110 protein-coding genes, 1 tRNA gene and 1 pseudogene (2 of these 112 running past the window's edge) are annotated in these 108,944 nt (G+C 68.6%); 40 read left to right on the plus strand and 72 right to left on the minus strand.

The window, feature by feature from the left end; all coding sequences use genetic code 11:
* On the minus strand, positions 1 to 488 hold the start of the coding sequence (locus ACLNGM_RS17885) for a M42 family metallopeptidase (protein ID WP_416355968.1). Its footprint begins 550 nt before the window's first position; only the first 488 of its 1,038 coding nucleotides appear in the window; its start codon is at positions 486 to 488; its stop codon lies beyond the left edge, outside the window.
* Positions 485 to 1,234 carry an SOS response-associated peptidase gene (locus ACLNGM_RS17890; RefSeq protein ID WP_416358482.1) on the minus strand — a complete coding sequence of 250 codons (750 nt, stop codon included), beginning with the start codon at positions 1,232 to 1,234 and terminating at the stop codon, positions 485 to 487. The genes ACLNGM_RS17885 and ACLNGM_RS17890 overlap by 4 nt, the downstream gene beginning before the upstream one ends.
* A gap of 76 nt (positions 1,235 to 1,310) precedes the next feature.
* On the opposite strand from ACLNGM_RS17890, the gene ACLNGM_RS17895 reads away from it, so the two are divergent.
* The 7 genes from ACLNGM_RS17895 (at position 1,311) to ACLNGM_RS17925 (ending at position 5,509) form a co-directional block, all read left to right on the plus strand.
* A complete protein-coding gene (locus ACLNGM_RS17895; RefSeq protein WP_416355969.1) occupies positions 1,311 to 1,730 on the plus strand; it encodes an NUDIX domain-containing protein in 420 nt (139 codons plus the stop codon).
* A gap of 75 nt (positions 1,731 to 1,805) precedes the next feature.
* Positions 1,806 to 2,252 carry a TIGR02301 family protein gene (locus ACLNGM_RS17900; RefSeq protein ID WP_416355970.1) on the plus strand — a complete coding sequence of 149 codons (447 nt, stop codon included), beginning with the start codon at positions 1,806 to 1,808 and terminating at the stop codon, positions 2,250 to 2,252.
* A gap of 90 nt (positions 2,253 to 2,342) precedes the next feature.
* The gene (locus ACLNGM_RS17905) at positions 2,343 to 2,603 is read left to right on the plus strand and encodes a hypothetical protein (RefSeq protein WP_090958123.1); all 261 of its coding nucleotides are present in this window, start codon (positions 2,343 to 2,345) and stop codon (positions 2,601 to 2,603) included.
* Between the two features lie 33 nt (positions 2,604 to 2,636).
* Complete coding sequence (locus tag ACLNGM_RS17910) at positions 2,637 to 3,452, plus strand: hypothetical protein (protein WP_416355971.1); 816 nt, start codon at positions 2,637 to 2,639, stop codon at positions 3,450 to 3,452.
* Positions 3,453 to 3,531: 79 nt separating this feature from the next.
* Positions 3,532 to 4,365 carry a YgfZ/GcvT domain-containing protein gene (locus tag ACLNGM_RS17915; RefSeq protein ID WP_416355972.1) on the plus strand — a complete coding sequence of 278 codons (834 nt, stop codon included), beginning with the start codon at positions 3,532 to 3,534 and terminating at the stop codon, positions 4,363 to 4,365.
* Positions 4,362 to 4,997: an HD domain-containing protein gene (locus ACLNGM_RS17920; protein WP_090958129.1), complete on the plus strand. Its 636-nt coding sequence runs from the start codon at positions 4,362 to 4,364 to the stop codon at positions 4,995 to 4,997. The genes ACLNGM_RS17915 and ACLNGM_RS17920 overlap by 4 nt, the downstream gene beginning before the upstream one ends.
* Positions 4,994 to 5,509 (plus strand): tyrosine phosphatase family protein, encoded by a 516-nt coding sequence (locus tag ACLNGM_RS17925; protein ID WP_416355973.1) that lies wholly within the window; start codon positions 4,994 to 4,996, stop codon positions 5,507 to 5,509. Before ACLNGM_RS17920 ends, ACLNGM_RS17925 begins: the two co-directional genes overlap by 4 nt.
* Here ACLNGM_RS17925 and recO read toward each other — a convergent pair.
* The 9 genes from recO to rpoZ all read right to left on the minus strand — a co-directional run bounded on the left by recO (position 5,487) and on the right by rpoZ (position 13,230).
* Entirely contained in the window at positions 5,487 to 6,221 is a 735-nt protein-coding gene (recO, locus tag ACLNGM_RS17930) for a DNA repair protein RecO (protein ID WP_090958132.1), read from the minus strand. The genes ACLNGM_RS17925 and recO overlap by 23 nt on opposite strands.
* Before the next feature lie 73 nt (positions 6,222 to 6,294).
* Positions 6,295 to 7,242, minus strand: a complete 948-nt coding sequence (gene era / locus ACLNGM_RS17935; RefSeq protein ID WP_416355974.1) for a GTPase Era — start codon at positions 7,240 to 7,242, stop codon at positions 6,295 to 6,297.
* Between the two features lie 72 nt (positions 7,243 to 7,314).
* A complete protein-coding gene (rnc, locus tag ACLNGM_RS17940; protein WP_416355975.1) occupies positions 7,315 to 8,028 on the minus strand; it encodes a ribonuclease III in 714 nt (237 codons plus the stop codon).
* Positions 8,016 to 8,750, minus strand: coding sequence for a signal peptidase I (lepB, locus tag ACLNGM_RS17945; protein ID WP_090958136.1), 735 nt, complete (start codon positions 8,748 to 8,750; stop codon positions 8,016 to 8,018). Before lepB ends, rnc begins: the two co-directional genes overlap by 13 nt.
* A gap of 93 nt (positions 8,751 to 8,843) precedes the next feature.
* On the minus strand, positions 8,844 to 9,248 hold the full coding sequence (gene acpS, locus ACLNGM_RS17950) for a holo-ACP synthase (RefSeq protein ID WP_090958138.1): 405 nt from the start codon (positions 9,246 to 9,248) through the stop codon (positions 8,844 to 8,846).
* On the minus strand, positions 9,245 to 9,808 hold the full coding sequence (locus tag ACLNGM_RS17955) for a DUF2062 domain-containing protein (RefSeq protein WP_416355976.1): 564 nt from the start codon (positions 9,806 to 9,808) through the stop codon (positions 9,245 to 9,247). Before ACLNGM_RS17955 ends, acpS begins: the two co-directional genes overlap by 4 nt.
* 85 nt (positions 9,809 to 9,893) lie before the next feature.
* Complete coding sequence (pyrE, locus tag ACLNGM_RS17960) at positions 9,894 to 10,472, minus strand: orotate phosphoribosyltransferase (RefSeq protein WP_416355977.1); 579 nt, start codon at positions 10,470 to 10,472, stop codon at positions 9,894 to 9,896.
* Between the two features lie 39 nt (positions 10,473 to 10,511).
* Positions 10,512 to 12,704, minus strand: a complete 2,193-nt coding sequence (locus ACLNGM_RS17965; protein WP_416355978.1) for a RelA/SpoT family protein — start codon at positions 12,702 to 12,704, stop codon at positions 10,512 to 10,514.
* Positions 12,705 to 12,822: 118 nt separating this feature from the next.
* Positions 12,823 to 13,230: a DNA-directed RNA polymerase subunit omega gene (gene rpoZ / locus ACLNGM_RS17970; RefSeq protein WP_416355979.1), complete on the minus strand. Its 408-nt coding sequence runs from the start codon at positions 13,228 to 13,230 to the stop codon at positions 12,823 to 12,825.
* A 205-nt stretch (positions 13,231 to 13,435) separates the two neighbouring features.
* On the opposite strand from rpoZ, the gene ACLNGM_RS17975 reads away from it, so the two are divergent.
* Together ACLNGM_RS17975 and ACLNGM_RS17980 are read left to right on the plus strand one after the other, a co-directional pair.
* Positions 13,436 to 14,032, plus strand: a complete 597-nt coding sequence (locus ACLNGM_RS17975; protein WP_416355980.1) for an NYN domain-containing protein — start codon at positions 13,436 to 13,438, stop codon at positions 14,030 to 14,032.
* 2 nt (positions 14,033 to 14,034) lie between these two features.
* Positions 14,035 to 14,703 carry a uracil-DNA glycosylase gene (locus ACLNGM_RS17980; RefSeq protein ID WP_416355981.1) on the plus strand — a complete coding sequence of 223 codons (669 nt, stop codon included), beginning with the start codon at positions 14,035 to 14,037 and terminating at the stop codon, positions 14,701 to 14,703.
* On the opposite strand, the gene ACLNGM_RS17985 is transcribed toward ACLNGM_RS17980, so the two are convergent.
* The 5 genes from ACLNGM_RS17985 to dapA form a co-directional block, all read right to left on the minus strand.
* The gene (locus ACLNGM_RS17985; protein ID WP_416355982.1) at positions 14,700 to 15,395 is read right to left on the minus strand and encodes a CHASE3 domain-containing protein; all 696 of its coding nucleotides are present in this window, start codon (positions 15,393 to 15,395) and stop codon (positions 14,700 to 14,702) included. The genes ACLNGM_RS17980 and ACLNGM_RS17985 overlap by 4 nt on opposite strands.
* A 135-nt stretch (positions 15,396 to 15,530) precedes the next feature.
* Complete coding sequence (locus tag ACLNGM_RS17990) at positions 15,531 to 16,382, minus strand: sensor domain-containing diguanylate cyclase (RefSeq protein WP_416355983.1); 852 nt, start codon at positions 16,380 to 16,382, stop codon at positions 15,531 to 15,533.
* 157 nt (positions 16,383 to 16,539) lie between these two features.
* The gene (locus ACLNGM_RS17995) at positions 16,540 to 17,124 is read right to left on the minus strand and encodes a peroxiredoxin (RefSeq protein ID WP_416355984.1); all 585 of its coding nucleotides are present in this window, start codon (positions 17,122 to 17,124) and stop codon (positions 16,540 to 16,542) included.
* Positions 17,125 to 17,190: 66 nt separating this feature from the next.
* Positions 17,191 to 17,670 carry an SsrA-binding protein SmpB gene (gene smpB, locus ACLNGM_RS18000; RefSeq protein ID WP_090958157.1) on the minus strand — a complete coding sequence of 160 codons (480 nt, stop codon included), beginning with the start codon at positions 17,668 to 17,670 and terminating at the stop codon, positions 17,191 to 17,193.
* Positions 17,671 to 17,751: 81 nt separating this feature from the next.
* On the minus strand, positions 17,752 to 18,636 hold the full coding sequence (gene dapA, locus ACLNGM_RS18005) for a 4-hydroxy-tetrahydrodipicolinate synthase (RefSeq protein WP_416355985.1): 885 nt from the start codon (positions 18,634 to 18,636) through the stop codon (positions 17,752 to 17,754).
* Positions 18,637 to 18,922: 286 nt separating this feature from the next.
* Here dapA and ACLNGM_RS18010 point away from each other — a divergent pair, with 286 nt between their 5' ends.
* Positions 18,923 to 21,127: a lytic transglycosylase domain-containing protein gene (locus ACLNGM_RS18010; protein ID WP_416355986.1), complete on the plus strand. Its 2,205-nt coding sequence runs from the start codon at positions 18,923 to 18,925 to the stop codon at positions 21,125 to 21,127.
* A 726-nt stretch (positions 21,128 to 21,853) separates the two neighbouring features.
* On the opposite strand, the gene ACLNGM_RS18015 is transcribed toward ACLNGM_RS18010, so the two are convergent.
* The 3 genes from ACLNGM_RS18015 to ACLNGM_RS18025 form a co-directional block, all read right to left on the minus strand.
* The gene (locus tag ACLNGM_RS18015) at positions 21,854 to 23,098 is read right to left on the minus strand and encodes a porin (RefSeq protein ID WP_416355987.1); all 1,245 of its coding nucleotides are present in this window, start codon (positions 23,096 to 23,098) and stop codon (positions 21,854 to 21,856) included.
* A 391-nt stretch (positions 23,099 to 23,489) separates the two neighbouring features.
* Positions 23,490 to 26,120 carry an AAA family ATPase gene (locus ACLNGM_RS18020; protein ID WP_416355988.1) on the minus strand — a complete coding sequence of 877 codons (2,631 nt, stop codon included), beginning with the start codon at positions 26,118 to 26,120 and terminating at the stop codon, positions 23,490 to 23,492.
* A 4-nt stretch (positions 26,121 to 26,124) separates the two neighbouring features.
* Positions 26,125 to 27,249 (minus strand): metallophosphoesterase family protein, encoded by a 1,125-nt coding sequence (locus tag ACLNGM_RS18025; protein WP_416355989.1) that lies wholly within the window; start codon positions 27,247 to 27,249, stop codon positions 26,125 to 26,127.
* Positions 27,250 to 27,429: 180 nt separating this feature from the next.
* Here ACLNGM_RS18025 and ACLNGM_RS18030 point away from each other — a divergent pair, with 180 nt between their 5' ends.
* The gene (locus ACLNGM_RS18030; RefSeq protein WP_416355990.1) at positions 27,430 to 28,527 is read left to right on the plus strand and encodes a pyridoxal phosphate-dependent aminotransferase; all 1,098 of its coding nucleotides are present in this window, start codon (positions 27,430 to 27,432) and stop codon (positions 28,525 to 28,527) included.
* Positions 28,528 to 28,537: 10 nt separating this feature from the next.
* On the opposite strand, the gene ACLNGM_RS18035 is transcribed toward ACLNGM_RS18030, so the two are convergent.
* A complete protein-coding gene (locus tag ACLNGM_RS18035) occupies positions 28,538 to 28,810 on the minus strand; it encodes a sel1 repeat family protein (protein ID WP_416355991.1) in 273 nt (90 codons plus the stop codon).
* A 334-nt stretch (positions 28,811 to 29,144) separates the two neighbouring features.
* On the opposite strand from ACLNGM_RS18035, the gene ACLNGM_RS18040 reads away from it, so the two are divergent.
* From ACLNGM_RS18040 to ACLNGM_RS18050, 3 genes are all read left to right on the plus strand, one after another.
* On the plus strand, positions 29,145 to 29,489 hold the full coding sequence (locus ACLNGM_RS18040; protein ID WP_416355992.1) for a DUF2147 domain-containing protein: 345 nt from the start codon (positions 29,145 to 29,147) through the stop codon (positions 29,487 to 29,489).
* Positions 29,490 to 29,677: 188 nt separating this feature from the next.
* Entirely contained in the window at positions 29,678 to 30,028 is a 351-nt protein-coding gene (locus tag ACLNGM_RS18045) for a DUF2147 domain-containing protein (protein WP_090958173.1), read from the plus strand.
* Positions 30,028 to 31,158 carry an acyltransferase family protein gene (locus ACLNGM_RS18050; RefSeq protein WP_416355993.1) on the plus strand — a complete coding sequence of 377 codons (1,131 nt, stop codon included), beginning with the start codon at positions 30,028 to 30,030 and terminating at the stop codon, positions 31,156 to 31,158. Before ACLNGM_RS18045 ends, ACLNGM_RS18050 begins: the two co-directional genes overlap by 1 nt.
* 3 nt (positions 31,159 to 31,161) lie before the next feature.
* Here ACLNGM_RS18050 and ACLNGM_RS18055 read toward each other — a convergent pair whose 3' ends face one another.
* Positions 31,162 to 31,869, minus strand: a complete 708-nt coding sequence (locus ACLNGM_RS18055; protein WP_416355994.1) for a glutathione S-transferase family protein — start codon at positions 31,867 to 31,869, stop codon at positions 31,162 to 31,164.
* Positions 31,870 to 32,054: 185 nt separating this feature from the next.
* Here ACLNGM_RS18055 and ACLNGM_RS18060 point away from each other — a divergent pair, with 185 nt between their 5' ends.
* Genes ACLNGM_RS18060 through ACLNGM_RS18070 form a run of 3 tightly spaced genes read left to right on the plus strand, consistent with a single transcriptional unit; the run spans position 32,055 to position 34,738 of the window.
* Complete coding sequence (locus ACLNGM_RS18060; protein ID WP_175526718.1) at positions 32,055 to 32,204, plus strand: hypothetical protein; 150 nt, start codon at positions 32,055 to 32,057, stop codon at positions 32,202 to 32,204.
* Positions 32,205 to 32,242: 38 nt separating this feature from the next.
* Positions 32,243 to 33,742: an AMP nucleosidase gene (locus ACLNGM_RS18065; protein WP_416355995.1), complete on the plus strand. Its 1,500-nt coding sequence runs from the start codon at positions 32,243 to 32,245 to the stop codon at positions 33,740 to 33,742.
* 45 nt (positions 33,743 to 33,787) lie between these two features.
* Entirely contained in the window at positions 33,788 to 34,738 is a 951-nt protein-coding gene (locus ACLNGM_RS18070) for an endonuclease/exonuclease/phosphatase family protein (protein ID WP_416355996.1), read from the plus strand.
* A gap of 19 nt (positions 34,739 to 34,757) precedes the next feature.
* Here ACLNGM_RS18070 and ACLNGM_RS18075 read toward each other — a convergent pair whose 3' ends face one another.
* On the minus strand, positions 34,758 to 36,386 hold the full coding sequence (locus ACLNGM_RS18075) for an electron transfer flavoprotein-ubiquinone oxidoreductase (RefSeq protein WP_416358483.1): 1,629 nt from the start codon (positions 36,384 to 36,386) through the stop codon (positions 34,758 to 34,760).
* A 194-nt stretch (positions 36,387 to 36,580) separates the two neighbouring features.
* Here ACLNGM_RS18075 and ACLNGM_RS18080 point away from each other — a divergent pair, with 194 nt between their 5' ends.
* A complete protein-coding gene (locus ACLNGM_RS18080) occupies positions 36,581 to 37,450 on the plus strand; it encodes a uracil-DNA glycosylase (RefSeq protein ID WP_416358484.1) in 870 nt (289 codons plus the stop codon).
* 117 nt (positions 37,451 to 37,567) lie between these two features.
* The gene (locus ACLNGM_RS18085) at positions 37,568 to 37,903 is read left to right on the plus strand and encodes a hypothetical protein (protein WP_416355997.1); all 336 of its coding nucleotides are present in this window, start codon (positions 37,568 to 37,570) and stop codon (positions 37,901 to 37,903) included.
* Positions 37,904 to 37,961: 58 nt separating this feature from the next.
* Here ACLNGM_RS18085 and ACLNGM_RS18090 read toward each other — a convergent pair whose 3' ends face one another.
* Positions 37,962 to 38,912, minus strand: a complete 951-nt coding sequence (locus tag ACLNGM_RS18090; protein ID WP_416355998.1) for a DMT family transporter — start codon at positions 38,910 to 38,912, stop codon at positions 37,962 to 37,964.
* A 252-nt stretch (positions 38,913 to 39,164) separates the two neighbouring features.
* Here ACLNGM_RS18090 and pepN point away from each other — a divergent pair, with 252 nt between their 5' ends.
* Both pepN and ACLNGM_RS18100 read left to right on the plus strand, forming a co-directional pair.
* Entirely contained in the window at positions 39,165 to 41,807 is a 2,643-nt protein-coding gene (gene pepN / locus ACLNGM_RS18095) for an aminopeptidase N (protein ID WP_416355999.1), read from the plus strand.
* A 280-nt stretch (positions 41,808 to 42,087) separates the two neighbouring features.
* On the plus strand, positions 42,088 to 44,379 hold the full coding sequence (locus ACLNGM_RS18100; RefSeq protein WP_416356000.1) for a PAS domain-containing sensor histidine kinase: 2,292 nt from the start codon (positions 42,088 to 42,090) through the stop codon (positions 44,377 to 44,379).
* A gap of 6 nt (positions 44,380 to 44,385) precedes the next feature.
* Here ACLNGM_RS18100 and ACLNGM_RS18105 read toward each other — a convergent pair whose 3' ends face one another.
* From ACLNGM_RS18105 to ACLNGM_RS18255, 31 genes are all read right to left on the minus strand, one after another.
* The gene (locus ACLNGM_RS18105) at positions 44,386 to 47,346 is read right to left on the minus strand and encodes a bifunctional [glutamine synthetase] adenylyltransferase/[glutamine synthetase]-adenylyl-L-tyrosine phosphorylase (RefSeq protein ID WP_416356001.1); all 2,961 of its coding nucleotides are present in this window, start codon (positions 47,344 to 47,346) and stop codon (positions 44,386 to 44,388) included.
* Complete coding sequence (locus tag ACLNGM_RS18110) at positions 47,324 to 48,724, minus strand: ATP-binding protein (protein WP_416358485.1); 1,401 nt, start codon at positions 48,722 to 48,724, stop codon at positions 47,324 to 47,326. The genes ACLNGM_RS18105 and ACLNGM_RS18110 overlap by 23 nt, the downstream gene beginning before the upstream one ends.
* 42 nt (positions 48,725 to 48,766) lie before the next feature.
* Positions 48,767 to 49,480, minus strand: coding sequence for a response regulator transcription factor (locus ACLNGM_RS18115; RefSeq protein ID WP_416356002.1), 714 nt, complete (start codon positions 49,478 to 49,480; stop codon positions 48,767 to 48,769).
* 77 nt (positions 49,481 to 49,557) lie between these two features.
* Positions 49,558 to 51,075 carry a Do family serine endopeptidase gene (locus ACLNGM_RS18120; RefSeq protein ID WP_416356003.1) on the minus strand — a complete coding sequence of 506 codons (1,518 nt, stop codon included), beginning with the start codon at positions 51,073 to 51,075 and terminating at the stop codon, positions 49,558 to 49,560.
* 122 nt (positions 51,076 to 51,197) lie between these two features.
* Complete coding sequence (locus tag ACLNGM_RS18125) at positions 51,198 to 51,695, minus strand: cytochrome c-type biogenesis protein CcmH (RefSeq protein ID WP_416356004.1); 498 nt, start codon at positions 51,693 to 51,695, stop codon at positions 51,198 to 51,200.
* A gap of 1 nt (position 51,696) precedes the next feature.
* Entirely contained in the window at positions 51,697 to 53,670 is a 1,974-nt protein-coding gene (locus ACLNGM_RS18130) for a heme lyase CcmF/NrfE family subunit (RefSeq protein WP_416356005.1), read from the minus strand.
* Positions 53,667 to 54,146, minus strand: coding sequence for a cytochrome c maturation protein CcmE (gene ccmE, locus ACLNGM_RS18135; RefSeq protein ID WP_416356006.1), 480 nt, complete (start codon positions 54,144 to 54,146; stop codon positions 53,667 to 53,669). Before ccmE ends, ACLNGM_RS18130 begins: the two co-directional genes overlap by 4 nt.
* Positions 54,143 to 55,321 carry a c-type cytochrome biogenesis protein CcmI gene (ccmI, locus tag ACLNGM_RS18140; RefSeq protein WP_416356007.1) on the minus strand — a complete coding sequence of 393 codons (1,179 nt, stop codon included), beginning with the start codon at positions 55,319 to 55,321 and terminating at the stop codon, positions 54,143 to 54,145. Before ccmI ends, ccmE begins: the two co-directional genes overlap by 4 nt.
* Positions 55,322 to 55,469: 148 nt before the next feature.
* Positions 55,470 to 55,868 (minus strand): hypothetical protein, encoded by a 399-nt coding sequence (locus ACLNGM_RS18145; protein WP_416356008.1) that lies wholly within the window; start codon positions 55,866 to 55,868, stop codon positions 55,470 to 55,472.
* Between the two features lie 50 nt (positions 55,869 to 55,918).
* Positions 55,919 to 57,352: an ATP-binding protein gene (locus tag ACLNGM_RS18150; protein WP_416356009.1), complete on the minus strand. Its 1,434-nt coding sequence runs from the start codon at positions 57,350 to 57,352 to the stop codon at positions 55,919 to 55,921.
* Positions 57,352 to 58,014, minus strand: a complete 663-nt coding sequence (locus ACLNGM_RS18155; protein WP_090958208.1) for a response regulator transcription factor — start codon at positions 58,012 to 58,014, stop codon at positions 57,352 to 57,354. Before ACLNGM_RS18155 ends, ACLNGM_RS18150 begins: the two co-directional genes overlap by 1 nt.
* Before the next feature lie 43 nt (positions 58,015 to 58,057).
* Complete coding sequence (locus ACLNGM_RS18160) at positions 58,058 to 58,378, minus strand: hypothetical protein (RefSeq protein WP_416356010.1); 321 nt, start codon at positions 58,376 to 58,378, stop codon at positions 58,058 to 58,060.
* Positions 58,379 to 58,468: 90 nt separating this feature from the next.
* Complete coding sequence (locus ACLNGM_RS18165; protein WP_090958212.1) at positions 58,469 to 58,675, minus strand: hypothetical protein; 207 nt, start codon at positions 58,673 to 58,675, stop codon at positions 58,469 to 58,471.
* Positions 58,668 to 62,579 carry a baseplate multidomain protein megatron gene (locus ACLNGM_RS18170; protein WP_416356011.1) on the minus strand — a complete coding sequence of 1,304 codons (3,912 nt, stop codon included), beginning with the start codon at positions 62,577 to 62,579 and terminating at the stop codon, positions 58,668 to 58,670. The genes ACLNGM_RS18165 and ACLNGM_RS18170 overlap by 8 nt, the downstream gene beginning before the upstream one ends.
* Before the next feature lie 3 nt (positions 62,580 to 62,582).
* The gene (locus tag ACLNGM_RS18175) at positions 62,583 to 63,026 is read right to left on the minus strand and encodes a peptidase P60 (RefSeq protein ID WP_416356012.1); all 444 of its coding nucleotides are present in this window, start codon (positions 63,024 to 63,026) and stop codon (positions 62,583 to 62,585) included.
* Positions 63,023 to 63,895 carry a DUF2163 domain-containing protein gene (locus ACLNGM_RS18180; RefSeq protein ID WP_416356013.1) on the minus strand — a complete coding sequence of 291 codons (873 nt, stop codon included), beginning with the start codon at positions 63,893 to 63,895 and terminating at the stop codon, positions 63,023 to 63,025. The genes ACLNGM_RS18175 and ACLNGM_RS18180 overlap by 4 nt, the downstream gene beginning before the upstream one ends.
* The gene (locus tag ACLNGM_RS18185) at positions 63,892 to 64,524 is read right to left on the minus strand and encodes a TIGR02217 family protein (protein ID WP_416356014.1); all 633 of its coding nucleotides are present in this window, start codon (positions 64,522 to 64,524) and stop codon (positions 63,892 to 63,894) included. Before ACLNGM_RS18185 ends, ACLNGM_RS18180 begins: the two co-directional genes overlap by 4 nt.
* Positions 64,525 to 64,526: 2 nt before the next feature.
* Positions 64,527 to 65,123 carry a phage tail tape measure protein gene (locus ACLNGM_RS18190; protein ID WP_416356015.1) on the minus strand — a complete coding sequence of 199 codons (597 nt, stop codon included), beginning with the start codon at positions 65,121 to 65,123 and terminating at the stop codon, positions 64,527 to 64,529.
* 3 nt (positions 65,124 to 65,126) lie between these two features.
* Entirely contained in the window at positions 65,127 to 65,348 is a 222-nt protein-coding gene (locus ACLNGM_RS18195; RefSeq protein ID WP_244545820.1) for a phage tail assembly chaperone, read from the minus strand.
* Positions 65,345 to 65,680, minus strand: a complete 336-nt coding sequence (locus ACLNGM_RS18200) for a gene transfer agent family protein (protein WP_416356016.1) — start codon at positions 65,678 to 65,680, stop codon at positions 65,345 to 65,347. Before ACLNGM_RS18200 ends, ACLNGM_RS18195 begins: the two co-directional genes overlap by 4 nt.
* Position 65,681: 1 nt before the next feature.
* Positions 65,682 to 66,095 carry a phage major tail protein, TP901-1 family gene (locus ACLNGM_RS18205; protein WP_416356017.1) on the minus strand — a complete coding sequence of 138 codons (414 nt, stop codon included), beginning with the start codon at positions 66,093 to 66,095 and terminating at the stop codon, positions 65,682 to 65,684.
* A gap of 90 nt (positions 66,096 to 66,185) precedes the next feature.
* Entirely contained in the window at positions 66,186 to 66,596 is a 411-nt protein-coding gene (locus ACLNGM_RS18210) for a DUF3168 domain-containing protein (RefSeq protein WP_294644779.1), read from the minus strand.
* A gap of 228 nt (positions 66,597 to 66,824) precedes the next feature.
* Positions 66,825 to 67,157 carry a phage head closure protein gene (locus ACLNGM_RS18215; RefSeq protein ID WP_416356018.1) on the minus strand — a complete coding sequence of 111 codons (333 nt, stop codon included), beginning with the start codon at positions 67,155 to 67,157 and terminating at the stop codon, positions 66,825 to 66,827.
* A complete protein-coding gene (locus tag ACLNGM_RS18220; protein ID WP_416356019.1) occupies positions 67,157 to 67,702 on the minus strand; it encodes a head-tail connector protein in 546 nt (181 codons plus the stop codon). The genes ACLNGM_RS18215 and ACLNGM_RS18220 overlap by 1 nt, the downstream gene beginning before the upstream one ends.
* Positions 67,703 to 67,768: 66 nt before the next feature.
* Positions 67,769 to 69,022, minus strand: coding sequence for a phage major capsid protein (locus ACLNGM_RS18225; protein WP_416356020.1), 1,254 nt, complete (start codon positions 69,020 to 69,022; stop codon positions 67,769 to 67,771).
* A gap of 85 nt (positions 69,023 to 69,107) precedes the next feature.
* The gene (locus tag ACLNGM_RS18230) at positions 69,108 to 69,659 is read right to left on the minus strand and encodes an HK97 family phage prohead protease (RefSeq protein WP_090958234.1); all 552 of its coding nucleotides are present in this window, start codon (positions 69,657 to 69,659) and stop codon (positions 69,108 to 69,110) included.
* Positions 69,656 to 70,000: a DUF6107 family protein gene (locus ACLNGM_RS18235; RefSeq protein WP_294644784.1), complete on the minus strand. Its 345-nt coding sequence runs from the start codon at positions 69,998 to 70,000 to the stop codon at positions 69,656 to 69,658. The genes ACLNGM_RS18230 and ACLNGM_RS18235 overlap by 4 nt, the downstream gene beginning before the upstream one ends.
* Before the next feature lie 12 nt (positions 70,001 to 70,012).
* Positions 70,013 to 71,227 (minus strand): phage portal protein, encoded by a 1,215-nt coding sequence (locus ACLNGM_RS18240; RefSeq protein WP_416356021.1) that lies wholly within the window; start codon positions 71,225 to 71,227, stop codon positions 70,013 to 70,015.
* Between the two features lie 40 nt (positions 71,228 to 71,267).
* Entirely contained in the window at positions 71,268 to 72,560 is a 1,293-nt protein-coding gene (locus tag ACLNGM_RS18245) for a DNA-packaging protein (RefSeq protein ID WP_416356022.1), read from the minus strand.
* Positions 72,560 to 72,937 (minus strand): hypothetical protein, encoded by a 378-nt coding sequence (locus tag ACLNGM_RS18250; RefSeq protein ID WP_416356023.1) that lies wholly within the window; start codon positions 72,935 to 72,937, stop codon positions 72,560 to 72,562. Before ACLNGM_RS18250 ends, ACLNGM_RS18245 begins: the two co-directional genes overlap by 1 nt.
* 119 nt (positions 72,938 to 73,056) lie before the next feature.
* Positions 73,057 to 73,557, minus strand: a complete 501-nt coding sequence (locus tag ACLNGM_RS18255) for a YcgN family cysteine cluster protein (RefSeq protein ID WP_416356024.1) — start codon at positions 73,555 to 73,557, stop codon at positions 73,057 to 73,059.
* A gap of 223 nt (positions 73,558 to 73,780) precedes the next feature.
* Here ACLNGM_RS18255 and ACLNGM_RS18260 point away from each other — a divergent pair, with 223 nt between their 5' ends.
* From ACLNGM_RS18260 to ACLNGM_RS18275, 4 genes are all read left to right on the plus strand, one after another.
* Positions 73,781 to 75,889 carry a transglycosylase domain-containing protein gene (locus ACLNGM_RS18260; RefSeq protein ID WP_416358486.1) on the plus strand — a complete coding sequence of 703 codons (2,109 nt, stop codon included), beginning with the start codon at positions 73,781 to 73,783 and terminating at the stop codon, positions 75,887 to 75,889.
* A 46-nt stretch (positions 75,890 to 75,935) separates the two neighbouring features.
* Positions 75,936 to 76,523, plus strand: coding sequence for a DUF1214 domain-containing protein (locus ACLNGM_RS18265; protein ID WP_416356025.1), 588 nt, complete (start codon positions 75,936 to 75,938; stop codon positions 76,521 to 76,523).
* Positions 76,516 to 77,106, plus strand: coding sequence for a DUF1254 domain-containing protein (locus tag ACLNGM_RS18270; RefSeq protein ID WP_416356026.1), 591 nt, complete (start codon positions 76,516 to 76,518; stop codon positions 77,104 to 77,106). The genes ACLNGM_RS18265 and ACLNGM_RS18270 overlap by 8 nt, the downstream gene beginning before the upstream one ends.
* Positions 77,107 to 77,697: 591 nt before the next feature.
* The gene (locus ACLNGM_RS18275) at positions 77,698 to 78,741 is read left to right on the plus strand and encodes a hypothetical protein (RefSeq protein ID WP_416356027.1); all 1,044 of its coding nucleotides are present in this window, start codon (positions 77,698 to 77,700) and stop codon (positions 78,739 to 78,741) included.
* A gap of 4 nt (positions 78,742 to 78,745) precedes the next feature.
* On the opposite strand, the gene ACLNGM_RS18280 is transcribed toward ACLNGM_RS18275, so the two are convergent.
* From ACLNGM_RS18280 to ACLNGM_RS18290, 3 genes are read right to left on the minus strand one after another with little or no spacing between them, the layout of a single operon-like run.
* Positions 78,746 to 79,081, minus strand: a complete 336-nt coding sequence (locus ACLNGM_RS18280; protein WP_416356028.1) for a DUF1491 family protein — start codon at positions 79,079 to 79,081, stop codon at positions 78,746 to 78,748.
* 8 nt (positions 79,082 to 79,089) lie between these two features.
* Positions 79,090 to 79,899: a peptidoglycan-binding protein gene (locus tag ACLNGM_RS18285; RefSeq protein WP_416356029.1), complete on the minus strand. Its 810-nt coding sequence runs from the start codon at positions 79,897 to 79,899 to the stop codon at positions 79,090 to 79,092.
* Positions 79,841 to 81,541 (minus strand): sensor histidine kinase, encoded by a 1,701-nt coding sequence (locus ACLNGM_RS18290; RefSeq protein WP_416356030.1) that lies wholly within the window; start codon positions 81,539 to 81,541, stop codon positions 79,841 to 79,843. The genes ACLNGM_RS18285 and ACLNGM_RS18290 overlap by 59 nt, the downstream gene beginning before the upstream one ends.
* Positions 81,542 to 81,945: 404 nt before the next feature.
* On the opposite strand from ACLNGM_RS18290, the gene ACLNGM_RS18295 reads away from it, so the two are divergent.
* Both ACLNGM_RS18295 and ACLNGM_RS18300 read left to right on the plus strand, forming a co-directional pair.
* Entirely contained in the window at positions 81,946 to 82,350 is a 405-nt protein-coding gene (locus tag ACLNGM_RS18295; protein WP_416356031.1) for a DUF5330 domain-containing protein, read from the plus strand.
* A gap of 75 nt (positions 82,351 to 82,425) precedes the next feature.
* Positions 82,426 to 82,848: a SufE family protein gene (locus ACLNGM_RS18300; RefSeq protein WP_416356032.1), complete on the plus strand. Its 423-nt coding sequence runs from the start codon at positions 82,426 to 82,428 to the stop codon at positions 82,846 to 82,848.
* Between the two features lies 1 nt (position 82,849).
* Here ACLNGM_RS18300 and ACLNGM_RS18305 read toward each other — a convergent pair.
* Both ACLNGM_RS18305 and ACLNGM_RS18310 read right to left on the minus strand, forming a co-directional pair.
* Positions 82,850 to 83,293: pseudogene (locus tag ACLNGM_RS18305) on the minus strand (DUF6456 domain-containing protein); the annotation flags it as partial.
* Between the two features lie 19 nt (positions 83,294 to 83,312).
* Positions 83,313 to 83,717: a helix-turn-helix domain-containing protein gene (locus ACLNGM_RS18310; RefSeq protein WP_175526722.1), complete on the minus strand. Its 405-nt coding sequence runs from the start codon at positions 83,715 to 83,717 to the stop codon at positions 83,313 to 83,315.
* 208 nt (positions 83,718 to 83,925) lie between these two features.
* Between ACLNGM_RS18310 and ACLNGM_RS18315 the strand changes: the two genes are divergently transcribed.
* Complete coding sequence (locus ACLNGM_RS18315; RefSeq protein WP_416356033.1) at positions 83,926 to 84,153, plus strand: hypothetical protein; 228 nt, start codon at positions 83,926 to 83,928, stop codon at positions 84,151 to 84,153.
* 3 nt (positions 84,154 to 84,156) lie between these two features.
* Here the strand turns inward: ACLNGM_RS18315 and ACLNGM_RS18320 are convergent, their stop codons facing one another.
* Positions 84,157 to 84,792 carry a TetR family transcriptional regulator gene (locus ACLNGM_RS18320; protein ID WP_416356034.1) on the minus strand — a complete coding sequence of 212 codons (636 nt, stop codon included), beginning with the start codon at positions 84,790 to 84,792 and terminating at the stop codon, positions 84,157 to 84,159.
* An 87-nt stretch (positions 84,793 to 84,879) separates the two neighbouring features.
* Here ACLNGM_RS18320 and ACLNGM_RS18325 point away from each other — a divergent pair, with 87 nt between their 5' ends.
* Together ACLNGM_RS18325 and ACLNGM_RS18330 are read left to right on the plus strand one after the other, a co-directional pair.
* Positions 84,880 to 86,121 (plus strand): efflux RND transporter periplasmic adaptor subunit, encoded by a 1,242-nt coding sequence (locus ACLNGM_RS18325; RefSeq protein ID WP_416356035.1) that lies wholly within the window; start codon positions 84,880 to 84,882, stop codon positions 86,119 to 86,121.
* A complete protein-coding gene (locus tag ACLNGM_RS18330) occupies positions 86,118 to 89,261 on the plus strand; it encodes an efflux RND transporter permease subunit (protein WP_416356036.1) in 3,144 nt (1,047 codons plus the stop codon). Before ACLNGM_RS18325 ends, ACLNGM_RS18330 begins: the two co-directional genes overlap by 4 nt.
* Positions 89,262 to 89,307: 46 nt before the next feature.
* Here ACLNGM_RS18330 and ACLNGM_RS18335 read toward each other — a convergent pair whose 3' ends face one another.
* The 5 genes from ACLNGM_RS18335 to ACLNGM_RS18355 form a co-directional block, all read right to left on the minus strand.
* Complete coding sequence (locus tag ACLNGM_RS18335; protein WP_090958275.1) at positions 89,308 to 89,514, minus strand: TOBE domain-containing protein; 207 nt, start codon at positions 89,512 to 89,514, stop codon at positions 89,308 to 89,310.
* Between the two features lie 24 nt (positions 89,515 to 89,538).
* Positions 89,539 to 90,639 (minus strand): molybdenum ABC transporter ATP-binding protein, encoded by a 1,101-nt coding sequence (modC, locus tag ACLNGM_RS18340; RefSeq protein WP_416356037.1) that lies wholly within the window; start codon positions 90,637 to 90,639, stop codon positions 89,539 to 89,541.
* On the minus strand, positions 90,636 to 91,316 hold the full coding sequence (modB, locus tag ACLNGM_RS18345) for a molybdate ABC transporter permease subunit (RefSeq protein ID WP_416356038.1): 681 nt from the start codon (positions 91,314 to 91,316) through the stop codon (positions 90,636 to 90,638). The genes modC and modB overlap by 4 nt, the downstream gene beginning before the upstream one ends.
* Positions 91,317 to 91,322: 6 nt before the next feature.
* The gene (modA, locus tag ACLNGM_RS18350; protein ID WP_416356039.1) at positions 91,323 to 92,078 is read right to left on the minus strand and encodes a molybdate ABC transporter substrate-binding protein; all 756 of its coding nucleotides are present in this window, start codon (positions 92,076 to 92,078) and stop codon (positions 91,323 to 91,325) included.
* A 68-nt stretch (positions 92,079 to 92,146) separates the two neighbouring features.
* Entirely contained in the window at positions 92,147 to 92,548 is a 402-nt protein-coding gene (locus ACLNGM_RS18355; RefSeq protein WP_416356040.1) for a winged helix-turn-helix domain-containing protein, read from the minus strand.
* A gap of 104 nt (positions 92,549 to 92,652) precedes the next feature.
* On the opposite strand from ACLNGM_RS18355, the gene ACLNGM_RS18360 reads away from it, so the two are divergent.
* Together ACLNGM_RS18360 and ACLNGM_RS18365 are read left to right on the plus strand one after the other, a co-directional pair.
* Entirely contained in the window at positions 92,653 to 93,585 is a 933-nt protein-coding gene (locus ACLNGM_RS18360) for a ribokinase (RefSeq protein ID WP_416356041.1), read from the plus strand.
* Positions 93,585 to 94,544: a sugar kinase gene (locus tag ACLNGM_RS18365; protein WP_416356042.1), complete on the plus strand. Its 960-nt coding sequence runs from the start codon at positions 93,585 to 93,587 to the stop codon at positions 94,542 to 94,544. Before ACLNGM_RS18360 ends, ACLNGM_RS18365 begins: the two co-directional genes overlap by 1 nt.
* A 56-nt stretch (positions 94,545 to 94,600) precedes the next feature.
* On the opposite strand, the gene ACLNGM_RS18370 is transcribed toward ACLNGM_RS18365, so the two are convergent.
* The 5 genes from ACLNGM_RS18370 to ACLNGM_RS18390 all read right to left on the minus strand — a co-directional run bounded on the left by ACLNGM_RS18370 (position 94,601) and on the right by ACLNGM_RS18390 (position 100,516).
* The gene (locus ACLNGM_RS18370) at positions 94,601 to 96,844 is read right to left on the minus strand and encodes a xanthine dehydrogenase family protein molybdopterin-binding subunit (protein ID WP_416356043.1); all 2,244 of its coding nucleotides are present in this window, start codon (positions 96,842 to 96,844) and stop codon (positions 94,601 to 94,603) included.
* Entirely contained in the window at positions 96,844 to 97,827 is a 984-nt protein-coding gene (locus ACLNGM_RS18375) for an FAD binding domain-containing protein (RefSeq protein WP_416356044.1), read from the minus strand. The genes ACLNGM_RS18370 and ACLNGM_RS18375 overlap by 1 nt, the downstream gene beginning before the upstream one ends.
* On the minus strand, positions 97,824 to 98,327 hold the full coding sequence (locus tag ACLNGM_RS18380) for a 2Fe-2S iron-sulfur cluster-binding protein (RefSeq protein WP_416356045.1): 504 nt from the start codon (positions 98,325 to 98,327) through the stop codon (positions 97,824 to 97,826). Before ACLNGM_RS18380 ends, ACLNGM_RS18375 begins: the two co-directional genes overlap by 4 nt.
* Positions 98,328 to 98,420: 93 nt before the next feature.
* Complete coding sequence (locus ACLNGM_RS18385) at positions 98,421 to 99,557, minus strand: anhydro-N-acetylmuramic acid kinase (RefSeq protein ID WP_416356046.1); 1,137 nt, start codon at positions 99,555 to 99,557, stop codon at positions 98,421 to 98,423.
* 107 nt (positions 99,558 to 99,664) lie between these two features.
* Positions 99,665 to 100,516: a DUF2793 domain-containing protein gene (locus tag ACLNGM_RS18390; RefSeq protein WP_416356047.1), complete on the minus strand. Its 852-nt coding sequence runs from the start codon at positions 100,514 to 100,516 to the stop codon at positions 99,665 to 99,667.
* Between the two features lie 327 nt (positions 100,517 to 100,843).
* Between ACLNGM_RS18390 and ACLNGM_RS18395 the strand changes: the two genes are divergently transcribed.
* The 5 genes from ACLNGM_RS18395 to ACLNGM_RS18415 all read left to right on the plus strand — a co-directional run bounded on the left by ACLNGM_RS18395 (position 100,844) and on the right by ACLNGM_RS18415 (position 104,794).
* Positions 100,844 to 101,305 carry a hypothetical protein gene (locus ACLNGM_RS18395; RefSeq protein WP_416356048.1) on the plus strand — a complete coding sequence of 154 codons (462 nt, stop codon included), beginning with the start codon at positions 100,844 to 100,846 and terminating at the stop codon, positions 101,303 to 101,305.
* A gap of 8 nt (positions 101,306 to 101,313) precedes the next feature.
* Positions 101,314 to 101,481: a hypothetical protein gene (locus tag ACLNGM_RS18400; RefSeq protein ID WP_416356049.1), complete on the plus strand. Its 168-nt coding sequence runs from the start codon at positions 101,314 to 101,316 to the stop codon at positions 101,479 to 101,481.
* Between the two features lie 45 nt (positions 101,482 to 101,526).
* The gene (locus ACLNGM_RS18405; RefSeq protein WP_416356050.1) at positions 101,527 to 102,411 is read left to right on the plus strand and encodes a CsgG/HfaB family protein; all 885 of its coding nucleotides are present in this window, start codon (positions 101,527 to 101,529) and stop codon (positions 102,409 to 102,411) included.
* Positions 102,412 to 102,532: 121 nt separating this feature from the next.
* The gene (locus tag ACLNGM_RS18410) at positions 102,533 to 103,408 is read left to right on the plus strand and encodes a hypothetical protein (RefSeq protein ID WP_416356051.1); all 876 of its coding nucleotides are present in this window, start codon (positions 102,533 to 102,535) and stop codon (positions 103,406 to 103,408) included.
* Positions 103,409 to 103,558: 150 nt separating this feature from the next.
* Positions 103,559 to 104,794, plus strand: a complete 1,236-nt coding sequence (locus tag ACLNGM_RS18415) for an outer membrane protein (protein ID WP_416356052.1) — start codon at positions 103,559 to 103,561, stop codon at positions 104,792 to 104,794.
* A gap of 135 nt (positions 104,795 to 104,929) precedes the next feature.
* Here the strand turns inward: ACLNGM_RS18415 and ACLNGM_RS18420 are convergent, their stop codons facing one another.
* Entirely contained in the window at positions 104,930 to 105,886 is a 957-nt protein-coding gene (locus ACLNGM_RS18420; RefSeq protein WP_416356053.1) for a DMT family transporter, read from the minus strand.
* Positions 105,887 to 105,970: 84 nt separating this feature from the next.
* Complete coding sequence (locus ACLNGM_RS18425; RefSeq protein WP_416356054.1) at positions 105,971 to 106,546, minus strand: DNA-3-methyladenine glycosylase; 576 nt, start codon at positions 106,544 to 106,546, stop codon at positions 105,971 to 105,973.
* A 138-nt stretch (positions 106,547 to 106,684) separates the two neighbouring features.
* Between ACLNGM_RS18425 and ACLNGM_RS18430 the strand changes: the two genes are divergently transcribed.
* The 3 genes from ACLNGM_RS18430 to ACLNGM_RS18440 form a co-directional block, all read left to right on the plus strand.
* A tRNA-Met gene (locus ACLNGM_RS18430) sits at positions 106,685 to 106,761 on the plus strand.
* Between the two features lie 108 nt (positions 106,762 to 106,869).
* Entirely contained in the window at positions 106,870 to 108,795 is a 1,926-nt protein-coding gene (locus ACLNGM_RS18435) for a putative bifunctional diguanylate cyclase/phosphodiesterase (protein WP_416356055.1), read from the plus strand.
* Between the two features lie 71 nt (positions 108,796 to 108,866).
* Positions 108,867 to 108,944: the start of a Gfo/Idh/MocA family protein gene (locus ACLNGM_RS18440; protein WP_416356056.1), read on the plus strand. 876 nt of this gene lie beyond the right edge of the window; only the first 78 of its 954 coding nucleotides appear in the window; the start codon lies at positions 108,867 to 108,869; its stop codon lies beyond the right edge, outside the window.

Consider the following 108,944-nt stretch of genomic DNA (forward strand, 5'->3'; position numbering starts at 1 on the left):
ACCAGCGGCTCGTCCATCACCACGAAATCGCCGACGCGGACCTTGTCCTTCGCCGCGGCGCCGAGGCCGAGGTCGATGAAGAAGTCGGTCGGCTCGGGCACCTTCTTGCGGTCCTCGGGCGCCGAGATGTGGACCGGCTTGCCCTCGGCCATCATGATCCCGCGATAGTCGCCCTCGTCGGTGCAGACGAGAACACGGCGCGAGAAGAGATTGCGCGGGTCGAAGCCGCCGACCGGCGAGACATGCACGAAGCCCTTGTCGGACACGTGGCTGACGAGGAAGCCGATCTCGTCCATGTGGCAGGCAAGCACGATGCGCTCGGGGTTCTCGCCCTCGCCCTTCCTGGTGCAGACCAGCGAGCCCATCACGTCGGTCTCGATCGTGTCGAAGAGATCGGCGGCTTCCCGGGCGATGAGATCGCGCACGCGATGCTCGTGGCCGGGCACGCCGGGGGTTTCGCACAGCCGCTTCAGAAGATCGATGTTCATGGGGTCCGTCCGTCGGAAGGTTCTGGAAACAACGAAAGCTGGCCGGGGCTCTCGGGCGCCGCGGCTTCCGCCACCCTGTCCTGAACCTCCGGCCCCATGTTGGCAACCGCGTTGACGCGGTCCGACACGGGCACCGTCTCCCAGCCGTCGACGTGTCCGGCATGGAGGAGATCGCGGATGCCGGCGGAGGACTGGCCGGACACGTCGAGCCACCGCTCGAAATCGTCCGGCGCGATCACGACCGGCGCGCGCTCGTGGATGGACGATAGGTGCGGCCCCGCCGCGGCGGTCAGGATCGCGACCGTGTCGATCTCGCTGCCGTCCGCCGCGAGAAAGGTTTCGTGCAGGCCAGCGAACGCGGCGACCTCGCCGGCAGCCAGGCGCACAAGGAAGGGCTGCGGCTTTCCGGCGCCCGCCCGGCGCCATTCGTAGAAGGCCGTGGCGGGCACGAGGCAGCGTCGGTGGCGCAGCGCGCCACGAAAGGACTGGCGCTCGGCGGCCGTCTCCGAGCGGGCGTTGAAGAGGAGGGGCAGGTGCGCGGGATCCTTGGCCCAGCCGGGGATCAATCCCCAGCGCGCGAGGCAGGTCTCGCGCCGGTATCCGCCGCGACCGGGATGGAGCGCCACATGCAGCACCGGCTGCGTCGGGGCGATGTTGAAGCGCGGCGGAAACGGGTCCACCGACACGAGATCGAAAGCCGCCGCCACCGCCTGGGGTGACGCGGTCAGGGCAAAACGTCCGCACATGGCGGCGAGGATGGGCGAGCCGATGCCGCGCGGCAAGTCTTGCCGTCGCGCTACCGTTCGCCCTATCTCCCGCGCCATGAGCCCCCGCCGCCCCCTTCTTGGTGTTTCCGTCTGCCTGCTGCGTGCGGGCGAGGTCTGTCTCGTGCGCCGGGGCCGTGCGCCCTGGGCGGGCGCCTGGAGCCTGCCCGGCGGGCGCGTCGAGTTCGGCGAGCGGCTGGAGAATGCAGCGCGCCGCGAGATGCGCGAGGAGACAGGCGTCGAGCTTGAGGCGATCGAGCTTCTGCGCCTGCACGAGTCGATCGACCCCGATCACGACGCCCATGCCGTGATCGCCGTCTTCCGCTCGCTGGCCGAGTGGAACGGCGCCGCGGTCGAGGCCGCTGACGACGCGGAAGAGGCGCGCTTCTTTCCGGTGACCGACGTGCGCGCGATGGAGGCGGAGGGGCGCACGACGCCGGGGCTCGCCGCGATCGTGGAAGAGGCGGCCGCGCGCTAACCTTAACGCGTGCGAGGCGCGGCCAAGTCCTTCGCGTGTCTTGCATTCACCCCAATCGGCCTGCAAACGTGCCGCATGGCCGTTGCGGACAATTTTCGTCGACTTCTCGGGACCGCTTTCATCGCGCTGGCGCTCGGCAGCGGGGCGGCGTCCGCGCAGGGCGGCAAGCCTCCCGCCGAGGAGACGCCCGCGGCGGAGGAACCGGCCGCCAAGCCCTCCAACGCGCCCTACATGAAGCCGCTGTCGCGCCTTGCCACGGTGCTCGGCTCGCTGCACTTCCTGCGCGGGCTCTGCGGCGATGCCAACGCCGACGTGTGGCGCGAGAAGATGAACGCGATCCTCGAGGCGCAGGCGCCCGGAGAGGCCGACAGGCGAACCCTGGTCTCACATTTCAACCAGGGGTATCGGTCCTTCGAATCGACCTACCGCAAGTGTACCCCGGCTGCGACGGTGGCCGTGGAAAGATATGCCAAGGAAGGTGCCGACCTTTCGCGCGAGATCAGCGCAAGGTACGGAAGTTAACGTTTTGTTCAGAGGGTGGTTTGCGACAGCGACCCGCCTTCCCCGCCCGGAGACCGGCCAGACCGGGCAGCGGAAGAAGGAGTATCCGGCATGATCGATCTGCACGGTTCCGACCTCGACGACATGATCGTCGCCGAAAAGAAGCAGGTCGCGAGCGAATACCACAACGAGGCGTGGGCTGACGGCATCTCCGACGGCATCGAGGCGGACATCCTCGCCGAGACCGCGATGGCGACGGCCGTGACCGAACTCGTGCGCCATCACGGCGAAGCCGAGGTCCTGGACCTCCTCGACGCGCTGCGCCGCCGCGTGGAGTACGGCGAGTTCCGCGCCGTTCGCTCGTTCCAGTAAGGCAGGACGGGCAGCGTCCGCCCGAATGGTGACATGACCCGTTTCCAGCGCGCCCTCCTCGCGTTCACCATCCTCGCCGGTAGCGGGCTCGCCGCCCTGCCGGCCTCCGCGCTCTCGCAGATCACCGGCGAGGACGGCAACGTCCCGCCGGGCCGCGAGGGTATCGTCGCCGTGCCGCTGCCGCCGGTTCCCGGCCAGCCCGCCACGACGCCGGATGACGGCCAGCCGCCTGTGCCGCCTGCAAACGAGGGCGGTGTTCCGGTTGCTCCCAACGCGACCGCGCCCGTGGAGTCGCCGTCCGGCCCGATCGAGACGGCACCCGGCGACGATGCCGTGGTGCCCGACGAGGGCGCCGCGCGCGCGCCGACCGGCGACGTGCCGCCGATCGAGATCGTCTACGGCGACAAGGACCTGCCCCAGCCGGTGCGCGACCTTCGCGCCAAGCTGATCGAGGTCGCCCGCACCGGCGACATCGAACAGCTGCGTCCCTACTTCCAGACGGGGGCCGACCCGACCGTCGTCTCCGCGACGATGCCGGACCAGGATCCCGTCACGACGCTCAAGGAGGCTTCTGGCGACGGCGAAGGCGTCGAGCTCCTCGCGATCCTGCTCGAGACGCTCGAGGCTGGCCATGTCCGCCTCGATCCGGGCGGCGACAACGAGATCTATGTCTGGCCCTACTTCACGCAGGTCGATCTCGGCGCGCTGTCGAAGCCGCAGCTTGTCCAGCTGTTCGAGCTGGTGACGGCAGGTGACTACCAGCGCATGGTCGCCAACGGCTCCTACGACTTCTACCGCGTCGGCATTTCGCCCGAGGGCCGTTTCGAGTTCTTCGTCGACGGCGACTGACCACCTTGTCTTCGCCGCGGTGATCGGCACATAGGGATCGAAGGCCGCGCCTGCCGGCCGAAGACCCGGAACGAACGCCATGATGAGTGCCCGCCTTTCGGACCGTGCGACGCTTCACGTCACCGGCGCGGATGCCGAGCCCTTCCTCCAGAACCTCGTCACCGCCGATCTCGATGCGCTCGCGCCCGGCGAGGCGCGCCCGGCCGCGCTCTTGACGCCGCAGGGCAAGATCCTCTTCGACTTCCTCCTCAGCCGCATCGACGACGGGCTGCGGCTCGACGTGGCGGCGGGCGCCCGCAGCGACCTCGCCAAGCGGCTCACGCTCTACAAGCTGCGCGCCAAGGTCGCGATCAGCCCGAGCGACGACCCCGTCGGCGTCTTCTGGGAAACGGGCGAAGGGCCGGCCGGTGCCGTCGCGGACCGGCGATTTCCGACCGGCGTGTTCCGATCCTACGGCATGGACGTCGACGAGGGCGACCCGGCCGCCTTCGAGGCCCTGCGCCTCTCCCTCGGCATCGCCGAGGCCGAGCGCGACTTCCCCGGCTCCGACGTCTTCCCGCACGACGTGCTGCTCGACCAGAATGGCGGCGTGTCCTTCCGCAAGGGCTGCTATGTCGGCCAGGAAGTCGTGTCGCGCATGCAGCATCGGGGCACGGCGCGACGGCGCGTCATGGTGCTGCGGGCCGAGGGGCATCTGACGCCGGGCGCGAACGTCGAGGCGGGCGGCAGGACGATCGGGACCGTTCTCTCGGCTCACGCGGGGCTCGGCATCGGCATGGTGCGCATCGACCGACTGGTCGACGCGCTGGCTGCCGGGGCAAGCCTGTCGGCGGACGGCGTTCCGGTCGAGGCGGAAGTCCCCTCGTGGGCCGGCTACGCCCTTCCCGAAGCCGGCAGCGGCGGCGAGGCATGAGCGCGACCGGCGCGACCCGGACCGCGAAGCCGCCTCGGGTCTGGCAGCGGATGCTGTCGGGGCGGCGGCTCGACCTTCTCGACCCCTCCCCGCTCGATATCGAGATCGAGGACATTGCGCACGGGCTTGCGCGCGTCGCCCGGTGGAACGGGCAGACCACCGGCGATCACGCCTTCTCCGTGGCACAGCACTCGCTGATCGTCGAGGAGATCGTCGGCGCCAAGGAGCCCGATCCGCGCTGGCGGCTGGCCGCGCTCCTGCATGACGCCCCGGAATACGTGATTGGCGACATGATCTCGCCCTTCAAAAGCGTGCTCGGCGGCGACTACAAGGGCGTCGAGGCGCGGCTGCAGGCGGCGGTGCATCGGCGCTTCGGCCTGCCGGCGGAGTTGCCGCCCCCGGTCAAGCGCGCCATCAAGTCGGCGGACCGCGTGTCGGCCTATTTCGAGGCGAAGCTTCTCGCGGGGTTCCAGCCGACCGAAGCGCAGGCGCTGTTCGGGCGGCCGGGCGGCCTTCTCCCCGCGCCCGAACGCTTTACGCCCCAGCCCGCGGCCGAGGTCGGCCGCCGGTATCTCGAACGCTTCCGCTTCCTCGAAGCCCTGTCCGTCGGCATCAAGGCGAACCATCCATGAGCTATCTCGTCGTCTCCTCGCTCGCCGACCTGCACGCCACGGTCGCCGCCCACGATGCGGCCGACGTGGTCACGCTGATCAACGCCGACACGGTGGTCGAGCGCCCCTCCACGATCGCGCCGGAGCGTCACCTCTTCCTCGGCATGAACGACATCGCGGCACCAGCCGAAGGGCTCACCCATCCGGCCGAGCACCACCTCGACCGGCTCCTCGAATTCGGCCGCCGCTGGGATCGTGATAAGCCGCTGGCGGTTCACTGTTGGGCCGGCATCAGCCGGTCGACGGCGGCAGCCTATATCCTGGCGATCGCAATCAACCCGCACCTCGACGAGGAGGCGCTGGCACAGGAACTCCGCCGTCGCGCCCCGTCCGCGACGCCCAATCCGCTCCTCGTGTCGATGGCGGACGAAAAACTCGGGCGCGGCGGTCGGATGGTCTCGGCCATCGCCGCGATCGGGCGCGGGGCCGACGCCTTTTCCGGCACGCCCTTCATCCTTCCGCTGACGCTCTAGAGCGGGCGATCACGCCGAGCGTACCGACGCGGGCATCCGGCTCCTTGATCGCACGCGGCTCCCAGACATGGCGGGCGAGGAAGAAACCCGTCATCCGGAAGCCCTCGGCCACATCGGCCGAAGCGGGTGAGACATCACCCTTGAGGAAGGCCGGCAACGGCAGGAGCCGGTCGCGCCACGGCTCGCCGGCGTCGCGGCTCACCGCGCGGCCGGACTTCGGCGAGACGTAGACGAGGTCGTCGCGCCCGCCGGTCGCCGCGCAGGTTTCGAGGTCGAGACCGAAGCCGAGTTCCTCCAGCAGGGCGATCTCGAAGCGCAGGATCAGCGATCCCGCCGCGACGGGATCGTCGAGATGCTCGACGATGAGGGCCAGCGTGTCGAAGAGGCGGGGATGGGCGTCGCGCTCGGGCAGAAGCCGCAGATGCGCGGCGAGGAGTTGGATGCCATAGAGGCCGACCGCGCTTTCCATCAGCCGCGCGGCACGCAGATGCACCGGCTCCACCGTCATGAAGCCGAGATGCTCGTCGAGGCGCGCCCGCCACGTCGCGTCGACCGTGTTGCCGGGCTGGAGTACAGGCTGGAGGCGGCGCGAGCGACCACCGCGGACAAGACCGAGATGGCGTCCGCGCGAGCGCGTCATCACCTCCGCGACGACGCTCGTCTCGCCCTGGCGGCGCACGCCGAGGACGATGCCTTCTTCACGCCATTCCATGCGGCAGGGGCGACCCGATCCGGTTGCGACAGACCTCTCATATAGGGGCCGCCGGACCGGATCGCACGTTCCTTCAGCTGTGGAAGTCGAGCCCCATCTCGCGGTATCGCTCGGGATCATCGCCCCAGTTCTCGCGCACCTTCACGAACAGGAAGAGGTGCACCTTTTGCTCGGCGGCTTCGGAAATCTCCTTGCGCGCGGCCGAGCCGATGGCCTTCACGGTCTCGCCCTTGTGCCCGAGAACGATCGCCTTCTGGCTGTCGCGCTCGACATAGATCGTCTGCTCGATGCGCACCGAACCGTCCGGCCGCTGCTCCCAGAGCTCGGTCTCGACGGTCGAGGAATAGGGCAGTTCCTGGTGGAGACGCAGGTAGAGCTTCTCGCGCGTGATCTCGGCCGCGAGTTGGCGCAGCGGCAGGTCGGAGATCTGGTCCTCCGGATAGTACCACGGCCCTTCCGGCAGGCGCTGGCTCAGGAAGTCCATCAGGTCGTCGCAGCCGGATCCCGTCAGCGCCGAGATCATGAAGACACGCTCGAACTCGGCCTTGGCGGTGATCTCCTGCGTCAGCCCCAGCAGGCGGTCGCGCTTGATGCGGTCCACCTTGTTGAGCAGCAGCACCTTCGGCTGCTTCACCTCGGCGAGGCGGTCGAGGATCGCCTGCACCTCGTCGTTGAGGCCGCGATCGGCGTCGATGATCGGCAGGACGATGTCGGCGTCCTTGGCGCCGCCCCAGGCGGTCTTCACCATGGCGCGGTCGAGCCGGCGCTTCGGGTTGAAGACGCCGGGCGTGTCGACGAAGACGATCTGCGTGCGGTCGCGCATGGCGATGCCGCGCACGAGGGCGCGGGTCGTCTGCACCTTGTGGGTGACGATCGAGACCTTGGTGCCGACGAGTTGGTTGACGAGCGTCGACTTGCCGGCGTTCGGCGCGCCGAGCAACGCGACGAAACCAGACCGGGTCGGCTCCTGCGGCTCGGTCGTCTGGGTCTCGGCGTCGGGCGTCTGGTCGGTGTCGGTCAAATCATGGCTCGCAGGTCTTGGCGCGGAACGCGCCGATGATAGAGGATCGCCCGGCACAGGGCCGGGCGCAAGTCAGGCGGTTTCCGCCGTCCAGACGCCTTCGCGCAGGAGAATGGCCTCGGCCGCGCGCTGCTCGGCAACGCGCTTCGAGGCGCCCTTCCCCTCCGTGGGCTCGACGCCTTCGACGCTCGCGCGCACGGTGAAGACGGGCTCATGGTCCGGCCCCGTGCGGTCGAGCAGCTCGTAGACGGGCGGCGCACCGGCGCGCTTGTGGGCCCATTCCTGAAGCTCGGTCTTCGGATCGCGCCGGGCGACCTGAGGTCCTTCGAGATGCGGTGCCCACCGCTTGAGGACGAAAGCGCGGGCGGTCTCCAGCCCGTGCTCCAGATAGATCGTGGCGATCAGCGACTCGACCACGTCGGCGCGGATCGAGCGGTTCTTGCCGGCCGCCGCGCGCTTGAGGTCGGACCCGTGTCGGATGAACTCGGCCAGACCGATCTCGTCGGCGATCGCCGCGCAGGTCTGCGCCGAGACGAGGGTGTTCAGCCGCAGCGACAGGTCGCCTTCGTCCGATTTCGGATGCGTCTCGAACAGCTTCTGCGCGATCACGAGGCCGAGCACGCGATCGCCGAGGAATTCGAGCCGCTCGTAGCTCGCGTCCGTCGGCGAGCGCTTGAGGCTGGAATGGGTCAGCGCGCGCTGAAGACGGGCGCGGTCGGCGAACGTGAGGCCGAGCCGAGCCTCGAGCCGGTCGAGAGCGTCGGCGCCGCCCTTTACCCGAGCCATGTCAGAATGCGGCTCGGCCGCAGGCTGGACGGCCATTCCCACACCTGCAGCGGCGAAGCGTCGTTCTCCATCGAGAAGAAGATTACCTGCGCCTTGCCGACGAGGTTCTCGAACGGCACGTAGCCGACGTCGAAGCGGCTATCGAGCGAGTTGTCGCGATTGTCGCCCATCATGAAATAGTGGTCGGCCGGCACCACGAATTCGCGAGTGTTGTCGCCGACCGAGTTCGGTTCGGCGTCGAGCGTGTCGTAGGTCACGCCGTTCGGCAGCGTCTCGCGGTACTTCGGGATCTGCGCGCCCGATTCGCTGGTGAAGAAGCCGTCCGGCTCCTTCGGCACGGCCTGGCCGTTGATGTAGAGCACGCCGTCGCGCATCTGGACCCGGTCGCCCGGCAGGCCGACGAGACGCTTGATGTAGTCCGTCTGCACTTCGTTCGGCTTGCGGAACACGATGATGTCGCCGCGCTCGGGGCTCGAGCCGAGGATGCGGCCATCGAAGAGGTCCGGCGAGAAGGGAAAGGAATACTTCGAGAAGCCGTAGGACCACTTCGAGACGAAGAGGTAGTCCCCGATCAGGAGGGTCGGCATCATCGAGCCCGAGGGGATCGAAAAGGGCTGGAACAGGAAGGTGCGGATGACCAGCGCAAGCAGAAGCGCCTGGACGACGACCTTCACCGTCTCCCCGAAGCCACCCTTGTCCTTGCTGACGGCGCGATCGACCATGCGCTTTTCGTTCCCGGTTGCCGTGGGCACCCTCGGCCGCACCCCGGCTCTAGTAATGTCTTGTATACGTTTGGGCAACGGGCTTGCCGCCCGTCACGCCCCCTCCGGCAGCGCCTCGATGATCACGAAGGCCTGCGCGAGCGGAAAGTCGTCGGTGATGGTGACGTGGATCACCGCGCGGTGCCCCGCCGGCATCAGGGACTGGAGCCGCGCGGCCGCGCCGTTGGTCAGCGCCATCGTCGGCTTGCCGCCCGGCAGGTTGACGACGCCCATGTCACGCCAGAAGACGCCCTGCGACAGGCCTGTGCCGAGCGCCTTGGCGCAGGCTTCCTTGGCGGCGAAGCGCTTGGCGTAGGAGGCCGCGCGCTGGGCCCGCCGATCGGACTTCGCGCGTTCGACCGGCGTGTAGACGCGGTCCGTGAATCGCGCGCCGTGGCGCTCCAGCGTCTTCTCGATGCGGCGGATGTCGATGAGGTCGCTGCCGATGCCGACGATCATGGGGCGGGCTCCGCGGCGGGCGCGCCGCCGGCCTTGTGCGCGCGGGCGGCCTGGAAGCTGCGCACGCCGATCAGAACCAGCCCGTAGGAGACCAGTGCGAAGAAGAGGCCGAGCGGAATCGAGCCGATCAGCATGGGTTTCAGATACGGCCCCCAGATCGCGGCGATGTCGCCGTGCGACAGCGCGGCGCCGAGGCTTTCCGGCGCGCGACCGTCCGGGATCTCGGCGGCGGTCAGGAAGCGTCCCGCCTCGTAGGTCGCGCCCCAGATCAGGGGATAGGTCAACGGATTGCCGATCAGGCATCCGAGCGCGGCGGCGGGCAGGCTACCGCGGGCGAGGTAGGCGATCACGAAGGCCATCACGAAGTGGAAGCCGAGAAGCGGTGTGAACGTGGCGAAGACGCCGGCCGCGACGCCCGCCGCGATCGCATGGGGCGTCGCCCGCAGCCGGAGCACGCGCTTCTTCATGTAGAGGAGCGAGCGCCGCCACGAGCGGCGCGGCCACAGGGCGAGGCGCAGCTTCTGCGAGAAGGATTCTGGCTGGCGACGCCTGAACAGCATGAGGCGAAGGGTTCCTGGAACGAGCGGCACCCGTGGGAGCGGAACGGCGGTCGCCCTGCCCTCCGGCCCGTGCCGGGGGACGGAGCTAGAGCGAGCGGCTACCGGGCTTGATGGGCGCAATTGCGGCAAGCTCGGGCGGTAATTCGTCCGGCGCGTAGCTCGGCACCTCGTACTCGGCCAGCGACACCAGCGGCACGCCGACGTCGACTCTGCCGGCCGACCGGTCGACGACGCACCCGGCTGCCAGCACCTCGGCGCCGAGTTCCTTCAGGCACTCGATCGTCTCGCGGATCGACAGGCCGGTGGTGACGATGTCCTCGACGATCACGACACGCGCCCCGCGCGGGATCTCGAAGCGGCGCAGGCGAAACGTGCCGTTCTCGCGCTCGACGTAGATCGCCGGCGCGCCGAGGTGGCGCGAGGTCTCGTAGGACGGGATCAACCCGCCGACGGCGGGGCCGACGATATAATCGATCGGCCCGTCGATCGCATCGCGCAGCTTCTCGGCGAGCCCCTTGCACAGCGTCTCGGTATATTGCGGGTGCATGAACACCCGCGCCTTCTGCAGGAAGACCGGGCTGCGGCGTCCCGAGGTCAGGATGAAGTGTCCCTCGAGATAGGCGCCGGCCTTGCGAAAGATCTCGATGACGTCTTCGGTCTGCATGTCCGACGGTTCCTGCCTCAGGGGGTATGCCTTCGGAGATCAGCCGTTCACACGAATGGCATCCGTGACGCAAGTCTTCGCGCGCAACTGATTGAGCGTGCGCGTCAGGTGCTGCAGGTCCCAGACCTCCAGATCCAGCACCATGGTCGTGAGGTCCGGGGCCGTCTGCGTCATCGAAAGGTTGTGGATATTGGCGTCGTTGAGTGCGATCGTCTCGGCGATCTCGGCCAGCGTCCCCGGCTCGTTCAACGCGGCGACGCGGATCTTGGCCGGAAAACGCGCCGTCGTCTCCGCGTCGAGGTCCCAGCGCACATCGATCCAGCGGTTCGGCGACTCGTCGAAATCCATCAGCGCCGGAGACTGGATCGGGTAGATCGTGATTCCCTTGCCCGGCTCGAAGATGCCGACGATCCGGTCGCCCGGCACCGCGCCGTCCGGCCCGAAGCGCACCGGCAGGTCGCCGACCGCGCCACGGATCGGAAGCTGCACGAGGCTCTCGTCGCCGGCCTCCTCGGGCACGCGGAACACGAGGCCGATCGCCGAACGGATGTTGAACCAGCCGTCCTTCTCCGCGTGCAGCACGCTCTTTGCCGCGCGGCTGTCCTGAAAGTCGGGATGCACCGCGCGGAAGACGTCGGCCGAGGACAACTCGCCCCGCCCGACGGCGGCCAGCGCATCGTCGAGCTCGCGGAAACCGACCTTGGCGAGGTAGGGCTTCAACCCATCGCGGGTGAAGGTCTTGCCCGCACGGTGGAAGGTGCGCTCAAGGATCTGCTGCCCGAGGCCGCAATACTGCTTGCGGATCGCATTGCGCGCCGCGCGGCGGATCGCCGAGCGCGCCTTGCCGGTCACCGCGACGCTCTCCCAAGCCGGCGGCGGCGTCGCGGCCTTGGAACGGATGATCTCGACCTCGTCGCCGTTGGTGAGTTCGGTCACCACCGGCATGATGCGCCCGTCGATCTTGCAGCCGACGCAGGTGTCGCCGACGTCGGTATGGACGGCATAGGCGAAGTCGATCGGCGTCGCCCCGCGCGGCAGCGCGATCAGCCTCCCCTTCGGCGTGAAGCAGAAGACCTGGTCCTGGAACAGCTCGAGCTTGGTGTTCTCGAGGAACTCCTCGGGCGTGTCGCCTTCGGACAGCATCTCGATCGTGCGCCGCAACCAGGAATAGGCTTCCGACTCGGTCGACAGCGCGACCTGCCCGTCCTTGTAGAGCTCGTGCGCTGCGATGCCGTACTCGTTGACGTGGTGCATCGAGCGCGTGCGGATCTGCAGCTCCACGCGCTGGCGCGACGGTCCGACGATCGTGGTGTGGATCGAACGGTAGCCGTTCTGCTTCGGGATCGAGATGTAGTCCTTGAAGCGACCGGGTACGAGCGGCCAGGTGCGGTGCACGATGCCGAGCGTGCGGTAGCAGTCCTCCTCGTCGGCGACGATGACGCGAAAGCCGAAGATGTCCGACAGCTGCTCGAGCGACAGCGCCTTGCGCTGCATCTTATTGAAGACCGAATAGGGCTTCTTCTGGCGGCCGGACACGCGGGCGGCGATGCCCTTTTCGCTGAGGCGCGCCGTCAGCGTCTCCTCGATCTGGGCGATGGTCCCGGCGTGGCGCTCGCGAAGCTCGGCGAGCCGTTCGGTGACCGTCGCGAAGGCTTCGGCGTTGAGATACTGGAACGACAGCGTCTCCAGTTCCTCGCGCATGTCGTGCATGCCCATGCGCCCGGCGAGCGGCGCGTAGATCTCCATCGTCTCCTCGGCGATGCGCGCGCGCTTCTCCGGCTTCATGTGATGAAGCGTGCGCATGTTGTGCAGCCGGTCGGCGAGCTTGACGAGGAGGACGCGGATGTCGTCGGCGATCGCCAGCAGGAGCTTGCGCAGGTTCTCGGCCTGCGCGGTCTTGCGCGAGACGAGGTCGAGGCGCCGGATCTTCGTCAGGCCCTCGACCAGCGTCCCGATCTTCTGGCCGAAGAGCTGATCGAGTTCCTTGCGGGTGGCGTCGGTGTCCTCGATCGTGTCGTGCAGGAGGGCGGTCGCGATCGTCGCTTCGTCGAGATGCAGCTCGGTCAGGATCGCGGCGACTTCGAGCGGGTGCGAGAAGTACGGGTCGCCGTTCACGCGCTTCTGCGCACCGTGCTTCTGCATCGCATAGACATAGGCCCGGTTCAGGAGGCCCTCGTCGAGGTTCGGCTTGTAGGCCGCCACACGCTCGACGAGTTCGTACTGCCGCATCATGCCCGAATGCCTGCTCCGCTAGCGCAAAAAAGAAAGGGCGCCCGGCCGGATCGGCGGGCGCCCCTTCAATATAGGTTGCGTTGCGGCAAAACCGGAAGGGCTCGATGCCCTTCGCGCGTCAGAAATCGTCGTTCTTCTCCGGCGGGATCAGGCCCTCAATGCCCGAGAGGAGATCGTCTTCCGACATGCGGTCGAAGGCGATGTTGTCGTCGTCGTCGGCCGCCGTGGTCGTGGCGCCTTCCGAACCCGCGTCGGCGATCGCTCCGGCGACCGGCGCCTGCGGCTCGGGCTCGTCCACCTCGACATGCTTCTGCAGCGAGTGGATCAGGTCTTCCTTGAGGTCGTCGGGCGAGAGCGTCTCGTCGGCGATCTCGCGAAGGGCCACGACCGGGTTCTTGTCGTTGTCGCGGTCCACCGTGATCGGCTGGCCCTGCGCGATCTGGCGCGCGCGATGGCTGGCGAGCAGGACGAGCTCGAATCGGTTCTCGACCTTATCGACGCAATCTTCTACGGTGACGCGGGCCATGCCTGTCTCCTTGGGAACGGACGCAGTAAGCTGAAGGGCCTCGTGTAGCCTCTTGACTTTGGAAGTACAAGGGGACAGCCGCCCGGTTCGCGCGCGAAGGCCGCGCCATTCCTTCGTTCGGCTGGCCTTTGCCCCGCCCGCGTCCTATTCTCCAAGGCAATGCGGGACGGATCGTCTCCCGCGCCGATCCCTTTCAAAGGCCGCCATGTTTGAACCCCGCGAGAAGATCGCCCTCTTCATCGACGGCGCCAATCTTTACGCCGCTTCGCGCGCCCTCGCCTTCGACATCGACTACAAGAAGCTGCTCGTCGCCTTTCAGGGACGCGGCAACCTCGTGCGCGCCTACTACTACACCGCCCTCATCGAGGATCAGGAATATTCCTCGATCCGACCGCTGGTCGACTGGCTCGACTACAACGGCTATCGCGTCGTGACCAAGCCGGCCAAGGAGTTCACCGACCAGCTCGGGCGTCGCCGCATCAAGGGCAACATGGACATCGAGCTCGCGGTCGACGCGATGGAGCTTGCCGAGACCATCGAGCATTTCGTGATCTTCTCGGGCGACGGCGACTTCCGTTCGCTGGTGGAAGCGCTGCAGCGCAAGGGGCGCAAGGTGTCGGTCGTCTCGACGCTCGCGACGCAGCCGCCGATGATCGCCGACGACCTGCGCCGGCAGGCCGACACGTTCATCGAGCTGCGCACGCTGCAGCCCGAGATCGCCCGCAGCCAGGCCGAGCGCGAGGCGCGCCTCGCCCGCCGCTCCGAAGGCGAAGCGGATCGCCGCGACGACGGCGACGCCTGATCGTGGCCCCCGTCCATTCCCCATCCCTGCCCGGCGCGACACCGCCGGCCGACTGCCCCCTCTGCCCGCGGCTCGCCGCCTTCCGTCATGAATGGCAGGCGCGGGAGCCAGACTGGTACAATGCGCCGGTCGATACGTTCCTGCCGCGCGAGGGCGCCGAGACGGTCGAGCTTCTGGTCGTCGGCCTCGCACCCGGCGTTCGCGGTGCCAACCGCACCGGTCGTCCGTTCACCGGCGACTATGCCGGCGACCTCCTCTACGCGACGCTGAAGCGGTATGGCTTTGCGACGGGCGAGTTCGAAGCGCGTCCGGACGACAGCCTCGAACTCCGCGGCGCGGCGATCACCAATGCCGTGCGCTGCGTGCCGCCGGAGAACAAGCCGACGGGCGCCGAGATCAACACCTGCCGCCGCTTCCTGACCCCGACACTGGACGCCCTGCCGCGCCTTCGCGTCCTCGTGACGCTCGGCCGCATCGCGCACGACTCGACGCTGCGGGCGCTCGGCGTCCGCCTGAAGGACGCCCCCTTCCGCCACGGCGGCGAGCACGAGGCCGGCGGCTACACCATCGTCTCGAGCTACCATTGCTCGCGCTACAACACGAACACGGGCGTGCTCACGACGGCGATGTTCGAAGCCGTGTTCGAGGCGGCGCGGGCCCGGCTCGGCTAGCGGGTGACGGAGGCGGGCGGCAAGGTCAGCCGCTTCTTGCGCTCCCAGCGCGCGAGGTGGAACTCGACCCCGGTGCGAACCGCGAGCGAGGCGAGCGCAATCAGGATCGCGACCAGCCGCACCCGGTTCTCGTCGCGGTCCACCAGGGCATCACGTGTCGCCAGAAGCGCCTTCTCCGTCTCGGTGATGTCGCCGATCACGCGCCGGATCTCGTCCATCGTCGCGCGCTCCATCATCGCGACGGACTGCTTCTGCGCGGCGGGAAAGCCCTCCTGCTCATAGAGGATGACGGACTCGGCGAGTTCCGCGAGCTTCCGGTCGACCAGAAGGCTCAAATGGTCGGTCCGCGCAATCTGCGAGGGATTGTCGGAAATCAGTTGTCGCAGCTGGGTGCGGATCGGTTCCATCCGATCCAGCGCCTTCTCGTAGGGGTCGAGGAAGCGTCGCTCGCCGCTGATCAGGAACCCGCGCTCGCCCGTCTCGGCATCGTCGAGCGCGATGAGGAGATCCTTGGTGTTGTCGATCACGCGGTAGGTGTGGATTACGAGGTCGCGGTGGTCATCGAGCAGCGAATGGGTCCAGGTCGTGGCGATGACGCCGGCGAGGATCACGACCCCGACCGGCACGGACCGCAGGACGAGGGCGCGCGTCAGCCACCGCTTCCTGATCTCCGCCCATGTCGGCAAGGCCATCGTCTCGATCTCCGCGGCGCCCGAGCGCTCGACACCTTCAACTCCCCCATTTTTGGGCGGAGGACGGATCGAGCAAGGGTCGGAGCCCCGATCGCAGAACGCGTCGGCGGTATCGGGTCGCCGCCAAGCGGCGGATCAGGCCGCGATCGCCCGCTTCTCGCGATACATGGCATGGTCGGCTTCGGCCAGAATGCCCGCCGTCGTCATGCCCGGCCGCCAGAGGACGGTGCCGAAGCTCATGCCGACCCTCATGGCGTGATCTTGGATCCGCATCGGCTCGTCGAGATGGAACCGCAGGCGCTGCATGGCCTCGTCGGTCGCCGCCTCGCTGTCGACCCAGAGGATTGCGGCGAACTCGTCGCCGCCGATGCGCGCCAGACGGTCGGTGGAGCGGATGCCCTTCGCCAGCCGACCTGCCAGCTCCTGTAGCACGGCGTCGCCCGCCGCATGGCCATAGGTGTCGTTGATCGGCTTGAAGCGGTCGACATCCGCCAGCACGAGAGCGAAGATGCGGCCCGCCTCGAGTGCACCGGACACGGCGAGATCAAGGTCGCGGTCGAAGCGGCGGCGGTTGCAGATGCCGGTCAACGAGTCCTTGAACGCCGCGCTGCGCAATTCCAGCTCGTCGCGCTTGCGATCCGTGATATCGGACGACATGCCGAACAGGCCGGTCGCGGTGCCCGTCGCCGGATCGAGGATCGGCGACAGCGCGGTACGCCACCATTTCGCCCCGCCCGGCAGATCGAGATGCTCCTCGTACTCGTAGATCGAGCCGAGCTTCATGCAGTGCCGGTACTGCGTCTCGACATGCGCCGCGATCTCCGGGGGAAGGCATTCCGCCGGGGTTCGCCCGACGAGATCACCGACGTCGAGTCCCGTCAAGCGGCAGAGGCTGTCGTTCACCCCGGCGTAGCGCATCGCGCCGTCGACGCCGATCGACAGCGAAAAGGCCGGTGCAGCTAACAATCTCACATCGACGACCGGCATGGCCCACTCCCTGACTTGCCCCTAGAGGGTAACCGCGGAGCGTGAAGAAAGCGGTCGACCGTCGGCGCGAAATCTCGCGATCCCGTCAACCGATCGTCAGGCATCCCGACCCCGTCAGTCCGACGCGACAGGATCGAGGCTCTGCCCCGTCAGCCGATCAATGCGTCGCGTGCCGCCCCCCATCGGCGTGGCTGCGCAGCCAGCCGATGACGTCCACCGCGCTGCGGTCGGGCGGGAAGACAGGATAAAGAGCCGCCACGATCTCGCCGTCGCGCGCGATCATGGTGAGACGCTTCAGGAGCGTATCCCCATCCACCTCGAAGGTCGGCAGTTCCAGCATCTCCTGCAGCGAGAGATCCGTATCCGACAGGAGCGGAAACGGCAGGTGCAGGCGCTCGGCGGCTTCCCGCTGGTAGGCGGTGGTCTGGGTGGAAACGCCGAAGACGGCTGAGACGCCGAGTTCGCGCAGCTCCTGCCAATGGTCGCGGAACGAGCAGGCCTGCGGCGTGCAGCCCCGCGCACCCGGAATTTCGTTCCAGCCACCCGGCAGCGGTGCGCCGGGACGACCGGTCATCGGGTAGGCGTAGAGGACGACAAGGCCCTTGAGACCGCCGAGATCGACACGCCCCCCGGCCGTCGACGGCAGGGCGACGGACGGCAGTCTCCGCCCGACGAGATGAGCAGCGCCGCCGTCGTCGGTCGGCGGCTCAAGACCTTCCGGCAGACTGTTGAGGTCGGTCATCGCTCAGCCCTCCCCGGCATCGTCCGGCAAGGTTACCCCTCGCCTCGCGGAGTGCAAGGGCCGACGTCAGTCCCGGCCGGCTTCCTTCATGACGCGCTGCTTCTGCCGGTTCCAGTCGCGTTCCTTCATCGACTCGCGCTTGTCGGGCGCATTCTTGCCCTTGGCGACGGCGAGTTCCAGCTTCGCGCGGCCCTGGTCGTTGAAGTAGATCTTCAGCGGCACGAGCGTCATGCCGTCGCGCTGTACCGCCCCGGCCAGCCGATTGCGCTGCGTCTTGTGGACGAGGAGCTTCCGCCGGCGCTTCGGCTCGTGGTTGAAGCGGTTGGCCTGCAGGTATTCCGGCACGTAGGAGTTGATCAGCCAGATCTCGCCGTCCTCCTCCGTGGCATAGGACTCCGCGATCATCGCCTTACCGAGGCGCAGCGATTTGACCTCGGTCCCCGTCAGCACGAGGCCGGCCTCCAGCGTGTCGATGATCTCGTAGTTGAAGCGTGCCTTGCGGTTTTCGGCAGCGATATTGGACTTGGACTTCGGCGACTTGGCCATGAGGATCGGGGCGCCCGGTATGGAGGAGGACGCGCCGGAAGCCGGCGCCGTCCCCTTAGATGGGCCGCAAGGGCCCCTGGATCAATTCAGAAGGCCGGCATGGCGGAGCGCCGCGTCGATCGCGTCCTGCGTCGCGGCCTCCACCGGGACCAGCGGCAGGCGGACGCGATTGCGCCCCTTGCCGAGGCGCGACAGGGCGTACTTCGTGCCCGAGACGCCCGGCTCCATGAAGATCGCCTTGTGCAGCGGCATCAGGCGGTCCTGGTAGTCGAGGGCCTTGGCGAAGTCGCCGGCAAGGCACGCCTCCTGGAACTCCGAGCACAGGCGGGGCGCGACGTTGGCGGTCACCGAGATGCAGCCGCGCCCGCCATGGGCGATGTGGCCGAGCGCGGTCGCATCCTCGCCCGACAGCTGGATGAAATCCTTGCCGCAGGTAATGCGCTGCTCGGGAACGCGATCGAGCTTGGCCGTCGCGTCCTTCACGCCCACGATGTTGGAAAAGTCGTGCGCGAGGCGTCCCATCGTCTCCGGGGTCATGTCGACCACCGAGCGCGGCGGGATGTTGTAGATGATGATCGGCGTCGAGACCGCGCGCGCGATCGCGGCGTAGTGCTCGTAGAGGCCGCGCTGCGTCGGCTTGTTGTAGTAGGGCGTGACGACAAGAATCCCGTCGGCGCCGGCCTTCTCGGCAAAGCGCGCGAGATCGATCGCCTCGACCGTGTTGTTGGAGCCGGCGCCCGCGATGACCGGCACGCGGCCGGCCGCCGTCTCGACGCAGATCTCGACCGCGCGCTTGTGCTCGTCATGCGTCAGGGTCGGGCTTTCGCCCGTGGTGCCGACCGGCACGAGGCCGTGCGTGCCCTCGGCGATCTGCCATTCGACCAGGGCGCGGAACGCGGCTTCGTCGAGGCTGCCGTCCTCGGCGAACGGCGTTACCAGGGCCGTCATCGAACCCTTGAAGGTCATGTCGTCACTCCCGTCGACGTGCGGATAATGGTGCCGAAGCGACGTCGGGCGTGCTCGGGTCGGGCGGCGGGCGTATCGCGCCCGCGCCGCTCGTCGGGCGACCGGCCCGTGACCGATCGTCCGCGCGGACGGGCGCACCATAAAGAAGCCATGTCCGCGAAACAAGCGAAGGGCATGATCGGGCCTGAGAAGGGTTTACGCCTTCTTCACCGCGATCAGGCAAGCTTTGATCAACCATGCGCGCGGTCGGCCGCGAACGTGTGGCAGCATTGCAGCAGGAGGCCCCATGACCCATTCGACCCGCGCCAAGGCCCTGATCGTGCCGGTCCTCCTCTCCGTGCTGCTCACTGGAACGGCACCCGTTAATTCGTTCGAGATGCCGCGGCTGGGCCTTCCCGAAATGAAGATGCCGAAGCTCTTCGGCCGCAAGGAGGCCGAGCCGGACGCCGGTCGTTTCGGCACGCCACAGCCCGCCCCGTCGGCCAACCCGCTGGTCCGCCGCGCGCCGACCCCGAGCGCTGCCGGCGCCGCGCCGTCCTCGCCCGCCGACGCGATGGCCTTCACGTCATCGATCGCCGCGATGGGCGCGCGTGCCTCCAGCGTCACCCCGATGCGCGGCGATCTGCAGACCGGTCTCGACGCCACACATCGCGACATCCGCCGCGCGCTCGCGATCCGCGAGGGCATGGCGCCCGGCTCGCTCGACCGGCACATCATGTCCTGGGCGATCGCGCTGCGCGGCACCAGCGACGTGCCGGCGGCCGAAATCGCCCACACCGCGATCGAACTGCGCGGCTGGCCCGGCATGTCGACGATCCGCGCCAATCTCGAGCGCGCCCTGCTGCGCGACCCGATGCCGGCGCGCGACGTGGTGTCGGCCTTCGCCAGCGACCGCCCGCAGACCCCCGAGGGCGCGATGGCGCTCGCGCAGGCCTATCTGGCGCTCGGCCAGGCCGGCAAGGCGAAGGAACTGATTGTCCACTCCTGGCGCAACGACCGTCTCGACAAGGCGCTCGAGCAGCGCATGCTCACGACCTTCGGCACGCTCCTGACCCGCGCCGACCACAAGTATCGCATGGACAAGCTGCTCTATGCCGACCGCGTCGGCGACGCGTCGCGCGTTGCGACGATGGCCGGCGCCGAATCCCTGTTCAAGGCGCGAGCGGCCTCGATCCAGGGCGCGGGCAACGCCGATCAGCTTCTGGCCGCCGTGCATCCGAGCCTGAAGTCCGATCCGAGCTACCTATTCACGGCCGCCGAGAACCTTCGCAAGAAGGACCGCATCCTCGAAGCCGCCGCGATTCTGGAAAAGGCGCCACGCGACCGCGCTTCGCTCGTCGACGGCGACGCCTGGTGGAACGAGCGCCGCATCATCTCGCGCATGCTGCTCGAGAAGGGCGAGCGCAAGGCCGCCTATCGTCTCGTCGCCGCTCATTCGGCGGAAGGCGTGACCGAGGCGGTGGAGGCGGAGTTCCATTCGGGCTGGTACGCGCTGCGCTATCTCAACGACCCGTCCACGGCCGCCAAGCACTTCGCCCGCATCAGCCAGATTTCATCGCGGCCCCTCACGCAGTCGCGCGCCTACTACTGGATGGGCCGCGCGGCCGAGGCCGGCGGCGGCGGCAACGCGCGTGACCTCTACGCACGGGCGGCGCGCTTTGGCGCGACCTACTATGGTCAGCTTGCGGCCGCCAAGCTCGGGCGCTCGCCCGGCGAGATCAGCTATCCCTCGCCCTCGGCCGGCGAGCGCCGCGCGTTCGAGAACCGCGAGGCGGTGCAGGCGATCAAGCGGCTGGAATCGATCGGCTCCGCCTGGCGCGCCGACAGCCTCTACAAGGCGCTGGCGGACGAGTTGAACAGCCCCGGCGAACTCGCGATCCTCGCCTCGATGGCCGAGAAACGCGGCGACCACAGCCTGGCGCTCGGCGTCGGCAAGGCGGCCTATTCGCGCGGCGTCGACGCGCCCGCCCTCGCCTTCCCAGTCGGCGTCATCCCGGCGAGCGCCAACATCTCGGCGTCCGGCAAGGCGCTGGCCTATGCGATCGCGCGTCAGGAAAGCGCCTTCAACCCGACCGCCAAATCGCCGGTCGGCGCGCTCGGCCTCCTGCAGGTGATGCCGGCGACGGGCCGCAGCCTCGCCAAGAACGCCGGGCTTTCCTATTCCGACTCCAAGCTCCAGAACGACGTCTCGTTCAACACGCTGCTCGGCACCCAGTATCTCGGCCAGCAGATCTCGAACTTCGACGGGTCCTACATCCTCACCTTCGCGGCCTACAACGCCGGCCCCCGCCGCGCCCGCGAGTGGATCGACCGCTTCGGCGATCCACGCCGCAAGTCGATCGACGAGGTGGTGGACTGGGTCGAACTGATCCCCTTCACCGAGACGCGCAACTACGTACAGCGCGTGATGGAGAACTATCAGGTCTACAAGATGCGCCTTGGCGCCGGCTTCGACATCGAGCGCGACCTGACCCTCGGCCGCCGCAGCTAGCCAGCCCCTGTCTCCCGATCCTGACGATCGACGCCTCGACCTCTAGAAAAGGGCGGGGCGTTTTCCTGAGAGCGTTTGAAAGCCTTGGGAGATCAGATCTCACGGCTCGTCGGACGTCCGCGACGACGAGAGTGTGCTTGCGGGATTGCAGCGGGCTTCGGCGGCCGAGTCCAGTCTCAACGGATGGCCGTGTCCTCGAACCCCTCCAACACGACCGATAGGCCCATCCCGAGCCGAACCATATGCCCCGCCCCTGCCTCACGCATCGCGCTTCGCCGACGCCAGCAAGTGGTTCCCGGAGACTGGCATCCAGTCTTCCAATGTCGCTTCACAGCGGACGCGGTGCCCCGACCGCTCATGAGCGGCACGCACCCGACGCCAGAGATGGCACCCGTGCTGATCCGCCCCTCATCGAAGCTTTGGCACGCTCAAACGATGGGCTGACGGACGTTGATCTGAAGCCGACCTGACCGCAGTGCAGGCGGCTCGGCTGCTTGTCGAACGTCCGATCGTCGACGGAACTGTGTTCTCACAACGACCGCTAGCCTGATCCGACCGCGGGCTGAGTGGCCGCGTTAGCTTCATCGGGGCGGGCACGGCGGACCGCGATCTTACGCACCGTCACGTCATGCTTTGCCGACGTCATGGTCCAGCTGCAACAGGCCTCCAAACGCAGAAAGGCCCGGCTTTCGCCGGGCCCTTCCGTTTCCGATCCGAGGGTTCGGATTAGAAGTTGCGCTGGAAGCGCAGGAAGCCGTTGACCTGGTCGGTGTCGCCGATCGGGCCGCCGAAGTCGACGTTCTTGTACGAGACTTCGGCGAGCGTCGCGAAGTTGTTCGTGATCTGGTAGCCGACGTTGCCGACGAACGAGTAGTACTCGCCCGACAGGTTGACCGGAACCACCGTGCCCAGCGGGCTCAGCGCGAAGAACTGCGTGTCGAAGGTCTCGCCGTACTGACCCGAAACGGCCAGGCCGAGCTTGCCGAACGCCTGGGCGTAACCAGCACCGGCAGCCCACTCCAGAACGATCGGCAGCGAGCCCGGGGTCGGGTTCAGGATGTTCGGGTTGTTCGCGGCGAAGGTGTTGACCGAGGCCAGACCATCGATCGAGGCGTAGACCGTCGGGTCGAAGGCGTAGTGACCTTCGATCTTCAGCTGCGACTCAGGCGCGATCAGGTCCTTCAGGAGCACGCCGCCCTTCAGAGCGAAGGCGTCGTTGTTGCCGTCCTGGAGGAGCGTCGGGAAGAAGCCCGAGAGCGTCACGAAGTCGAAGTTGCCACCGAAGAGGGTGTTCAGGTCTTCCTGGTTGAAGGTCTCGTCGTAGACCGCCGACAGGTAAGCACCGCCCCAGGCGCCCGAGTAGACGAGCTTGCCGTGGATGTCCGGAACCACGTCGCCGGTGCCGTCGTCCTCGAGGCCGATCGTGGCCGAGAAGCCGCCGGCGGCGAAGGTGTAGGACACCTGGTTGGTGTTGAAGTCGCCGACCACGAGGTCGGTATCGGTCAGGAGGCCGTCCTCGATGCCGCCGACGTCCGACGACCAGAGCGAGTCACGGTAGCCCATGAGCAGGCCGCCGAGCTGGATGTAGGCCTGGTCGATCGCGACGCCGTTCGAGGCGCCCGAGGTGTTGGTCGCCTGAAGGCGAGCGAAGGCGCGCAGGGTGCCGAGCTCGGTCTCTTCGCGAGCGTCGAAGTTCAGGCGGGCGCGGACGCGGCTGGCGAGCTGGTAGTCGTCGCCTTCGAGGTTGACGGCCGGGTCACCGGCGACGTTCACCTGGAAGCGGACGTAACCGCCGACCGAAAGGCAGGTCTCGGTGCCCGGGATGTAGTAGAAGCCCTTGCCGTAGACGTCGCAAACGCGGACGTAGTCGACCGGCTCCGGCTCGACGGCCACGATGGCGTCGGCAGCGCGAGCGCCGGAAACTGCGACGAGGGCCGCAGCGGAGCCGAGAAGAAGGCTCTTGATGTTCATGTCCTGACCTCCAGTCAAGTTATAGGTTAGGGTTGGGCTTTTGTTTCGAAGGACAGCCTTCCCTGCCCCATCCCCTGCAGAAGTCCGGGTCGTCCCCCGCTCTTCTGATCGTGAGAATATTCAGGCTGGCTTCGGATGCAATCACGGAAACGCCATAAGCGCGCCTTGGAGACGTGTTGGCCACACCGCTGTTGCACACGCGCCACGATCTTGTTGACGCGCCATTAGGGATTGCGGCGATTTGCGGGAGAAGCCTGCGCGAGGCTGACCAAAACCTTGGGATGCAGGCGTTTGGACGATGCCGGCGCAATCTTCGCACCAGCCCGCCACGTGGGGGTAGAGATGCCGGCACGCATCCGGGAGCGCCAGCCCTTGCCTTGGGGTCGCCGCGTCAAAGGCGAAAGATGGGCGCTCCGATGTCGCGGAAGTCCCGCTCGCGACAGGTCAGGATGATAACCTGGAGTCCTTCCGCCGCCTTGCGCAGCACGTGGTGCATGCGCTCCAGCCGACGCTCGTCGGTGTTCACCAGCGCGTCGTCGAGAATCACGGTCGCAGGGTGGCCGCCCTTCTTGATGACGTCGGCAAGCGCGAGGCGCGTGACCACGGCCACCTGCTCGCGCGCGCCGGCCGACAGGCGCCGGAAGTCCTCGTCGACGCCGCGGCGGCGAAGGCCCGTCAGTTCCAGTGTCGCATCGTCGAGCGCGATGTCGGCATCTGGATGGATCAGGCGCAGATACGGGGTGACGTGCGCCTTGATCGGCGCCAGCCACGATTCGTGCGCCTCGCGTTGTGCCTGGAGGAGGGTCTGGTGCAGGAGGCGGGACGCCTCGGCCTCCAGAGCTAGGCGCGAGCGCAGGCGTTCGGCCGCCTCGATCTCGTCCTCCAGTCGCGCGATGACCTCGTCGAGGGCGCTCGCGCCCTGCACCCGCATCTCGCCCTCGAGGCTGGCGATCTCGGAGCGCAGGGCGTTCAGCGTCCGCTCGATCTCGTCGCGCGCGCGCCGCCTGGCCGCGACGGTTCGCTCCACGGTTTCGGGATCGCCCGCGTCGAGCGCGCGGCGCCGGGCGTCGAGCACCGCCTCGCGGGCAGCGCGCTCCAGCTCGGTGGCGGCGAGATCCTCGCGCAGCGCGGCGATCGGCCGGCCGGCCTCCGCCTCCTCCGCCTCGCGCGCCAGTCGCTCGGCCTCGGCGCGGCGATGGGCAGCGCCCGCCTCGCGGCCGACGAGATCGGTCTCCGCGTTGCGGAGATCGCGCCGTGCCGCATCGAGCGCGCCCTCTACTTGCGCCCGCCGCTCCCGCGCCGCCTGTGCCAGCGCGCGAACGGCATCGAGATCGACGGCGGCAGGCGACGGATCGGAGACGGTCGGCAACCGCTCATCCGCCGCGCGGAGCGCACGGAGTTCGGCGTCCGCCGCCTCCAGCCCCGACGGAAGCCGTGCCGCCAGGAGGTCGCGAAGCCGCTTCGTCTCCGTGGCGCGTTCCTCGGCGTCGCGAAGGGCACGGCGAGCCGCTTCGACGCTGGCGAGGCCGAGCGCGCGCAGGCGGCTCTCGAGCCGATGGCGGCTGCGCGCCGCTTCGTCGGCCAGCGCGGCGGACCCGCCGCCCGGCTCGATGGTGACGCGGCCGAAGCCCGGAATTTCGAAGCTGGTAGGCTTCGAGACGACCCGCGCCTCGTGGTTTGCGAGCGGCATGCCGTCGACAAGGACCGCGGCCCCCGCCTCGTCCGGCGCGAAGGTCACGGTCGGCGATGCAGCGGACAGGCGGATCTCCGCCTCCCGGCAAGCCCGTTCGGTTTCCTCCAGCTCGCCGAGTTCGCGGCGCGTCGGGACACGGGCGTCGCCCGCGCGCGAAACCGCTTCGAGCTGCGACGCAAGGTGCCGCCCTTCGGCCACCTGCGCCTCGAGTCTCGCAATCTGGTCGCGAAGGCGCGTGCGCTCGTCCGCAAGGCGTGCGGCCTCGGCCTCGGCCTCGGCGGTCGCCAAAGCATCGCGCGCCGCGGCGAGCGTGCCCTCGAGTTCGGCGACGTGCCGCCGCTCCCGTTCGACCGCGACACGATGCTCGGCCAGACGCGCCTCTTCCTCCCGCTCCTGCCCGGTCGCCTTGGCGGCCGCCGCCAGAAGCGCCTCGCGCCGGCGCAGGCGCTCGCCCGCATGGTCGCGCAGGCTCAGCGCGTGCTTCAGTTCGCGCTCCGCCTCGTTGCAGTCGCGGCGCAGGTCCCCAAGCTGGCGCTGGTCGGCCTCGGCGCGGGCGAGAGCGCTCGCGGCCTGGGCCAGCGCATCGTCCTTCTCGTAGGACCGCAGCACCGAACGCCGGTCCGACAGGCGCTGGAGCTTGCTGCGATATTCGGCGAGCGCCGCGCGGCACTGGGACAGGTCCTCGCGCGCCCGTTCCAGCCGCTCCTCGGCCTCCCGCACAGGCGAGCCGGCCTTGGCGCGCAGCGTCTCGGTGAAGAACCGCTCCTGCCGGGCGCGGGCGGCGGCCAGCAGCGCGCGACCCCGCTCGCCGCCGAGAACCTGACTGACCTCGCCTTCCAGCGAGGCCGTCACGGCATCACGCCCCGCACCGAGGTCGAGCCCTTCCGTCGAGCGCCCCTGGTCCACCCAGAGGAGGCCGAACGTACCGACGAAATCGCCCTCCTTCGGCTTGCGCGCCCCCGAATGCGTGAAGCGCAGGAGTTCGGCGAGGCGTTCCTCGACGGCGTCGCCCTGCAGCCGGCCGCCAGGCCAGGAGAGTTCCGCCTCGGGCTTCTGGAGAAAGGCCTTGCGGAGCTCGTAGTCGGTGCCGCCCAGGGAGAAGGCGATCTCGATCTCGGGCCGGACCTGCCGGCCGTAAGGCACCAGCGCGCGCGTCGCCTCGCCGCTCGAGCGATGCTTCTGGAAGAAGGCGGCGCGCAACGCCGTCAGGACGGTGGACTTTCCGGCCTCGTTGTCACCGACCACCACGTTGAGACCGTCCTCGAAGCGGTCGAGCGTGAGCTGCGACACGCCCGCGAACTCGCGAAGCGTCAGGGAGCGCAGGTACATCGGCTCAGGCCTCCCGGCGTCCGAGCCGGGCGTGCTCGGCAAACATCATGCGGAGCGCCAGCGCGGCGGCCGCGCGCTCCGGATCCTCGCGGCTCGCGGCCTTGGCGCGCAGGCGATCGACGGCGGTCCGCACGAAGCCGGCCGCGTCGATACGGTCGAGATCCTCCTCGTCCGGCTCGTCGAGGAGGTCGTCGTCGCGCACCCGCAGGTCGAACAGGCGCCGCTGCCAACCTGCGAGCGTCTCGTCGAGGGCGATCCGCTCGCGCAAGGAGAGGGTACCGCGGAGCGTGAGGTCCACCAGCGCCTCGCCCGGCGACGGAATCGCCGCCAGCGCATGATCGAGCGAGGCAGCGTCGCCGTGGACGTCCACCACCATGGCGCGCCAGTCGAAGCGCGCGGTGCGCAGCTTCTCGACGCGCGGCGCGGCGCCCGGCGCGTCGATCTCGACGAGCGCGACGAAACCCGGTTCGTTCGCAGGATAACGGTCGGCCTCCGGCGTGCCGGAATAGAACGTGCGCGGCGCGATCTCGAGGAAGCCGTGCCAGTCGCCGAGCGCGAGGTAGTCGAGGCGGGCCCGATCGGCGCGATCGTCGGCGATCGGGTTGCCGCTCTCGGCCGCGGCCGGCAGCCGGTTGGCGACGGCGCCATGGGCGAGCCCGATGCGCACCGCATGCGAGGGCGTCTCGGCCGTGTCGTACCATTCGGTGAGGTCGGCGCCCTCGCGGTGCCGAACGAGCGGCGCGGGCAGCACCACGGCGCGGCCGTCGCACAGCTCGACCGGCTCCGGCCGGTCCGCGATCACGAGCCGGGCGCGATGCTCGAAGCGCTGAAGGCGCGACCAGACCGAGACGCTGACGGCCGGATCGTGGTTGCCGGGGAGGCAGACCCAAGGACCGGAAAAGGTGGCCATCGCATCGAGGGTGCGCTGGATGTCGCGGTCCGAGATCGTGTTGCCGTCGAACGCGTCGCCCGCCACCACGACGAAATCGGCCGCCCGCTCCTGCGCCAGAGCGGCGATGCGGCGCACGGCGTTGAAGCGCTCGGCGCGCAGCTCGGCGCGCGTCTCGTCGGGGTAGCCGCCGAACGGCTTGCCGATCTGCCAGTCGGCCGTGTGGACGAAGCGGATCACGAAAACGCTCGGGGGCTGCAGGATGTCATGCCCGGAGCGTGGGAAGACGCAGGCGTCGTTTCAAGGAGAAAACGCCGAGGTCATAAGCTTATCAACGGGTTTGGCGTGGAACGCACGCGCTCTGGGCAAGCGGTGCCGCAGCGATTAGAACGGCCGGATTGCCGTTCTGCGAGTGAAGCCATGCCGTTCAACGCCCGCACCCTGGCCCTGCCGGCCACGATCCCCTTCGTCGGCCCGGAAGCGCTGGAACGGCGGCTCGGGCGACCGTTCCTCGCGCGGCTCGGCGCCAACGAAAGCGTCTTCGGCCCCTCGCCGCAGGTGGTCGAGGCGATGAGCCGGGCGGCGCGCGACAGCTGGGCCTACGGCGATCCCGAGCACCACGCGCTACGCTCGGCGATCGCGGATCGACTCGGCATCCGTTTCGAGGAGGTGGTCGTCGGCGAGGGCATCGACGGCCTGTTCGGCCTGCTGACGCAGATCGTGCTGGAGCCCGGCGACGCGGTGGTCACCTCGCACGGCGCCTATCCGACCTTCAACTACCATGTGACCGGCCACGGCGGTGTGCTCGACTTCGTGCCCTACCGCGACGACCACGAGGACATCGACGCGCTCATCGAGCGGATGCAGGCGGTCCGGCCGAAGCTCGTCTACTTCGCCAATCCCGACAATCCGACCGGCAGCTGGCACGAGGCGGACGCGGTGCGACGCCTGATGGACGCGGTGCCGGAGGGCACGCTTCTCGTTCTCGATGAGGCCTACAGCGATCTCGCACCGGCTTCGGCCCTGCCGGCGGCGGACGAGTTGCGACCCAACGTCCTGCGCTTCCGGACCTTCTCGAAGGCCTACGGCATGGCGGGCGTGCGGGTGGCCTATGTGTTCGGCGCGGCGGAAACGGTTTCGCACTTCCACAAGGTGCGCAATCATTTCGGCGTGTCGCGCATGGCCCAGGCCGGCGCCGTCGCGGCTCTGGAGGACCAGACCTATCTGTCGGATGTCGTCGCGCGCATCGTTCGGGCCCGCGATCGGCTCGGGCAGATCGCATCGTCAGTTGGTCTTCGCCCCCTACCTTCAGCCACCAACTTCGTGGCGATCGACTGCGGCCGGGACGGCCCTTATGCGCGGCGCGTCCTCGAAGGCGTTCTCGATCGTCAGGTCTTCATCCGCATGCCGGGTGTCGCGCCGCTCGATCGCATGATCCGCGTGACGGTGGGCCGGGACGACGAACTCGACCGGTTCGCGGCGGCCCTCACGGCCTCGCTGGCGGACGCATCGGATTGACGGGCCGGCGTCAGTTGCGGGCGAGCCACTCGCGGGCGAGGCGCAGCGCGCGTCCGATCTCGGCCTTGGTCATCATCGCCGCGACGTCCTGACGATGTACGCTGGCCTCTTCGGCGCCCATCTGGTCTGCGAGGTTGAAGTACATGTGAGCCGACACGAGGTCGGTCTCGCCGTCGCGGCCCGAAGCATAGCGCAGGCCCATCGCGAAGAGCGTCTCGCCCATCGGCGCCGCAACGCCGAGCGCGGTGCCGAAATCGCCGTCCAGAAGTTCGAAGCGTGCCATGTCTCTCGTTCCCTGTTCCCATTGCGCCCCCTCGGGTGCCTTCGTCGAGATTGGCAGCGTCCTTTGAACCGACGCTTAAAAGGCTTGGCTAATTCAAGTTGAATGCAGGATTCTACCTTTGGAGAGTCTTGGGCGCTCGCCTCCGCAAACCCCTGCATTGCCGGACTTCGCGTGATTCGCTTCACCGTTACTTCACGATGCCGGGTGGCGATCCGTTCAGCATGATCGCCGATGGCGTTCCACCCTACGCCTCTTGGCGGTATCGACGTTTCCATTTACGTTAGCGTCAACCGCCTATCCCGCGCTCAAGACGGGGGCGGCACGGGAGGATGCGATGAGACGTTTGGCGGTGATGATGCTGGCCCTGGCGGCGACCACGGGCGCGGCGATGGCGGACCCGATCGAGGGCACCTGGCGCATGCCGTCCGGCAACGACGCGCGCATCGCGTCCTGCGGCGACGGCTTCTGCCTGACCTACGTGAACGGCCCGAACAAGGGCAAGACCTTCGGCAAGATGACCCCGTCCGGCGGCGGCGCCTATCAGGGCACGGTCACCGACTACACCAAGGGCGGCAAGGAATATTCCGGCAAGGGCAAGCTGACGGGCGACACGCTGTCGGTCTCCGGCTGCGTGCTTGGCGGGCTCATCTGCCGCTCGCAGTCGCTGACCCGCCTCTGAGAACCCGTCCGAAGAAACCGCCGGGTCGGCTCGGCGGTGCTTTCCGTCGCCCATCCGCCACCGGGGACTTTCCGAACGGGCTCCAGGCCGTACGGCGAGGCATGGGCGGCCGACGGTTGCGTCGGCGCACTTGACGGGGTGATCCCTTTCGGGGGATCGCTCGCCCCGGTCAATTCCGGAGCCCACCCATGCTGTATCCGCTCGCCCTGGCGGCCGTGATCGCCACCGCCGCGTGGCCCGCCCTTGCCGCCGACGCCATCGTCGGCACCTGGCGCCTGTCGAACGGCGAGACGGTGGACTATCGCCCCTGCGGCGGGAGCTTCTGCTCGACCGTCCGCACGGGCGCCTACAAGGGAAAGACGGCCGGGACGGTCACCGGTAGCGGGGGGCGCTACACCGGCACGGTGGTCGATCCGAGCAGCGACAAGAGCTACGAGGGCCGCGTCGAGATCGCCGGCGACAAGCTGACGTTGACCGGGTGCGTCGCCAAGGTCTTCTGCCGGTCGCAGGTCTGGACCCGCGTCGGAGGGGCCGGCTGATGTCCGCCGCGTCGCAGGTTCGCGCAAAGACGGCGGACGGCGTCGAGGCCGTTCACGAGCCGGTCTTCCAGCGGCGCTCACGCAATCGCAACGTCCAGTGGCTGCGCGCGGTCGCGGCACTCTTCGTCGTCTTCTACCACGCGTCCGGCCATCTCGGCGCCGTGCTCGGCGACGACCGTTTCGCCGACATCTTTAACCACCGCTTCGGCATCCTCGGCGTCGCCATCTTCTTTGCGATCTCCGGCGCCCTCATGGCCGACATCCTGAAGACCACGCCGGCGCCGAACTTCCTCATCCACCGCATCCTGCGGATCTATCCGATCTTCCTGATCGCCTCGGTCGCCCTGCCCTTCGTGTTCTGGAACAATCCGGGCCTCGACATGCGGGCGCTGTCGCTCATCGCGATCGGGCAGAACGGCAATTATCGGCTGATGGTGGAATGGACGCTCGTGTTCGAGCTGGCCTTCTACGTGGCGCTCTTCCTCGTCGCCGCGGCGGGTCTGGCCCGCCGGCTGGAGGCGATCGCCCTTCTGGCGCTCGCGCTATCGGTCGGCGGCACGCTGGTCAGCCCGGACAATCAGGCGCGGATCGCCGTCTACGTCACCGAACTTCCCTTCATGTCGGCGACGGCCGCCTTCGCGGGCGGGCTGCTGATCCCGTGGCTCGTGCGCTGCAACGTCTTTCACCCGGCGCTCGCCGGCCTCGCCGTCGCGGCCGCCATCGCCATCCCCGGCACGGATTCGGTCGGCATGGGCCGCCTTCTTGCCGGCGTTTCGGCAGTGATCCTCGTCGGGCTCGCGATCTCGTTCGAGTCGCGCAGCGCCGACGACTCGGTGCCCCAGCGCGTGGCGACCAAGCTTGGGGACTGGAGCTACGCGCTCTACCTCTGCCACATGCCGGTGATCTCGTTCACCTACAACCACTTGCCCTTCACCGGAGCGGCGGCCTGGACGGTGGCGGTCGTGGGGGCGCTTCTTCTCGCCATCCCGCTCGGCATGCTGGACCTGCGTCTCTACGCGTGGCTGCGCAAGCGGTTGGATCGATCCACGCCCGAGAGCTTCCGCCGCTGGGCGTGGATCTATGTCGGCGTCTACGCGATCGTCGCCGTGATCTTCCTGTTCAAGGACTAAGGGTCAGCGCGCGCGCTGACCGAAGAGAACGCTCTGGGCGTTCTTGTCCTGCGCGAGGTTCAGCCGCTCGCGCTCCTCCTTGCCGACGGCTAGCCCCTTTTCGACCGCCGGACGGGCGTTCAGGGTCTCGAACCAGCGCTTCAGGTTAGGGAAGTCGTCGAGGTCCTGCCCCTGGTTCTTGTGCGGGACGATCCAGCCGACGCAGGCCATGTCGGCGATCGAATACTCGTCCGCCAGGAACTCGCGGTCCTGGAGCCGCTTGTTCATGACGCCGTACAAGCGGTTGACCTCGTTGGTGTATCGGTCGATGCCGTAGGCGATCTTCTCCGGCGCGTACTGGCGGAAGTGATGCGCCTGCCCCGCCATCGGCCCGAGTCCCCCGACCTGCCAGAACAGCCACTCGTCCACGGCCACGCGCTTGCGCTCGTCGGTCGGATAGAAGCGGCCGAACTTGCGCGCGAGGTACTGGAGGATCGCGCCGGACTCGAAGACAGAGATCGGCTGGCCGCCCGGGCCCTCGGGATCGACGATCGCCGGCATCCGGTTGTTGGGCGCGATCGCCAGGAACTCCGGCTTGAACTGGTCGCCCGCGCCGATGTTCACGAGCTTCAGATCGTAGGGGACGCCGAGTTCCTCGAGGAGAATCGACACCTTCCAGCCGTTCGGCGTCGGCCAGTAATGCAGTTCGATGGGCTTCGTTTGCTCGACCATGCGGCCTCCAGACTGTCTCGTCGACGCCGAACCTCGCGCGTCGTGGCATCAGGTGGGGCGGACGCGGCCGCTTGGCGAGCGCGGGACGCACAGACACTGCGTGAACGCCCGCTGAACGGTGACGCCAGCCCGAATTCAGCTTGGGCACGCAATGATCGCGCATCGCAGATTCACGGGAGAGTGCCATGATCGTCCGCCTGTCCGTCGTCACCTCGCTGCTCGCCCTCTTCGCGGTCAGCTTCTCGACACTGGTGGAGCGCGATCGCGCCGCGCACAGCCCGGTCGCGACCGTCAGCCAGGGTTGCTACGACCAGGGCGCGGTCTGCGTTCGCTGACCCATTTCGCCTGTCACGGTCCTCCGCTAGAAAGGGCCATGACCGACCGTTTCGCGCAGCCCGCTCACGAACCCTTGACGCCGCCGCCGATCGCGGCGAAGGCGTTCCTTGATGCCGAGGCCGCGGTCGAGGCGCTGCGGCGCATCTACGCCGCTTCGGTCGAGTTCCTGTGCGAGAGCTTCGACGAGGTGCTGGAAACCAGCGACACGTCGCGCCGATACCGGGCCTTCTATCCGCAGGTCGCGATCCGCACGGCGGGCCACGCCAGGGTCGATTCGCGCCTCTCCTTCGGCTTCGTGCCGGGCCCCGGCCATTACGCCACCACGATCACCCGGCCGGAGCTCTTCGGCGACTATCTCGTGCAGCAGTTCGAGCAGCTTCTGAAGAATCACGGCCAGCCGATCGAGGTCGGCCTGTCGAAGACGCCAATCCCGCTGCATTTCGCCCTCCCGGAAGGAACCTATGTCGACGGGGCGCGGGCCGAACGCCTCGACAAGCCGCTGCGCGACATCTTCGACGTGCCCGATCTCGAAGCCACCGACGACCGCATCGTCAACGGCAACTACGTGCCGATGCCCGGCGAGCCGCTGCCGCTCGCGCCCTTCACGGCGCAGCGCGTGGACTATTCGCTCCTGCGCCTCGCACACTACACCGCGACGAGCCCGCAGCACTTCCAGAACTTCGTGCTCTTCACGAACTACCAGTTCTATGTCGATGAATTCTGCGCCATGGCGCGATCGCTGATGGAGGACGGCGGCCACGGCTACGAGAGCTTCGTCGAGCCGGGCAACGTTGTCACGCTGGCGGGCGCCGCCGAGCCGGAGCGCGGCCTCGCGCCCCAGCGCCTGCCGCAGATGCCCGCCTACCACCTGACGCGGCCGGGCTCGAATGGCATCACCATGATCAACATCGGCGTCGGGCCGTCGAACGCCAAGACCATCACCGACCACGTCGCGGTGCTGCGCCCCCACGCCTGGCTGATGCTCGGGCACTGCGCCGGCCTTCGCAACACGCAGGCGCTCGGCGACTACGTGCTCGCGCACGCCTATGTCCGCGAGGACCACGTGCTGGACGCCGACCTGCCCGCCTGGGTTCCGATCCCGCCGCTCGCCGAGGTGCAGGTCGCGCTGGAGCAGGCCGTCGCCGACGTGACGGGGCTCGAGGGCTACGATCTCAAGCGCATCATGCGCACCGGCACGGTCGCCACGATCGACAACCGCAACTGGGAGCTGCGCGACCAGACCGAGCCGGTGGAGCGCCTGTCGAAGTCGCGCGCCGTCGCGCTCGACATGGAATCTGCGACGATCGCGGCCAACGGCTATCGCCTGCGCGTGCCCTACGGAACGCTTCTCTGCGTGTCCGACAAGCCGCTGCACGGCGAACTGAAGCTGCCGGGCATGGCGACCGAATTTTACAAGCGGCAGGTGGCGCAGCATCTCCAGATCGGCATCCGCGCGATGCAGAGCCTTGCCGACATGCCGGTCGAGCGCCTCCATTCGCGAAAGCTGCGGTCCTTCTTCGAGTCCGCGTTCCAGTAGGCGCCGGTCGCTCGCATCATGACAAGAGTTCGGTGGCACCGCGTGGTGAACGTCCTTCTTTTCGGCGCCGCGCTGTTTCTGGTGCTCGGCTTCCTCGGCGGCTTCGCGCGTCCGCTCGACACGTTCTCGCACTTCCGCGCCCATGCCGCGGTCGCGCTCCTCGCCCTCTCGATGCTCGCCCTCGTCCTCGGGCACTGGGTCGGCAGCGTGGTCGGCCTCGTCGTGGCGGGCGTCTCGCTGGCAAGCGTCGCCCCTTACGTCCTGCCGATGCGTCCCGTCCCCGAAGATGGGACGCCGGTCTACACGCTTCTGCAGATGAACCTCCTGTGGAACGCCGGCGACCGGGCGGAGGCGATCCGACGCATCGCCGAGACGCGGCCGGACATCATCACGGTGCAGGAGCTGACCGGCGACTGGCGCGAGGCGCTCGCGCCGCTTGGCGACAGCTATCCCTATCAGGCGGTATGCCTGGAGGCTGACGGCTTCCACGGCGACTCGGCGATCCTGTCGCGTCGCCCCTTCTGGGAGGGCTCGACGCCGATCTGCGACGTCGGCGATTCGCTGGCTGCCGCGCGCATCGATCTCAACGGCACAGCCGTCACCATCGCCTCGCACCACCAGCTCTGGCCCTGGCCGCGCAGCCAGTGGCGGCGCTTCGACAGCGCACGCGAGATGCTCGCCACCCTGCCCGCGCCGCTGATTCTGGCGGGCGATTTCAACGCCGCTGGCTGGAGCGCTTTCCTCGGTACCTATGCGAAAACGACGAATACGCGCGTCGTTCCCGGCATCGGCCCGACCTGGATGCTAGAGGGCATGCCGACCGAGGCTGCGCGCCTCGTCGGGCTCGGGATCGACAATCTCCTCGCCTCGCCGGCGGTGACGATCCACAGCGTCGAGCGGCCGGCGGCAACCGCCTCCGACCACCTTCCCGTGCTGGTCCGCTTCTCGGTCGCGCCCGAAGCCGACGGCGAGACGACCGCGGTCGTCGCGCGCTGACGCCGGGCGCGAACCCGCTTCACATCGTCCCGTAGACCGGCCCCTCGGCGCCCTGCGGCGGGACCCAGGTGATGTTGCCGTTCGGGTCCTTGATGTCGCACGTCTTGCAGTGGACGCAGTTCTGCGCGTTGATCTGGTAGCGCGGCGCGTCCGCACCCTCCTCGATCCACTCGTAGACGCCGGCCGGGCAATAGCGCTGCGACAGCCCGGCATAGACGTCGTGCTCGGACGCCTTCTGCAGGCCCATGTCCTTCACCTTGAGATGGACCGGCTGGTCCTCCTCGTGGTTGGTGTTGGACAGAAAGACCGACGACGTCTTGTCGAAGGTCAGCAGCCCGTCGGGCTTCGGGTAGGCGATCGGCTTGTGCTTGGCGGCCGGTTCAGTCGATGCCGCGTCGGTCTTGCCGTGCTTCAGCGTGCCGAACAGCGAACGGCCGATGAGCTGGTGCGCCCACATGTCGAGACCGCCGGCGACGATGCCGAGCGCGGTGCCGTATTTCGACCAGAGCGGCTTGACGTTGCGCACGCGGAAGAGGTCTCGCCCGATCGGCGAAGACCGCCAGCCGGCCTCGTAGGGCGCGAGCTTGTCCTGCGCGCGGCCCGCCGCGATCGCCTCGGCCGCAGCTTCCGCCGCCTGCATGCCGCTGGAGATCGCGTTGTGCACGCCCTTGATGCGCGGCACGTTGACGAAGCCGGCCGAGCAGCCGAGGAGCGCGCCGCCCGGGAAGACGAGCTTCGGCACCGACTGGTAGCCGCCCTCCGAGATCGCCCGCGCGCCGTAGGACAGGCGCTTGCCTCCCTCCAGGAGGTCGGCGATGTCCGGGTGCGTCTTGAAGCGCTGGAACTCCTCGAACGGATTCAGATAGGGGTTCGCGTAGTTCAGGTGCACGACGAAGCCGACGTAAACCTGGTTGTTCTCGAGGTGGTAGAGGAATGAGCCGCCGCCGGTCTTCATGTCGAGCGGCCAGCCGAACGAATGCTGGATCAGGCCAGGCTTCGCCTTGGCCGGATCGATTTGCCAGAGTTCCTTGATGCCGATGCCGAATTTCGGCGCGTCTGCCTCTTTCGCGAGATCGAAGCGGGCGATCAGTTCCTTGGCGAGCGAGCCACGAACACCTTCGCCGATCAGCACGTACTTGCCGATCAGCTCCATGCCGGGCTGGTAGTTCGGCCCCGGCCTGCCCGAACGCTCGATCCCCATGTCGCCGGTCGCAACGCCCCGCACGGCCCCGGCCTCGTCGAACAGGATCTCGCTGGCGGCAAAGCCCGGATAGATCTCGACGCCGAGCGCTTCGGCCTTCTCGGCCAGCCATTTGCAGACGAGGCCGAGCGAGACGACGTAGTTGTCGTGGTTGTCCATCAGCTTCGGCAGGCCGAAATTCGGCAGGCGCACCGAGCCGTGGGGGCCGTAGACGTAGAACTTGTCGGCCGTCACGCGCTGGCGGATCGGCGTCTCTTCAGAACGCCATTCGGGCAGGAGCTTGTCGAGCGAGGACGGGTCGAGCACGCAGCCGGACAGGATATGCGCGCCGACCTCGGAGCCCTTCTCCAGGACGACGACGGACAGGTCGGGGTTGACCTGCTTCAGACGGATCGCGGCCGACAGGCCCGCCGGGCCCGCCCCCACGATCACAACGTCGAACTCCATCGACTCGCGTTCGGCGGCTGTCTCTGACACGGGCAACGTCCTCCCTCGGATCGAGTCTGGAACAGGTCCAAATGGTTGTGGCCGCTCATACAGGACTTTTCCCCGAAGCGACACGCGACATTCTTACGTAAACGTCATCGGAGCTGACGAATGCGTGCGTTTCCATCGGATCGCCGGTATACTGCGGCATGTCTATAACCGACGCGACACCCCCCTTGGACGAATGGCGTGCCGTGCTGGCCTGGTACGAACAGGCCGGCATCTCGACCTTCGTCGGCGAGGCGCCGCGCGACCGCTTCGCGGAGACCGAGGCGGAGGCCGCGCGGCGGCGGAGCCCCGCGGCGGAGGCAAAACCGAAGCCGGCGCAGCCCCCCGCCCCGGCGACACGTCCTGCGGTCACCGCCCGCCCCGCTCCGATCGCGCCCGACGCCGATGCGAGTTCGGTCGCGGATGCGCGCGATCAGGCAGGACAGGCCCAGACGCTCGCCGAACTGCGCGAGATGCTGGCGGCCTTCACGGGCTGCGGACTTCGTCAGACAGCCAAGAACTTAGTCTTCGGCAATGGCGCCGAAGATGCGGACGTCATGTTCGTCGGCGAGGCGCCGGGGCGCGACGAGGATCTCGCGGGCGAACCGTTTGTCGGCAAGTCGGGCCAGCTTCTCAACCGAATGCTCGCGACGATTGGAATCGAACGGGACGCGGTACGGGTCACCAATACGGTCCCCTGGCGCCCGCCCGGCAATCGCGCTCCGACACCCGCGGAGACAGAGGCCTGCCTGCCGTTCACGCTGCGCCATATCGAACTCGTGCGACCGCGGGTCGTCGTGTCGGTCGGCTCGTCGTCCGTCCGCGCATTGCTTCGCACCGACGAAGGGATCACCCGGCTGCGCGGACGCTGGCTAAGCCTGCGGACCCCCGGCGGGTTGGAACTGCCGGTCCTGCCGATCCTCCATCCGGCCTTCCTCCTGCGCCAGCCGATGCAGAAGCGTCTGGCATGGCGCGACCTGCAGACGTTGCGCGAGAGGCTGGCGGAGGCTCCAACGGTCGATCCAAATAATATGTAACGCTTATATTTTTTCGTGAAACCCCGGCGTGTGCCGTGCGTTTAGGAGGCGAACCACCGGTGAAGCCGGTTGCCGAAGGGAGCAACCGGCGCCAGTCAACGATGAGGAGTTTCGATCATGAAGACCACAGCCATGATCGCGGCCGCCCTGATCGCCACCACGGGCTTTGCAGGCTCGGCGATGGCCCAGCAGACCAAGCATGTCATGACGGGTCAGGAGAAGGCCGTTCGTTACCAGCACGACCGGCAGGAGAAGATGTGGGACCAGCAGCGCAAGCAGGGCGTACGCTCCGCTGACAGCGCGACCTATGGTGCCCCGAACCGGCAGAGCTATGGCCGGTCGGCAACCCAGCAGCCGGAGAACGCGGAGCCGTCCAGCTTCGGCATTCCGGGGTCGGGGTCCGCTTTCTACAACTATCACAAGGACAGCAAGAACTGGTACTTCGGGTACTGACGTTCGGTTGCCTTGAACGCAAAGGGGCGCGGATCATTCAGGGGTCCGCGCCCCTTCTTCATGTCTGCGGCGGCGATGCGCTGCGCGCGCGGCGGCGCTCGAGGCCGAGCCGGTGCTCACGAAGGATAATGAAGACGCCTGCCGACACGACGATCGTCGCACCGATCAGCGTCGTCGGGCTGGCGACCTCATCGAAAAGCGTCGCCCCGATGACGACCGCCATCAGCATGGACGTGTACTCGAACGGCGCGATGGTGGACGCTTCGGCATAGCGGTAGCAGGCCGTCAGCAGGAGCTGACCGACGCCGCCGAAGATACCTGCCAGAACAAGGAGCGTCGCCTGCCACGGGGTCGGCCAAACCCAGCCGAACGGAAGGCTCGCCAGCGCGATGACGCTCGAGCACAGCGAGAAATAGACCACGATCGTCGTCGTCGGCTCGGTGCGCACCAGACGACGGACCTGGATCATCGCGACCGCCGCGAAGGCCGCCCCCGCGAGCGAGGCCAGCATGCCGAGCCGCTCCTCGTTCGACAGGGTGCCGAGGTCGAGCGAGAGGTTCGGGGCGATCACCACCACGATCCCGCACAGGCCGACGAGAACCGCGGTCCAGCGGAAGCGCCCCACCTGCTCGCGCAGGATGATCGCTGCAAAGACGACGGTCAGGAGCGGCGAGGCGTAGGAGATCGTGATCCACTCCGGATACGGCAGTCGGCCGATCGCGTAGAAGCCGAGCGCCATGGACGTCACTCCGATCGCGCCGCGCAGGAAATGCCCGCCGATGTCGCGCGTGTGGAAGGCCGTCCGCAGGGTGCCGAGCCAGCAGAGATAGGCGAGAACCGGCACCATCGCGAAGAAGGAGCGGAAGAAGACGAGTTGCCCGGCTGGAATGTCGGTACCGAGCGCCTTCAGCGAGGTCTGCATCCCCACGAAGACGGTGACCGAGACCACCTTCAGGCCGATGCCCACCATGGGCTTGAGAGCGGGCGCGTGGTGGATCGGGGCATTCATGGCGGCTGTTCGGCTCTAGCTGGAGCGGGCGCGGCCTTCGGCGCCACAGGCGGGGCGGGCGCCGCCATTCCCTTCGCGCAGGATGGCAGCGGGGCACTCTTAGGACGGCGGCCTTCCGCGGTCGAGGGCGGAAACCTCAGCCGCGCCTCACCTTTCGCGACGAAGGGCACCGGGGCGTGAACGCGGTTTCCCGTTGGCAAGCGCCGGCATGGCGACTATCCCCGTCGGATCGAGATGGGAAAGGCCCGAGCCATGCAGCGCACCGACGACGGACAGGTGATCCGCCTTTCGGACTATCGTCCGCCCGCGTTCCGCATCCGCCACGTCGACATGCGTTTCTCGCTGAACGATGGTCACACCGATGTCGAGACGGTGATGGAGATGGAGCGGGCTCCGGACACGGACGCCGCCGAGCCGCTGGTGCTCGACGGCGACGCGCTGACGCTCATCGCCCTCGATTGCAACGGGGTGGCGATCGGGGCCGAGCGCTTCGAGGCGACGCCGGACCGGCTGACGATCCGCGACCTGCCGCCTTCCGGACCCTTCACCCTGACGATCGCGACACGTCTGACGCCGGCGACCAACACCGAGCTGATGGGGCTCTACCGCTCGAACGGCGTGTGGTGCACCCAGTGCGAGGCGGAAGGTTTCCGCCGCATCACCTATTTCCTCGACCGGCCGGACGTTCTCGCCACCTACCGCGTGCGCATCGAAGCGGATCGCGAGGCGGCACCGATCCTCCTGTCAAACGGCAATCCCGGCGAACATGGCGATCTCGATGGCGGCCGGCACTATGCCGTGTGGGACGACCCGCACCCGAAGCCCTCCTATCTCTTCGCCCTCGTCGCGGGTCGGCTCGACGTCCTGACCGATACGTTCGAAACGCAGAGCGGGCGCGACGTCGATCTGGCGATCTACACGGAGCCCGGCCTCGCCGACCGCGCCGCTTATGCGATGGACGCGCTGAAACGTTCGATGGTCTGGGACGAGCGGCGCTTCGGCCGGGAATACGATCTCGACGTCTTCAACATCGTGGCAATCTCCGACTTCAACATGGGGGCGATGGAGAACAAGGGTCTCAACGTCTTCAACCACAAGTATGTGCTTCTGGCGCCGGACACGGCGACGGACGGCGACTATGCGGGCGTCGAGACCGTGATCGCCCATGAGTACTTCCACAACTGGACCGGCAACCGCATCACCTGCCGCGACTGGTTCCAGCTCTGCCTGAAGGAAGGGCTCACCGTCTATCGCGATCAGGAGTTCAGCGCCGACGAGCGCTCGCGCACCGTCAAGCGCATCGCCTCGGTGCATGGACTGAAGGCACAGCAGTTCCCGGAGGACCAAGGTCCGCTCCAGCACCCCGTCCGGCCGCGCCAGTATCGCGAGATCAACAACTTCTATACGGCGACGGTCTACGAGAAGGGCTCGGAACTCGTCCGGATGCTGGCGACGATCCTCGGCGAGGCGGGCTTTCGCGCCGGGATGGACCTCTACTTCGCCCGCCACGACGGCGACGCCGCGACGGTCGAGGACTTTCTCGCCTGCTTCGCGGAGGCGACCGGCACCGATCTCTCGCAGTTCGCGCTCTGGTACGATCAGGCCGGTACGCCGGAGCTTCATGTCGCCGAGCATTTCGAAGCGGGGCGGCTGACCCTCTCGCTGCGCCAGAGCCTGGCGCGCGGCGCCGCCGGCACGGGCACCGAGCCGATGCACATTCCGGTTCGCTTCGGGCTGGTCGGACGCGACGGCACGGATCTTGCGGCCGAAGCGACGGCGGGGACGGCCGAGGTCGAGGGCGGCGTGATCCATCTCGTCACCGCGGAGGCCGAGGTCGTGTTCTCCGAACTTGCCGAGCGTCCGCGCGTGTCGATCCTGCGCGATTTCTCCGCGCCGGTCACGCTGCGTCACGAACAGGCCTACGAGGACCGTCTTGCCCTCGCCCGCCTCGACCCCAACGGCTTCGGACGCTGGCGCGCGCTCACCGATCTCGTTGGCGAGGCCCTGCGGGCGGCCTCGACGGCGGGCGCGGGCCGCCCGGCACTCGATCCGCGCCTGATCGAAGCCGTCGTCGCGTGCGCCGCCGAGGAGCGGCTCGAGCCGGCGCTGCGGGCGCTGATGATCGCGCTTCCCGGCGAGGCGGAGATCGCACGGCTGGTCGGCTCGAACGTCGACCCGGAAGCGATCCATCAGGCGCGCGAGGGGGCGATCGGCGCGGTTGCGACCGCCGGCGCCGAGACCTTCCGCCGGGTGCGCGACGGGCTGGAGCGTTCGAGCGGGAGCTTCAGCCCCGACGCGGCGAGCGCCGGACGCCGCGCCCTGTCGAACGCGCTTCTGATGTACCTCAGCGCGGCCGACGGCACGCCGGCCCTCGCCGCCGAGGCGTTCCGCGCGGCCGACAATATGACGGATCGGATGACGGCCGCCACCATCCTCGCCCACCGCTTCGCCGAGACGCCGGAGGCGAGCGAGGCGCTCGACCGCTTCTATGCCGACTACGCGCACGATCCGCTCGTCCTCGACAAGTGGTTCACCCTGCGCGCGACGGTGCCGTCCGATGCAACGCTCGACACCGTTCGGGACCTCGCCGCCCATCCGAAGTTCTCGATGGCCAACCCCAACCGCGCCCGGGCCCTGATCGGCGGGTTCGCGACCGGCAATCCGCGCGTCTTCCACCGTGTCGACGGCGCGGGATACCGCTGGACGGCGGAGCGCCTCGGCGAACTCGACCGGCTCAATCCGCAGACCGCCGCCCGGCTGGCCACCGCCTTCCGGTCCTGGCGCGCCTTCGAGCCGGTTCGCCAGGAAGCGGCACGGGCCGCGCTCTCGGCCCTTGCGAGCCGACCGGAACTCTCGCGCGACATGCGCGACATTCTCGACCGCACGCTCTCATGACGGCGGGATGAAAAATTTCGCGGAAATGGTTTGTTAACCACAGTCTGCGAAAGCTGCGGATAACCCCTGTTGATCCCGTGCAACAATCAGAATTCGGGATTGCACCGCGGCCCCTCGCTCGTCCCGCGCTTCTGGACAAGCGAGTCCCCGTCTGATTCATTAACCCTTGGATTCGGGCTCGCGGCGCCCGGGTCGCATGCGGCGACGAGGGATGGGATTGATGGGTTCGGACGCGACAAGCGCTCCGGCACGGGATGACTCATCCCTGGCCACGGAGAGATTGACGACCCTTCTGCAGCGCGTCCGCCGCCGCATTCCCCAGCCGGGGCTGGATCGGATCGCCGAACTCGAACCCATCCTGCGACGGGCCATCCCGGTCTTCGTCATCGGCTTCCTCATGGTGATCGCCGTCGTGCTTCTGGCGGCGCTGATCGAGGAACGCGACGCCATGGAAGAGCGCGCCAGCGAGGATCTTCGCATCACCGCCAGCCTTCTGCGGGCCGAGGACGCGGCGCTGGATTCGCGCACCGACGACGCGGCGACCCGCGCGCAGATCCTCGTCAACAGCGCCCTGCCCGTATCCTCGAAGGCCAAGGGCCTCATCGCGATGATCGCCGACAAGGACGGCCGTGTCGTCGCCACGACGCCCGGCCACGATAGCGTGCTCGGTGCCGACGTCGGCACGCTGGTGGACGGCGGCCAACCGCTTCTCGTGTTCGGCGAGCGCGCGGGCGTCATGGAGGTCTCGTGGGCCGGCGAGGACGCGATGGCTTCCGCCGCGCTCCTGTCCGGGCCGCTCGGCAGCGTCGTCCTCATTCGCGAGGAGGCGCACATCTTCGCCGACTGGCGCAAATCCGTCTCGCTTAACGTCACGCTGTTCTGCGTGACAGCCCTCGTGCTTCTCGCCATCCTCGTCGCCTACTTCCGCCAAGCGACCCACGCGGTGGCGGCCGACCGCCTGCTCGGCGAGCAGCATCACCGCGTCGAGACCGCCCTATCCCGCGGCCGCTGCGGGCTTTGGGACTGGGACCTGTCGCGCGGACGCATGTTCTGGTCGCGCTCGATGTACGAGATGCTCGGCCTGCCGCCGCGCGATGGCGTCCTCTCCTTCGCGGAGGTCTCGAACCTCCTGCATCCCGACGACGGCTCCTTCTTCGAGTTCGCCCGCCAGATCGCCTCGGGCAGCGTCGGCAACATCGAGCGCTCGTTCCGCATGCGCCATGTCGACGGGCAGTATCTCTGGCTGCGCGCCCGCGCCGAGATCGTTCGCAACCCCGACAACGACATCCACCTGATCGGCGTCGCGGTCGACATCAGCGAAAATCACATCCTCGCCCGCATGACGGACGAGGCGAACCTCCGCCTCCAGAACGCGGTCGAGAACATCTCCGAGACCTTCGTGCTGTGGGACGCCGACCACCGGCTCGTCCTGTGTAACACGAAATACCAGGAGGTCTTCGGGCTGACGGATCAGGACGTGCGCCCGGGCACCCCGTTCGAGGCGGTGCGCGCCAAGGCCCGCCGCCCGATCGAGGAGCGCAAGCTGACCAGCCCGAGCTTCGTCTACGGCGAGCGCGCGACCGAGACGCTGCTGGCGGACGGGCGCTGGCTGCAGGTGTCCGAGCGCGTCACCGGCGACGGCAGCCACGTGTCGATCGGCACCGACGTGACGCAGCTGAAGGTCCATCAGGAGCGCCTGTCGGACTCCGAGCGCCGCCTGATGGCGACCATCAACGACCTGTCCACGGCCCGCCGCGACGCCGAGGCCAAGGCGCGGCAGCTCGCCGAGCTCAACCGCAACTACATGATCGAGAAGGAGCGCGCCGAGAGCGCGAACCAAGCGAAGACGACGTTCCTCGCCAACATGAGCCACGAGCTGCGCACGCCGCTGAACGCGATCATCGGCTTCTCCGAGATCATGCGCGAAGAAAGCTTCGGCCCGATCGGCAACGGCAAGTACACCGAATACGCCGCCGACATCCATCAGAGCGGCCACTACCTTCTCAAGCTGATCAACGACATCCTCGACATGTCGAAGATCGAGGCGGGCCGGCTGGCTCTCGCCAACGAGGCGATCGACCTGCCGGCGATCCTCGCCGAGGCGGTGCGGATCGTCGGGGTGCCCGCCAATGCCAAGGCGCTCACGATCGGCGTCGAGATGCCGGACGTCCTGCCGCTGAGCGGCGACCGCCGAGCGACGAAGCAGATCCTCCTCAACCTCCTCGCCAACGCCGTGAAATTCACCGCGCCCGGCGGCGACGTGCGCGTGCGCACCCGACTGCGCGGCGCCCACGCCGTCATCACCATCGTCGACAACGGCATCGGCATTCCGCGCGAGTCGCTCAAAAGCCTCGGCAAGCCGTTCGAGCAGGTCGAGAACGAGTTGACGCGCACCCACAAGGGCACCGGCCTTGGCCTTGCCATCGCGCGCTCGCTGATCGAACTGCAGGGCGGCACGATGTCGATCACCTCCCGCCCCGGGCGCGGGACCGCCGTCAGCTTCCGCCTGCCCTGCCCCGACTGCGCGAGCGCTTCGGCCGAGCAGGCGGCGCTTCTCTCCCGCGCCGCCTGAGGCTCTTCAGGCGCCGAGATCGCCCCGGTAGGGGATCGTCCGAGAAAAGACCTCCCGCACTTCGGCCGCTCGCCTTGCGATCTCGGGCTCGATGCCGGTGCGGTCGGCAAGATCGAGCGCGGCGGCGATCCTGTCGGCCAGCGGTCCCGGCAGGTCCGTCACCCGCAACGCCTTGTCGCCGCCGAGGCGCAGGATCTGCATGACCCTTGTCATCTCCAGCATGATGCCCGGCAGATCATCGAAACCGGTCTCGTCGTCGGGCGCCGCAGTTCGGAGTGCCGCGAGGACGCTCGCCGTCGGCGCCCCCACGAGATCGAGCGACACCCGGCCCGTCAGGATGCCCCACTGGGCGAGGAACTCGAGATCGGTGAGACCTCCGGGAATGCGCTTGAGATCGAGCGCCCCGCGCGGCGGCTTCTGGACGTCGAGGCGGGCGCGCATGTCGGCGACGTCGTCCGTCAGAAGCGGATCGCCGCGGTGGGTGACGATCGCCTTGCGGACTGCCTCGCCAATCTCGGCACACAGTTCGGGATCGCCGGCAATCGGGCGCGAGCGCGTAAGCGCCATGCGTTCCCAGGTCCAGGCCTCGGCCTGATACTTGCGGAAGGCCTCGATCGGCGTTGCGAGCGGCCCCTTGTTGCCGGATGGGCGGAGACGGAAATCCACCTCGTAGAGAACGCCCTCGGCGGTCGGCGAGGTCAGGGCCGAGATCAGTCGCTGCGTCAGGCGGGCATAGTAGGTCGAAACGGGAAGCGGGCGCGCACCGTCCGACGTCTCCGCCGCCGGATCGTGGTCGTAAAGCAGCATCAGGTCGATGTCGGAATTGGCGGTCAGTTCGCGCGAGCCGAGGCGACCGAGACCCAGGACGGCAATGCGCCCGCCGGCGATCCGCCCGTGTGCGCGGGTGAACTCGTCCGCAACCGCCGTCAGCACCTCGCCCAGCACGGCCTCCGCCAGATCGGAAAAGGACGTGCCTGCAACCTCGCCCTCCAGTACACCGGACAGGAGCCGGACACCGACGAGGAAGCGCTGCTCGGCGGCGAAGATGCGCAGGCGGTCGAGCCGTTCCTCGAAGAAGCGTGCGTCCCCGAGGAAGGCCGACAACCGCTCGCGGATCAGGTCGCGCGTCGGAAGTTCGCGGAAGAAGGCGGGATCGAGAAGGGCGTCGAAGACGTGCGGTCGGCGTGCGATCGTATCGGCAAGCCGGGGCGATGAGGTGATGATTTCGGCGAGGAGTTCGAGAAGCTTCGGGTTCGACGCGATCAGCGCGAAGAACTGCAACCCGGACGGCAGGCCCTCCAGGAACCGGTCGAAAGCGGCCAGCGCCGTGTCGGGATCGCTGCCGCCCGAGAAGGCCCGGAGCAGGGACGGCAGGACGGCGACGAACTGCTCGCGCGCCGCCTCCGAGCGCATCGCCCGGTAACGGCCAGAGCCCCAGCGGTGGACGATCCGCCCGATATCGGCCGGGCGGTTGTAGCCGAGATCGCCGAGGCGCTTGAGGGCCGCGGCGTCCGCGCCATCCTCCAGAAGGCCGTCGAGCACGCCTTCGTCGCGCGTGGCTCGTCCTTCGGAGAAGAGCGCCGCAAACCTCGCCTGAACCCGTTCCAGGCGGTCACGGAGCGCGGTCTCGAAGGCGTCGAGTTCGCCGAAGTTGCAGAGGCGCGCGATGCGCAGGAGATCGCCCGGCCCGGTCGGCAGCGTGTGGCTCTGCTCGTCTGCCACCATCTGGATCGCGTGCTCGACACGGCGCAGGAACCAGTAGGCTTCGGTCAGCTCGGTCGCCACCGCGGACGCCACCCAGCCCTCGGCCGCGAGGCGTGCCAGCGCTTCGTCGGTACGGCGCGTTCGAAGCGCGGGCAGCCGTCCGCCCGCGATCAGTTGCTGCGCCTGCGCGAAGAACTCGACCTCGCGGATGCCACCCTGCCCGAGCTTGACGTTGTGACCCGCCGTCGCCACGCCCTCGAAGCCGCGGTGCCGGTCGATCTTGGCCTTCATCGCCTGAATGTCGGCGATGGCGACGAAGTCGAGGTAGCGGCGCCAGACGAAGGGGGCGATCTCGCGCAGGAAGGCCTCGCCCACCGCGGGATCGCCGGCCACCGGGCGGGCCTTGATCATCGCCGCCCGTTCCCAGTCGCGCCCAGCGCCTTCGTAATAGATGAGGGCGGAGGGGATCGGGATCGCCAGCGGCATCGCGGACGGATCGGGCCGCAGGCGCAGGTCGGTGCGGAACACGTAGCCGTCGCGGGTGCGCTCGCCGATCATCCGGACAAGCTTGCGACCGAGGCGCGAGAACATCTCGACGCTCTCCATCGGGTCGCGGATCCCAGGCGCTTCGGGTTCGAAAAAGAGGATGATGTCGATGTCGCTGGAATAATTCAGTTCGCGCCCGCCGAGCTTGCCCATGCCGAGGATCGTCAGCCCGCAGCCGGTCTCGGGATGCACCGGATCGGGCAGGTCGAGCTGCCCGCGGCGGTGAAGATCCGCGAGGGCAAAGCGAAGCGCGCGCCGGATCGCCGCCTCCGCGAGGTCCGAGAGATCGGCGGTGGTCACCTCCGGGCCGGCGGCGCCGAAGAGGTCGCGCAGCGCGATCAGCAGCGAGGCTTCCGCCTTGGACTCGCGAAGGCGCGTCATCTCGGCAGCCTCCGTGGCGCCATCGGGAACGGGTTGTCCCAGGGCGTCGATGATGGCGCGGACGCGGTCGCCAGCCCCGATGTCGAACAGCTGATCGATCCAGTCCGGGCGGCGTTCGGCGATCGAGGCGAGATGCGGTGAGAGCGATAGCGCGGCAACGAGCCGGTCGCGGTCGCCCGCGCCGTCGACCTCCAGCCATGCGGCCAGCCGGTCGAGGTCGGCGGCACGCGCGCTGGACGCCAGATCATCGCGGCGGCGGGCGGCTTCCACGTCGCTCAGCGCGTGAAGGCCGGCCGTCCCCCCGATCCGCAACTCAAGGCCCGCGAATTCCGTCATGCGCCGGGACCACCCTTTCCATCGGTATCTCCAGCGTGACTTTGAGGCCGGAATCCGCGTCGTCAAGCGCCAGCGTTCCGCCATGGATCGAGGCGATCGCCTGAACCAGCGACAGACCGAGGCCCGAACCCGTCTTGGTGCGGCTCTCGTCCAGCCTGTAGAAGCGCTCGAGCACACGATCGCGCTTGTCGGCCGGTATACCGTGACCGTTGTCCGCCACCGAAACGAGGCATGCGTCGCCGCGTCGGGCCACTGCGACACGAATTTCCAGTGGCCGGTCGGACAGTCCGTATTTCAACGCGTTGTCGAGGAGGTTGGAGACCGCCTGCGAGATCAGCTCGCGGCTGACCGGTGCGACGACCGGCTCCGGGGCGTCGACGAGAAGCCGTCCGCCAGCGTCCTCCGCCAATGGTTCGTAGAGTTCGGCGACATCGGCGACGATCGACGAAAGGTCGTGCCCGCTCTTGAGAGCGGGATGCGACCCCGCCTCCACGCGGCTGATCATCAGGAGGGCGTCGAACGTGCGGATCATCCCGTCCGCTTCGGCCAGCACCGCTTCCATCGCCTGTCGGCCGCTGCGCTCGGGCGTCTCGTCGCCAAGTGCCGCCTCGACCCGATTGCGAAGGCGCGTCAGCGGCGTCTTCAGGTCGTGGGCGATGTTGTCGGAGACCTGCCGCAACCCTTCCTGCAGCAGGGCGATCCGCGCGAGGAGCACGTTGAGCTTTTCCGACAGGCGGTCGAATTCGTCCCCGGTCCCGGTGACGGGAAGCCGTTCCGTCAGGTCGCCCGCCATGATCCGCGCGGTGGCCGCCGACATGCGGTCCAGCCGATGGAGCGCAGTGCGCCCGACAAGGAACCAGGCAAGCAGCGCGCCGAAACTCATCAGGAGAAGCGCGAGGATCAGGGCATTGCGCACGACCAGCCGGATCCGCTCCTGATCGGTCTGGTCGCGGCCGACGAGGAGCCGCATCCCGTTCGGCAGTTGCACGACCTCGGCGACCGCCATGTGGTAGCGGTCCTTCTCCGACTCGGTGAAGCGCGCGTAGCGGAACGGCGTCGTTTTGAACCCCGCATCGTCGAGAACGCCGGCTTCCAGACTCTGAACGTTGCCAGCGAGGATCAGGCCGGTGCCGTCGGTGACGAGATAGAGGGGCGCACCCGGCTGGCGGGCGCGTCGGTCGATCGCGCGCACGATCCCCGAGATGCCGGTGTTCTGGTAGATCCGATCGAGCGTCTCGATCTCGTCCGCGATCGCCTCCTGGCTTTGCGTCTGAAGGATCGAGGACGCGGTCTCCGTCACGTAGACGAGAAGAATGGCCGCAAACAGCGCGAAGAGGGCAAGATAGACGGCCGACAGACGGACGGCCGTGACGCGCATCAGCTCGCGGATGCGCAAGATGGTCGGTCTGCGCAAGGGGCGTCAGTCCCCGGCGCGGATGATATATCCGGACCCGCGAACCGTATGCAGGAGCGGCTCGCCGAATTCGCGTTCGATCTTGGAGCGCAGCCGCGAGATGTGGACGTCGATGACGTTGGTCTGGGGGTCGAAGTGGTAGTCCCAGACGTTCTCGAGCAGCATGGTCCGCGTCACCACCTGACCCGCATGCTTCATCAGGTACTCGAGAAGCCGGAACTCGCGCGGCTGCAGCGTGATCGGCTTTCCGCCGCGACGAACCTCGTGCGACAGGCGGTCGAGTTCGAGATCGCCCACGCGATAGACCGTCTCGACGTCCTTGGCGCCGCGGCGCCGGCCGAGAATCTCGATCCGGGCGAGGAGTTCGGAAAAGGCATAGGGCTTGGGCAGGTAGTCGTCGCCGCCGGCCCGCAGGCCCGTGACCCGGTCGTCGACCTGCCCCATCGCGGACAGGATCAGGATCGGGGTCTCGTTGCCCTTCTCGCGCAGGCTGGAGACGACGGACAGACCGTCGCGCTGCGGCAGCATCCGGTCGACGACAAGAACGTCGTAGGCCTGAGTCAGGGCCATGTGCAGGCCCGTTTCCCCATCCGCCGCGTGGTCGGGGACATGTCCCGACTCCTTCAGGGCCTTGATGAGGTAGGACGCGGCTTCCCGGTCGTCTTCGATGATGAGGATGCGCATGTGATCCGATCTAGGGGACGGCGCGGACATCGTCATCGTCTTTATCCTTCAAGTCTCCGAGCGGAAAGGGGGCGACATCCGCCGCCCCCCGTTTGTTGCCCGTCCGTCGCGGGTCAGCTTCCGCTGATCGGCAGGGCGACGAAGCGGTTCTGGTCGCCGCTACGCAGCTGGAACAGCGCCGCCTTGCGGCCGGACGTGGAGGCCTTCTTGATGGCGTCCTCGACCTCGCGCTGCGACTTCACCGAACTGCCGTTCACCGCCACGATCGTGTCGCCGGCCGAGACGCCGCGGTTGGCAGCCTCGGAGTCGGGGTCGACCTCGGTGATGACGACGCCGTCGCCCTGGTCGGACGGCGTCAGCGTCAGGCCGTAGCCGCGCAGCGAGGACGGATTGACCGGCACGTTGCGGTTGCCGCTGGTGTTCGACGCCTCGTCGAGGCTGGACAGGTTGCCGAGCTCGACCTTGATGTCGCGGGCCTCGCCGTTGCGCCAGACCTTCACGTCGATCGTGGTGCCCGGACGGTACTCGGCGACCTTGCGGGCCAGTTCGCGCGGGCCCTTCACGGTCTGCCCGTTGACGGCCGTGATGACGTCGCCCGTCTGGATGCCCGCCTTGACGGCCGGCGTGTCGGTGTCGGGCAGCGTGACGATTGCCCCCTCCTCCGCATTGAGGCCGAGCGCCTCGGCGATGTCCTGCGTGACCGGCGCGATCTGGACGCCGAGCCAGCCGCGCTGGACGTTGCCGTTCTCGCGAAGCGATTGAATGACGGTCTTGGCGGTCGAGGCGGGGATGGCGAAGGCGATGCCGACGCTTCCGCCGGACGGCGAGAAGATCGCCGTGTTGACGCCGATCACCTGGCCCTCGAGGTTGAAGGCCGGGCCGCCCGAATTGCCGCGGTTCACCGCCGCATCGATCTGGATGAAGTCGTCGTAGGGACCCGCGCCAATGTCGCGGCCACGGGCCGAGACGATGCCGGCCGTCACCGAACCGCCGAGGCCGAACGGGTTGCCGACCGCGACGACCCACTCGCCGACCCGGACCTTCGAGTCATCGGCGAAGTCCACATAGGTGAACTTGCGATTGCCGCCCTCGACCTTGAGGAGCGCGAGGTCGGTGCGCGAGTCTGTGCCGATCAGCTCGGCCTTCAACTCCGTACCATCGTCGAGGACGACCGTGTAATCACTGCCGCCTTCGACCACGTGGTTGTTGGTCACGAGGTAGCCGTCGTCCGAGATGAAGAAGCCCGAGCCCTGCGCCATACCTTGGCGCGGGCTGCGGCGCGGCGCCTGGCGGCCATCGGGCGAACCCTGCATGCCGGGGTTGCCGAACTCGAAGAAGCGGCGAAGCGGATGATTCGGCGGCAGGTTGTCGAAGGGCGACTCGGCATCGCTGCCGTCATCGCTCGCCGGCTTGATCTGCTCCTTGACGCGCACCGACACGACGGCGGGCGAGACCTTCTCGACCACATCGGCAAAGCCCGGATTGACACCGGTCGGCTGAACCGAAACCGGCTCGGCGAAGCTCGGCACGACACTGGTGACGACGCCACCGGCCAGCACCATGCCCGCGACGCCCGCCGCCAGAACGGCCGTGGAGAAACGACGCGTCGTCTTGTTGGGATTCTTGTTCATGCGAAGGACCCTCGTTTCCATTCCCGATCCGCTGGGATGGGCCGTTTGGTCCATCCGATGCTCGGAAGGTAGGGGTCGCAACGTTACGGCAAGTTTTCGTCGGGATGAAAGCTTCGTAAGGTCTAGGCTCGGCGGCCTTCGGAGGCGCCGGCCCCCTCGCCGGTGATCTCCGACAGACGCGCCTCCTCGCCCGGCGTCAGTCCGGCGGTGCCGAGCTGCCCGCTCGATCGCCGGCCCGACGAGCGGAGCACGACCATCCCGATGGCGAGGAGGAGAACGGGCGTCCCCCAGAGGAGCACAGTATCCCAACGCAGGCGGGGCCGCAGAAGCACGAAGTCGCCGTAACGCGAGACGAGGTAGTCGACGACATCCTCGTCGCTGTCGCCCTTCGTGATGCGTTCGCGAACCAGAAGCCGGAGGTCCCGGGCAAGCGGCGCGTCGGACTCGTCAATCGACTGGTTCTGGCAGACCATGCAGCGCAGTTTGGCCGAAAGATCGCGGGCGCGCTGCTCCTGCCGGGCATCCGGCAGAACCTCGTCGGGTTGAACGGCCAGCGCCGCCGTGCCCACGAGAGCGTTTGCCGCGACCACCGCTGCCAGGAGAACTGTCCGCAGCGACATCTCAGGCCGGCCTTGCAGCGCGGCGCCGCGCCGGCGCGCCCACCCGCAGCCGCCGATCGCTCAAGGAGACCGCGCCGCCGATCGCCATCGCCACGGCGCCCAGCCAGATCAGCGTGACCATAGGCTTCCACCAGACACGGACGACGACGGCGCCGGCGTTGGCCGCAGCGTCGCCGAGCGCGATATAGATCTGGCTGAAGACGAGCGTGTGGATGCCGGCCTCCGTCGTCGGCATCTGCCGCGCGGGATAGAAACGCTTGGCGCTTTCGATTGCGGCCGTCTCGTTGCCCTCGTCGAGCAGGGTGAAGTGGCCGACGTCCTCGCGGTAGTTCGGTCCTTCGCGAAAGGTCTGCCCCTCGTAGCGCAAGTCGAACCCGCCGACGGCGACGACCTGTCCCGGCGTCATGGCCGTTACGGTTTCCGTGTCGAACGTGCTGACGCAGACCACGCCGAGAAGCGTCACGCCGACACCGAAATGGGCCAGCGCCGTGCCGAAAGCCGAGCGCGGCAGCCCGGCGAGGCGCGCGGCCGCGACCCGCAGGCCCGCCTTCGGCAGTCCGGCCCGCCCGGCGAGGTCGACGAGCGCTCCCACCATCACCCAGACGGCCAGCCCGATGCCGAGCGAGGCGAGGATTTTCGTGCCCTCGTTCACCGCGATCACGATCACCATGACGACGAGCGCCGCGCCGACCGCCGCATAGAGCCGCTGTGCCGCGCCGAGGAGATCGGCTCGCTTCCAGGCGAGGAGCGGCCCAAACGGCAGGGCGAACAGGAGCGGCACCATTAGGGGGCCGAATGTCAGGTCGAAGAAGGGCGCGCCGACCGAAATCTTGGTGCCGGTGAAGACTTCGAGGAACAACGGATAGAGCGTCCCGACGAGCACCGTCGCGGTGGCGGTCGTCAGGAACAGGTTGTTGAAGACCAACGCACCCTCGCGCGAGATCGGCGCGAACAGGCCACCGCTTTCCAGCTCCGAAGCCCGGAACGCGAAGAGCGCGAGCGACCCGCCGATGAACAGGCAGAGGATCGCAAGAATGAATACCCCGCGCTCCGGGTCGACGGCAAAGGCATGAACCGATGTGAGGACGCCCGAGCGGACCAGGAAGGTGCCGAGAAGGGAGAGCGAGAAGGTCAGGATGGCGAGGAGCACGGTCCAGACCTTGAGCGCCGAGCGCTTCTCCATGACGGCGGCCGAATGGAGCAGCGCGGTGCCGGACAGCCAGGGCATGAACGAGGCGTTCTCGACCGGGTCCCAGAACCACCAGCCGCCCCAGCCGAGCTCGTAATAGGCCCAGTAGGAACCCATCGCGATGCCGCCGGTCAGGAACAGCCACGCCAGAAGCGTCCAAGGTCGCACCCAGCGCGCCCACGCGGCGTCGATCCGCCCCTCAATCAGGGCGGCGACCGCGAAGGAGAAGGCGATCGAGAAGCCGACATAGCCGAGGTAGAGCAGCGGCGGATGGATCGCGAGCCCGATGTCCTGAAGGATCGGGTTGAGGTCGTTGCCCTCGAACGGCGCCGGCACCACGCGGGTGAACGGATTCGAGGTCAGGAGGATGAACAGGAGGAACGCCGTCAGGATCCAGCCCTGCACCGACAGCACGGTCGCCTTCAGGCTCGGCGGCAGGTCCCGGCCGAAGAGCGCGACGAGCGCGCCGAACAGCGACAGGATCAGTACCCAGAGGAGCATCGACCCTTCGTGGTTCCCCCAGACGCCGGTGATCTTGTAGATCATCGGCTTGGCGGAGTGGGAGTTCTCCACGACGTTGAGAACCGAGAAGTCGGACGTGGCATAGGCTGCGGTCAGCGCTCCGAAGGCGAGCGCCAGAAGCGACAGCCCGGTCACCGACGTCGCCGACCCGCTATCCATCAGCCTGGCGTCGCCGATGCGGGCGCCGACAAGCGGCAGGATCGACTGCACGAGCGCCGTGCCGAGCGCGAGGACCAGCGCGAAGTGACCGAGTTCGACGATCAAAGTCCCGCCCCCGACGACGCCCCGTCCTTCGCCGAGACGATCGCCCCGTCCTTCCAGAGGCCGCGCGCCTTGAGGTCGTCGACGACCTCCTTCGGCATGTAGGTCTCGTCGTGCTTGGCGAGCACCGTATCGGCCACGAAGATGCGGTCGCTGCCGAGCCGCCCCTCCGCCACGATCCCCTGCCCCTCGCGGAAGAGGTCGGGCAACAGCCCGGCATAGACGACCGGCACGCTCTCGACCGTATCGGTGATGCGGAACGTCACGCGCTGGGAGGCGTCGCGATGCACGGTCCCGGTCTCCACGATCCCGCCGAGCCGCAGCCGCTGCCCGTCGTCAGGAGCGCGCGCCGCGATGTCGGTCGGCGAGTTGAAGAAGGCGACGCTGTCCGACAGCGCGGTCAGGACAAGCCCCGCCGCGGTTCCGACCACGGCGAGGATACCGAAAAGGCTGGCAAGGCGCTTCTGCTTGCGCGTCATGGCGTTGTCTGATCCGGGTTCAGTCCGAGCCCCCGCGCGAAGCTCAGGATATCTATAAGCTCCGGCGAAGCGGCCGGAAATACGGCCCGCACCTCGCCGAGTGCGGCACGTGCGTCGTCCGGACGGTCGAGCACGACATAAGAACGGAGCAGCCGCTTCCAGCCTTCCGGGTTTTTCGGTTCCGCTTTCAGGCGCTCCGCGAGCCCCGACACCATGCCCTGCACCATCGCTTGGCGTTCGCCGTCGCTGAGCTTCGACGCCGCCTCGACATCGGCCGCTGCCGGCCCGGGCTGGGATGGCACCTGCTGCGAAGCGGTGCCCGACCTTGCGTCGGCGAGAGCCGCTTCGGCGACGGGGCGCCAGGCTCCGTCCTGAGGGCCGGTGCGCAGAAGCTCGCTCCAGGCATCCGCCGCCTCGGCCGATCGCCCCTCCTGCGACAGCGCGAGCGCGAGATAGAACCTTGCAGGAATCCAGTTGGCGTCGAGGGTCAGCGCTCGGCGGAACTCCGTCGCCGCCTCCGGGGTCACGCGACCGTCCGCCGCCTGCACCAGGGCCTCGCCGAGACCCGCAACGGTCTGGGCCGTCGGCGGGCGGAGGCGCAGGACGTTGCGAAACGCCGTGGCCGCCTTCTGCCCCTCACCGAGCCGGAGATATACGGGGGCAACGACGCTCCAGCCTTCCGCATCGTCCGGCCGGGCCGCCAGCCGGCGCTCGATCTCGGCGACGGCCGCGACGAGATTCGGCGTCTGCGGCTCGGGTTCGCGAAGCGCGAGCGGCTGGTCGGGAATGTCGGGCGATCCCCAGCGGTCGTAGAATAGAAAAGCCCCGATCGGCAGCATGAGGGCGACCGCCAGTCCCGCGACGACGCCCGAGCGTTCGCGCGGGGGTCTCGTGGTCTTGGCGGCGGCCGCCTCGTGGGCGCGCAGAAGACGACGACCGATCTCGGCGCGCGAGGCCGCGGCCTCCTCCCGCCCGATGACGCCGCGCGTCTCGTCCTCGCGCAGCTCGCCGAGCTGCGCGCGATAGACCTCCTCGTCGAACGCCTCTCGAGCCACCGAGCCGCGGGCGGGGCGCATCAGGAGCGGCCAGACGATCGCGGCAGTGGTCAGGGCGGCTAGGACGAAGGCGACAAGCCAGAACAGCATCGAGGCTTCCATGACCCTCGCCTCACGCAAGGGTCCGATCGTTCGCAGGGGCCGGAAGAGCCGCCGAAGCAGGCTTGCGCTGCGACGCACTCGCCGACGGAAGGGCGCCGGCCCCGGTTCGGAACCGCTCTAACAAGCCGCGCCGGAAAAGCCTATTCAAAACCGCATCATCGCGCAGTCAGGCGACGGGCGTCCAAAGGTCGGCGCCGGTACGGCAGGCGCTTCCGACCTGCCGGACCTTCGAGGCCCCGCGGGTGATGACGAGCGTATAGCCCCGGCAATCCTGCGCGCCGATACGATAGAGCTGCGTCGGCGTGATCTCGCCCTTGAAGCCATCGGACTCCCAAGGGATCACCTGGCCGACGGTGCCGAACTGAAGGGCCTGGTATTGGGCCTGCAGGGCCCGCTGCTCCGCCGTTGCACTGAGCTTCATGGTGCCGGTCGGCGCGATGCTGCCGCGCAATGCCGCGGCCCGGTCCGACAAGGGTTCAGGCGCCGCGCGCGGCGCGCTGGTCAGGCATCCGGAAAGGATCGGCAGCGCCGCGACGACGAAACAGGTGGTCCAGAATCTCGACATGCGTCCGTTCGCCGCCCGAGCGGCCCATGCTGCCACAACAAAGTGTCATGTCAGGACATCGGCGCGTCGGATGCGCGAGGCAAGATCACCTCCGCGTGCAATCCTCCGATTTCGGAACGCGAGAGGCGAAAAGATCCGCGGTATTGCAAAACGGTATCAGCGACGATCGACAGGCCGAGACCGCTGCCGGTCGCGCGCTCGTCGAAGCGACGCCCGCGCTTGGTCGCCTCCGCCATCTCCACATCGGACAATCCCGGCCCATCGTCCTCGACGGTGATGCCGAAGCTCTCCGCCCCCGCCGGGCGCAGTCGCAGCACCACGCGCCCTCGCCCGTATTTCGCGGCGTTCTCCAGAAGGTTGCCGATCGTCTCCTCGAGATCCTGCTGCTCCCCCGCGAAGACAGTAGAGGCAGCGTCCCCGTCGACATGATCCTCGAAATCGATCGCCGGGTTCAGCCGCCGCATCACCTTCAACAGCCGCTCCAAGACGGGACCGACCGGTGCTCGTGCGATGGTGCCATCTGTCGCCGCGACGCGGGCCCGGTCGAGATAGTGCTGCACCTGTCGGCGCATGATCTCGCCCTGCTCGCCGACGATGCGTCCCTTCTCGCCGCCGATCGCCGAGGCCTCGTTGAGGAGGACCGCGACCGGCGTCTTCAGCGAATGGGCGAGATTGCCGACCTGCGTGCGGGCGCGCTCCACGATGCGCCGATTGCTGTCGATCAAAGCATTCATCTCGACGGCGAGCGGTCGGATCTCGGCGGGAAAGCTGCCCTTCAGCCGTTCCGAGCGCCCCGTCCGCACGTCGCCGAGCGCCTGACGCACGCTGGAGAGCGGCCGAAGACCGTAGAGGATGGCCAGTGCGTTGATGACGATGGAGCCGAGCCCGAAGAAGCCGAGATACAATGCCATCTTGCGGTCGAAGGCCGCGATATCCGATTGGACGACGCTCGCGTTGCCCATCACGCGAAAGCGCGCCGCGTGGTTGTCCTGGTCGAGGACGACCTCCGCCTCCTCGACATAAAGCGTCTCGCCGTCGAGTCCTTCGGTCCGGTAGTCACGCCGGTACTGCATGTCGAAAGGCGCGAGTTCCGTTGGCTGGGAATTGATCTTCCGGGGGCCGAGCGAGAACGAGGCGAGCCGACCTTCCGTGTTGTTGCTCGCCGGGATCACCTCCCAGTACCAGCCGGATAGGGGCTGGGAGTAGCGAAGGTCGCCGAGATTGGGCACGCCTGACAGCGTGCCGGTTTCGTCGACCGTCACGGAATTGATGAGGTTGTAGAGCTGGGCCCGGACCACCGCCTCGAAGCCGGACTGCGCCGTCCGTTCGTAGAGGCTGGAAATCAGGCCGGCGACGACGAGAAACGCCGCGATCACCCAGACGCTCGACAGCGACACGACGCGGAACGTCAGGCTTTCGGTGAAGCGCGGACGCTCGGGCGCTGCCGCCGTCCGGTCCGCCTCGGGCTGCAGCTCGTCCGTCATCACCCGCCGTGCTGCATGCGATAGCCGAGGCCGCGGACGGTCTCGATCATGTCGACGCCGATCTTGCGGCGGAGCCGGCCGATGAAGACCTCGATCGTATTGGAGTCGCGATCGAAATCCTGGTCGTACATGTGTTCGATGAGTTCGGTGCGCGAAACGAGTTCGCCCTGGTGGTGCATCAGGTAGGACAGAAGCCGGTACTCGTGCGACGTCAGCTTCAGCGGCGTCCCGTCGAGACTCGCCTTCGAGGACTTGGTATCGAGCCTCAGGGGCCCGCAGTGGATCTCCGAGGACGCATGCCCGGCGGCGCGGCGGATGAGAGCCCGCACGCGCGCCAGCACCTCCTCCATGTGGAAGGGCTTGGCGACATAGTCGTCGGCCCCGGCGTCGATGCCGGCCACCTTGTCGCTCCACCGGTCGCGCGCCGTCAGAAGGAGGACCGGCATCGCCCGCCCCTCGCGCCGCCAGCGCTCCAGCACGCTGATGCCGTCCATCTTCGGAAGGCCGACGTCGAGGATCACGGCGTCATAGGCTTCGGTGTCGCCGAGGAAGTGCCCGTCCTCGCCGTCCGAAGCCTGGTCAACGACATAGCCCGCGCCCGTCAGCGCCTCGTTCAACTGCCGCCGCAGGTTCGCATCGTCTTCGACGATCAGGATACGCATGAAAGGTCCCGTCCCGAAAATTCGTGCCGCTCGACCGAATGGCTTACTGCTCGATCGTGATCGTCTGGCGGCGCGGCCGATTGCCGTCGCTCGCCGGAATCAGAACCGTGACGACGCAGACGGTCCGGTCGCCCTGCTGCGAGGCGCGCACGGAAAGAACCTGCCCGCCGGTCTGTGCCGCCGCCTGTGCCGCCGCGGCCGAGCACCCACCGCCTTGCGCGAACAGCTCTTCCGACCGCTCATGCGCCGCCGGGATCGAACCGCCTTCGGTCGGACGCTCCGGCATCGCTTCGGCCGCCGTGGAAAAAGCGACGAGACCGAGCAGCGAAAATGCGGAGAGACGGCGGAGGGAAGGTCGAAGCATGGCACATCCAGGGTCTGACGTCCGCTAGACTAGGGACTGCGGTCTGAATGTCGAATGAACGGGGCGCCCATACGCCGGGCGCCCGACCCCTCAGCGGATGCGGCTGCGCGCGTCGAAGCGTCCGAAGATCGCGACTGCCGCGCCGATCGCACTCGCAGCAGCCGTCAGCGCCGTCACCGCCTCCTCGCTGGAGAGCCCGACGATCTCGACCCCGAAGAGCCCCGCCAGCGAAGCCGCGAGCGCCAGTGCCGCCCCCCACACGGTGCGCGACTCGTACCAGTTCTTGCTATCATCCATGTTCCGCTCCTTCGTTTGAAAGACTTCCAGTCGCCGCGACCATCAACCTCGTGGACGCTCCGGGCCCGTAGACTTGGCTGAGTTGCGCGACCTCAACCGACATTTCGCTCGGCACCCGGCCGAACCAGCTGGCGAGTTCAGCCGTGGTGAGACGCAGGACGGAGGTTTCGACCGTCACCGTCCGAACCGTTCCCGGCCCGGCGAACAGGCTGACACGGTAAGCCTCGCGATCCTCGTCCAGCGGCACGTCGAGCCCGTCCCAGGCGGGGTCCGTCGAGCGCGTTCGGCGAATCCATTCGAGATGGAGACCATCGATCCCGAGCCGCCCTTTCAGGTGAACCGGCGACAGGGGCCGCAGCGCACGTCTGCCGAGGGCTGTCGTGCGACGGTCGGATGCCGGGTCGTCCAGCGGATGTCCGGCTGGAACGACAAGCCAGTCCGCGGGTATCCCGGCTTCGCCGTCGGCGAGCGGCAGGCGCTGGACCGCGCGGTCGAGGAGCACGAATCTGGCTCCCGCCGGCGCACCGGCTGCGGCCTCCTCTCCGGTTCCGCCGAGGCCACGCGTCAGGCCGGCAAGACGGTAGCGGGACGGCGCCACCTCTTCCGCTTCGAGGAAGCGCACCACCTCCCACCCCCCGCTCGACGAAAGGACGGTCGCCGTGTTCTCGCCGGCTTGAACCAGCGCGGCGCTGGCGGAGGCAAGGCTGCCCGCCGCCAGGTCGACCGTCATCACATGGGTCCGATCGAGGATCTCCTCTCGCCCCGCACCGAGGGCCGCCGCCAGTCGCCCCGTCGTCGCGCAGGTTTCGGCGACGAACACCGGGCGATGTCCTGCGGCCGTCGCCGAGGCCATCACGACATAGGGCAACCAGGGCTTCGCCGAGACCGCGACCATCGCACCTCCCAGGCCAGAGCCGAGCTTCGGAAGGTCGAGGAGCGCGACGGCAGGACGCGAGGCGAAACTCGGTCCGGTCAGGTCCGGCAGCGGCTGCGGCGCGCCGGCACCTGGCGGCGCAGCCCGATGTCGGACGCGTCTTGCCTCCACCCGCCGCGACAGCCCGTCCTCGATCCGCGTCACCTGCCAGATGCCAGACCGCCCTTCGAGTTCGAGCCGGTCGCCGACGCCGATCTCGATCTCGGCCGGCGACAGCGCGAAGCGGGCCATTTCCCGATCGCCGGCCTCGCGTTCCAGAACCCCTCGCGCCAATTCCCGCGCCTCGGTTTCGGTCAGCACCACCGGCAGTTCCAGCGTCGCCTGTCCGGGCCGAGAGCGCCCGGGCAGCACGGCTTCCGCCGCCGCCGGCCGGTAGGCCCGTTCCGCGTCGCCAAATCCGAGCACGATCTCGCCCGACGCTTCCCCGTCCTCGATCCGCCGGATCTCGACCGGCGCCTCGTCGGGCGCATCGACCGGCATCACGGATCCGAGCACCGATGCGCGCCGGCCAAGCGAGCGGAAGCGCAGGATGCCTCCGCGCACGAAGGCCTCGACGCCCGTTAGCCGCAGAAGCTCTTCGAGTTCCCCGCGCGCCGTGCCGGGCCCGGAGACCGTGAACCCGCCGACCATGCCGTCCACGGCCGAAACGTCGAAGGCCTCGAAGCCATGGTCGCGCAGGAGCGAGGCGATCAGCCCATCCAGCGGCGCACGGCCGAGCCGGCCGTTCAGCCAATGGCCGCGCTGCCAGTTTCCCCCGTCGCGCCAGAGCGATGCTCGTTCGGGAAACGCCGGAAAGGGACGCGCGTCCCATGTCCAGAGGTGCACGGCGTCCGCGGCCACCATCCGGTCTCCGTAGACCGGCGACACCGGATTGCGGTCGTCATTGAAGCCAGGGACCGTCTCGTCCCAGTGCTTCTGGTGCGCTTCCAGGAAGCGCCGCTGCATCAGGTCGTCGCGGGCGCCCGTCGAGAAATGAGGCAAGGCACTTTCCGCGGACTTTGGGTCGACGAAGACGTTCGGCTGCCCCGCCCCCTTGTCGACCGCCGGGCAGCCGAGTTCGGTAAACCAGATCGGCTTCGACATGGGCGCCCAGGCCGTCGGCGACGGTGCCTCCATCCCGCCGCGCCGCTCGTAGTGCGGCTGGCTCCACCAGGACACGAGGTCCTTCGGGCGGAAGATCCACGGCTTGCCGTGCCCGTCGGTGATCGATTGGCGCTCCCCTCGGCGGCGCGCAGCTAGGTCGGGGTAATACCAGTCCGCATACTCTCCGCCTGCGATCCCCGCCGTCAGTCCGTCGAGGTCATGAGGCGAAGCCATCCCGTCTTGGGGTGCCCGGTCGTCCTCGTCGCGCCAGTCGGACGTCGGCAGATAGTTGTCGATCCCCACCGCACCGATCGAAGGTTCGGCCCAGAGTGGATCGAGGTTGAAGAACACGTCGCCGTTTCCCGGCTGGTAGCCGAAATACTCGCTCCAGTCCGCAGCATAGGTGACCAGTGCTTTGGGCAGGATCGACTTCACGTCGCGCGCGAGATCGACCAGCGCGTCCACGAAGGGAAAGCAACCTGTCTCGTCGCGCAACCGCGTCAGTCCCCGCATCTCCGAGCCGATCACGAAGGCGTCGACGCCATCCGCTGAGCGCGCCAGAAACGCTTGGTGCAGGATCATCCGCCGATAGGACCATTCCGCCGGTCCGCCATAGCGCACGCCCGTCTCGTCGAAGATGAAATCCGCGGGCTGGGCCGTGCCGACGAAGCGGGCGATCTCGGCTCGTGCCGCCGGCGTCCCGTCGGCCGACCCCGCCTGCGTTTCCGCGCGCTCGAGCGTCATTCGCCCGCGCCAGGGATACGCCGCCTGCTCGTTCCCGCCATAGGGGTCCGGAAACCCGTTGCCGGGCGGAATATCCATCATGAGAAAGGGATAGAGCGTGACCTTCAACCCCTTTGCCCGCAACGCCGCGATCGCCCGCCGCACGCCGGCGTCCGACGGCGTGCCGCCATAGGCCGGGCCGCCGTCGACACGGCTGACGAGGCGTGCCGCCCCGCGCGCCAGGTCGCCCACCCGCCACCGCTCGGTCTCGTCCCGTACCGCCGTCTCGACGCCCGGGCGGCAGGTCGCCCGCTCGGCCCGCAGATCGTCGGCGAACCAGGCGACGACCAGCGCCGCCCGCTCCAGTCGCGGACAGAGCGACGTCAGTTCGTCGAGGGAGGCGGAAAAGTCGCTCGCGCCGTGCAGCACGTTGCGGTTCGGCAGCCGGTCCTGTCCATCGCCGATCCGCTCGCGCACGACCAGCGGGTCGAGTCCGTGCTCCGTCGCGCCGGGGATGATGGTGATCGCACGAATGTTCTGTTCGAACGTGCCGACGGGCCGCACGACCTCGCAGGAAATCTGGGGGATGCGGTTGCCCCAGCGCTCCAGCGGAAGCCGCTCGAACACGAGATAGGCCACGCCGCGATAGGCCGGTGCGCGGCCCGCCCCCTGTCGGGCCTCGATCAGCGGATCGGGTGCCTGGGTCTCCGTTCCCGGGTGCAGCCGCCACGTTACCGCAGCGAGGTCGAGTTCCTCGCCGTCAGCCCAGACGCGGCGCACGCAGGCGATCGGTCCTTCGCAGAGCGCCACGGCCACGTTGCCGAAATAGCTGTAGGTCGTCGTGCTGGTTGCGCCTCGTGCCCCGCCACCCTTGCCGCCCTGCCGCTCCGTCCGGCTCGCTTCCTCGAAGCGCGTCGTCCAGATGACCTGACCCGCGACCCGCACCGTCCCGTAGACCCGCGCGACGCCGCTGCCCTCGTCGGCCTCCATCACGCGGCTCGTCCGCAGCCGTCCGCTTTCGCGCCGTCCGCCGCCGCCCATCAGACGGTTGTCGATCGCGTAGCCGCCGAGCGCGCCGATCGCCCGTCCCGCGACGGCTCCGAAAGGTCCCCCGACCAGCCCGCCGAGCGCTCCGCCGGCCGCCTGCAGAAGAATGGTCGCCATGGCTCAGTCCTCGTCGGGAAAGCGGAAGGTGGCCGCGATGCGTCCGGCCCAGCCGGGCGTCAGCGGCGACGAGAGGACCCACGCCCCCTCGTAAGCGTGAATGAGCCGCGGTCCGCTCGCGTCCGCTTCGTCCAGAATGCCGCAGTGTCGCGCCGGGCCGAGCGCTCGCCAGCGAAAGAGCACGAGATCGCCCGGCAAGCCCTCGCCCGGCGCGAGAGACCGGAAATGGCGTTGCGCAGCCGCAAGCAGCGGATCGCCTTGCCCCGTCTCGGCCCAGTCCTGGGAATACGGCCCCGGCGCCTCCGGCTCTCGTCGATAGAGCTCCCGCCAGACCCCGCGCACGAGACCGAGGCAGTCGCACCCGACCCCGCGCCGATGCCCTTGATGTCGGGAGGGCGTCCCGATGAAGCTGCGGGCCGCTTGCAGCGCCTGCTCTCGCCTGCTCACGGCACCACCGCCGATCCGTCGTGCAAGGCATCGCTCTTTGCGACAGCCAACGCGGCATCGGCGCCCGAAATGTGCGGGAAGCCCCGAAAGTTCAGCCCGTTGTCGAACCGTTCGCGACAGGTCGCAAAGCTCCGGTCGCAACCCGCCGTCAGTCGCGCCTCGTCGCCGGGTTGCCAGACCGGCGGCGCGCCCTCCACGAGGTCCACAAGGACAAGACCGTCCTCACCGACCCGTAGCGAGCGCACGCTCCGCGCCGGAACGGATCCGATCCGAAGCTGCCCCGAGCGGTACGGCTCGGGGTCGAATGCACCTAGACCATCGAGAACCACCGTCTCGGGCTCGACCGACGCGATCCGCCCGATGCGGGTCCAGGGTCCCATGTCCACCCGACAGCGCTCGTCGCCAAGCGCCGCATCGCAGCGCCGACGATAGTAGCGCCCCTGCTGCCGGTCCAGCCGCGCCGCGAGCCCGCGCAGTTCCACCGTCAACCCGACCTCGGTGCGCGTGATCTCTCCGAAATCGGCGACCTCCGTCAGGAGATGGTCTGCGGGCCGCTGCCAGTCGACCCGAAAAATCTCGACCCTCGCGCCGTCGAAAAGGCCCGCCGCGATCTCGTCCTCGCGGATCGCATCCGCCGACAACGCCGCCTCGATCCCTTGCGAGCCCGCGCCAAGTCCGAGCATCGTTTCCGCCTCGCCCGCAGTCCATCCGGTGCGAGCGCAGAACCGTGTCCCGTCGAACGTGAGGTCTTCGTCATGGTCGGTGAACCCCAGCACCCGACCGTCGCTGCGCGTCACGCGCCAGGCGTGGGCGAGCGTCGTTGCGGGACGGGCGAGCCGCGCGCGGAACTCCTCGGAAAGCCCGCTCACGGCCGCACCTCCACGAGGGGAATGGACGGAATGTCCCCCGCCTCGAAGGCGGCGATGTTGATCGACAGGTGATCCATGTCGAAGCGCACGGGCACGTCGAACTCGAAGCCGGCGGTCACGACCGCGCCCGGCATCGGAGCGACCGCAAAGCTCACCGTTCCCGCAGACGGATCGACGGAAAACCCTTGCCCAAGTTCGGCGCCATCGACACCGACCCGCACGCTGCCCGGCACCGGCTTGCCGATCGGCCGAACATACGCGTCGTCGTCCACGCCGTAGCGCTTCACCAGTTGGAACACCCGCGCCTCGCCGTCGCCGGTGCCGATGCGCTGGTCGAAGACGGTCGCCGCCCCGCCGCCCGGCGCCGACGAAAGGTCGAACGGATCGCGAAAGCGGAACCCGGTCAGCCGCCCGCGCCGCGCCTCGAAGAAGTGCAGCACAGCGACGAGGTCCTCGATGCTGCGCACGCCCGAGCCCGCGTCGTAGCGCCGCCAGGAATGGCGGGTGCGCTGGTTGCGGTTCTCGTATCCGTTCGACAGGCGCACGATGTCGGTCCGCCGCTCCGGTCCGCCCGCGGTTCCGAAGGCGACGCGCAGCGGAAACCGCTCCTCGCTGAAGGACGCGATCATGATCAGAGCCCCCTCTGCCCGCGCATCGCCGCGCGCGCGATCATCGCCTGGATCTGCACCTCGGCCCGCTTGAAGCTCGGCGCGTCCGGCGTCGTCACGTTGAAGACGATCGACGGCCCGCCGCGCGCCCCGGTTCCGCCGGGCGCCGCGACGCCCAGAGCCCCGTCCGGCCCGCGCCGCAGCGGCAGAATCGCCTCCGCCCCGGCCTCGCCCATCAGCCCGATCCGGCCGCCGCTCGGAAAGAAGGTCGGGGCCCGCACGACGCCGCCCTTGGCGAAGGGCACGATGCCGCCCGGCGCCGCCCCGCCCGCCCGAGCGAGCCCGCCGCCGCCGACCCTGGAGAGCACCTGCCCGAGAAGCCCGCCTGCCAGTTGCGTCAGCGGCTTCAGGGCGGCATCCAGCGCGATGGTCGAGATCCGGCCTCCCAGTTGCCGCAGCACGCCGTCCAGCGAGCGTCCCCCACCGGCCGCGCCCCGGAAGGCCGAGGTCAGCGCCGCGCCAAACGCGCTGGCGCGGGTCGAAAGATCGTTGAGCGCACGTTCGAAGCCGCCGGTATCGGCTTCGACCGAAATGCGCAGGGCATCCACCTCGTCCGCCATGTCTCACCTCGTGTCGGGAAAGCGTTGCATCAGGTCGTCGAGCCGGGCGCGGCTCGGCGGCTCGGTCATGGCCGCGAAGGGGCGAAGCGCCAGCGCCAGCTCACGCGGGCTCGCCCGCCACACCGCGTCCGGCGCGAGGTGCAGGACGCACACCGCGGTCGCGAAAAGCTCGTCCCAGGGAAAAGCCGCCGCGCCGGCCGTCGCGGGCAGCGCGGCGGCACTCAAGGGCGGGCGGTCGTCTCCTCCGGCCCGCCGAAGGCCGCAGCCAGTAGATCGGCCGCGATCCGCGCCGCGCCGGCCGCCCCGCCCTCGACGGCCATGGCCGCGACCTCCTCGTCGGTGGTGGCCGTTCCGCCCCCGCGCAGGCCCGCGCCGATGATCCGTGTCAGGTCGCGTGCCGACAGGCGTCCGCTGCCGAAGCGTTCGGCAAGGCTCGCGATGTCCTCGAGCGCGAAGGCGTCTTCCAGTTCGGCGAGCGCGCCGAGCGTGAGGCACAGCCGGTGCGCCCGCCCGTCCAGGACGGCCTCCACCTCGCCGCGGCGTCGGTTCACCGCCATCTCAGAGCACCGCGAACTGCAGCGCTCCGGCCGACTCCAGCGAGACCTCGAACGAGACCTCGCCGTTGTGCTCGCCGCCGTATTCCAGCGCCGTCACCTGGAACGGCCCCGTCACCGTGCCGAAGTCCGGGATTACCGCCTGAAACGCAGCCACGCGCCCCTCAAAGCACAGCCGGCGCAGCGAAGCGTCCGACGCCGCGTCCTTGAAGATGCCCGAGCCTGAGAGCGAGGCCCGCTGCACGCCTGCGCCGCCCAGAAGCTCGCGCCAGCGCCCGGCGCTCACGGCGTCGGTCACGTCGACCGTCTCGGCATTGAACGAGAGGCGCCGCGAGCGCAGCCCCGCCAGCGTCTCGAACGTGCCGTCCCCCTCCGCATCCGCCTTCAGGAGGAGATCCTTGCCCTTCTGTGCGCCCATGTCGTGCGGTCCTTCTTAGAATGGCGAAACGAAGAAGGGCGGCCCTTCCGGACCGCCCTTCGCGATGTTCGTCGTATGGATGTGGTGGTGTCAGGCCAGCGGCTCGGTCACCGCGCGAAAGCGCAGGATGCCGTGATAGGCCGGACTATCCGGCTCCTGCCGCGCTTCGGCGAACTGAAGCTGCAAGTTCACCAGCCGGTGGCCGGCCAGCGGCAGCGCCTGGTCGTGCAGCTTGTTCGAAACCACGTCCATGATCTCGTAGGTTTCCTGCTTCGACCCGCCCTTCGCCCAGACGTGCAGCGTCAGGATATGCTCCGCACCGTCCTCGGTCCCGGTGGACCAGTCCACGACCGCCGTGCGGCCGAGGGTCAGGTAGGGAAACGCTGCCCGCTCGGGCACGCGGTCGAAGACTTTCGGGCCGCCGAGCCGCGCCAGAAGCGCCGGGTCCTGCGTCAAGGTTGAAACGATGGTCGTCTGGAGTTCAGCGCTGGGATGCGCCATGGCATTCAGTCCTCTTCGCTCCCGGTATCACGAAATCAATACCGTATTACACATCGCGTGATAGCCTATCAGCGTCACCGCCGCCCGTTAACTTTTCGTCAGGGATCGTCCTTCGATGCTCGTCGTCCTCGAGCCGAGCCATGGCAACTCGCGATGCCTGCCGGCGCACGGCCTCCCGCATCCGTCCCGCAAGCGGCGCTTTCGCCAGCCGGACCTCCACCCGCGCGGTCACGCCTCCGCCTCGCAGCGACACACGAGATAGCGCCCCGTCTCGTCCGGGTCGTGAAGGGTGCGGATCACGAAGCGCCGCGACCCGACCCGGAAGGCCATGCCCCGGTCGAGACCGGGCCGCGCCCTGAGCGTCACCCGGTGCGTCGCCGTGCCGATCCGCTGCCCCAGCCGCAAGTCGCTCTCGACGGTCAGCGGCTCCAGCCGCACCGAGGTCTCGCCGACCTCGACCCAGCGGTCCCGCCCGCCGCCCATCGCATCCGGCACGATCTCGTTGCGTTCGATCGTCGCGCGATGGCGCAGGAGCCCCGCATCGATGAACTGCGGCGCCATCACAGGCCGACCCGGCGATAGGGCGCGAGAAGCCCGCGCACCAGCGGCGGCAGGTGGGCAGGCTGCATGGCCGGCGGCGCCGCGCCCCGCATCTCGTAGGAGACCGACACGAGGTGCAGCATGGCGAGCCTCAGCATGTCGGGTACGGCCGCGACGCCCATCTCCATCTCGATCTCGACGTCCCGCCCCGCCGCGCCGGTCAGGGCCGGCGGTAGCCGCAGCGCGCCGCCCGCACGCACGATCCGCACCAACGCGGGATCGACGTCCTGCGGCTCCCCCGCCTCGTCGAAGATCCGCGCCGCCGTCACCTCCCGCGCCGGCCCCTTCGACAGGGCAAGGTCCGGAAGCGGTGGGCCGTCGAGGCACAGCCGCATCGCGCGCGGTGCGAGCACCAGCCCCGTCCGCGCCTCGATCGTCTCGCGCGCGGCACGTACGAAGGCGGCGATCGCGGTGTCCTCATCCTCCCGTTCGACGCGGATATGCGCCTTGGCCTCGGCCAGCGTCACCGGCTCCGCCTCGACCGGCCCGTTCTCGATCCAGATCATCCCCAAACCTCTTGGCATGCTGAGACAAGGAAGGCCGGACCCCGAAGGCCCGGCCCACCGCCGCGATCAGGCCGCGAAGTTGAGGAGCTTGGCCGCGTCGAAGTCCTGGATGCCGCCGCCCACACGCTTGGTCGTGTAGAAGAGGACATACGGCTTGGCGCTGTAGGGATCGCGCAGCACGCGCACGCCCTGGCGATCGACAACGAGGTAGAACCGCCCGAAGTCGCCGAAGGCGATCGCCTTGGTTCCCGCGCCGATGTCCGGCATCGCCTCGGCCTCCACCACGGGGAAGCCCATCAGCGTCGCCCGGGCGCCCACGGCTGTCGGCGGCGCCCAAAGGTAGTTGCCGTCGCCGTCCTTCAGTTTGCGCACCGCGCTCTGCGTGCGCCGGTTCATCACGAAGCTCGCGTTCTGCCGGTAGCCCGCCTTCAGCGCGTAGATTAGGTCGATCAGCGCGTCGCCCGCCGCGCCGGCCAGGAAGCCGCCGTTCGCGCCGGTCGAGACCGTGCCGACGCTGCCCCAGGCAAACGCCGTCTCGGCCACCGTCGGATAGGTCATGAACCCCTTCGGCTTCGACACGCCGTCGCCGGTCACGAAGGCCGTGCCTTCCTGTGCCGCGAAGGCTTGCTCCACTTCCTCACCGATCCAGGCGTCGATGTTGACGGCCGCGTCGTCGAGCAGCGCGTTGGTCGCGGCCGGCATGGCGTAGAGTTCCATGGTCGGGAAGCTTAGTTCGGCGAGTTGCGGCGCGTTGGTCTGCGGCCGGGCGTCGGCCTGGCCGACCCAGCCGGTCTGCGCCCCGTTCACCGCGAAGGGCTTGCGCAGCACCGCCGACGAGACCGTGCGCACGCTCGCGATGCCGCGGATCGGCGAGACCGCCGCCAGCCTGCGGCCGATCTCCGTCTCCGTCTCGGCCGGCACTAGGAAGCCGCCGTCGGCACCGACGAGGCCCGACATCGCCTTCTCCTCGAGGCGACGCAGACGCGTCTCGTCACCGCCCCGCACATAGGCCTCGAAGGCGGAGCGATGCTCGCTCGGCTCGCCGCCGGCGGTCTCGGTGCCGCCGCCGGCCGGCGGACGCATGCCCTTCAGCACCAGCCGTTCCAGCCGCTTCTCCTGCTCGTCCATCGCCTTCGCGATGCGCTCGACCTTGTCGCCCGAAAGGACGTCGGCGCTCATGCGCTTCTCGATCTGCGACATTCGTTCGTCGTTGGCTTCGCGGAAGGCGTCGAAAGCCGTCATCAGCTCGTTCAGCGCCTCGGCGCCCTCGCGCCCACCGTTGGCCTTGGTCTCGGGCGCGCCCTGGTTGAAGGTCTGCATGTCGTCTCCTCAGGCTGGAAAAGGCGAACCCCGCGCCGGCAGGCCTGACACGGGGTTCGAGGAAGGTCGAAATGGGGAAGGAGCGTCAGGCGCCGACGGCAAGTCCCGGCCGCGCGATCCGCCGGGCCGCCTCGCGAAGGCAGCCCGCCCAGTCGAAGGCTAGGCCACGCACCTCGCGCACCCGCGCCGCGTCCTGCATCGGAAAGGTCACGAGCGAGATCTCCCAGAGGTCGATATCGGTCAGGAGCCGGCGCGCCGCGTCCCGCAGCGGCTGGGCGCGCCGGGTGCGGAAGCCGATCGACAACCCGTCGATCGCCCCGCCTCGCAGAAGCGCCAGCGCCTCGCGCCCGCGTCGGCTGCCGAGTTCCAGCTGGCCTTCGGCATAGAGCCCGCGGGCGTCCTCGCGTAAAACCGTCCAGCGGCCGATCGGCTCGCCGGGATCGTGCTGCCAGAGCATTCGAACGCCGGCCGCCGTGCGCTCCTCCAGCGAACGCGCGAAGGCCCCGCGACGGATGCGGTCGCCGGCCCGGTCGGTCCGCTCGAAGAGGCTCGCATAGCCGCGGATCAGCCCCGTCTCGTCCTCGTCAGCCACGGCCGCAAGCGGCACCGTGCGTTTGATAGAAGGCACCCGCGTCATGATTGCCCCTTTCGCGCCGGCCGGACCCAGAGCCCCTCGGCAAACCGCTGCAAAGCGCCGAGGGCCCACCAGGCCGACAGGCTCACCGCCGCCGAGCCGATCAGCAGGAGCTCGGCCGCTCCGACCCGCCCGCCGAGCGCCAGATGGTCGCCGAGCGCGATCCCCGCCGGCCCGCCGAACACGACGCCCGTCACGGCCCCGGTCAAGAACCGCGCCATCGCCTCGCGCCGGCCGTTCGGCAGGAGGTAGGCGATCGAGATCACCGAACCGCCGACCGCGCCCGCCAGCTTGGCGCCGAACAGCGCCAGCGGGGACGCCACGTCCCCCGTCATCGTATCCATGAAATTCCCCCGTTACCCCGCCGCGCGCCGCCCGCGCGGCCCGTAGCCCACCGCCTCACGCTTCTCGTCCTCGTCGAGGAAGCCTGCCGCGCCGACCCGCGACCACAGTGCCTCGCGCTCGACCGAAAGCCCCTCGATCCGGTCGGCGTCGAAGCCGAGCCGAAGGTCTCGCCCGCCCTCGAAGAAGGGCCCGAGCCAGTTGCCGAGCGCGCCGGACAGGCGCGACACCAGCGGCAGGACGGTCAGCCGCAGCAGCGCCCGGTTGGCCTCGGCGTAGTTGGCGTAGGTGGCGTCGCCCGGGATGCCGAGCAGCATGGGCGGCACGCCGAAGGCGATCGCCACGTCCCGCGCCGCGCCGTTGCGCGCCTCCATGAAATCCATGTCGCGCGGGCTCAGCGCCATCGCCTTCCAGTCGAGCCCGCCTTCCAGAAGCATCGGCCGCCCGGCGCGCGCTGCGCCCGCATAGCCGCTTTCCAGTTCCGTCTTCAGCCGCTCGAACTGGTCACCCGTCAGGTTGCCGCCGTCGCCGGGCTGGTAGACCAGCGCGCCGGAGGGCCGGGCCGAGTTGTCGAGCAGCGCCTTGTTCCAGCGCGTCGCCGCGTTGTGGAGATCAAGCGCCGTCTGCGCCGCGCCGACCGGCGCGAACCCGTCGGCCTCGCTCAACGGGTGGAACAGCCGGATCGCCAGCACCCGTGCCGGCCGCTCGCCGTCGCCTTCCAGCGCGATGCGCCGGACGCGCCCGCCCACCCGCTGCTCCACCGCCTCCGGCCAGCCGTCTGCCGACGACATCGTCCGGATCTGGTCCGGCCGCAGCGCGTGAAGCTGCCGGGGCCGCTCGTCGAGAACGCTCGCCTCGACATGCGCCGCGCCCGAAAGGAGAAGATGCCCGACCAGCGTCTCGATCAGCGCCGGGCCATCCTGCAATCCGTTCGGCTGGCGCAGGAGATCGAGCAGCGGATGCGTCTCGACCTCGCGCCGCCCTTCGTAGAGAACGAAGGGTACCGCGGCCGTGGTCTCGGCGATCAGCCGGACGCAGCGATAGACCAGCGGATTGCGCATGAAGCCGGCGCGCGCCAGCGACCCGTAGGATCGCTCCGTCCAGTCCGCCTCGTCCGCCGCACCCGCGAACACCAGCGCCCCGCCGCCGGCACCCGAGCGCACCTCGGGCGCACCCGCCGAGGCAGGCGCCAGCCCCGCCAAAGCCTTCAGCCTCGTCGTCAAACCCATCTCATGTCTCCGTTGAACGGAATGCGTTAAGCGGCTGGCGTCACAGCCGTCGAATGCGCGGCTCGCAGCGCGGGTGGCTGAGCGCCGTCACCGCCCAGACCATCGCGTCCAGCCGGTCCGGTGAGCGGCCGTTCGACAGGCCGTCCGTGCCGAAATCGCAAAGCTCGTCCTCGAGTTCGGCAAAGCTCCCCGCGTGGCGCACGCGCCCCTGCTCGTAGAGCGCGGCCACGGGCTCAGCCCGCACCCACTTGCCCCGCGTCGCCCGCACGCTCGACACCGGCACGTCGGGCGCCACCGCCCGCAGCACCGCTTCCACCATCTCGCCGCCCTGGTTCACCTCGGCGACGATCCGGTCGGCTTCCAGTTCGCGATAGAGGCTGACCGCCGCGCCCGCCCATTCCGGCGGCTTCAGCCCGCGTCGGCTCCGGTCCGCCAGAACGTAGATCGTCCCGTCGCCGGCGAGCCCCGCCGCCACGATGCCGCAGGCGTCCGAAGCCTGGCCGGAGGACGCCGGCGGGTCCACCGCCACGACGATCCGGTTGAGGTCGGGCGCGACGCGCACCCGCAGCCGGTCGATCGCCGCCCGGTCGAACAGCGCGTCCTCGCGCGCCTCGATCATCTCGCCGTCGAGCTCCCGTCGTGCCAGCCGCGACCCGCCGTAGCGCGCGTCCATCGCCGCCACGAAGCCGGCGGCGAGATTGCCCGCGTTCTCGGCGGTCCGCATCCGGGTCACCGCCGTTCCCACCTCGGCCATCAGCCGCCTGAGGATCGGCACCGCGCGCGGCGTCGTCGTCAGCACCATGCGCGGGCGCGTCCCCAGCCGCAGCGCCAGTTGCAGGTTGTCGAAGCAGCCCTCCGCGTGGGTCCACTTCGCCAGCTCGTCGCCCCAGGCCGCATCGAACTGGTAGCCGCGCAGGGCGTCGGGGTCCTCCGAGGAGAACACCTGCGCCACCGCGCCGTTGGAAAAGACCAGCCGCCGGCGCGACGCCTCGAACACGGGCCGCGTCTCGTAGTCGAGCGCCCTCAAGCCGCTTTCGCCCTCCACCATGACCTCCCGCGCGTCGCCGAGCGTCTCGGCCACCAGCGCGATCCGCCCGTGGACGCAAGCGCCGATCGGCGCCTCGCCGAGCGCCATCGCCCGCACCCATTCCGCACCCGCCCGCGTCTTGCCCGAGCCCCGTCCGCCCACCAGCAGCCATTGCCGCCAGTCGCCCGGCGGCGGAAGCTGCGCCGGCCGCGCGCAGGCGGCCCAGGGCGGCATCGCGCCCCGCAGCACATGCGCCGGCTGCCCGTCCAGCGCCCGCTCGACGTCCTGCCAGAACGCCTCGGCCATCAGACGGCCGCCTCGGCGGGCGCCAACGCCTCGAACAGCCCGGCCGCCCCGCCACGCCGCGCGTCGATCGCCCGCAGGCGCTTCAGCATCTCCGCGCGCAGGGCGTCGGCTTCGGCCGTGTCCTCGCGCCGGCCCGTTTCGCGCGACAGCGCTTCGAGCCGGCGCAGTTCCAGGAGCTTTTCCAGCGTGCGCGTCAGCTGCGAGATCGCCTCGACCCGTGCCTTCGCCTCGCCCGCGCGCTCGGCCGTCGTCTTCTTCGGCACCGGCACGCCGGGCGTTTCGGCCACCCGCCGCGGCCGCTTCTCCAGCGCCGAGACCTCGGCGGTCAGCGCCGCGAACAGTCGCTCCGACAGGAGCGTGTCGTCCGGCTTCCCCATGCCACCCCGCTTTCCGGAAACGCAGAAGGCGGCCGTCCCTGCCGGGAAGCGACCGCCTTCGAAGCGCACCAATTCGACTATGCCTGAACCCTACATCGGCACCGTCACGCAGTCAATGACTATTTTCCTAATTCAGACGATTTTCCTATTTTGGATTGATCGCCTTCGCCGGGATCGTCGCCCGGCCACGCGGCGAGGTGGTCCTCGTAGTCCTCCGGCTCCATCCCCTCCTCGCTCACCGTGCGCCCCCGCACCGAAACGCCCGCCTGGTGCACCGTGTCCGGATCGCCCGACACGAGGTGGTGCCACCAGTAGAGCGGCCGGCCTTCCGCGATCAGCCGGTAGCCGCAGGACGGCGGCAGCCAGGCGATCGAGCGGACGAGATCGGGGTCGAGCGTCACGCAGTCCGGCACGCTCGCATGCCGGTTCTCGTAGTCGGCGCAGCGGCAGCTCGCGCCGTCCAGCATGTGGCAGGCGACGTTGGTCCAGATGATCTCGCCGGTGTCCCAGTCCTCCAGCTTGTTGAGGCAGCACCGGCCGCAGCCGTCGCACAGCGACTCCCACTCCTCCGCCGTCATTTCGTCGAGCGATTTGCGCGCCCAGAAGGGGGTTTCGTTCATCTTGCTCTGCGATCCATGGAACCTGTGGGCCGCGCCTCGGAACCGCCCATATACGTCTGCATTGGATGGCCTTTCGGGGCCGACGATGCCGACGGCTGATTGTCTCGCCGACAGGTTCTTGTAAGATGGTTCGACGCGTCGAAGCGGCGCGCCGGGGGATGGGCTGACCGTGCCGAAACTGTTTTCGTCCAAGCCGAAGGGGCGGCGCGCTCCATCCCGACTGATGGAAGTCGATGCTTGGCTGGATACCACGCTCTGGCGTCTTTTCCATGGCTTTTCCGGCGCTTGGGAAAGCGTCACCATCGCATCCCGCCGCTTTCGCGTGCGCGGCTTCAACCGCGCCGTCGTGGAGCTCTGCTGCGAGACGCTGACGATCGGCCTCGCCGGCTTCATCGTCCTCCTCGTCCTCGCCCAGCCGGCCATGAAGAAGACCGTCGCCGGCCTTCCCCAGCAGGCCGACTATTCCGTCCTCTTCCTCGACCGGCACGGCAACGAGATCGGCCGGCGCGGCATCCTCAAGGCCGACGCCGTTCCCATCGACGAGCTGCCCGACCACTTCGTCAAGGCGGTGCTCGCCACCGAGGATCGCCGCTTCTTCGAGCACTGGGGCATCGACTTTATCGGCCTCGGCCGCGCGCTCGGCCAGAACGCGCGCGCCGGCGGCGTCGTGCAGGGCGGCTCGACGCTCACCCAGCAGCTCGCCAAGAACGTCTTCCTGTCCAACGAGCGCTCGCTGGAGCGCAAGGTCAACGAGGCTTTCCTGGCGCTCTGGCTCGAGGCCAACCTCACCAAGCGCGAGATCCTCGGCATGTATCTCGACCGCGCCTACATGGGCGGCGGCGCCAACGGTGCGGCGGCGGCGGCCGAGTTCTATTTCGGCAAGAACATCTGCGACGTGAACCTCGCCGAGGCCGCGATGCTCGCCGGCCTGTTCAAGGCGCCGACGCAGTACGCACCCCACAACAACCTGCCCGCCGCCCGCGCCCGCGCCAACGTCGTGCTCAGCGCCATGGTCGATTCCGGCTTCATGACCGAGGGCCAGGTCGTCGCCGCGCGCCGCCATCCCGCGACCGCGGTCGATCGCTCCGTCATCAAGTCGCCGGACTACTTCCTCGACTTCGCCTTCGACGAGATCCAGCGCATCGCCGCCGACCTGCCGCAGCGCACCTTCGTCGCCCGCACGACGATCGACATGGGCCTCCAGCAACTGGCCGACGAATCCGTCGACTTCCACCTGCGCCAGTACGGCAAGACCTTCGGCGTCGAGGAAGGCGCGATGGCGGTGATCGCCGACGACGGCGGCGTCGTCGCCATGGTCGGCGGCCGGGACTACGGCCTGTCGCAGTTCAACCGCGCCACCCGCGCCCTTCGCCAGCCGGGCTCCTCGTTCAAGGCCTACGTCTACGCGCTCGCCATGGAGAACGGCCACAAGCCGACCGACATGGTCGTCGACGGCCCGGTCAGCGTTGGCAACTGGTCGCCCCAGAACTACGGCCTGAAATACGCCGGCCGCCTGCAGATCCAGGACGCGATGGCCCGATCGCTTAACACGGTCGCCGTCAAGCTCAGCCAGGAGAAGGGCGCCGGCCCCGGCAAGGTCGCCGAACTCGCCCGTAACATGGGCGTCGAGACCCCGCTGCGCGGCGACAAGACCATCGCGCTCGGCACCAACGAGGTGACGATCCTCGACCAGGCGACCGGCTATTCCGTCTTCCCGGCCGGCGGCCTGACGTCGAACCGTCATGCCGTCCAGCAGATCACTGACGCCGAGGGCCACGTCCTCTGGGATGCCGAGCGGGACATGCCGCCGCGCCGCCGCGTCCTGTCCGAGCAGGCGACGAAGAGCATGAACCAGATGTTCGTGCGCATCCCCGAGGTCGGCACGGCCCGCCGCGCCCGCCTCTCGATGACGCGCGCGGGCGGCAAGACCGGCACGACGCAGAGCTATCGCGACGCCTGGTTCGTCGGCTTCACCGGCAATTTCACCGCCGCCGTCTGGTTCGGCAACGACAGCTACAAGCCGACCAACAAATTGACCGGCGGCGGCCTCCCCGCCATGACCTGGCAGCGCTTCATGGAGGCGGCGCATCAGGGCATCGAGCTGCGGCCTATCCCCTATATCGACGACCCGATCCCCGCCCCCGGCTCGATCGACGTGCCCAAGCCCGAGGGCGAGGACGCGCCGCAGATCGCCCGCCCGGCGCTGATCAACAACAACACGCGGCGCATCCTGTCCGACCTGGAACTTCTGCTGACGACCCTGCCGCCGTCCGCGCCCGAGAAGTTCGCGTCCACCCAGCCCGACGGCGCGACGCCGAGCGTCAGCCGCTGACGGAACGCCTCTGGCGCGCCGGCCGGATCGGGGTCATACACCGCCCATGCGATTTCTCGTCCTCACCCTCCTCGCCATCGGCGTCGCGCTGGGCCTCGGCACATGGTCGGCCGCGCGCATGCTCGAGAGCTACGAGGGCGCGGACATCCAGATCGTCGGCCCGTGGCATGCCAACCGCACCGCCGGCTCGCCGACGGCCGATCCCTATTCCAAGGCCCGCCTCGCCCGCTCCGGCGACCTGACGCTGGGTCTCGGCGAAGGCGTGGCCTTCCAGGCGCGCGTCGACACGCAGGGGCGCGAGCTTCGCCGCGAATGCGACTACCGACTGGAGGGCGCCTATCCGCCCGCCCGGATCGCGACGCTTTCGGCTTTCGATTTCGCCGGCCAGCCGATCCCGGTCGCGGAAGGCCGCCCCTCCCATCTCGTGTCGCTGAACTGGATGCGCTCCGACGACAACCGCGCGCTGGTCTCGGTCGGTCCGCGCGCGCAGCCAGGCAACTGGCTGGCGGTCGAGGGCAATGGCGGCTACGTCCTCGCCCTCACCTTCTACGACACCCCGATCTCGACGGACATCGGAGCCGCGCCTATCGCCATGCCCTTCATCGTGCGCACCGGCTGCCTCGTCGATGGGTAAGCTTTTCCTCGCCGTCCTCGTCGGGCTCGTCGGCGCGGCGATCATTCACATCGCCATCATCTTCTCGATCCCGATGCAGGCCGAGAACGACGCGTGGGCGCGCCTTGCGCGCTTCGGCGACCTGTTTTCCGTCGTACGGGTAGCCGACCTTCCAGGCACCTCCGGCGCGCAGCCGGCCGCGACGGCCTTCGCCTTCATCGATCCGGCCTTCATCGACGTCGCCTGCCGCTTCTCGCTGGAGAACGGCCCGGCACGGTTGACGGCCGAGGAGCGCACCGGTTTCTGGACCGCCTCGGTCTACGCGCGCAACGGCGACAACCTCTTCAGCATCAGCGAGCGGGTGGCGCTGGAAGGCGCGCTGGATCTCCTGATCGGAACCCGCGAGCAGCTGGATCTCGCGCGGGTCGAGGGAAGCGAGTTGCCGGACCAGACGGTGTCGGTCGAACTGCCGACGGACGAAGGCTACGTGATGGTCCGCTCGCTGGTCGACAGCGAAAGCGAGCGCCCCTTCGTCGATCGCTTCGTGCGCTCGATCGCCTGCCGTCCGGCCACCGACGAGGAAGCGGGACGCCCCGCGGGCTGACGCGAGAAGGAGCCGGGACAAATCGGGCTATCGTCAATTCGGGAAGACCGCCGCCGCGCCGCAGGCACGCCGAACGAGGCTTGCCCGGACTGATGGGATCGGCTCAGGCCGTAAGATCCTGCAGCAGCGGATCGTGGGTCAGGGATACGTTCAGGCTTCGCCTGGCAGCCGGTCCCTCGCGAGCCTCGATCCGCTCGTATCGCACGCATGGCAGGATCAGCACGTCGCCCGTTCGTTGGAATGGTTCCGCTTGAGTCCTGCGGGTTTCGTCCCGCCTGGGGACGACGAGTCTCAGCACGTTGGTCATTTCTCGCCTCCTTCCCGAATCCGCGTTTCGGTCGCGGGAAAGTATCGGCGTGGCAACCCGTTCCCTGAAACGCCACCCGAGGGTCGTCCCGTCGTCTTTCCCGAGGCGCAATATCGCGTCCACGCCTTGTCCGGCGCTGACCGCCGGTTGTGCGTTCGCACCTTGCGGGTGCGAACCAGGAAGGTCAGGCGCGGGCAGGGTTCGCAGGGTTAACAGGTTGCTAAGGGATTGCGTCTAATCCTGTCGAACGGCCGGACACCACCCGCACATTCGCCTGGAGCCCCATGAAGGACGCCGCACCGCGGATCTTCCGATCCCTCGAACGCCAACCGGCCCAGCAGCAGTTCGACACGGTCGTCACCGCCGCCATCACGGCCTACGGCGCGCTGCGCCATCCGACGCAGCGCCAGGCCGACGACATGGCCCGCCTCGTGGTGCCGCTCTGGGGGCGCATCGGGTCCGAGACGCGGCGCAACGCCGCGGCCGCCCTGTCGCACTCGGCTCGCGTGCCGCGCTCGCTGGTCGATCTCCTCGTCGCCGAACCGATCGAAGTCTCCGCACCCTTCCTGATCTCGAGCCCGGTGCTCGAGGAGCGCGACCTCGCGCATCTGCGTGCGACCGGGGACGAGCGCGTCGCGCGCCTTCTCGACAACCGCACACGGCGCGCCGAGGGTCCTGCGCCCGCCCCCACCATATCCGCTCCGGCGGTAGCCGAGATGGCAGCGGCCGAACCCGCCGCAGCGGCAGCGACCGCCGCGCAGCCGGACAGCCCGTCGCTTGCGCCCGAATTTCTCGCCGAGACCCCGCTTCTCGAGCCGGTCGCGTCTAAGCGCCGTCAGGGTCCGTCCGTCGACGGCGTGCGCGAAGCGCTGCGACGTCTGGCATTGACCGGTCGGACCGCGCCGCAGGTGCAGCCCGTCGACACGGAAGCGCTGCTGCTTCTCGCGATGGAGCGGCAGGAAGCCGCGTTCTACGACATGCTATCGCAGGCGCTGCCGATCGACGGCCGTACCGTCCTCGAAATCGCCGCCGACCCGACCGGCGAGCGCCTCGCCGTCGCCCTCAAGGCGCTGAAGACCCCGTCGGCCGACGCGATGAGCATCATGATGATGCTGAAGCCCGCGGTCGGGCTCGAGGTCTTGGCCTTCGACCGGCTGGCGCTGTTCTACCGCACCCTGAAGGTCGAGGACTGCCGGTCGATGGTGAACGCGGCGCGCCTCCAGCCGGCCGCACGGGCCGCCAGCGAGGGCATTCGCTCCTTCGAGCCGGGACGCCGCGAGTTCGGGCGTCGCACCGAGCGTCCCGCCCCGCGCGAGGCGCAGGGCTGACGCCTCAGTCCGCGGCCACGATCGTCATGTAGCGATCGGGCCGATCGGTCTCGATCTCCACCACCCAGAAATCCGGGTCGAAGCGGGCTTCGCGCGCGAACCGCGCGTCGAGCGCCGCCTCGTTGGTCACGGCCTCCGCCACGAAGCGACGGTCGCCCTTTTCGTCGGCCATGGATTGCGGCGCGGGCCCGAACAGGCGGATTGCGGCGTCGCGCTCGCGCAGCACCACGAACACCGCGCCCGCCGCATCCGCGCCCCGCCGCATGACGGCGGCGAACCCGCCATCGGCAAAGACGCGGCGCACGAGGTACGCCGCGAACATCTCGCTGGTCAGTCGCATGGTGCTCGTCAGTTCGCAGCCGACAGGGAGCGCAGACGGTCCAGCACCTCCTGCGACGGCTCGCCGGTTACGTCGAGGCTTTCGAGCGCCTGGAACGTGCGGATGGCCGCCTTGGTCCGTTCGCCGAGGATGCCGTCCGGCTTCAGGTCGGCCACCCTCGCGTCTGCGAGGCCGGCCTGGATCTGGCGCACGAGATCGCTGCCGCCCCCCACCGAGGCGTCCGATGCGGTTCCGGCGGCTTCGAGGCTCGCGACCTGCGTCGGGTCAATCTCCTCGGCATGTCCGGCGGCGCGGATCTGAGTCAGGAGAAGCGGGGTCGCCATGCCGTCGACGCGCAAACCCCGTTCGGTCTGGAAGGCGCGGATCGCCATATCGGTCGCCTGCCCCGCGCGCCCGTCCACCTCGGCCTTGTAATAGCCCTGCTCGGCCAGAAGCGCCTGAACCTCGCGAACAAGCGGAAAGGCGACGATGCGCGGATCGTTGCCGATCGGTCGGGGCGCGGACTTTTCGGCCGTCCGGACGCCGGACGCCGGCGCGGCGGCGGGCGAGACGTCGCGCGTCACCAGCATCGGATGGCGGTGCGGTCCGGCCTGCCGGTTCAGCGCGTTGTCCGCGACGAGCCCGGCCGAGATCGAGAACACGGCGATGCCGCCGAACAGCGCGGGTCGCGCCGCCACGATGCGCGCGCCGGTCATCAAACCGGCGAGCGAGGCTCGCAGGATGCCGAGCGCGATCGTCCCGGCCAGACCGCCGCGCGGCTTACGCCGAGCGGCGGGCTTGCGCGTCTTGGCGGAGGGTGCTGGTTTTCTTGCGGGCATCGGTCAACGCTACGATATTTTCGGAATGGGTTCGGTCGGCCTGGATCCGGTCGGCGCAGTCGGTCGGGATACGGACGGTCACGGTGGTGCCGCGATCGGGCTGGCTGCGGATGTGCAGGTTGCCGTGGTGGAGTTCCGCGAGCCCCTTCACGAGCGACAGGCCGAGCCCGGTTCCCTGATAGCGCCGCGTGGCCCCTTGCGACAACTGCACGAACGGCTGGGCGAGGCGCCCGATGTCGGCCTCCGCGATGCCGATACCGGTGTCGCTGACCGTGAAGGTCAGGAAGTCCGGGTCCTGCGCCGCCGTCAGGCACACCGTCCCGCGATCGGTGAACTTCACCGCGTTGCAGAGGAGGTTGACGAGGATCTGGCGGCAGGCATGCCCGTCCGCAGTGACGCTCTCGCCGGCGGCCGGCGCGCGCACCACGAGCCGCAGCCCTTTGCGATCGGCCTCGCCTCGGACCATCTCGGCCGCCGCCTCGACGACGTCGGACAGGCTGAAGTCCTGAAGCTGGAGCTCGTAGCGCCCGGCCTCGATCTTCGACACGTCGAGAAGCCCGTTCACGACGCCGACGAGATGCTCGCTCGAGCGACGGATCAGCCCGACATACTCCTTCTGCCGCGGGTCGGAAAAGCGACCGCAGAGTTCCTGGTCGAGCATGTCGGCGAACCCGACGATGGCGTTGAGCGGCGTGCGCAGCTCATGCGAGACCGTGGCGATGAAGGCGGCCTGGCGTGCGTCCACGGCGGACGCGGCCGGCGGGGCGCACAGGGCACCCGGTTCGCGGATGCGCACGGCCACGAGAACGCCCGTCCCCTCGCGCACCGGCTCAAGCCGGAGCGTCGCGGCGCGGAAGGTCTCGCCAGAAACGCGAAGGCGCAGGCTCAGCATGCGGGCGTCGCTGCCGGCGCGCAGGTCGTCGAGCCCCCTGAGGTAGGCGATGCGGTCGAGAAGATGCAGCTGCGACACGAAGCTGTCGGCCGCCGCATCCGCCGCGACCACGGCGAGGAGATCGGTATCGCCTTCCGTTGCGGTCGCGCCCCGCCTGCCGAACGCGCGGCGGCAGAACACGAAGGTCGCGTAGGAGGCGCAAAGCGGCAGGGCCACCGTATAGCCGGCGAAGCCCTGGCCCGCCGGGCCCATCCCATGCAACGACAGAAAACCGGTCAGCCCGAAGGCCGCGAGCATCGCCGGCATCATCAGCCGCGCGCGCAGGCGGGCGCCCGCGGTCCAGGCTTCTATCGGGCCGACCGCGATCAGCGCCAGCGGCCACAAGCTGTCGAGTGACAGGGCGAGGATCCCGACCAGCACGGAGGCCGCCAGATGTAGGCCGGCGAGCACGAGGTCGAGGTCCATGCGCGCGATCAGCGCGGCGGCCAGCGCCAGGCAGACGACGGCGACGCCGAGAAGAACCGGCAGGATCAGGGTCCCGACCGGCATGACCAGGGTCAGCGGCGACAGGACGGCGATCCCGAGCCCGGAGGCGATCATGCCCGCAGCCAGGCGCCGCACGACGCGCGGAAGCGGCGACGCGCCGCCGGTTGCGCCGACCATCTCCGCCATCCGGTCCAGCCCTGCGGCCAGACCGCTTCCGAAGTCGGCCGATCGTCCGGTGTCCCGGCTGTTTCGCGACTGCGTCATCACTCATCCACAAGCGGCGGTCCGATCAACGGGCCCGTCATGGGCCCTGCGAACCGTCAAACATCTTGGACGGAGCTTGGCCCTTAACCTTTTAAAGAAGCCATAAGCCGAGCGCAGGCGACCCGTGGCAGCCCCGCCGCACCCGCAGAAAAACCGGGGCATCCAACCTCGATCGCGACTTATGTTGAACGAACGATTACCGATCGATCTCCCATACGGATCAGTATCTTACACCAGCCCTCTTCCGCGCCGACGGAACATCGAGATGCCCGGCGGGGCGCAATCGTCTCGAATTTGGGCTAAGGGGAGAACGGTTGCGTGACGGTTTCGCGCAGCATCGACCGCACCCGCCGCCGTCGACCGCCGAAGGTCGACCGTTTCGCAGGACCATCGCAGGGCCCGACATGCGCCTCCTCATCAAGCTCGCGTTCCTGATCGGCCTTGCCCTGTTCTTCCTCGCCCCGGCGCAGGACGATGCGGACGGCGTGCCGGCCGGCCTGTCGGCCGGAGCCCTCGTCTATGCGGTGCAGCAGGCCGCGACCGATCTCGGCGGCTTCTGCGAGCGGGCGCCGAGCGCCTGCGAGAGCGGACGCGACGCCCTCCAGTTCGCGGGTGCGCGGATCGTCGAGGGATTGACCTTCGTCTACGGGCTGGCGGCCGGGGCCACCGCCGCTCCGGCGACCGCTCCCGGCCCGGCGCCCGTCGAGCCGGCCGCGGCCAACGTCGATCCCGCCGAGCACCCGGCCGCGCATTCGCCCCGACTGCCCGCCGCGCCCCCGCCGCGCCCCTACGTCGCCCCCGCCGGCTGAAGCCGCCTGACAAGCCTTGGCGCCTTGCCTATATGAGGCGGCGGATCGCAGCGACGGTCCGCCAACGAGGACATCATGCGCGACATCGACGAGATCGTCTCCGACTTCGAGCTTCTCGACGACTGGGAAGACCGCTACCGCTTCCTCATCGAGCTCGGCCGTGAGCTGCCGCCGATGGACGAGGCCGACATGAACGAGCACACCAAGGTGCCGGGCTGCGTCAGTCAGGTCTGGCTGACCAGCCGGACCGACGAAGGCTCGCCGCCGCGCATCCGGTTCGCCGGGCAATCGGACGCCCACATCGTGAAGGGTCTCGTCGCCGTTGCCCTGTCGCTCTATTCGGGCCGCACCGCGCCGGAAATCCTGACGCTCGACGCGGAAGCCCTCTTCGCGCGGATCGGCCTCCAGGATCACCTGACCCCACAGCGCTCCAACGGGCTCCGCTCCATGGTCCGCCGCATCCAGGCCGACGCGAAGTCGGCGATGGAAGCCGCCTGAGTCAGCTGCCGCGCGAGGAGCGGATCGCGCCCCGGCCACTCGCACCCTCGTGCACGTAGCCGTAATGGCGCGCGAGGGCGGCCAGTCCCGTCTTCAGCATGAGCTTGGCGGAACGAGCCGGCCACTGGCGCTCCGCCTCGACGCGCTCCGTGCCTTTCAGAAAGCAGCACACGTCGAGAAGGACGCCGGACAGTTCTGGCCCGACGGCGGCGATCGCCTTTTCCACACGCCGGCGGCAGTCGAGCGCGGCATCCGAGAGATCGGCGGGCCCCGCCGCGCCGCCGCCCGAGCGTGGCACCGCGTCCCAGCGCTGCGTGACGCTCGGCATCAGGCCGCCCCGCGTGAAGTCGGCTCTCAACCGCTCTCCCGCCGCCACCTCGTGCGCGGCGAGGAACGGCTGGCCGTCCGCGCCCTTGCGGCTCGCCAACCGGGTGAGCGGCGACTCGTCCTGGATGCCCATCGGATCAGAAGTCCCCCTCGCCCGCCCCGGGCACGGCAAGCCGCCGACAGGACTGGGCCAGCGCTTCCATGCGGCTGAGCATCGCGTCGAAGCCCCGGTCGTCGCGCTCGTCCTCGATCCGCGCGACCGCGTAGGAGACGCTCGTCCGGTCTCGCCCGAAGCCGGCCGCGACCGCGTTCAGCGATAGCTGGAACGCCACGTGCGACAGGTACATCGCGACATGGCGCGCCCGCGCGACCGGCGCCTGCGCGCGCCGCTCCGACAGGATGTCGGCGGCCGGCACGCCGAGGAAGGTCGAGACGATGTCGACGGCGACGCGGCACTGCAGCCGCCCGCGCCCGCCGGGATCGGCGCCGGTGACGGCGGACGGGAAGGCCGCAGCGGCGGACGGGTTGAAACACTGGGACATGGAGACGCTCCGTTGCTCGGGAAGCCAAGGCTAGCAAGCGCGGAACGCATGTAGGAATATTTTCTTTCCATCGCGCGCCGAACCTTCGGTGTGATCGGCGTTAAACCTGTGGGCTTTCCCCGCAATCCACAGACGCAAACAGGAATTCTGTCCTTTTTCCCAGACAGAGTCGGCAGGCTGGACGTTTTCGCAGCGAAGGTACCGCCCCATGTCCCGATCCGATCCGGCCGTCACGGAATTCGAGAATCGCCTCCGCATTGCACTCGACCGATTCGCGGAAGGCCTTGCGCAGCATCTCGCCCCGACGACGCCGGACAGCGGCAACGCAAGCGGCGGGAAAGTACGCCCCGCCCTGAGCGCGAACGGCAGCACCCTTGACCAGCCGATCGCGCTGCGCCGCTTGATCGCGCTCGTGCAGGCCGGCCGGTACCGCTGACGCTCAGGCCGCCTTGGCGCTTCGGTCCATCGCCCGGAACCCTGTGAAGAGGGAGCCGAGCGCCATGTCGGCCGCCTCGATCAGATCGAAGCACTCGTTTCGACGAAGCCATTCGGTCAGGATGCCCGTCATCGCGCCGACGCAGACGTTCGTGGCGGTCTGAGGATCGACGTCCGATCGCATCTCGCCGACCGCTCTCGCTCTTGTGAACGCCGTCTGGATCACGTCCCGCATGTGGTCCTCGCCCTCGCGGTGGGTGCACATGACGCTCTCCATCTCCCCCACGTACTCGCAGCGCAGCATCAGGATCGAGTAGACGCGCTTGGCGCGCTCGTCCTTTGCGAAGCGGCGCATGCTCTCGCGCATGGTGCGCTCGAGCGCCTGCAGCGGGCGGTCTTCGGCCAGAAGGTTCTGGCTTTCCAGGAACACGCGCTGCGGCAGGTAGGCGCGCTCGTGCATCGCCATGAACAGGTCGCTCTTGCCGGAAAAGTGCCAGTAGATGGCGCCTCTCGTCAGCCCGGCATGCGACGCTATGTGGGTGAGGCTGGTCTGACTGACACCTCGCTCGAAGAACACCTGCTCCGCCGCATCGAGAATGACGCTGCGCGTCTCGAGAGCTTCTGCCTTTGTGCGCCGCACGCCCGCCTCCTTGATTACATGCATATATGAATGTATGTAAGCGACCATTCAAGCCGGATTCTGCGGTCCGGCCTCCCGGAGTTCCCGATGCCCCGTTCCTCCCTCCTCCTTTCGGCGGTTGCGATCCTGACCCTTGCCGCGCCCGCGCTGGCGCAGGCCCCCGGCGGCGGCGCGGCCCCGCCGCCACCGGCGGTCACGGTGATAACGATCAAGCCGGAGAACGTTCCGGTGACCTTCGAATACCCCGCGCGCGTCAGTGCCTCTCGGGAGGTCGAAGTGCGGGCGCAGGTCGGCGGCATCCTCCTGCGGCGCACCTTCAACGAGGGCTCGCGCGTCAAGGAAGGCGACCTCCTGTTCGAGATCGACCGCCGCCCGTTCGAGGCGCAGGTCGCGCTGGCGGAGGCCCAGCTTCAGCAGGCGCAGGCGACGCAGGCCAACGCCCAGCGCACGCAGGAGCGGACGCAGTCGCTCGTGCGCTCGGGTGCCACCTCCACCGCGACGCTCGACGACGCGACTGCGCAGCGCCTTCTCGCCGACGCGCAGGTCGCCGCCGCCGAGGCGCAACTCCAGACCGCGACGCTCAATCTCGACTACGCCTCGGTCGAGGCCCCGGCCAGCGGCATCACCAGCCTCGAGCAGGTGCCGGAAGGCTCGCTTCTCACCTCGGGCGCCCTCCTCACCCGCATCACCCAGCTCGACCCCGCCTACGTCAACTTCTCGGCGGCCGACTCGGAAGCCTTCTCGATCCGCAACATGATCGAGACCGGCAAGGCCGAGGGCTCGCTCGATACGCTGCGCGTCACCGTGCGCTTCGGCAACGGCACGAACTATGCCCAGCAGGGAACGATCGACTTCACCTCGTCCAGCATCGACGAATCGACTGGAACGATCCTGTCGCGCGCCGTGCTTCCCAACCCGGAAAGCCAGCTCCTGCCGGGGCAGTTCGTCCGCGTCGAGATCGAGGGCATCGTCGTCCCCAATGCGGTCACGATCCCGACCGAGGCCCTGATGCAGGGCCCGCAGGGCACTTTCGTCTATACGCTCGACGACAAGAACGTCGCGGCCGTGCGGCCCGTCACGGTCGGGCGCGAGCTGGAAGGCCGGCTCCTCATCGCCGATGGACTGAAGGACGGCGACAAGGTCGTCACCGTCGGCGTCATCAAGGTCCGTCCGGGCTCGCCGGTGAACCCGGCGGGTACCCAGCCCGACGCTTCGGGCGCGCAGCCGGCCGCCGGCGCGAACGCCGCGCCCGCCGCCGCAGCCGCACCGCAGCAAGCCGCCGCGAACGGCAGCGCGCAAGGGTCGGCACAGGCCGGAGCCGCCCAGTGAACCGCTTCTTCGTCGACCGCCCGGTCTTTGCGGCCGTCATCTCGATCATCATCGTGCTGGCTGGCCTCGCCGGCATGCGCGCGCTGCCGATCGAGCAGTATCCCGAACTCGTGCCGCCGCAGGTCCAGATCTCGGCGACCTATCCCGGCGCCTCCGCCGAGACCGTCGCCCAGACCGTCGCCGCCCCGATCGAGCAGGTCGTCAACGGCGTCGAGGACATGATCTACATGAACTCGTCGAACTCCTCGGCGGGCACTTCGACGATCAACGTCACGTTCCAGTCGGGCACAGACCCGGACCAGGCGACAATCAACGTCAACAACCGCGTCCAGCAGGCGATCTCGTCGCTTCCCTCCGAGGTGCAGCGCCTCGGCGTCACGGTGACGAAGCAGTCCTCGTCGATCCTCGCGGTCGCGACCATGTCCTCGTCCGACCCGCGCTACGACGCGACCTATGTGTCGAACTACGCGCTGCTCTACGTCCTCGACGAGTTGAAGCGCGTTCCGGGCGTCGGCAACGCCCAGCTCTTCGGTCAGCGCAACTACTCGATGCGCATCTGGCTGCGGCCGGACCAGCTGGCGCAGTACCAGCTGACGCCGGGCGACGTCGCCAACGCGATCCGCGAGCAGAACGCCCAGTTCGCCGCCGGCCAGTTCGGCGCGCAGCCCTCCAACACGCCGCTCGCCTTCACCTATTCGGTGACGACGGCGGGGCGCCTGCCGGACGCGCAGGCCTTCGAGAACATCATCATCCGTTCCGACGCCAACGGCGCGTCGCTGCTCCTGAAGGACATCGCCCGCGTCGAGCTCGGCGCCCAGGACTACGCCTTCAACGCCACCTACAACGGCTCAGAGACGATCCCGATCGGCCTCTACCTTCAACCGGGCGCCAACGCGCTGAACGTGCTGGCGGCTGTCAACACGCGGATGGAGGAGCTGTCGAAGTCCTTCCCCGACGGCATCACCTACGCCATCCCCTACGACACGACGAAGTTCATCAACGCCTCGATCGAATCGGTGATCCACACCTTCATCGAAGCGATGGTGCTCGTGCTGGTCGTGGTCTACCTCTTCCTTCAGAGCTTCCGCGCGACGCTGATCCCGATGATCGCGGTGCCGGTGTCGATCATCGGCACGTTCGGCGTACTTCTGGCGCTCGGCTTCTCGATCAACCTCCTGACGCTGTTCGGGCTCGTGCTCGCGATCGGCATCGTGGTGGACGACGCGATCGTCGTGCTCGAGAACGTCGAGCGCATCATGCGCGACGAGCATCTGCCGCCGAAGGAGGCGACCGCAAAGGCCATGGGCGAGGTCACCTCGCCGGTCATCGCGATCGTGCTGGTGCTTTGCGCCGTGTTCATTCCCGTCGCCTTCCTCGGCGGCCTGACCGGCACGATGTACCGCCAGTTCGCCGTGACCATCGCGACCTCGGTCACGATCTCCGGCATCGTCGCCCTCACGCTGACGCCCGCGCTCTGCGGCCTGATCCTGCGCGAGGAGCACAAGGAGCCGCTGGCGCCGTTCCGCTGGTTCAACCGGATGTTCGACAAGCTGACGAACGCCTACGGCCACGGCGTCGCCTTCGTCATGCGCCGCGCCGTCCTGTCGCTCGTCCTCTTCTGCGCGCTGATCGGCGGTACGGTCTACTTCTTTCAGACCATCCCCTCCTCGCTGGTTCCGGACGAGGACCAGGGTACGAACCTCGCCGTGGCCATGCTGCCGCCGGCGGCTTCGCTGTCGCGCACCACCGACGTGATGAACCAGGTCTCGGCCAACATCCGTCAGCATCCGGCGGTCGCCGACGTCGTCGCCTTCGCAGGCTTCGACCTTCTCTCCGGTTCGCAGAAGTCGAGCGCGGGCGCAGCCTTCGTGACGCTGAAGGACTGGAGCGAGCGCACCGACCCTTCGATGGACGCGCGCAACCTGCCGGGCACCTTCATCGGCATGAACGCCGGAATCCAGGACGGCATGGTGCTCGCCTTTTCGCCGCCGCCGATCCAGGGCCTGTCGACCACGGGCGGCTTTGACCTCTTCGTGCAGGACCGCACCGGCAAGGGCAGCCAGGCGCTGATCGAGGCCACCCAGGCGCTGGTCGCCGCCGCCTCCGAGCGGCCGGAGCTTGCGGGCGTCCGCACGACCTTCGAAGCGAACGTGCCGCAGTACCAGATCGACGTGGATCGCGAGAAGGCAAAGGCGCTCGGCGTACCGATCTCCTCGATCTTCGAGACGATGCAGTCGACCTTCGGCTCGCTCTACGTCAACGACTTCACTCTTCTCGGGCGCAACTACCGCGTTTCGCTCCAGTCGGAATCGGACTTCCGCGAGAAGCCGGAGGATCTGCGCTTCGTTTATGTCCAGGCGTCAAACGGTTCGATGGTACCGTTGGACTCGCTTCTGATCACCAAGCGCATCGTCGGACCCGATCTCATCGAGCGCTTCAACGCGTTCAACGCGGCCAAGGTCTCGGGCGGCCCGGCTCCCGGCTACTCGTCCGGCCAGTCGCTGCAGGCGATGCAGGAAGCGGCGGCCGAGGTCCTTCCCGAGGGCTACGAGATCGCCTGGACGGGCTCGGCTTATCAGGAGATCCAGGCGGGCGGCACGGGCGCCATCGCGATCGGCTTCGGCATGGTCATGGTGTTCCTGATCCTGTCGGCGCAGTACGAGCGCTGGTCGCTGCCGATCGCGGTGATCCTCGCCGTGCCCTTCGCCATGTTCGGCGCGCTGCTGGCGATCTGGCTGCGGGAGCTGGAGATCGACACCTACTTCCAGATCGGCCTCGTGACACTTGTGGGCTTGGCCGCGAAAAACGCGATCCTGATCGTGGAATTTGCGGTCCTGAAACGCGAGGAAGGCCTCTCGGCCTTCGATGCGGCCCTGGAGGGCGCCAAGCTCCGCTTCCGCCCGATCGTGATGACGTCGCTCGCCTTCATCCTCGGCGTCGTGCCGCTGGCGATCGCGACCGGCGCGAGCTCCGCCAGCCGCCATTCGATCGGCACCGGCGTCATCGGCGGCATGCTGATGGCCACCTTCGTCGCGATCTTCTTCGTGCCGCTGTTCTACAAGCTGCTCGCGCGCGACAAGAAGCCGAAGAAGAAGGACGCCAAGGCGCTGCCGCCGCCGGATGCCGAGCCGGCCCATTGATGTTGGAAGAAGAAAGGGGCGCCGCGAGGCGCCCCTTTCTGGTTTCTCAGTCGACGCCGATCATGACGTCCGAGGCCTTCACGACGGCATAGGCCTCTTGCCCTTCCTCGAGCCCGAGTTCCTCGACAGCGGCGTTGGTGATCGCGGAGGTGACGATCGCGCCGCCGACATCGATGCGGACATGGGCGGTGGTCGCGCCCTTATCGATCGAGACGATGCGGCCCTTCAGGCTGTTGCGGGCGGAAATGCGCATGGGTTCGGTCTCCTTCGAGTTCCGTCAGGGTTCCACCGCGCCGGGCGACGCGGAGAGTGAAGCGCCCTTCACCTGGGCGTAGACGTCCATGCCGGGCGCAAGTTGAAGCGCGGCCAGCGAGCGGCGCGTGATGCGCGCGGGCAGGCGCTGTCCCTCTCCCGCCCCGAGCGCCAGCGTGACCACGGCTTCCGCCTCCCCCGCGTCGGTGATCGCCTCGATGCGCGCGCGAAGGACATTCAGGATCGTCGAACGCGAGGGCGGGTCGAGCGCGAGGCTGACGTCGGACGCCGCGATGCGCAGCCGCACGGGCGATCCCGGCTCGATCGGCACGGCCGCGACGAGCACCGGCTGCCCGTCGAGATCAAGCCGCACGAGACCGTCGCTCGCCTCGCGCCCGGCGACCCGCGCGGAGAGGACCGCCGCCGTTCCCCGCGTGCGGGCGAACGGCAGGGCCGGATCGGTCAGGAGATCGTTCAGCGGCCCCTCGGCCTCCACACGGCCCGCCCGCATCAGCACCAGCCTGTCGGCGAGCCGCTCGACCTCCGTGATGTCGTGGGTGACGAGGAGGATCGGCAGGTTCAGCCGCGCGTGAAGCCGCTCGAAGTAGGGCAGGATTTCCGCCTTCGCCATCGCGTCGAGCGCCGACAATGGCTCGTCCATCAGGAGAAGGCGCGGCTGCGATAGGAGCGCCCGTCCGAGCGAGACGCGCTGCCGCTCGCCGCCCGACAGGTGGCGCGGCGCGCGCTCGATCAGCCGGTCGAGCCCGAGAAGGTCGCAGACCTCTTCGAAGCCGATGGCGGGCGGCTCGAGGCGACCTCGCATCGCCCGATCGTAGCCGTAGAGAAGGTTGCCGCGCACCGACCGGTGGGCAAAAAGGCTCGCTTCCTGGAAGACGTAGCCGATCGGCCGCCTGTGCGGTGCGAGAAAGTGCCGCTCGTCCTGCCAGACGGCCTCGCCGACCGAGAGGCGACCGTCGAGTTTCTGAAGCCCGGAGATGCAGCGAAGCACCGTCGTCTTGCCGCAGCCCGACGGCCCGAAGAGCGCCGTCACCCCCCGCATCGGCGCCCGGAACGCGGCATCGAGCGTGAAGCCGCCGAGCGCTCCACGAAACCGCGCCTCGATCATCGGCGCGCCTCGACCCGTCGCCGTTCCAGGAGCGAGACGGAGAAGATGACCAGGAAGGAGAAGACGAGCATGCCCAGCGCCAGCACATGCGCTTTCTGCCACTGCAGCGTCTCGACATAGTCGTAGATCGCCACCGACAGGACCTTGGTCGTGCCGGGAATGTTGCCGCCGATCATCAGGATCACCCCGAACTCGCCGACCGTGTGCGAGAAGCCGAGCACCCCCCCGGTCAGGAAGCCAGGCCGCGCCAGCGGCACGGCAACACTCCAGAACCGGTCCCAGGGCGAGGCGCGCAAGGTGGCCGCGACCTCCCACGGCCGCTCGCCCGCCGCCTCGAAGGCGTTGCGGATCGGCTGAACCACGAAGGGCATCGAGTAGACGACCGAGCCGAGCACCAGTCCGGGAAACGAGAAGGCGAAGGTGCGCAGGCCGAAGAGCGGTCCGAACCACCCGCCGAGCCCGCTCGGCCCCAGCGCGATCAGAAGATAGAAGCCGAGAACGGTCGGCGGCAGCACCAGCGGCAGCGCGACCACCGCCGCGACCGCCTCCTTCCACCAGACGCGCGAGCGCGACAGCCACCACGCGATCGGCGTGCCGATCACGAGGAGTAGCAGCGTCGTCAGGGTCGCCAGCTCCAGCGTCAGCCGGATCGGCGACCAGAGCTCGCTCCAGTCCATCGTCCCCTATTCGCCGGTCCGGTAGCCGTACTTGCGGATAATCTCGATCGCGTCCGGCGAACGCAGGAACTCCACGAAGCCCTTGGCCGCCGCGTTCGCCTCGCCCGTCTTCAGAAGGACGACGTCCTGCCGGATCGGCGTGTAGAGCGATTGCGGCACATCCCAGCGCGAGCCGCCCTTGGCGTTGACGACCTGCCCCAGCGCCACGAAGCCGAGTTCGGCATTGCCGGTCTCGACGAACTGGTAGGCCTGCGCGATCGAGGTGCCCTGCACGATCTTCGGCTGGAGAGCGTCGTAGACGCCGAGCGCCTTCATCGCCTCGATCGCGGCGGCGCCGTAGGGGGCGGCCTCCGGGTTGGCGATCGCGATCTTGGTGAAGGTGCCGGACTTCAGCGTCTCCTCGCCCGTCACCCTGCCGGCCTCGGTCGAATAGAGAACCAGTTGCCCGATCGCGTAGGTAGAGACACTGCCGGGCACGCCGTAGCCCTCGTCGACCGCCTTCTTCGGGCGCACCGCGTCGGCGGCGAGGAACACCTCGAACGGCGCGCCTTGCGTGATCTGCGTGTAGAACTGCCCGGTGGAGCCGAAGGACAGCACCGCCTCGTCGCCGGTCTTCGCCTTGAAGGCGTCGGCGATCTCCTTGGCGGCGTCGGTGAAGTTGGCGGCGACCGCGACCTGCGTCGAGGCGGCATGGGCGCCGAGGGGCAGAAACGCGATCCCGAACGCGGTCAGCGACAGGACACGGATAAGGCTGCGAATCATCGAGGACACCGATATGGCCGAAGAGACATATCGGCAGGCTAGACGCCCGACGACGAGGACGGCAAGCGTTATTTCCGCTCGACCATATCGACCTCTTCCCTCACCGGCCCGAGCCGGCGGGCCAGCGCCTCGAGGTCGCCTGCGATCGCGGCGTCGCTCAGCGCCTGCATCCTTCGATAGCGCTCCAGCACTTCCGAGCCGAGCTCGGTCAGCGCCGCGCCGCCATGGCCGCTGCCGCCCCGGCTCATGGCGACCAGCGGCACATCGAACGTGACGTTCAGCTCCTCCACCAGCGTCCAGGCGCGCTTGTAGCTCATGCCCATGCGCCGCCCGGCGCCGGCGATCGAACCGGTTGCGGCGATCCCTTCCAGCAAGTCGGCCCGCCCCGGCCCGACGATCCGCCGCTCGCCGAACACCAGCCGCAGCCGTGGAACGCGGTCGAGATCGAAAGGGGTGTCGGATGCGCTCATGCCCCGTTGTCGGCAACCCCGGCCCGCTTGTCCAGCGCGCGGCCGGATCGGCGCTTGTTCGCCTTCCTCTCCTTCGCTACGGAGCGTTTCGAGGAAACGGGAGGATGGCCGCCATGATCGTCGTGTTCGGGTCTGTGAATGTCGATCTGGTCTGCAAGGTCGCGGCGATTGCGAAGCCCGGCGAGACCGTGCTGGCGCCGGGATACCAGCAGCTGTCCGGCGGCAAGGGCGCCAACCAGGCGGTCGCCGCCGCGCGCGCGGGCGGACGGGTCCGCTTCGTCGGGGCCGTGGGACGCGATGCGTTCGGCGACGGCGAGGCCGGCACGCTCGAGCGGGAGGGGATCGACGTTTCCGCGCTGGCGCGCCTCGACGAGCCGACCGGCTGCGCCTTCATCTCGGTCGCCAGCGACGGCGAGAACGCCATCACGGTCGCCAGCGGTGCCAACCGGGCGGTCACGGCCGGCCAGCTGGCCGGTACGTGGGACACGGGTTCCACCGTTCTGGTGCTCCAGATGGAACTGCCGTTCGACGAGACCGTGGCGGCGGCGCGCGAGGGGCGCGGCGCGGGCGCGCATGTGCTTCTCAATCTCGCGCCGGTGCCGCAGGGGGTGGATGCAGGCCGCCTGAAAGACCTCCTCCGCTCCACCGATCTCCTGATCGTCAACGAGCACGAGCTCGACGAGGCCGCGACCATTCTCGGCCTCCGGCCGGGCGAGCCGGAGGAGACCGCGCGGGCTGTGGCCGATGCGACGGATCTCTCGGTGCTGGCGACGCTCGGCGGCGCCGGCGCGCTCCTCGTCTCGCGCGAGGGCGAAGCCACCCGTTTCCAGGCGCCCCGGATCGAGCCCGTAGACACGACCGGCGCCGGCGACACGCTCTGCGGCGTGCTGGCGACGGGGCTGGACGCCGGATTGGCGATGCCCGAGGCGATCCGCCGGGCCGTTGCCGCGGCTTCGCTCGCCTGCCTGTCCTTCGGCGCCCGCAGCGCCATGCCGTCGGCCGGGCGCATCGACCAGTTCCTGGCCGAGGCCCGCTGATGCCCGCGCCTCTCCGCATCGCCTTCCTCGGCGAGTGCATGATCGAGCTTTACGAAAAGTCCGGCGAGGCGCCCGGCACCATGCACCGGACGGTCGGCGGCGACACGCTGAACGCCGCCGTCTACTGCCGCCGTGCGCTCGGCAGCGATCCGGCGGTCGACGTTTACTACGTCACGCGCCTCGGCGACGATCCGTTCGGCCGCGAGATCCCCGCCTTCATCGAAGCCGAAGGGGTGCGGACGACCCACGTCCATTCCGCGACCGGCGAGACCACGGGCCTCTATGCCATCAGCCGCGATGCGCACGGCGAGCGGTCCTTCGCCTATTGGCGCTCCACCGCCGCGGCGCGACGTCTCTTCACCGACGGGCGCGAAGACGCGTTGGCGGACGAGCTTGCCGCCCTCGATGCGCTCTACTTCACCGGCATCTCGCTCGCGATCCTGCCGCCGGAAGGCCGTCAGCGCCTGCTGGGGCTCGGTGAGCGGATGAAGAAGGATGGCCGCATCGTCGGCTTCGACGGCAACTATCGTCCGCGCCTTTGGGAAAGCGCCGACGCCGCGCGCGAGACGATCGCGGCCGCCCATGGCGTCGCGACGCTGACCATGCCTGGGCTGGACGACGAGCAGGCGCTATACGGCGATCGGGACGCCCACGCGGCGGCGGAACGGCTTCTCGGTTTCGGCGCCTCGGCGACGATCGTGAAGTCCGGCGGGGAACCCGCCGTCGTCGCCGAGCCCGGCAACGTTCGCGAGATCGCCGGTCGCAAGGCCGAGCGCATCGTCGACACGACATCGGCCGGCGACAGCTTCAACGGCGCGGCGATGGCGGTGGTGCTCAAGGGCGGATCGCTCGACCGGGCGGCCGAGGCCGGCCATCGGATGGCATCCGCCGTGATCGGCGAATACGGCGCCATCGTCGGGCGCGAGGCGACGGTCTGGCCGGACGGTTCCCTCTCCTGAACGAGAAAGGGCGCGGGACCCGAAGCCCCGCGCCCTTTCAGTCGAGAGCCGTCACGTCACTCCGCGGCCTGCGCCACGTTCTGGCGCGGCATGCCGCGCAGCACCTTGTCGAGCGTCATCGGGTAGTCGCGAACCCGCACGCCGCAGGCGTTGTAGATCGCGTTGGTCACCGCCGCGCCGACGCCGCAGATCGCCAGCTCGCCGATGCCCTTGCCGGCCAGCGGGCTCGCCGCGTGGTCGCGCTCCTCCATCAGCACCACTTCCAGCTGCGGCACGTCGGCGTTCACCGGCACATGGTACTCGGCAAGGTCGTGGTTGACCATCAGGCCGGTGCGCTTGTCGACGACGAGTTCCTCGGTCAGCGCCGTGCCGATGCCGAAGATCTGTCCGCCGTAGCACTGCGAGCGCGCGGTCTTCTCGTTGAGGATCCGGCCCGCCGCCGCGACGGTGAGAAGCCGCCGCACGCGCGTCTCGCCGGTGTAGGCGTTGACCGCCACCTCGCAGAAGTGCGCGCCGTAGCTCGCCTGGTGGGTGTTCTCCGACGTCTTGCCCGGCTTGAACGTGCCCGTCACGACGATCGGCTCGCCGGCCAGGATGTCGGCAAAGCTCGTCTGGCGGTTGCCGGCGATCGCCGTGCCGTCCTTCAGCGTCACCTCGTCCGGCTTCACCTTCAGCTTCTTGGCGATCGCCTCGACGATGCCCTCGCAGGCGACGAAGACCGACGAACCAGACGAGTTGGCACCCCACGAGCCGCCGGAGCCCGGCGCATCCGGGTCGTTGGAGTGGCCGAGCCGGACCGAAACTTTCTCCAGCGGCAGTCCCAGCACTTCGGCCGCGATCTGCTGGAGGATCGTATAGGTGCCGGTGCCGATGTCGGTCATGTTGGTCTCGACCAGCGCCTCGCCCTCCGGCGATAGCGTGACGCGGGCCGACGACTGCTGGATCATGTTCTTGCGCGAGGCCGAGGACATGCCGATGCCGACCAGCCACTCGCCTTCGCGGCGCGTGCCCGGCTGCTTGTTGCGCTTGTCCCAGCCGAAGCGCCGGGCGCCCTCGTCCATGCATTCGACCAGCTTGCGCGAGGAGAACGGCAGGCCGTCCTGCGGATCGACCTCCGGCTCGTTGCGCTTGCGGAACTCGATGGGATCGAGGCCGAGCTTCTCGGCCATCTCATCCATCGCGTTCTCGAGCGCGAGCATGCCGACCGCCTCGCCCGGCGCGCGCATCGACGACGACAGAAGAATGTTCACGTCGGTCTTCTTGTGGGCGATCAGCCGGTTCTCGCCGCCGTAGAGGAAGACGGTCGAGATGCCGGCCGGCTCGAAGAACTCGTCGCCCGGCGTGTTGCTGGTGATCGTCTCGTGGCCGATCGCGGTGATCACGCCGTCCTTCGTGGTACCGAGACGCACACGCTGAATTGTGTCGGAGCGGCGCGACGTCGCCTGGAACACCTGCTGGCGGGTCAGCGCGATCTTGACCGGACGTCCGATCTCCTGCGCCGCCATTGCGGCGAACACCGACTCCGGCCCGATGCCGAGCTTGCCGCCGAAGCCGCCGCCGATATACGGCGCGACGATCTCGACCTTGGACTTCGAGATGCCGAGCGCCTTGGCGAGCTGGCCGACATTGGTGGAGACGAGCTGGTAGCAGCCGTAGAGTTTCAGCTTGTCGCCGTCCCAATGAGCCACCGCCGCGTGCGGCTCCATTGCCGAATGGCTCTGGCTCGGCGTCGTGTAGGTCGCGTCGAGCGTGACGGCGGCCTGGCTGAACGCCTTCTGGAAGTCGCCCTTCTCCGTCACCGACGGCATGGCGCCCGGCGGCGGCACGTGGCTCTCGTCCTGCAGGGCGATCGGGTCGAAGCGCCCTTCGTCCTTCTCGTACTCGACGTCGACGAGCTTCGCAGCGTCGCGCGCCACCTCGAAGCTTTCGGCCACCACGAGGCAAAGCGGCTGGCCGTAATGCGTCACTTCGCCGGCGGCGGGCTTAGGCGCGGGATCGTTTGGATCCGCCGCCGCCCGCGGGCTCCGCTTGTCGACGATCACCGTCAGCACGCCCGCCGTCGAGCGCGCCCGCATCGTGTCGATCGACGTCACCTTGCCCGCCCCGATGGTGGACAGCACGATGTAGCCGAAGGCCACCTTCTCGCCGGGGAGATTCTCGTAGGCGTAGGGCGCGCGGCCCGACACCTTGAGCGGCCCCTCGAACCGGTCGACGCCCTTACCGAGAACGTTCTGAACGGCGTGGTCGAGACGCGTCTCGCCGATCGGCTCGTCCATCTTGTAGCTGTGGGTCGTGTCCATCAGGCGTCTCCGCGCGTGGCGTCAGCGAGGACCGCGGGAAGCGTCCGGCGCACCAGGTCGATCTTGAAGTCGTTGTCGCCGTAGCCCTTGGCATCCTTGAGGAGGAGGTCGGCCGCCCGCGCGAAGACCACCTCGCCGGGCGCCTCGCCGATCAGCACCTCTTCCACGCCCTTCGAGCGCCAAGGCACGGTGCCGATGCCGCCGAAGGCGAGCCGGACGTCGGCCATGCGCCCCTCCTCCATCCGCACGACGGCGGCGACCGAGAACAGCGCAAAGGCGTAGGACGCCCGGTCGCGCACCTTGCGATAGAGATGGCGCCCCGCCAAAGGTTTCGGCAGCCGGATGCCGGTGATGAGCTCGCCGGGCTCGAGCGAGGTCTCGATCTCCGGCGTCTTGCCGGGCATGCGATGCAGTTCGGCGATCGGGATCGTGCGCTCGGACCCGTCCGACTTGATCGTCAGCACCTCGGCGTCGAGGAGGCGCATCGCCACCGCCATGTCGGACGGGTGCGTCGCAATGCAATGATCGGAGGTGCCAAGAATGGCGAGGATGCGGTTGAAGCCGCCGCGGCCATCGCAGCCGGAGCCCGGTTCGCGCTTGTTGCAGCGCGCGCTGGTCTCGTAGAAATACCCGCAGCGGGTGCGCTGCAGAAGATTGCCGCCCGTCGTCGCCTTGTTGCGGAGCTGGCCGGACGCGCCCGACAGGAGCGAACGGGACAGGACCTCGTAGTCTCGGCGGATGCGCTCGTCGGCGGCGAGTTCGCTGTTCGAGACGAGGGCTCCGATGCGCACGCCCTCGTCGTCCGCCTCAATGCTCTTCAGCGGCAGGCGCGTGATGTCGACGAGGCGGCTTGGGGTCTCGACCTGCAGCTTCATGAGGTCGAGAAGGTTGGTGCCCCCTGCTATGAACTTCGTCGCGGCATCGGCGGCGACGGCCGCGGCTTCCTGCGTGCTCGATGCGCGCTGGTAATCGAAGGTCTTCATGCCGCGCTCTTTCCGTGGGCGTCGCGGATCGCGTCGACGATGTTGGGATAGGCCGAGCAGCGGCAGAGGTTGCCGCTCATGCGCTCGGAAATCTCGGCGTCGGTCAATTTCACCTTGCCGTCGAGCGTCTCGGACGCATGGCTCGGCCAGTTGTCCTTCGCCTCGCCCAGCATGCCCACCGCCGAGACGATCTGACCCGGCGTGCAGTAGCCGCACTGGTAGCCGTCGTGGTGAAGGAAGCTCTCCTGCATCGGATGCAGGTGACCGGGCGCGCCAAGGCCCTCGATCGTGGTGATCTCGTCATCCTCGTGCATCACGGCGAGCGACAGGCACGAGTTCACCCGGCGCCCGTTGATCAGCACCGTACAGGCGCCGCACTGGCCGTGGTCGCAGCCCTTCTTGGAGCCTGTCAGCGCGAGGTGATCGCGAAGAGCGTCGAGCAGCGACGTGCGGACATCCACGTCGAGATCGTGCTCCGTTCCGTTGACCTTCAATCGCATGGCTGCCCCGCTCTCTGTAACGTTTCCAAGTTCGGAACGAAGGTGGAGCGTGTTGGATGCGAGGAAAGGAAGGGGACCGTGCTTTTTCGCGCGTCAGGCCGTCGCGGGCTGACCGATCGGGCGCGCGATGCGACCGCCGGTCAGCGGTTCGGGTGCGCCGGTCGTCGAGGGGAAGCTGATCGGAAGCCCGCGCAGGACGCGGACAGCGAGAAAGGCGAAACACTCCGCCTCGATCGCATCGCCCCGGAGGCCCAGCGCATCGGCATCGACCGTCTCGACGCCCGCACGCTTGGCGATCTCGCGCATCAGGACCGGGTTGCGCCGCCCGCCGCCGCCCACCACGAGCCGCGTCGGGCGCTTGGGCAGGAGGTCCAGCGCCTTACCGATCGCCCCGGCCGTGAAGGCGGTCAGAAGCGCCGCACCGTCCTCCAGCGACAGGCCGTCGGCCATGCGCGCGGTGAAGTCGTTGCGGTCGAGGGATTTCGGATAGGGCTCCGCAAGGTACGGATGGTCGAGAAGCTTCGCCAACCGCGCCTCGTCGACACGGCCTGCGGCGGCGATCAGCCCGTCGCGGTCCATGTCCTGCCGAGCGCGGGCCTGCATCCAGTCGTTGAGCGGCGCGTTGGCGGGACCCGTGTCGAAGGCGTGCATCTCGCCGTCGGCCGAAATCCAGGTGATGTTGGCGACGCCCCCGAGGTTGAGGAAGGCCGTCTCCTCGCCCGCGCCGATCCGCGCGAGAAGGGCCTTGTGGTAGATCGGCGCCAGCGGAGCGCCCTGCCCGCCGAAGGCGACGTCGCGGCTGCGGAAATCGAACACGACGGGAATGCCGAGGCGACGCGCCATCTCGTCGCCGTCGCCGAGTTGCCTCGTGTCGCCGGGGCGCTCGGGCGTCGCCGCCCGATGCAGCACCGTCTGCCCGTGAAAGCCGACGACACCGCAATCGACGGACGGAAGCCCCTCGTCCTCGAGGAAGGCTACGACCGCATCCGACTGCGCCGCCGTCAGCGCTTCTTCCGCCGTATCGAAGATCGCGGGCTCCGGGCCCTCGAAGTTCCATCGGGCGGCGGCCGCCAGCGTTTCCTTCAGAAGCGGACGGATGTCCTTGGGGTAAGGGGCCAGCAACGTCGGCCCGAACTCGTGGATGGTCTCGCCGTCCGTGCAGAGCATGGCGATGTCGACATTGCCGTCGAGCACCGTCCCGGTCATCAACCCGATCGCCCACATCGACATCGCATTCGTCTCCAAAGTCTGGCCGTCCGCGACTCGGACGCCGCCAAGCAAGGCTGTGGCATGCCTTGCCCGGCGCCAAGCTGACGGGCCATCCCCAATCGCGCCGGTCAGGTCACGATGGCGCGATCCGTCACCCGCCGCCACGCGGCTCCGTCGCTGAAGGCGAGCACCGCTCCACCAGCCGCATCCGACACCAGGATGATCTGTCCGGCGCCGGCTTCCGCTGAGGGAAGCGCCGCCTTCAGATAGGTTGCGACACGCACCGCGCCACCCACGTCGAGCGCGCAGACCGGCTCGGAATCGTGCGCCACCGACAGGAAACCGTCGGCCGGGCGCGCCGTCAGCACCGGACGGAAGCTCGCGCCATCCGTCGACACGCGCACGGCGAAGCGCTCGTCACCGAGAAGTCCGATCTCGGCGCGCCCCGAAAAGCCGGTCTGGAACAGGACGGCAGCGACCCGGTCCGTGTCTTGCCGGTTGATGACCTTCCGGGCATCGCCCGTCCCGGGCGTGCGCGCGTCGAAGGTAAGGAGCTCGGCATCGGCCGCGACGGTCAGGCGGTTCGCGTCCGTCGGCGCCGCGTTGATGCCGAGGCATTCTGTCTCCTTCGCCGCGAACGGGCCCGCGCCCCACGCCTCCCCGTCGAACAGCACCAGCGCGCGCCGGTCGGCGACATAGGCGATCTGGCCGGGCACCGGTTGCATCTCCACGAACCCGCCGTTCTCGACCATCGCCAGCGCGCCGGGTTGCATCGCGCCCCAGCGCGCGCCCGTCGCGCCGGGCGGCAGGATGAAGAGATCGCCTTCCCCTGCGTCCTCCGGCTCGACGGCGAGACTGTCGCTGACGACCGCCGTCTGGACCAGCACGTCGAGAAGCCGGAAGGCGTCGTTCAAGGTCAGATGCCGCTGCGCCTGCTGGGGCATCAGCAGCGGAAGGGAAAGACGGGGAGAGGTGGACATGGCCGCGCGTTCCTTCTTCGGAGGATGCGCAACCTTGGGCGAGGCGCAGTGGGGGCGGAAAGACCGCGAGTAATACGCCACCCTGATGAAGTTGCAAGAATCCGCCCAGCCTCGCGCAAGGATTGTGCCCGCTTGGCAACAGCGGTTGCGTGCAAAAAGTGCAACTACACTTTTAAGTTGCACGCGACGAACCATCCGTGGATAGCTCGCTGCGTGGGGAAGGTCGGTCCTTCGGGAAAGTCCTCAAGAAGAAGTGGGTCGCCGTCAACGTCATGGACCATGCGTCCGGGGCACGACGTCACTCGCCCGAAATAAGGGGAAATATCCATGGCTGGTTCGTCGTCCTGGATCTTGGGGAGCGTCGTCGTCCTGCAGCTTTTCGGCGCGGCGGCGGCATCGGCACAAAGCACGGCCAGTCCGGCCTCGGACTGGAACGGAAACTACAGCTTCAACTCGACCGCCGAGAAGAACCTTCGCCTCCTCCAGACCGACATCCTGCGCAAGAACGAGGAAGGTTATTACGAATCACTCGGCAAGACGCAGATCACGTCCTTCAACAACGTGCAGTACGGCGACCGTATCGAGCGACAGACCAACGATACCAAGAACGAGATCGGCCAGCAGACGACGGCGATCGGCGCCGTCAACAACTCGACCAACAACACGAACGTCTCCGGCAAGAACATCAACGTGGTGAACAGCAACGAGGCGAAGTCGACGGGTTGCCAGGACGGCAGCGTCTCGATCGACTCCGCCTTCCCTGGTTCGCCGCAGCCCGCGTGCAACTGAGGCCATCCATGCGGACCGCGTTCCTGTCCCGCGTCACCTCGGCCATACTCGCCCTCGGCGTCCTGTCGGGCTGCGCCGGAGCGCCCGGCGTCGCGGGCTCGACGAGCAACGCCAAGCTGGTCCAAGGTCCGCCGATCAGCGACATCGTCACGCCGTTCGACAAGGCGCTGACCTGACTCAACGGGCGGATCGCGCGCCAGCTCGTATTCTCGGTCGGCGCGGTGCTCGACCAGACCGGCAAGGAAAGCTTCACCGACGGCGGCGTCGGCAAATTCATCAGCCAGGGCGCGGGCGACATGATCCAGTCGGCGCTGTTCCGCGCCGGGGCGACGGTGGTCAACCGGCGCGACCCGCGTGTCGCGACGACCGAGGCAGAGTGGCGGGTGCGCGACCTGTCGCGGCAGATCCCGTCGAACTTCTACATCACGGGCTCGATCAACTCGCTCGACTTCATCCCTGGCTCGGGCGCCGAGGTCGAGGTCGCGGGGGTCGGGGCGCGGTATCGCCAGAACCGCATCCTGATCGGGCTCGATCTCGCGATGACCGACGCGAACTCGGGCCTCATCGTCGCGAATGTGCCGCTGCAGAAGCAGATCTTCTCCTCGGAGGCCGGGATCGGCGTCGGGCGCTTCATCGGCGACCAGCTGACCAATGTCGACTTCGGTGGGCGCGAGCGCGAGGCCATCCACTTCGCGCTGCGCCAGATGCTCAACCTCGCGACCTTCGAGCTGCTGACGCAGGTGATGAAGGCCGACAACTACGCCGAGTGCCGCACTTTCGTGGACCGTGCCCACGGCTTTGTCGACCACACCAAGACGGCCGAAGCCGTGGCGGCGATGGAGAAGGCGAAGAGCGCGGCCAAGGCGGTCGGCGCGCCGCCGCCCGGTGCGAAACCCTCCCCCGCTCCAGCCGGAGCCGCCGCGCCCGCAACGCCGCCCGGCGTTCGCATGGGAGCCGGAATGCCGGTGGCCGCTACGACGCCGGCCGCGGGCCGTAACGAGAAACCCTATGCGGGATCCAGTGGTGCCTTCCAGGGATCAGGCAGCGGGAAGACCGAACCCGAACTCAGCGATCAGGCCAAGGCGCAGGCCATCCTGACGCAATGACGAATTCGGCGGAGCGCTGGAACCGCTCCGCCGAGAGACAGGGCTCTCTCGAACGACCTGTCCAACTAGGAGACCGCCGACAGGGAGCCGGCAAGTCTCGGGCAACAGCTGGAGTTAACCAATGAAATCTCTGTTTGCAATTGGCGCCTCGGCGCTGGTCATGGGTCTGGCCTCGATCGGCGGCGCGCAGGCGCAGGCCGTACTTCCCACCATCGATGCCGCGATCAACTCGAACCTCGTCAACCTTCAGGCTAGCTTCGGCAACGGCAACTGGGTCAACGAGGCCGTCAACATCGGCGCTATCAACGGTGCGGTCGTTCTCGGTCAGGCCGGTGTGGAGACCATCACCAACGTCGACCTGCCGCGGGTCGGGCTCAACATTCAGGGTGCCGGTGCCGCCGGCGCGACCGTCGTTCCGGCGGTAGCCGCTATTGCGGGTGCCGCCGAAATCGGTCTCGACGTCAACCTTGGTCAGGTCGATACGGTCGTCCGCACCACGGGCGGTATCGTCAACCGCGCGGCCATCGAGACGACGGTTCTCGGTGCTGTCAACACCGGCGATATCGCGTCGGTCGGCTCGGCATCGGCCAACCGCGCCAGCCAGTCGACCACGATTGCCACTGGTACTGTGACCAACAGCGTGACGGCTGCCGCCAGTGCCGCCGCCAACACCTCGAACACGGCGTCGAACTCGGCGGCTTCGGAGACGATCCTCGCCTCGGTGACCGGCCCGTCCTCGACGGTCACGAACTCGCTCGAGCAGCTCTACAACGGACCGCTGCAGGACGTGTACGCCAACAACCGCGCCTTCAACCTCGGCACGATCAACGGTGCGGTGGCAGCCGTGGCCAACAGCATGGACCTCAACGGCCTGACCACCACGGTGCTCGGCGCGGTCAACACCGGCACGATCTCGATGGGCTACAGCGGCGCGGCGTTCCAGGACGTCCCGGCTGCGGTCGCCAACACGGTCTCCACGCAGATCACCGGCCAGTAAACCTCAGCATGCGGGGGGCCGCGCAGGCGGTTCCCCCGCTCCTCCCCGAACCGGCCGAACAGCTGGCAGGCCTTGCCGGCATGCATGAGCCGCGCCGCAACCGGAAAGGTTGGGCGACGAACAACAAGAACCTGCTTGCTGGAGCACCCCATGAAGAAGCTCGCCCTGACGCTCGCGGCCGCGACCTGCGCCTTCCCCGCCCTCGCCGCCGATATCGTCGACTACCCGCCCGAGCCGCCCCCGGTGGCGGTCCTCGCACCCGCCTTCTCGTGGACCGGCCTCTACATCGGCGGCCAGGCCGGCGGCTCGTTCAACAGCGGCTCGTCGAACATTCCGTCGAGCTTCGTCTTCGTTCCCGGCATTGCCGCGACGCCGGGCCGCGACGCGATTCCCGCCACGCCCTTCATTCCCGGCAATCCCGGCTCGCCCGCCATTCCGGGCACGCCCGGCAACCCGGGCAATCCCGGCACCCCCGGCACCCCCGGCACTCCGGCGGTGTTCGGCACGCTGGAATACTCCTGCACGGCAGCGGGCGCCGGCGGCGCGGCCGCGGGCAGCTGCGCGGTCGAGTATCCCGACGGCTCGACGGGCATCATCAGCGCGCAGGAACTCTCGGCAGCCTATGCGGCAGTCGGTGGCGCCGGGGCACTCGGCGTGGCCGGCGAGTTCCAGGTCGTGGTGACGCCGGCGCAACCCGGCACGCCGGGAACGCCCGCCACCCCCGGCACGCCGGGAACCCCGGGCACACCGGCCGTTCCGGCGACGCCCGACACGCCGGCCACGCCCGGCTCGCCTGCCGTGCCCGGCACGCCCGGCGTTCCCGACCGCACCTATGCCTACGACTTCGGCGCGAACCATCGCTCCTACTCGGAAGAGGACGACAGCTTCGCGGGCGGCGGTCACGTCGGCTACAATGTGGCGCTCGGCGGCGGCAGCTTCGTGCTCGGCGTCGTCGGCGATCTGTCCTATGTCGACATCACCAAGAGCGCCGGCATCGCCAACGGCTTCGACACGATCGGCGTGTCGCGCGAGCTCGACTACCTCGCCACCGTGCGCCTCAAGGCGGGCGTCGGCCTCGACCGCTTCCTCGTCTACGGCACCGGCGGCGTCGCCTTCGGCAATGTCGAGACGACGATCGTCAACACGCCGTTCGGCCTCGCCGGCAGCGAAGACGATACGCGCTTCGGCTATGCGGTCGGCGCGGGCACCGACTATGCGGTGACCGACAACCTGATCCTCGGTCTCGAGTATCTCTACACCGACCTCGGCTCGACGGACGCCGAACTCGTCGTGCCGCTCGGCAACGGGTCCACGCTGACGACGGCGTCGGACGACGACTTCGACTTCCACACGGTGTGGGCGAAGGCCTCGTTCCGCTTCAACTGATCCAAGCGTTCGGCTTCCGGCATTCGAGTCCTGCCGCCGGAGGCCGGATGGGAAGACGGGGTCGACTGCCCGGCCCCGTCTCCGCCCTCCACCGCCGGTCCGCTCACGCGGGCCGGCGGTTTTTTTATGGAAGGCTCAGCCCCTGGACGGCGGGATCTGGATGTCGTCCGGCGCGCCTCCCATGCCGGAAGCCCCCTGCGCGGTCGTCTCGGCCTTCAGACGCTGCTCGCGCAGGAAGATGAAGACGCCCGACGCCGTGATCACCGCGGCGCCCACCAGCATCGAGATGCGCGGCGTCTCGTCGAAGATCACGATGCCGAAGAGAAGCGCCCAGACGATCAGCGAGTACTGGTAGGGAACCACGGTCGAGGCAGGCGCCAGCGTCAGCGAGCGGTTCACGGCCGAATGCGCGGCCATCGCCACGATGCCGAGCAGGAACAGGAACCCGAGGTCGAAGGCGGACGGCGTGACCCAGTGCATCGGCGCGAGGATCGCCCCGAACACGAGCGCCATCACGGTCTGCCAGGTGATCAGCGTGGTCTCGCCGGCTCCTGCAAGGATCCGCGTCGAGATCATCAGGAGCGCGTAGCAGAAGCTGCCCGCGACCGCGATCAGCGCCGGCCAGCCGGCGCTCGCAAGGTCCGGCCCCAGCGCGATCAGCACGCCTCCGAAGCCGGCCAACACCGCGCTCCAGCGCACCCAGCCGACCCGCTCCTTCAGGATCAGCGCCGAGAGGGCGGTCACGTAGATCGGCCCGGCGAGGTAGAAGGTCATGACGTTGGCGAGCGGCAGGTAGCTCAGCGCCCAGTAGAAGAAGCCCGTTTCCATCGCCGATCCGGCAGCGCGCAGGAGATGCAGGCCCAGCCGCGCCGGACGCACGACGCTGCGGACATCGACGCGGCGGATGAACGGGATCAGGATCACGAGCGCCGAGACGCTGCGCAGCATCAGCACCTGCCCCACCGAATAGGTGCCGACCAGCCACTTGCCCATCGCATCGTTCACCGAGAACATGAAGCAGCCGAGCAGCATGAAGCCGACGCCCCAAAGGGCTGCCGTGCGGGAGTGTGAGGCGCTGGCAGGCGACGACATGGAGACTCGCAGGTGATGAAGGCCGGCAGGTGGACAAGGCTGGGTTACAGCCCCTCGTGCGCAGCGTCCATCGCGAAGGCCCCGTCAGCCGAACACGTTTCGTAGCGGACGACTGAGATAGCGCGAGCCGGCCAAGCCGAAGCGCCACGGCTCGTCGATCGCCTTGGTGATGCCGATCCTCGGCCCGACACCAAGGGGCCCCGGCGCCGCAACCTGGCGGAAGAGAAAGGGCGGCTCGTCGATCGCCAGGCCATCATGGCCGGCGTCGATGCCGAGCGCCTGGGTCAGCCGGCCGGGGCCGGCGCACAGAAGCCTCGGCTCATCGAGACCGCGCCTTCGAACCATGACATCCAGCCCAGCCAGCGGCTCGAGCGCCCTCAGCAGTACGGCGCTGCCGGGCTCCGTGCCGTCGCAGACGATGTTGAGGCACCAGTGCAGACCGTAGGAACGGTAGACATAGGCCCGGCCGATCGGACCGAACATGGCGCGGTTGCGCAAGGTCTCGCCGCGGAACGAATGCGATGCGGCATCGCCGGCGCGGTAGGCTTCAGTCTCGACGATGCGCCCGCCCACACCGTCGAGATAGAGTTCGCAGCCGATCAGCGCGGCCGCCAGCGAAACGGCATCCTGTGCGAAGAATTCGTCGGATCGTGGCGGCATGGTCCCCTTGTGGCGAAAGCTCCGGGGCGCATCCGTTCCGTCTTGACAGCGCCGCCCGAGCGTCCGTATATCGCCCTCAACTCGCCGCACGACAACGGCGGGCGCTTCGGATGTGGTCGAGACCGATCCTTCCGCCTTGGCAGTGTAGCTCAGTTGGTGAGAGCGCCGGATTCATAACCCGGAGGTCGGCAGTTCAAATCTGCCCACTGCTACCAAACCTTCCGATCCGCCTCTCTGCGCCGCGATAGGCCCTGGTTGCAGCTACGCAATCTCAAGACCTGCCGCGTAACGTCCTCATGACATTGGACGATATCGGGCGGTCTATGCTCAAGAACACGATGCGCTGGCTGACCCTTTCGTCGGTCGGTTCCGACATGGCCGCAAAGCAGTTCGAGGAACTGCGCTCGCAGGTGCCGCTCCTCTATGCGCTTCTCAGCGTCAACGCTCTCGCGCTCGGCTACACGCACTACGGCAAGGCGCCGTTCTGGATGTCGGTCCTCGTGCCCGGCTCGCTCGCCCTGTTCGGCGCGCTGCGAGGGGTTGCGTGGCTGCGCTACGACGTGAAGGCCTTCGAACACGCCGACATCATCCGCCTCCTTCGCCGAACCGCCGTGCTCGGCTGCCTCCTGTCGGTCGCCTACATCCTGTGGTCGCTGCGCCTGACGCAATTCGGCGGGGCGGATGAGCGGGCGCATGTCGCCATGTTCGTCGGCATCACCGTGATCGGATGCATCTTCTGCCTCAGCCACCTGCCGCAGGGGGCCGTTCTCGTCGCGACCTTCACGACCATCCCCTACCTCCTGTTCTACCTCCTGGCTTCGAAGAGCACGGTCTACATCGCGATCGCGCTGAACATCCTCCTTGTGACGCTCGTCGTCATGCGGGTGCTGATGAACGGGTTCTCGGCCTTCTCCAAGCTCGTTCAATCGCAGAGCGAGACGGCCCGGCTGAACCGCGAGGTGACGATCCTCGCGCACACCGACCTCCTCACGGGCCTTCCGAACCGGCGGCTGTTCTTCTCGGATCTGCGGCAGCACATGACCGGTCGCGATCCGTCGAGCCCTGCCCTCTCGCTCGGCGTGATCGACCTCGACCGGTTCAAGGCCGCCAACGACACCTACGGCCATCTCGTCGGCGACCAGATCCTGGCACAGGTCGGCGTGAGGCTGGCAGAGGAATTCGAAGACAAGGGAATCGTGGCGCGGCTCGGTGGCGACGAGTTCGCGTTCATCGTCGAGGCCGATGGCGAGACGGCGATCGGGATGATGTCCGGCGTCTGCGAGCGCCTCGCCGAACCCTACGTGACCGATGGCGTCACCATCTCCATCGGCGCTTCCTGCGGCATCGCCACAGTGGTGGGCGTCAAGGTCGACGCCTCGGCGCTCTACGAACGGGCGGACTACGCCCTCTACACGTCCAAGAACTCGCGGCGTGGCCTGCCGACCCTTTATTCCGAGGCGCACGAGGCCGCCGTCCGATCGGACCGGGCGATCGAGGCCGCCCTGCAGGCCGCCGATCTCGATCGTGAGCTGACGATCCATCTACAGCCGGTGGTGAACTCACAGAGCCACGCGCTTTCCGCCGTCGAGGTCCTGGCGCGCTGGACGTCGCCGACGCTCGGCACGATCAGCCCCGCTGTCTTCGTGCCGGTCGCGGAGCGCACGGGTATCGTCCACCGCCTCACCGTCAAACTCTTCGACAAGGCGCTCGCGGCGGCGGCGGCGCTGCCGGATACGGTCGCGGTCTGTTTCAATCTCTCGGCCCACGACCTGACATCGCCCGGCACGATCCTGTCGATCATCTCCGCCCTGCGGAACTCGGGGGTCGCACCCTCGCGCATCGTCTTCGAACTGACGGAAACGGCGATGCTGCGGGACTTCGAGGCGGCCCGCGAGGCGCTGGGCGCACTCAGCGCGCTGGGTGCGCAGGTGGCGATCGACGATTTCGGCACCGGCCACGCCAGCCTCAGCTATCTCCGCGAACTGCCGATCCGCCGTGTGAAGATCGACCGCAGCTTCGTCAGCGGCGACAAGGCCCTCGCCCAGCGCGATCTTCTCGGCGCCGTGATCGCCATGTGCCGCTCGCTGGACCTGCAATGCGTGGCCGAGGGCGTGGAGACCGAAGAGCAGATGGCGTTCCTGCGCGAGGCCGGATGCGACGCGCTGCAGGGCTATCTGATCGCGCGGCCGATGCCCGCCGCCGACCTCGGCACCTGGATGGAAACGCCTCGCGCCTTTGCCGCCGCCTGACCCCTCGCGGCTTGCGAAGCCTTGTCGCCGAGGCTAGGCAACGCGCCAACGAGGTTGCGGATGGAGCTTTCATGACACCGCGCGTTGCCGTCATCGGCTGTGGCCACTGGGGTCAGAATCACGTCCGCACGTTGAAGGAGATCGGCGCG

Origin of the sequence: Aureimonas phyllosphaerae (assembly GCF_047943035.1) — a bacterium.
Lineage (GTDB): Bacteria > Pseudomonadota > Alphaproteobacteria > Rhizobiales > Rhizobiaceae > Aureimonas > Aureimonas phyllosphaerae.

What these genes read in the sequence shown, in the direction of transcription:
- ACLNGM_RS17905 (WP_090958123.1), top strand. Translation starts at nt 2,343, where the DNA reads ATGATCGATCTGCACGGTTCCGACCTCGACGACATGATCGTCGCCGAA.
- lepB (WP_090958136.1), bottom strand. Translation starts at nt 8,750, where the DNA reads ATGGTCGATCGCGCCGTCAGCAAGGACAAGGGTGGCTTCGGGGAGACG.
- ACLNGM_RS18325 (WP_416356035.1), top strand. Translation starts at nt 84,880, where the DNA reads ATGCCCCGTTCCTCCCTCCTCCTTTCGGCGGTTGCGATCCTGACCCTT.
- ACLNGM_RS18155 (WP_090958208.1), bottom strand. Translation starts at nt 58,014, where the DNA reads ATGCGTATCCTGATCGTCGAAGACGATGCGAACCTGCGGCGGCAGTTG.
- ACLNGM_RS18050 (WP_416355993.1), top strand. Translation starts at nt 30,028, where the DNA reads ATGTCCGCCGCGTCGCAGGTTCGCGCAAAGACGGCGGACGGCGTCGAG.
- ACLNGM_RS17920 (WP_090958129.1), top strand. Translation starts at nt 4,362, where the DNA reads ATGAGCGCGACCGGCGCGACCCGGACCGCGAAGCCGCCTCGGGTCTGG.
- ACLNGM_RS18110 (WP_416358485.1), bottom strand. Translation starts at nt 48,724, where the DNA reads ATGCGCGTCACGGCCGTCCGTCTGTCGGCCGTCTATCTTGCCCTCTTC.
- ACLNGM_RS17925 (WP_416355973.1), top strand. Translation starts at nt 4,994, where the DNA reads ATGAGCTATCTCGTCGTCTCCTCGCTCGCCGACCTGCACGCCACGGTC.
- ACLNGM_RS18030 (WP_416355990.1), top strand. Translation starts at nt 27,430, where the DNA reads ATGCCGTTCAACGCCCGCACCCTGGCCCTGCCGGCCACGATCCCCTTC.
- ACLNGM_RS18185 (WP_416356014.1), bottom strand. Translation starts at nt 64,524, where the DNA reads ATGATCGCGTCCTTCAGCGAGGAGCGGTTTCCGCTGCGCGTCGCCTTC.
- ACLNGM_RS18225 (WP_416356020.1), bottom strand. Translation starts at nt 69,022, where the DNA reads ATGCAGACCTTCAACCAGGGCGCGCCCGAGACCAAGGCCAACGGTGGG.
- ACLNGM_RS18010 (WP_416355986.1), top strand. Translation starts at nt 18,923, where the DNA reads ATGACCCATTCGACCCGCGCCAAGGCCCTGATCGTGCCGGTCCTCCTC.
- ACLNGM_RS17990 (WP_416355983.1), bottom strand. Translation starts at nt 16,382, where the DNA reads ATGCCGGTCGTCGATGTGAGATTGTTAGCTGCACCGGCCTTTTCGCTG.
- ACLNGM_RS17985 (WP_416355982.1), bottom strand. Translation starts at nt 15,395, where the DNA reads ATGGCCTTGCCGACATGGGCGGAGATCAGGAAGCGGTGGCTGACGCGC.
- ACLNGM_RS18125 (WP_416356004.1), bottom strand. Translation starts at nt 51,695, where the DNA reads ATGTCGCTGCGGACAGTTCTCCTGGCAGCGGTGGTCGCGGCAAACGCT.
- recO (WP_090958132.1), bottom strand. Translation starts at nt 6,221, where the DNA reads ATGGAATGGCGTGAAGAAGGCATCGTCCTCGGCGTGCGCCGCCAGGGC.
- ACLNGM_RS18120 (WP_416356003.1), bottom strand. Translation starts at nt 51,075, where the DNA reads ATGAACAAGAATCCCAACAAGACGACGCGTCGTTTCTCCACGGCCGTT.
- ACLNGM_RS18165 (WP_090958212.1), bottom strand. Translation starts at nt 58,675, where the DNA reads ATGGATGATAGCAAGAACTGGTACGAGTCGCGCACCGTGTGGGGGGCG.
- smpB (WP_090958157.1), bottom strand. Translation starts at nt 17,670, where the DNA reads ATGGCCAAGTCGCCGAAGTCCAAGTCCAATATCGCTGCCGAAAACCGC.
- ACLNGM_RS18190 (WP_416356015.1), bottom strand. Translation starts at nt 65,123, where the DNA reads ATGGCGGACGAGGTGGATGCCCTGCGCATTTCGGTCGAAGCCGATACC.
- pyrE (WP_416355977.1), bottom strand. Translation starts at nt 10,472, where the DNA reads ATGCAGACCGAAGACGTCATCGAGATCTTTCGCAAGGCCGGCGCCTAT.
- ACLNGM_RS18220 (WP_416356019.1), bottom strand. Translation starts at nt 67,702, where the DNA reads ATGATCTGGATCGAGAACGGGCCGGTCGAGGCGGAGCCGGTGACGCTG.
- ACLNGM_RS17895 (WP_416355969.1), top strand. Translation starts at nt 1,311, where the DNA reads ATGAGCCCCCGCCGCCCCCTTCTTGGTGTTTCCGTCTGCCTGCTGCGT.
- ACLNGM_RS18385 (WP_416356046.1), bottom strand. Translation starts at nt 99,557, where the DNA reads ATGTCGATGTGGGCGATCGGGTTGATGACCGGGACGGTGCTCGACGGC.
- ACLNGM_RS18235 (WP_294644784.1), bottom strand. Translation starts at nt 70,000, where the DNA reads ATGGATACGATGACGGGGGACGTGGCGTCCCCGCTGGCGCTGTTCGGC.
- modB (WP_416356038.1), bottom strand. Translation starts at nt 91,316, where the DNA reads ATGGACTGGAGCGAGCTCTGGTCGCCGATCCGGCTGACGCTGGAGCTG.
- ACLNGM_RS18060 (WP_175526718.1), top strand. Translation starts at nt 32,055, where the DNA reads ATGATCGTCCGCCTGTCCGTCGTCACCTCGCTGCTCGCCCTCTTCGCG.
- ccmE (WP_416356006.1), bottom strand. Translation starts at nt 54,146, where the DNA reads ATGACGCGCAAGCAGAAGCGCCTTGCCAGCCTTTTCGGTATCCTCGCC.
- dapA (WP_416355985.1), bottom strand. Translation starts at nt 18,636, where the DNA reads ATGACCTTCAAGGGTTCGATGACGGCCCTGGTAACGCCGTTCGCCGAG.
- ACLNGM_RS18420 (WP_416356053.1), bottom strand. Translation starts at nt 105,886, where the DNA reads ATGTCGTCGCCTGCCAGCGCCTCACACTCCCGCACGGCAGCCCTTTGG.
- ACLNGM_RS18090 (WP_416355998.1), bottom strand. Translation starts at nt 38,912, where the DNA reads ATGAATGCCCCGATCCACCACGCGCCCGCTCTCAAGCCCATGGTGGGC.
- ACLNGM_RS18170 (WP_416356011.1), bottom strand. Translation starts at nt 62,579, where the DNA reads ATGGCGACCATTCTTCTGCAGGCGGCCGGCGGAGCGCTCGGCGGGCTG.
- ACLNGM_RS18075 (WP_416358483.1), bottom strand. Translation starts at nt 36,386, where the DNA reads ATGGAGTTCGACGTTGTGATCGTGGGGGCGGGCCCGGCGGGCCTGTCG.
- ACLNGM_RS18285 (WP_416356029.1), bottom strand. Translation starts at nt 79,899, where the DNA reads ATGCCCGCAAGAAAACCAGCACCCTCCGCCAAGACGCGCAAGCCCGCC.
- ACLNGM_RS17915 (WP_416355972.1), top strand. Translation starts at nt 3,532, where the DNA reads ATGATGAGTGCCCGCCTTTCGGACCGTGCGACGCTTCACGTCACCGGC.
- ACLNGM_RS18215 (WP_416356018.1), bottom strand. Translation starts at nt 67,157, where the DNA reads ATGGCGCCGCAGTTCATCGATGCGGGGCTCCTGCGCCATCGCGCGACG.
- ACLNGM_RS18230 (WP_090958234.1), bottom strand. Translation starts at nt 69,659, where the DNA reads ATGACGCGGGTGCCTTCTATCAAACGCACGGTGCCGCTTGCGGCCGTG.
- ACLNGM_RS18265 (WP_416356025.1), top strand. Translation starts at nt 75,936, where the DNA reads ATGCGATTTCTCGTCCTCACCCTCCTCGCCATCGGCGTCGCGCTGGGC.
- ACLNGM_RS18015 (WP_416355987.1), bottom strand. Translation starts at nt 23,098, where the DNA reads ATGAACATCAAGAGCCTTCTTCTCGGCTCCGCTGCGGCCCTCGTCGCA.
- ACLNGM_RS18065 (WP_416355995.1), top strand. Translation starts at nt 32,243, where the DNA reads ATGACCGACCGTTTCGCGCAGCCCGCTCACGAACCCTTGACGCCGCCG.
- ACLNGM_RS18310 (WP_175526722.1), bottom strand. Translation starts at nt 83,717, where the DNA reads ATGTCCCAGTGTTTCAACCCGTCCGCCGCTGCGGCCTTCCCGTCCGCC.
- ACLNGM_RS17910 (WP_416355971.1), top strand. Translation starts at nt 2,637, where the DNA reads ATGACCCGTTTCCAGCGCGCCCTCCTCGCGTTCACCATCCTCGCCGGT.
- ACLNGM_RS18410 (WP_416356051.1), top strand. Translation starts at nt 102,533, where the DNA reads ATGAAATCTCTGTTTGCAATTGGCGCCTCGGCGCTGGTCATGGGTCTG.
- ACLNGM_RS18390 (WP_416356047.1), bottom strand. Translation starts at nt 100,516, where the DNA reads ATGTCCACCTCTCCCCGTCTTTCCCTTCCGCTGCTGATGCCCCAGCAG.
- ACLNGM_RS18295 (WP_416356031.1), top strand. Translation starts at nt 81,946, where the DNA reads ATGCGCCTCCTCATCAAGCTCGCGTTCCTGATCGGCCTTGCCCTGTTC.
- ACLNGM_RS17975 (WP_416355980.1), top strand. Translation starts at nt 13,436, where the DNA reads ATGTTTGAACCCCGCGAGAAGATCGCCCTCTTCATCGACGGCGCCAAT.
- ACLNGM_RS18255 (WP_416356024.1), bottom strand. Translation starts at nt 73,557, where the DNA reads ATGAACGAAACCCCCTTCTGGGCGCGCAAATCGCTCGACGAAATGACG.
- ACLNGM_RS18370 (WP_416356043.1), bottom strand. Translation starts at nt 96,844, where the DNA reads ATGGACACGACCCACAGCTACAAGATGGACGAGCCGATCGGCGAGACG.
- ACLNGM_RS18045 (WP_090958173.1), top strand. Translation starts at nt 29,678, where the DNA reads ATGCTGTATCCGCTCGCCCTGGCGGCCGTGATCGCCACCGCCGCGTGG.
- ACLNGM_RS18435 (WP_416356055.1), top strand. Translation starts at nt 106,870, where the DNA reads ATGCTCAAGAACACGATGCGCTGGCTGACCCTTTCGTCGGTCGGTTCC.
- ACLNGM_RS18200 (WP_416356016.1), bottom strand. Translation starts at nt 65,680, where the DNA reads ATGGCGGTGAACCGACGCCGCGGCGAGGTGGAGGCCGTCCTGGACGGG.
- ACLNGM_RS18260 (WP_416358486.1), top strand. Translation starts at nt 73,781, where the DNA reads ATGGAAGTCGATGCTTGGCTGGATACCACGCTCTGGCGTCTTTTCCAT.
- ACLNGM_RS18395 (WP_416356048.1), top strand. Translation starts at nt 100,844, where the DNA reads ATGGCTGGTTCGTCGTCCTGGATCTTGGGGAGCGTCGTCGTCCTGCAG.
- ACLNGM_RS18085 (WP_416355997.1), top strand. Translation starts at nt 37,568, where the DNA reads ATGAAGACCACAGCCATGATCGCGGCCGCCCTGATCGCCACCACGGGC.
- ACLNGM_RS18400 (WP_416356049.1), top strand. Translation starts at nt 101,314, where the DNA reads ATGCGGACCGCGTTCCTGTCCCGCGTCACCTCGGCCATACTCGCCCTC.
- ACLNGM_RS18280 (WP_416356028.1), bottom strand. Translation starts at nt 79,081, where the DNA reads ATGCGACTGACCAGCGAGATGTTCGCGGCGTACCTCGTGCGCCGCGTC.
- ACLNGM_RS18275 (WP_416356027.1), top strand. Translation starts at nt 77,698, where the DNA reads ATGAAGGACGCCGCACCGCGGATCTTCCGATCCCTCGAACGCCAACCG.
- ACLNGM_RS18160 (WP_416356010.1), bottom strand. Translation starts at nt 58,378, where the DNA reads ATGCTTCGACCTTCCCTCCGCCGTCTCTCCGCATTTTCGCTGCTCGGT.
- ACLNGM_RS18335 (WP_090958275.1), bottom strand. Translation starts at nt 89,514, where the DNA reads ATGCGCATTTCCGCCCGCAACAGCCTGAAGGGCCGCATCGTCTCGATC.
- ACLNGM_RS18055 (WP_416355994.1), bottom strand. Translation starts at nt 31,869, where the DNA reads ATGGTCGAGCAAACGAAGCCCATCGAACTGCATTACTGGCCGACGCCG.
- ACLNGM_RS17955 (WP_416355976.1), bottom strand. Translation starts at nt 9,808, where the DNA reads ATGCTGTTCAGGCGTCGCCAGCCAGAATCCTTCTCGCAGAAGCTGCGC.
- ACLNGM_RS18380 (WP_416356045.1), bottom strand. Translation starts at nt 98,327, where the DNA reads ATGCGATTGAAGGTCAACGGAACGGAGCACGATCTCGACGTGGATGTC.
- ACLNGM_RS18270 (WP_416356026.1), top strand. Translation starts at nt 76,516, where the DNA reads ATGGGTAAGCTTTTCCTCGCCGTCCTCGTCGGGCTCGTCGGCGCGGCG.
- ACLNGM_RS18290 (WP_416356030.1), bottom strand. Translation starts at nt 81,541, where the DNA reads ATGACGCAGTCGCGAAACAGCCGGGACACCGGACGATCGGCCGACTTC.
- ACLNGM_RS17965 (WP_416355978.1), bottom strand. Translation starts at nt 12,704, where the DNA reads ATGATGCGGCAGTACGAACTCGTCGAGCGTGTGGCGGCCTACAAGCCG.
- rnc (WP_416355975.1), bottom strand. Translation starts at nt 8,028, where the DNA reads ATGGCTCGGGTAAAGGGCGGCGCCGACGCTCTCGACCGGCTCGAGGCT.
- ACLNGM_RS18375 (WP_416356044.1), bottom strand. Translation starts at nt 97,827, where the DNA reads ATGAAGACCTTCGATTACCAGCGCGCATCGAGCACGCAGGAAGCCGCG.
- ACLNGM_RS18145 (WP_416356008.1), bottom strand. Translation starts at nt 55,868, where the DNA reads ATGTCGAGATTCTGGACCACCTGTTTCGTCGTCGCGGCGCTGCCGATC.
- ACLNGM_RS18360 (WP_416356041.1), top strand. Translation starts at nt 92,653, where the DNA reads ATGGCCGCCATGATCGTCGTGTTCGGGTCTGTGAATGTCGATCTGGTC.
- pepN (WP_416355999.1), top strand. Translation starts at nt 39,165, where the DNA reads ATGCAGCGCACCGACGACGGACAGGTGATCCGCCTTTCGGACTATCGT.
- ACLNGM_RS18250 (WP_416356023.1), bottom strand. Translation starts at nt 72,937, where the DNA reads ATGGGGAAGCCGGACGACACGCTCCTGTCGGAGCGACTGTTCGCGGCG.
- ACLNGM_RS18415 (WP_416356052.1), top strand. Translation starts at nt 103,559, where the DNA reads ATGAAGAAGCTCGCCCTGACGCTCGCGGCCGCGACCTGCGCCTTCCCC.
- ACLNGM_RS18240 (WP_416356021.1), bottom strand. Translation starts at nt 71,227, where the DNA reads ATGGGTTTGACGACGAGGCTGAAGGCTTTGGCGGGGCTGGCGCCTGCC.
- ACLNGM_RS18035 (WP_416355991.1), bottom strand. Translation starts at nt 28,810, where the DNA reads ATGGCACGCTTCGAACTTCTGGACGGCGATTTCGGCACCGCGCTCGGC.
- modC (WP_416356037.1), bottom strand. Translation starts at nt 90,639, where the DNA reads ATGATCGAGGCGCGGTTTCGTGGAGCGCTCGGCGGCTTCACGCTCGAT.
- ACLNGM_RS18315 (WP_416356033.1), top strand. Translation starts at nt 83,926, where the DNA reads ATGTCCCGATCCGATCCGGCCGTCACGGAATTCGAGAATCGCCTCCGC.
- rpoZ (WP_416355979.1), bottom strand. Translation starts at nt 13,230, where the DNA reads ATGGCCCGCGTCACCGTAGAAGATTGCGTCGATAAGGTCGAGAACCGA.
- ACLNGM_RS18205 (WP_416356017.1), bottom strand. Translation starts at nt 66,095, where the DNA reads ATGGGCGCACAGAAGGGCAAGGATCTCCTCCTGAAGGCGGATGCGGAG.
- ACLNGM_RS17900 (WP_416355970.1), top strand. Translation starts at nt 1,806, where the DNA reads ATGGCCGTTGCGGACAATTTTCGTCGACTTCTCGGGACCGCTTTCATC.
- ACLNGM_RS18020 (WP_416355988.1), bottom strand. Translation starts at nt 26,120, where the DNA reads ATGTACCTGCGCTCCCTGACGCTTCGCGAGTTCGCGGGCGTGTCGCAG.
- ACLNGM_RS18150 (WP_416356009.1), bottom strand. Translation starts at nt 57,352, where the DNA reads ATGACGGACGAGCTGCAGCCCGAGGCGGACCGGACGGCGGCAGCGCCC.
- ACLNGM_RS18365 (WP_416356042.1), top strand. Translation starts at nt 93,585, where the DNA reads ATGCCCGCGCCTCTCCGCATCGCCTTCCTCGGCGAGTGCATGATCGAG.
- acpS (WP_090958138.1), bottom strand. Translation starts at nt 9,248, where the DNA reads ATGATCGTCGGCATCGGCAGCGACCTCATCGACATCCGCCGCATCGAG.
- ACLNGM_RS17995 (WP_416355984.1), bottom strand. Translation starts at nt 17,124, where the DNA reads ATGACCGACCTCAACAGTCTGCCGGAAGGTCTTGAGCCGCCGACCGAC.
- modA (WP_416356039.1), bottom strand. Translation starts at nt 92,078, where the DNA reads ATGATTCGCAGCCTTATCCGTGTCCTGTCGCTGACCGCGTTCGGGATC.
- ACLNGM_RS18040 (WP_416355992.1), top strand. Translation starts at nt 29,145, where the DNA reads ATGAGACGTTTGGCGGTGATGATGCTGGCCCTGGCGGCGACCACGGGC.
- ACLNGM_RS18115 (WP_416356002.1), bottom strand. Translation starts at nt 49,480, where the DNA reads ATGACGATGTCCGCGCCGTCCCCTAGATCGGATCACATGCGCATCCTC.
- ACLNGM_RS18355 (WP_416356040.1), bottom strand. Translation starts at nt 92,548, where the DNA reads ATGAGCGCATCCGACACCCCTTTCGATCTCGACCGCGTTCCACGGCTG.
- ACLNGM_RS17890 (WP_416358482.1), bottom strand. Translation starts at nt 1,234, where the DNA reads ATGTGCGGACGTTTTGCCCTGACCGCGTCACCCCAGGCGGTGGCGGCG.
- ACLNGM_RS18425 (WP_416356054.1), bottom strand. Translation starts at nt 106,546, where the DNA reads ATGCCGCCACGATCCGACGAATTCTTCGCACAGGATGCCGTTTCGCTG.
- ACLNGM_RS18105 (WP_416356001.1), bottom strand. Translation starts at nt 47,346, where the DNA reads ATGACGGAATTCGCGGGCCTTGAGTTGCGGATCGGGGGGACGGCCGGC.
- ACLNGM_RS18210 (WP_294644779.1), bottom strand. Translation starts at nt 66,596, where the DNA reads ATGGCGCATCCCAGCGCTGAACTCCAGACGACCATCGTTTCAACCTTG.
- ACLNGM_RS18300 (WP_416356032.1), top strand. Translation starts at nt 82,426, where the DNA reads ATGCGCGACATCGACGAGATCGTCTCCGACTTCGAGCTTCTCGACGAC.
- ACLNGM_RS18245 (WP_416356022.1), bottom strand. Translation starts at nt 72,560, where the DNA reads ATGGCCGAGGCGTTCTGGCAGGACGTCGAGCGGGCGCTGGACGGGCAG.